This window comes from Cobetia sp. L2A1 (genome assembly GCF_009796845.1).
In the GTDB taxonomy this organism is placed as follows: Bacteria; Pseudomonadota; Gammaproteobacteria; order Pseudomonadales; family Halomonadaceae; genus Cobetia.
Window position 1 is genome coordinate 517778 of record NZ_CP047025.1, and the last position, 115343, is coordinate 633120.

Below are 115343 nucleotides of genomic sequence, written 5' to 3' on the forward strand. Positions count from 1 at the left end.
ACGGCGAAGGTATCACCGGCCTGAACGGTATAGGTCTGCCACTCAGGGACATAGACTTCCTTGACTGCCAGCTCGGTCTGCAGTGTTGGGCTCTCGCCCAGTTCGACCGGATCGACCGACAGGTCATCGTAGGAGGTGCCCCCCGGCTGCTCGTCAGTCGCGGTGGCGATGACTGCCTCGGCTGTTTTCACCGCAGCCGGCGCCAGCGCCACGACAGGGCCTGCTGCCTCAGCATCAGGATGATAGGTGTCATCCGTCAGCAGTGTGGGCATGTCGAAGTCGATATCGACGATTTCACTGGGCTTGAGCGCGGCCAGTGGGACATCACCGGTGGCGAGGATGGCCTGCTGTTCAGCATCCAGGCTTTCAGCTGACGGGGGGGCTGGAGCGGTATCCGTGACAGGCATCATCATTGAAATGGTAGCCGGCGTTGTATCCGCGCTGGCCAGATCGATGGCAATGCTTTTTGAAGAAGGAGAAACATCTTGAGCATCAAGAGTTTCGATAAGCTTATGAGCGCCCAGCACGGTGACCATCGTCGCAACAGGTAAAAGAAGATACTTGTGCACGCGTGGGAGCGAATGAAGGATTCGCAGCATATGTGACCAATAATGAATAAGTGAAGTAAATAGGTGACAACAAATTTGCCATTGAACCTTAACCAAGGATTTTCACGACCGATAGGGTGGATACATGTCCAGTATGAGTAATTCAACCCTATTTTGATCATGGCAACTGTGAATAGAGGTTCCCGCGACATGTTGTTGGGGGGTAATAGCGCCATTTTTGCTTACGAAACACTGTTCCTGCAGTAAATCCTGCTTGGTGTTAAATTTTGTAAATCTACGGTAAAAAGCCGAAATTCGCCGCTCACATTACGAGGATGGCGACCTGATGGAAGATGATTGCCCCCGTTTACCGTCAAATAGAGAATGCCTTATGTCCTGTCATTCACGTTTGTGTCCAGCCTACGGTCTCTGATTTTTGTCTTCGTCATGTCAGGATTGGCATGCGTGTATTTTTGCACGCGTTCTGGAGAGTTCCTTCGATGTCGTCACGCGTGACACTGGCTCAATGGCAAATGCTGGCCGCTGTGGTTGATCACGGAAGTTTTGCCCGTGCCGCAGAGGCCGTTCACAAGAGCCCCTCGACCCTCAATCACGCAGTGCATCGCCTTGAAGCCCTGCTGGGCGTGCAGGTGCTCGAACCGGTCGGGCGCAATGTCCGACTGACCCAGGCTGGCGAGCTGCTGCTGCGCAGAGCGCGGCAGTTGATCGCGAATGCCCGGGCATTGGAAGACGTTGCTGATGCGCTGTCGGCAGGTATGGAAAGCGAGATCGCCATTGCGGTGGATCAGCTGTTCCCTCCCGAGGTGCTGGCACGTGCGTTGGAAGCCTTCTCTAGCGCCTATCCCCAAGTGCGCGTCCAGCTGCACGAGACGACACTTGCCGGCGGTCGCGAGTTGTTCGACAACAAGCAGGCAGATCTGTTGATCAGCGGGCTGACATTGGATGGCTATCTCGGGGTTTCTTTGCTGCGCGAAACCTTCATGGCGGTGGCAGCGCCTGGACATCCATTGCATGCCCTGGGGCGACCGCTTGATCTACGCGATCTCGTTCAGCATCGTCAGCTGGTGGTTCGTGACAGCAGTCGTTCGACCGGCATGGATGCCGGGTGGTTGAAGGCCGAGGCACGTTGGACGGTCAGTCATCTGGCAACATCTGTGGATCTCGTCGAACGCGGGCTGGGCTTTGCCTGGCTTCCTCGCGCGCGCATGAGCGATGCCCTGGCTCAGGGGCGGTTGTTGCCGTTGCCGCTGGTCAATGGCAGCGAACGCGAAGTGCTGCTGATGCTTTATTTGCCGGACGATGATCGTGCCGGTCCCGCCGTCAGGGCGATGAAGGAGGAGCTACACGCTGCCGTCGGGCTGGAAACGATCGAAAATCACGCCTGAGTGGCATGGACGTTCGAGAAAGTCGATCGTTTGGCGGCAGCGAATTCGCTTGCGATGTGACGCTGGGCTCTTAATCTGGTGGGATTGCAACTATCGCCAAAGGAGCACTCGAGATGGGATTACTGGTCAATGGCAACTGGCAGGATCGCTGGTATGACACCGATAGCACCGGCGGTGAATTCAAACGCGAAAACTCTCACCTGCGTGATTGGGTCGTAGCGCCTGATTCCGCGCTCGAGGGGCCCCAGGGTCAATCAGCCGTGCCAGCCAGCGCAGATCGCTTTCATCTCTACGTATCACTGGCTTGTCCGTGGGCGCATCGCGTGCTGATCATGCGTTCCCTCAAGGGACTCGATTCGCTGGTCGGCATGTCCTATACCAGCCCGCTGATGCTTGAGCACGGCTGGAGCTATCTCCAGGAAGAGGGCTCCAGCGGTGACCTGATCAATGGCGTGCGCTATCACCACCAGCTCTACACCTTGACCGACCCTGACTACACCGGTCGGGTCACTGTGCCGGCGCTGTGGGACAAGCAGGCCGGACGAATCGTCAACAATGAGTCGGCGGAGCTGGTACGCATCTTCAATCGCGCCTTCGACTCCCTGAGCGGCAATGATCTGGACTTCTATCCCGAGGATTTGCGTGGCGAGATCGATGCCGTCAATGCCGAGGTCTACGACAAGGTCAACAATGGCGTTTACAAGACCGGCTTTGCCACACGTCAGGATGTCTATGAGCGTCACTACACAGCGCTCTTCGAGTGCCTCGATGCACTGGAAGAGCGCCTGGCCGATTCACGCTATCTGGTCGGTGAATGGCTGACCGAGGCCGATATTCGCCTATTCACCACACTGGTGCGCTTCGATGTCGTCTACTTCGGGCACTTCAAATGCAATCAGCGGCGCATTGCCGACTATTCCAATCTCTCCCACTATCTGCGCGAACTGTATCAGTGGCCGGGGATTGCCGAGACCTGTGATTTCGAGCACATCAAGACTCACTACTACGCCAGCCAGCAGACCATCAACCCGACGGGGATCGTACCGGTCGGGCCGAGTCTGGAGCTCGATACACCGCATGATCGCGAGCGTCTGCCGGGACAAGGCATTCGTCGCCATGCCTGATGGCAAGTGAGCAGCGCTGTGGTGATCAGGCGCGGGGCTTTGGGCGCCTGATTCTTGCCAGCCAGCGGTCCAGTGCATTGCCGAAGTCGCGCTGCTCACGCTGACCGTAAGCTGACGGCCCGCCGGTATGTTCGCCGCTGGAACGCATGCTCTCCATGAAATCGCGCATCTGTACCTTGGCGCGGATGTTGTTGGTATCCAGCGCCTCACCGCGAGTGGTCATCACCAGTGCGCCTTTCTCGATCGCCTCCAGTGCCAATGGCAGATCAGAGGTGATCACCATGTCGCCAGGGTGGGCGCGCTCGACGATCAACTGGTCGGCGGCATCTGCTCCGGCAGGCACCGAAATCGCCTTGACGTGCACGGAGCGCGGCAGGGGGACCTGATGATTGGCGACGAACCAGGTCGGGGTCGCGGTGCGTTCCGCGGCACGCACCAGGATATCGCGTGCGGCACGCGGGCAGGAATCAGCATCTACCCACAGTGTCGTCGCGTGGACACCGGTCGCCGACGGCACGTCAGAAGCTGATCTGTCAGGTGAGGGTGTTGCGTCGGAATGAGGTGTGTCTGTCATGCAGATGGCTCCCTGTAAGTCATGGTGGCCTGCGACCAAGGTCAAAAGAAAAGATGCAGAATGCGCGAGGGGCTGCTAGAATGCCAGTTCCTCGCATGTAGTGACCCACCATCCTGAGTAGCCGAACCCGATTCGATCGCCTTTCATCTATGGCCATCAGCCGGTGTTTCGTGCCTCCCGGACCGCGTGGCGTAGCTTGCCCGAGCCATCCGTGACCCCTCGATTGTTCGATGTCCGGCCGCCACGATGCAAGACCCGTCCCTGTCCACAGTGTGCATGATGGAGCGTCCCGAGACTCTGGATATAGAAGAGCCTCTGGTTGCTGTACGGTCGCCGCAGCGTTGTGCCTGAAAGCGGAATTGCGTCTGCCTTCAGTGCAACCCGGGCCCGTCCATGCCAAGACGTCCAAGTACGTATTCGTACGTTTTTTCTGATGATGCCAGTGCCTTGTGCCTGACGGCATCGCCAGACGGAGCCCTTACGCTTCGTGTCGGTTCAAGCCGACCCATTCTTCAGCCGCAAGCTTTACTTGTGGCCATTTAGGTGTGAGATATACATGACCACGACTCCCGTCGTCGATCGCTTCAGCGATCTTGCCCTGCTGCCTGCCGTCCTGACCTCCCTCGAGAAGCTGGGCTACGAAACTCCGTCCCCCATTCAGGCTCAGACCATCCCGAGTCTGCTGGAAGGGCGTGACATGATCGGCCAGGCGCAGACCGGTACCGGCAAGACCGCTGCCTTTGCTTTGCCACTGTTGACCCGTCTTGATCTTGACCGCCGTGAGCCGCAGGTTCTCGTGCTGGCTCCGACCCGCGAGTTGGCTCAGCAGGTCGCTGTCAACTTTACTCGTTACGGTCAGTTCATGCGTGGCCTGGAAGTGGCGACTCTTTGTGGCGGTCAGGATTACCGCGAACAGATGCGTAGCCTGAAGAGCGGCGCTCACGTCGTCGTCGGTACCCCGGGTCGTGTCATCGATCACCTGGATCGCAAGAGCCTCAACCTCAACGGCTTGAAAGCACTCGTGCTTGATGAAGCTGATGAGATGCTGCGCATGGGCTTCATCGATGACGTCAAGCGCGTCGTTGCTGATACCCCGAAGGAAGCGCAGCGCGTCTTCTTCTCTGCAACTCTGCCGACCGAAATCGAGCGTATCGTCAACCGTTACCTCGTTGACCCGATCAAGGTTGCCATCAAGTCTGAATCTGGCATGGCATCTACCATCGAACAGATGATGGTACGTGTTGAAGGCGGCGCGAAGCTGGAAGCCCTGTCTCGTCTGCTGGAAGTCGAAACTGTCGATGCCGCTATCGTCTTCGTGCGTACTCGTGCTGCCTGTACCACTGTCGTTGAACAGCTGATTGCACGCGGTATCTCCGCGGCTGCACTGTCTGGTGATCTGGATCAGTCTCTGCGTGAGCGTACCGTGACACGCCTCAAGCGTGGCAAGGTCGATGTATTGGTCGCTACCGATGTTGCGGCTCGTGGTCTGGATGTGGCGCGTATCACCCACGTCTTCAACTACGATCTGCCGGGTGACAGCGAATCCTTCGTACACCGTACTGGCCGTACCGGTCGTGCTGGTCGTGAAGGTCGCGCCATTACCTTCGTCAGCGGTCGTGAAATGCGCAAGGTTCGTTGGATCGAACAGGCCTTGGGCCAGCGCATCACCGAACGCCAGCTTCCGAGCGAAGAAGAAATCCGCGGTCATCGTGACGCTGCTTTCCGTTCACGCGTTGTCGAAGCACTGGGTAGCAGCTCCAACGGCCATCGCGCCTTGGTGCAGAGCCTGGTCGACGAAGGTCACGATCCGGTCGAACTGGCTGCTGTCTTCGTCAAGATGGCACGTGCCGAAGAAACGCCTATCCAGTCTCTGCCGAAGCCGGGCGCACGTCGTCCTGAGCAGCGCAATGAGCGTCCGGAACGTGGCGGTGAGCGTGCGGAACGTGGCGAGCGTCGTCCTTCTTCTGCTCCGGTCGCCCGTGAAGGCATGAAGCTCTATCGCGTGGCTGTTGGTCACCGTGATGGCGTCAAGCCGGGCCAGCTGGTTGGCGCACTTGCCAACGAAGGTGGCATCGAAGGTGCTCGCATCGGTCGTATCGATATTCGCAACACGCACAGTGTCGTGGAACTGCCGAGTGGCCTGCCGACTAGCGTTGTGTCCAAGATGGCGCGTGCTCGCGTCGCTGGCCGCCCGCTGGAACTGGCTGAAGATGGTGCTGCCGCCAGTGGCAGTGCACGTCCGCAGCGCCGTGAAGGTGGCGACGACCGTCGTCGTGCCTGATAAGGCATGAGCCTGTCGCTCACGGAGTGATAGTGCTGATAGAACCGGTACCTCGAAAAGAGGTGCCGGTTTTTTTGTGCCTGAACGACAGGGTAGGTCAGACTGGTATCCTGTCGTCATGGCGGGCTGGCCGCTTTGGTGATGCCACGTCTGAATCATGCCATTCCCCATCTTCACGAGGATTTTTACATGACGCTCGCACTTGACGGTCACTCACCCCGTTGGCAGGTATCGACTGCTGGTCGCCTATTACTGTGCGCGATGCTGGCAACTCCCCTGTTATTGATCGGGACACCGGTCAACGCGCAAGGAGTGGCAAGCAGCGCCACGCCAGAAATCACGATTTCGCTGATTTCACTGGAGTCATTGCGTCTGGCGCCGGTGGTGATGCCGGATGGTAGCCCGCTAGGTCAGGTCGAGGACGTATTGAGCGACACGCATGGCCAGATTCATCGTTTACTGGTACATCCTGAAGGCAAGGATATGGCTGCCAGCATCGATTTCTCGCGCTTTACGCGTGAGGCCGTCAGTGATCCGACTCAAGCACAGTCACCGGGTGACATCCGCTATCGTCTGGTGTTGGATATGACGCCTGAGCAGTTGGAAATGCGCGCTGATCAGCCACTCTCGAGTCGTCTGTCACGTCAGTTGGAGCGCAGCATGGGAGACGTCGAGAGCGGGCTGGATCGCTTCCGCAACCAGGCCGCCGGGGTGTTGCGCTCGCTTGGTAAACAGCTGGAAGGTGAGTCTGATGAACAGGGTGAATGATGACCGTACTGCATGACTGGAATATCACTTCTGAGGCTGCCGTAGCACTGCAGCGTAGACTGGCCACTCAGCTGAAGCTGGTGTCCCTCTGGACGTCGCCCTACCAGTGGCCCACCACCATTACGGGTGTTGATATCGGCTTTGAGGAAGGTGGCGAGATGACGCGTGCAGCGGTCGTGACACTGGATTTGGCGACGCTTGAACCACTCGAGCAGCGGGTCATACGCCAGCCGACACGCATGGCCTATATCCCCGGGTTGTTGTCCTTTCGGGAGCTGCCAGCAGCCATCGCAGCGCTGGAATTGCTGGAGCAGCCGCCCGAATGTCTGATGGTGGATGGTCATGGCATTGCTCACCCACGTCGTCTGGGGGTGGCCGCTCATCTCGGTCTGTGGTGTGACTTGCCTGCACTTGGCGTCGCCAAGAAGCGTCTGTGTGGCAAGCATGATGAGCCAGGAGAGGAGCGTGGTGACTGGGCGGTATTGAGGGATCGCGTGCGTGAGCCGGATGCTGAACTGGGTGTGATCGAAGACTCGAGTCTGCCCAGGCGCGATCAGCGCAGCCGGCTGGGTGCCGTGCTGCGCTCCCGCATCAGCGTCAAACCGATATTCGTCTCACCGGGCCATCACATGGATCTGACCACCGCGCTAGCACTCACCCGACATTGCCTGGGCAAGACCAAGCTGCCCGAGCCGACGCGATTGGCCGATCAGCTAGCGAGTCGACGTCTCAAGCAGCTGCGTGAGCCCTAGACGCTGTCAGCTCTCGATCTCCAGTCGACTCTGGCCATTGCCGGCCGGCTTGACGGCGATGCGCACGGGAATGCGTTCATGCATCTCGGCGACATGCGAGATGACACCAACACGGCGACCACTGGCCTGCAGGCCATCCAGTGCTTCCATCGCCAGCGCCAGCGAATCTGGGTCGAGGCTGCCGAAGCCCTCGTCGATGAACAGCGATTCGATCTTCAGCTCGCCAGATGCCATGCCTGCTAGCCCCAATGCCAAGGCCAGTGAGACGAGGAAGGTCTCGCCGCCGGACAGCGAGTGCACGCTGCGCAGCTCATCCCCCATCTCGGTATCTACCACTACCAGCCCGAGCGGACTGGCACCGCGTGCCAGACGATAGCGGCGTGCCAGATTGACCAGATGCAGGTTGGCGTGTTCGATCAGGCGCTCCAGATTGAAGGCTTGGGCGATACCACGGAATTTGGCGCCACTGGCACTGCCAATCAACTCTGACAGTGCACCCCAGCGTTCATGTTGCGCGCGGGCGGCCTCGAGAGAGTCACGTAATGCATCGCTTCCCGTGCGGCGCTGGTCGTCATTGAGTACCGCAGCCTGAGCCGCTTGATACATCTCGCGTATACGAGCAAGTGGTGTCTTCAGCGCGTCGCTCAGGCTGACCAGCATCGCAGCAAGCTCGCTCAGGCTGTCGTGATGATCGCTGCAGTGAGCATTCTGATGATCTACAAGCTCATGCGTGGAAGCTCCCTCCTTGTCGGATATCGCCGCTGACTGAGAGCCTGATGTCAGCGCCAGTCTCAGCGTCAATGTCAGTGCCTGCTCGGCCTGTGTGCGAATGGCAACATCGCTGCTGGCCACCTCTTCACCCACCACGATTTCAGTCTCTTCCTTCACCGGCATTGCCAGGCGCTCGAGTACTGCTTGCCATGCGGGTGTCTGTGCGGCTTGCCAGTGGTGCTGATGACGAGCGTGGCGCTCCTCGCACAAGGTGTCCGCACGAGCGACACGCTCATGGACACTTCGCAGCTGGTGTCGCAGTGCCTGCAGATCATGATCCTCGACGGCCAGCAGGGCATTGATGCGAACATCATCCAGTGTCGGATTCGCTGCCTGCCAGTGCGCACGCTCTGCCGTGAGAGCGGCTTGCTCCTCGCTCAACTCAGTCTGGCGTTGCGCCAGATGGGCCTGTTGCTGTGTCAGTTGCTGATGCTGGTCGTTGAGTTCCTGCAGTGTTTGGCGCGCCGTGTCCTGAGCATTGCGAGTATTGGCCGTATGTTGCTCGATCCATGCTGACCAGTCACTCACGCTTGCATGCTGTCGCCTGGAGTCTGCGTTCAGCTGCTGGGCCAGCGTGTTGCTCAGCTGGTCGATTTCCTTCGATAGCGCTGCGAGCTGCGTCTCATGCTGCTGAATCTGCGTTTCGCCATGCTGACACTGCGTCACCAGCGTCGCATGTTGCGTTGTCAATGCCTGCTGTTGCTCGTGCAATGGTGTCAGCTGGCGCAGAGTCGCGACTAGCTGGGTCTGGCGGGCTTCCAGGGCTTCAAGACGTTGCTCGACTACTGTCAGGGCATCAGCTGCTGGCAGCTGCGTCAGCGTCTCGGTCAACGCTTGCTGGGCCAACGCGGGGGCGCTGTTTGCCTGAGCGATATTCGCTTGGGTCTGCTGTGCCTGTTGCTGCAAGGCGCACAGCTCCGATTGCAGCTGTGTCTGTTCCTGGCCTTGATAGCCAAGCTGCTGTTCGAGACGAGTATGCTCATGATTGGCAGCATCCACGGCTTGCTGGGTGGAGGCTGTCGCCTGGCGGCGTAGCTCAAGACGCTCATCTGCCTGTTGCTCCAGCTGCGCGATCAACGCCTCAGCCGGTGCTGCCTTGCCAGCGGCGGGGTGATCATGACCACCACATACCGGGCATTCTTCTCCAGTTATCAGCCCACGGCGCAGTGCCATCACGTTGTCACTGCGTGCCAGTCGCTCACGTTCTTGCTGGCGACGCTCGGCCTCTTCTTCGTTCAGCGCCTGCTCGCGCGCCTGTTGTGCGCGCTGCTTCTGGCTTGTGACATCGTTCAGTGCTTGCTGCTGTCGTGGTAGCAGCTGTTCAAGCTCGACCAGACGCTTGTGGACCTCATCGTGACGCGCCAGATAGCTAATCTGCTCGCGTAACAAGGGGTTCAGCTGGAGGAGCGCATCGCGCTGACGTTGTAGATGATCGCGATAGCTTTCTGCATCCTCAAGCGGTTGACCTGACTCGTCGACCAGCGCCGCCTGCAGCTGCTGGAGTTGCTGATCGAGTTGCTGGCGCTGTCGATTCTGTGCCTCTAGGTCATGCTGATGTCGGTTCAGCATTTCACGGAATTGCCCAAGCTCGCTCAGCTTACTGGCATGTGCTTCGCGCTGCTGCTCCAGTCGTGAGGCTACGCGTTGCGCTTCGTCGCGTTGTGGCAATTGCTCGGTGCGCCAGCTCTCGCAGCGTGCCATCTGTTCATCGGCGGTCTTCTTGTCGGCATGGGCCTGCTCACGCTGTGGTGTCAGGAGACTGAGTTGCTGTTGAACCTGCGTCAGCTGCGTAGCCAGTTGTGTGCGCTGAGGTCCAATCGTCCTGAGGCGCAGGAGAGCAGGGCGAACCGGTGCGATGGCTTCCAGTGCACTGAGTTGCTCGCGCTCACTGGCCAGTGCATCACTGGCTGTGTGGGCATCGCGTTGTCCCTGCTGGGCTTGGCTCAATGACTGCTTGAGTGCCAGGGCCGTGGTAGTCCACTGATGGTATGCCGTCAGCGCATCGTGCTGCTCGCTGAGCCGTGACAGGGCAGACTGGCGCTGACTGACCTCATCCTCGAGGGCTGCGCGTGCTTCCGGGCTTGCCGGAAGCTGCCCCTCCAGCGTGCGCTCGATCTCGTTGACTGCCTCGCGCGCACGGCGTTCGCGCTCGTAGGCTGCCTTGGATATCTCGGAATAGTGCCCGGTATCGGTGAGCTTCTCGAGCAGCTCCGAGCGTTCGTTATCATTGGCGCGCAGAAAGGCGCTGAATTCGCTCTGGGCCAGCAATACTGCGCGCGTGAACTGATCGAAGTTGAGGCCGAGCTTGTCGATGATCAGCGCTTTCGCATCATTGCTGGTGGTATTGAGGGTCTGTGCTGACGACTCATCACCGGACGCAGGTAACAACTGCAGATGTTGCCTGGCCTGTTGTAAACGGCCACCGGGCTTGCCGCGCGCACGGCTTACGCTCCAGCCGGCGCGGTAACGCAGCCCATCACGACCAAGGAAGTCCACCTCGGCCATGCCTTCGCCACAACCACGACGCAACAGACTGCGTGGGTCCTTGAGGGTCAGGCTCTGGTCACTGACATCATCCAGCTGGCCGCCACTCGGCGATAGACGTAGACGTGGGGTGGTGCCGTAAAGCGCGAGGCATAGAGCGTCGAGCAATGTGCTCTTGCCGGCGCCCGTCGGGCCGGTGATGGCGAACAGGCCGGCATCTGCCAGCGGTGCTTGCTCGAAGTCGATCTCATGCCTACCGGCCAGTGAGGCCAGGTTTTCAAGACGCAATGCGAGAATCTTCATGCCTTGTCTCCTGACGGGCGAGGGCCATTGGCCAGCGATGTGCCTTTCATTGGCTCACCTTCGAGGCGTGCCTCACGCGCGGCCTCGACTTCCTCGAGCAGCTGGGCAAAGTCCTCGATCAGCGTCGCATCAGGTGGGCTGTCATAGGTCGCGCGGTAGTGGCGATCCAACAGTCCCAGCGGGCCAAGTTCATCGAGCTTCACGTTGTCTGGTTGGCGATTCTGCGCACTCGGTCGAGGATAGCGAGTGACCAGCTTGATCAACCGCAGGGGCGCTCCTTCGAGCAGTTCCTCGATGCGCGCGCGCAGGTCTATCACCGGAGCCTCAAGTTCCACGGTCACCTCAAGCCACGGCCAACGTGCCTGTTCGAGATGCTTGTCAGCGTTGGCTGCTGCCTGAGTGAGCTGCGCGGTGATCGCGGCGAGTGGTGCCGGCCCGAGACGTAAAAGCTCGACATGACAAGGCACGCGATGCTCGTACACCTCCTCGAGCTGCTCACCCTCGAGCATCACCTCCAGCACGCGATGCCCGTAATCGACCTCAGAGAAATCCATCGCCAGCGGCGTGCCGCAATAGCGGATGCGCTCCTCACCGCCAACCCGCTGCGGACGATGCAGATGACCGAGTGCCACATAAGCGATATCAGTGGGGAACAGGCTCGTCGGTAACGCCTCTTCGCCGCCCATCAGAATTGGACGCTCGCTGTTCTCTGACACTTCGCCATCGCGCATGTGTGCATGGCCCATGGCGATCAATGCCTCGCCAGGCTGTCGCTCTGATCGGGCGGCGCGTACCAGCGCTTCGTGCACGTGTGCCACGCCATCACGATAGGCTTCGCTACGTGTGCGCTCTGCCTTGTTTTCGTCTTCATCGTGACGCGCAGCGCTCAAGCCGGTGACTTCGGCAGGACGCAGGAAGGGCACCGCCAAACATAGGGCACGGCGGGTACCGTCACGATCGTGTAGCGGCACCAGCAGATGTTGGCTATCGAGAGAGTGAGCCTCTCCACCGTGTGCAGATTCATCTACCCAGCGTACGCGGCCCAGTGCATGGGTCTTGAGGCGTGCGAGCAGGGCAGCTGGCAGTTCGATGCGCGAGCCGGAGTCATGATTGCCGGCAATCATCACGATCTCGAGGGCGGCATCCTGCTCATGGGCCCGCACGATGAAGTCGTACAGCAGCTCCTGGGCGGCAAGGCTCGGATTGACCACATCGAAGAGATCACCCGCGATCAGCAATGCATCCGGCACGAGGCTTGCCAGCTGTCCGAGTAGCCAATCGAGAAAGGCGGCGTGTTCGCCATGACGGCTCTGGCCATGAAAGCTCTGACCGAGATGCCAGTCGGAGGTATGCAGAAAGCGGAATCTCACGACGCTGTCCTTATGTAGATAGCTTTGGAACAAGGCGAAATGTCATCAGTGTACGGATTGCATCGGTGAGGACGAAGCGCTGTCACGCTGAACGTGATTCATGCGGTGCGCATTTTCAGGTAGATGACACAGGACAATCTTTATCGACCTTGATCACGGGCAAAGTCGACAAAAGTCGCTACGCTGAAAGTCGAGGCCTGCGTAATTTGCCGCCAGTACTGATGTATTGGCATTACGTGTTGTCGTCATCACGGGTGCACAGGCAGGTGCATTGGCACGGGGCTTCAAGAGCAACACTCCATCGCGTTTCATCAACAATCAGGCTGGCAGCAGAGGATGCGCTGTTCACGGCCCAGAGATGACAGGAAGGATTCGCAATGCGCCAAGGTCTTTTTGCCTCACCCCGCCCCGACAATCTCGGTTTGCATGATGGTCTGCTGGCCCCCGCTCCCAGCACACCCAATGGCGTCAGCTCTCAAGCTACTGACAGCAAACACTTCATCGCTCCGCTTGCCATGCCGTCAGACTGCTGTGTCAGTGCCATAGAGAAGCTGCACGGCATCATCGAATCCATCGGAAATGTCGAGGTCATCAGTGTAGATGACGGCTATCTGCACGCCGAATTTCATACCCCATTGCTAGGCTTTGTCGATGATGTGGAAATTGTCTGTAACGAGCAGGAAGGTGTCTGCCACGTGCGCAGTGTCTCGCGCATGGGCCACTCTGACCTGGGCAAGAATCGTCAGCGCGTCGAAGACATTCGTCAGCGCCTTGAAGGGTGGGGTTACTGTTGCTGAGAGAAGCGCTGCGTAGCAGGTTTGGCCGAGCTTGAGTCGACTGAATGGATGTTGGATTCACACTGGCTTCCAAGCCCTGAAGACTTCACCGGTCTTCGGGGCTTTTCGTTTCTTGCGGGCCTCGTCCTATGTGATGCTGCGCAGAGAGCCTTGGGAAAAACCAGAAAATGGCCGTAAAAGAGCATGAAATTGCGTGTCGAGCGCTACCCAGCCCATACTGGCTTTGGTACTCTGTTCACGTTACATGAAACGCATGGTTTCACTGTTTATTATTGCGTAAAGCGCAATGCAGTGATGCGCCATGCGCAGGCAAGATTCCGCAACATCGTCGTCATACGGGGCAATCCCGACGTATCCAGCTGCCACTCTGCTTGAGATCCGCTTACAACAATCGCCACGACGCGTGAATCCCCTCAAATACCATCGCTGGACACCAGCCTCCGCCAAACAGAGATCCATGAACGATTCCGCATCTGCAGCGACCTCTGCGTCGGCTGCCACTGCTAACGCAGCCCCTGAAAACACGCTCAAGCGTGGCGATATCAAGGTACTCGGCCTGTCCGCCCTCGGCGGCGCGCTTGAGTTCTATGATTTCGTCATCTTCGTCTTCTTTGCCAGTGTCATCGGCCAGCTATTCTTCCCACCCGACATTCCTGAATGGCTACGTCAGGTGCAGACCTATGGCATCTTTGCTGCGGGTTATCTGGCGCGTCCGCTGGGCGGCATCATCATGGCGCACTTCGGCGACACCCTGGGTCGCAAAAAGATGTTCACTCTATCCATCTTCCTGATGTCCCTGCCGACACTGCTGATGGGGCTGCTGCCGACCTATGCCGTGATTGGCCTTTGGGCGCCGCTGCTGCTGGTTATCCTGCGTATCTTCCAGGGCGCTGCAGTGGGTGGTGAAGTGCCGGGTGCCTGGGTCTTCGTCAGCGAGCATGTCGCACCGCGTCACAACGGCTTGGCCTGTGGCACGCTATCGATGGGACTGGTGGGCGGCATATTGCTTGGCTCCTTGATGTCGAGCGCCATCAATCATGCCTACACCATTGAAGAAATCAGCGACTTTGGCTGGCGGATTCCGTTCATCGTCGGGGGTGTGCTTGGGTTGGTATCTGTCTATCTGCGTCGCTGGCTGCACGAGACTCCGGTCTTCGCCGAGATGCAGCAGAAGAAGACGCTGGCAGCGGAGTTGCCGCTGAAGATGGTGCTACGTGAGCAGCGTTCGGCGATCGCCGTCGCAATGGCGGCCACCTGGGTGCTGACCGCTGCCATTGTCGTGGTCATTTTGATGACGCCAAATCTGATCAGCGAGCTGGAGGGGCTGAGCCGTGCAGCAGTGGCCTCTGCCAATAGCCTGGCGATCGTGGCTGTCTGCATCGGCTGTATCGTCTCTGGCTATATGGTTGATCGCATCGGGGCCGGCGTGACAATGGCGCTGTGGAGTGGGCTGCTCGGCGTGACCTACTGGGTATTCCTGACCACCATGCACAGCGACCCGAGTCTGCTGATTCCGCTCTACTGCCTGACCGGCTTCAGCGTAGGTATCGTCGGTGCAGTGCCTAGCGTCGCGATTCGTGGTTTCCCGCCGGTGGTGCGCTTCACCGGCCTGTCGTTCTCCTACAATGTTGCCTACGCCATCTTCGGCGGCTTCACCCCTATCATGGTGGCGGCAATGATGAAGAGCTCACCGATGTCGCCAGTCTGGTATGTAGGGGCATTGTCGGTGATGGGTGTCATGCTGGGACTGTGGCTGGCGATCAGTCCGCGTGGACGTGAACTGATGAGCCTGTCTCGCTAAGCGGTTTGCTCGGATTGGCTGTTCATATCCAACGGCCATCTGCCTGAAAACGCGCATCACCTTCACGGGTGGTGCGCGTTTTCGTTTGGGGTGGTGGGCGGGCGACGCTAGGATAGGCATGGCTAGACTCGAAAGGTTTGCCCGCGGCCACGATGGCCCGATTGTCTCCGTCAGCAGGATGCCCGCATGTTTACCGTTCTCCACGCCAATCACCTTGAAGACCTGCGCGATCTGGCGCTCAAGGTCATCAAGGCCGCTCCTCAGCCACCGCTGGTGCCGGAAACCTTTCTGGTCCAGTCCAACGGCATGGCCCAGTGGCTCAGATTATCGCTGGCCGAGGCCGATGGCATCGCAGCCTCAGTGGATTTTCCACTGCCGTCGAGTTTTGTCTGGCGTGCCTACCGCGGCGTGCTCGGGGATGATATTCCGGAGCTATCGCCTTTCGATAAGGGGCCATTGGCCTGGCGGTTACTGAGGTTATTGCCCGGGTTGCTGGCGGATGAGGCGCAGGCGGAATGCTATGCACCGCTCAGAGACTATCTATGTCGTGATGAGCGCGGCCAGTTGATCATCGCGACAGGCGAGGACATGTTGCCGACCCTGCCGGAAGGTGCGGAGGCGGAACGCCAGCAATGGCAGCTGGCGTGTCAGCTTGCAGATCTCTTCGATCAATACCTCAACTATCGCCCTGAATGGGTGCGTAGTTGGGAGAGCGGGCTGGAAGACGACGGCTTCCGTGATGCCTTTGCTCGGCAGCAGATTGCCGGTGAGCTGCCCGCCAATCTGCTGCCAGATAATCTACCGGCGAGTCAGCACTGGCAGCCGGCACTGTGGCGAGCGGTACTTGCCGATGCGCCAGCCAGCAGTCGCCAGCATCACCGTGCCTCCTTGCATGGCCGCTTTGTCGAGGTCGCTCGGGCGTTGGAAACATTGCCTTCGACGCGTCGTCATCCACTACCGCCCCGGCTATTCGTGTTCGGTATCTCTGCACTGCCGGGCCAGACGCTGGATGCACTGCATTCCCTGTCCGGGGTGATGGACATCTACCTGATGATCACCAATCCCTGTCGGCATTATTGGGGCGATATCATCTCTGATCGTGAAGCCGTGCGGCGTAGTCTGCGGGCTGACGCCGAGCGAGTGGCTCAGCAGCGTGCGCGTCATTCCGAGGCACCGGCGCTGATAGGCCTGGCTGAAGAAGAGCTTCACCTAAAGGCCAATCCTTTATTGGCAGGGCTTGGCGCACAGGGCCGCGACTTCATCGTCAGCCTGTACGAATTCGAAAGTGCGTTGTCGGGACGCGATAGCGGCTTCGATCTCGAGCTGGATGTTTTCGTGCCGCGTATCAGCGAGGACATGCCGCCAGAGCAGGCGCCGTTGCTGCACCAGATTCAGGACGAGATTCTCGAGCTGGTGCATCCCGGTGAACGGGCGCTGGCGGAGGGCGGGTCGCGCCTGCTCGACAGTGATGATGACTCCATCAGTCTGGTCAGCGCTCACTCGGCGCTCCGCGAGGTCGAGATTCTGCATGACCGCCTGCTGGCGGCCTTTGAGCGAGCGCGTGAGGCACAGCAGCGTGGAGAGGGTGAGCTATTGCGCCCACGTGACATCCTGGTGATGGTGCCGGATATCGATAAGTACGCACCCTATATCGAGGCGGTATTCGGCCAGCTGGCACCGGGCAATCCGCGTCATATACCCTTCACGATTGCCGACCGCGTCGCCAGTCAGGCCAATCCGTTACTCGGTTTGGTATTGATGCTGTTGGAGCTACCCGAGCGCCGTCTTGGTGTCAGTGAGGTGTTGGATGCTCTCGATGTCGCTGCCTTCCGTCGCCGTTTTGACATCGAAGAAGGCGAGCTTGAGCGTCTGCGTCGTTGGCTGGCGGACAGTGGTGTGCGCTGGGGGCTTTCCGGTGAGCACCGTGAGCGTCTCGGCTTCATGCCTCTGGATGAGAATAGTTGGCGCTTCGGCTTGGAGCGCATGCTGCTGGGCTATGCCACCGGTAGCGTGGCAGGTGCGGGGCAGGAGGGTCGTTTCCTGCAGGACGAGCATCACGATGGCGCGCTGATGGATATGCAGGGATTGAGCTTCGATGGCGTGGTGCCTTTCGATGAAGTGGCGGGGCTTGAGGCCGAACTGGCCGGGAAACTGGCTGAACTGGTTGAGCGTCTGGACAGCTGGCGTCAGCTGCTTGATACCACGCGTACGCCGTCGGATTGGGCCACCACGCTTCAGCAGTTATGGGACGAGAGTCTGAGCGCTGACAGCGCCGAAGAGTTCGATATTCTTGCGCGCTTGCAGGCCGCGTTGTCTCGCCTCGACAAGGGATGGCAGCAAGCCGGATACGATGCACCGCTTTCGCTCAAGGTCGTGCGTGAGGCGCTGCGCGGTGAGTTGGATAACGGCGGTCTGGCGCAGCGATTCCTGGCGGGGCGCGTCAACTTTGCCACCTTGATGCCGATGCGCGCGATCCCCTTCCGCGAAGTACATCTGTTGGGCATGAACGATGGCGACTATCCGCGCGTGCGCATGCCGCAGGACTTCGACCTGATGGCCAGCCGCCCGCAGCCGGGTGATCGCTCGCGGCGTGATGATGACCGTTATCTGTTCCTCGAGGCACTGCTATCAGCGCGTGATCGGTTGTCGGTGTCGTGGGTCGGACGTGACCAGCGCGACAATGGCGAACGTCCACCTTCAGTGCTGGTCGGTGAACTGCTCGACTATATCGAGCTGGGCTGGACGCCGGAGAATGCCACTCAGGATATCTCGCGTGAAGAAGCGCTGCGTCTGCGCCTGATTACCGAGCACCCACTGCAGCCCTTCTCGCGACGCTATTTTTTCAACACCACTGACAGCGCAGCCAGCCAGAGTCACGGCGGTGCAGGCGCGGCTAGCTTATCTACCTATGAATCCAGCTGGGCGAGTCTGCATGCCGCGTCGACTCCAGCGTCGTCAGAGGCATCAGCTGCATCAGCGACAGGTACGCCATCCGAGGCGGTATCTGCAGTCCCATCGGCCTTGGCCCAGCTTGCTGAACAGGCGGCTGATCAACATGTGAAACTCGGCGCTGATGCACTGACGCGCTTTTTGCGTCGTCCCTGGCAGTTGGGGCTTGATCGTCTTGGTGTGCGCTTTCGCGATGCCGAAGTACCGGACGAAGATAACGAACCCTTCAGCCCTGATGGTCTGGAAAACTTCACTCTGACGCGTGAGCTACTTGACGCAGCGCTCGCCGGTCAATCATTGCCGCTGGCCGCTGAGCGGTTGCGTCGAGCGGGCCGCCTCCCGGCGCTGGGCTTTGCGGATGCACTGATCGAACCGCGCCTCAAGCGACTGGAGCAGCAACTGGCCAGCTGGCGGGATCAGCTTGGTGATGCCACCTCGCTGCCACCGCGTACGCTCGAGGTGCCGCTGGTGATTCACGATGCTGCCGGCGAGGGCCAGCGCGTGACACTGACGACTCGTCTCACGAGTCGCTATCAGATGGCAGACGATGGCGAGGGCGAAAGCCGCCTGCTGGCAACCTTGGAGGCCACGCACTTTGGCACGCTAAAAGAAGGCTCCAAGGGACGTTACAAGCGTCTGGGCAAGCCGCATCGTCTGCTCTCCGGCTATCTCGATTGGCTGATGGCCAATGCGCGTCCCGGTCTCGGTGATACGGTGGACAAGGGCACTGCGCCACGCAATGGCGGCTATCAATGGCTGGCGCTCTTCGAGGACCGCTGGCTGTTGTTCCCCACGTTACGTATCGAGCAGGCAGAAGACGCATTGCGCCATCTGGTTGGTGGCTATGCCCAGGGCTGGCAGGCCCCTCTGGCCGCTGCACTGGAACTGGCCGTGACCGCATGGCAGGTATTGGACGGCGATGATCGTAGCGCAATATTAGCCAGTCTTCAGGCGGGTACTGGCCTTGATGAAGCGGTAACGCGTCTCGAGAAGCCATGGCTCGACAACACGCTATGGCGTGCAATGGAGACACGTTTCATGGAAGACATCTTCAAAGGGCCGCCGGCGCTGCGCCGTCAGGAAGGTGCGCTGGGAGAACTCTGGCCAGTCTTCAGCGACTTCGCGACTGACGATGGGCTGGCCCGGAGCCTGCGCCTTTACCAGCCACTGATCGAGGCCATGCTCTCGGCACGTCAAGGTGTGCTCGGTGAACGCGCGGTGGAGCTGTCCGCAGCACAAGGAGAGCAGCCATGAGCGAGTCAAACGTCATGAATGAGTCCTTCGAACGTGATGCCAGTAACGTGGAAGGCATTCAATCCATGCAGGGTCAGTCCCTCGATATTCCCACCTTGCCGCTGGTCGGTCAGCACCTTATCGAGGCCAGTGCCGGCACTGGCAAGACGTTCACGCTTGCCGCGCTCTATGTGCGCTTGGTGCTCGGGCCGTTGCCCGGTCAGGCCGCGGGCATCAGTTATCCTCGTGCGCTGACGCCGCCTGACATCCTGGTGGTCACCTTCACTGAAGCCGCGACCGCTGAGCTACGCGACCGCATTCGTGCGCGGCTAAAGCAAGCCCGTGAAGTGCTGCTGGGCCGAGCGAGCGCTGATCCCATCCTTGCACAGCTACTGGCGCCGCTGACGGATCTTTCTCATGTCAGTGAAGAAGAGGTGCCTCGTCTGCAGGCGGGGGCCGCACGCCGACTCGATCAGGCGGCGCGCCTGATGGATGAGGCTGCCATCTTCACCATTCACGGTTTCTGCCAGCGCATGCTCAGCCGGCATGCCTTCGATGCGGGTGGGCGCTTCGGTGCTGAGCTCCTGCAGGATGGTCAGTCGCTGTTGGCGCGTTGTGTCGAGGACTATTGGCGCTGTGAGTTCTATCCGTTGGCACGTGAGTGGCAGGCATTGATTCGCGGTCGTTGGGCCGGGCCGGAAGCATTGGGCGAGGAAGTACGCGGACTGTTGCGTGATGGAAGTCCACGCCCACTCTATCGGGATGGTGAACGGCTGGAAGCCCCCGAGGCATTGACCGACTTGTTGGGCAGTGCTGAAGAGTGGCGCCAGCAGCAACAGGCGGCACGCCGCGGGGTCGAAGACAGCTTTGATGAGCAGAGTATTCGCGATGTGATGCAGGTGGCCTTTGCGAGCAAGGCGCTCAACGGCAATAGCTACAAGGCCGCAGAGCTTGAAGAGCGCATTGACGCGACCAGCAGCTGGCTGGCCAGTGGTGAGCAGGATTTTCACGCCGATATGCTCGACAGCAAGAAGCTCTGCTGGCTGAGCCAAGCCAAGCTCGAGAAGGCCACCAAGAAGAGCTGCCAGACACCGCGTCACGACTTCTTTGCCGCGCTGGATGTACTGACCGAAGTGCCGGAACCAGACGCCGTGCTGCTGGATCAGGTCGCCGTGCATGCACGTGATCGAGTGGCGGAATCACTGGTGCGCGAGAAACGACGGCTGGGGTTGTGGGAATTCTCGGACCTGCTCAATGATCTCGATCATGCGCTGGACCCCGTGCTCAATGGTGCTGCCAGTCAGCGACTGGCTAGCCAGATTCGCCATGAGCTGCCGGTCGCGCTGATCGACGAATTCCAGGACACCGATCCCGTGCAGTACCGCATTTTCCGGCGCATCTATCCGTTGGCAGGGCATGAGGCCTCTATGGCTGCTGATGATGATGAAGCCCCCAGCACGTTGATGATGATCGGTGATCCCAAACAGGCCATCTATGCCTTTCGTGGTGCCGACATTGATACCTACCTGGCCGCGCGCAGAGTCACGCCCTCGCGCTTCACGCTACCGCGCAACTTTCGTTCCAGTGCGGCAATGGTGGCGGCGGTCAATGGGTTGTTTGCACACCACGATGCCCCTTTCGGCAGCGAGAATATTCCCTTCCAACCGGTAGCGGCGCAAGGCACCAGCACGCGACTGGTGATGCGTCATCCCGATGGGCATGAAGCATCAGCCCGTGCGCTCACGCTATGGTGGGCGCAGGGGGAGCGGCTCAGCGCCGAGGACCACCGCCGCGAGATGAGTCGTGCCTGCCGCGCCCAGATTCAGGCCTTGCTGGAAGGTGCTTCATGTCTTGCACGCGGTGAGCCGGGGTTGGTGTTCATCGACAAGAAAAAGGCAGGCAGCGAAGGAGCGCTAGCGGATAGCGACCCCAGAACTGTCGCTGCCCGTGACATTGCAGTGCTGGTACGTAACGGCCGTGAAGCGACGGCGATTCGTGGCGCCTTGGCTGAAGGCGGTATCCGCAGCGTCTATCTGAGTGAGAAAAGCTCGGTGTTTGATACGCCGGAAGCCTTCGAGTTGCTGCAGTTGTTCGAGGCCGTGTCGCACCCGCGTGATGATCGTCGCCTACGTGCGGCATTGGCGACGCGCCTGCTGGCAGATGACCTGTCACTGGTTGAGCATCTTGCCGTCGATGAATTGGCCTGGGAACGCGAAGTCGAGCGTTTCGATGGCTATCATCGCGACTGGCAGCGGCGCGGGGTGCTGCCGATGTTGCGTGGCGTGATGCGTGATTTTCGAGTCGGCGAGCGACTTGCCGCACGAGCGGGCGGGGAGCGCGCACTGACCGATGTGCTGCATCTGGGCGAGCTGGCGCAGAATGCCGCCCAGCGTCTCGATGGTGAACAGGCGCTGCTGCGCTGGTGGCATCAGGCGCTGGAATCCGGTCACGAGGCGCTCGATAGCGATAGCCTCAGTCAGCGCCTGGAAAGTGACGAAGGACTGGTGCGTGTCGTCACCATCCACAAGTCGAAAGGACTTGAGTATCCGATCGTGATGTTGCCGTTCATGGCCAGTTTCCGTGCGGCCGAACCCGACAAGTCCTTCGGGCTGCTGGCGCTCAAGCAACGCTGGTTAGCGCCGCCTGAAACCCGGGAGGGCGCTGATGGTATCGCTGACGACGAGATGGGTGATGACGCCGCTGACGACAGCATCCTGGTCAAGAAACCATCAGCGGAGGCTGTCGCGGCTGCTGATCAGGCACGCTTGATGGAAGATGTGCGCTTGCTGTATGTCGCACTGACGCGACCCAAGTTTGCCTGCTGGCTGGGGCTGGCCCCTATCGGCAAGGGCGGCTTCAGCAAGCAACTCAGTCTGCCGTCAACGGCAGTGGGGTACCTGCTTGGCCTGAGTGAAACACCGGATGTCGATGCCGGTGGTGTTGAAGCTGCGCTGCGCCGCTGGTGCGATAAACAGCCGGGTGAAGGGCTTGCCCAGCTTGCACCATTACCGCAGCCGCCGGCGCATGTGTATGTGCCGCCCGCAGAGCGCGACCAGCACTTCAAGGGCGCGCGCCACTTCTCGGGCGGCATTGAAGATGACTGGTGGATTGCTTCCTACACTGCGCTGCTGACGGATGCACGTCTGGTGACAGCACCGGTGGCCAGTGACGGCAATACGGACAATACCGACAGTGAGCGAGTCCCCGAAGGGGCGACCGAGCTGGCGCTGGAGGAGGGCGAGCGCGGCCTGACACGGCCAGACCGTGAGGTGGTCGGTCAGTCTGGTCCGCTACTGGCGGGCGGCCTGCCGATGACGGTGGGTGACATCAATCTGCATGACTTTCCACGTGGTCCACGCCCCGGCACCTTCCTGCATGGCCTGTTGGAGGCCGTCGATCTCGATCGCCTCGGTGATGCTGATTACCATGCTGAGCTTGATCATCTCGTGGGATCACGACTGCACTTCGGCGGTTTTGATGCCAGCTGGCAGTCGCGTCTGACCGACTGGCTTGAGCAGGCGCTGACTCGACCGCTGAACGGCTTTGAGGGCGAGCCCATCCATCTCAACCGACTGGAGGCATGGTTACCGGAGCTGGAGTTCTGGCTGCCCGCCGTGCACGCGCGCAGCCTGCCGCTGGATGCGCTGGTCACCGCGATCGAGCCGTTGCCGCGCTCGCGGCCCAAGCTGGCGCCGCGTCGTATGCACGGCATGCTCAAGGGCTTCATCGACCTTACCTTCCAGTCCGGCGGTCGTTGGTATGTGCTGGATTGGAAGTCGAACTATCTGGGCGAGCGCCCGGAAGACTATCTCGGCGAATCGCTGGCACGGGCCATGGTCGAGCATCGCTACGACCTGCAATACGTGCTCTACACCCTGGCGCTGCATCGTCTGCTCAAGGCGCGTCTCGGAGAAGGCTACGACTATGAGCGAGACATGGGCGGCGTACTGTATGTCTTTCTGCGTGGGCTGGATGCCACGCAGGCTGATGACCCTGTGGATGACCCTGTGGATGACGCTGCCAAGGGAAAAGCGACGCCCGGTATCTTTCAGCGCAGGCCATCACAGGCCCTGATTCAAGCGCTGGATACCTGGTTGGCGGGTGATGACACGGCTCTCAATGCACTGCTGCAGGACGTGGCACGTGCGCCACTTTCTCCGCAAGATTCCGAGACTTTTCAGCAGGGAGCATTCGATGTCTGACGCCAATACACCGTTGAGTCCCGAGGGTATCGCGGAGGGCGAGCATGGGCTGCCAGCAGCATCTCGTGCGCCATCCTCTGCTGCTGACAAGCGCACGACCTTGCTCGCCACGCTTGGCTTCTGGGTCGAACTCGGCTGGCTCAGGCGTGTCGATGCTCACCTGGTGCGCTTCATGGCGCGTCATGCGGCCGATGCACCGACCAGCGTGTTACTGGCGGCAGCCATGGCCAGTCATCAGTTGGGTCGTGGGCATGTCTGCCTGTCTCTTTCGCGTGCGCTGGCGGACCCCCGCGCCACCCTGTCACTGCCACCGCTTGAGCAGACCCAGACCCAGATCAACGAGGCGCGCGTCGCACTGCCGGAAGCCTTCCTTGATGGGCTGACCGTCGAGGATTGGGCCTCTGAACTGGCGGTTTCGCCACTGGTGACGCTACTGGCGCAGGCGGATGCGCCGGCAGGTCATCTGCCGCTTCGTCCGCTGGTATTGGTCGGCGAGCGACTCTATCTGCGCCGCTACTGGCAGGCGGAACGTGAGGTGGCGGCAGGCCTGCGTGCGCGTATGGGGGCAGGCGATGAGGGTGAGTCGCGTGTCAGTGATGCACTGGGCGAGCGTCTGCGCGATCTGTTCGCCTCGAATCAGTCTGACCCTCACGGTGAACCTGACTGGCAAAAACTGGCCTGTGCGCTGGCACTTCGTCAGCGGCTGACAGTGATCTCTGGAGGTCCGGGCACTGGCAAGACCACCACCGTGACCCGTCTGCTGGCGTTGTTGCAGGCGCAGGCGCTGGAGGGGAGCGAACAAGGGGATGAGGGCACGTCAGCCGCTGATGACATCGACAGGCGCGCGCTGGATATCCGGCTGGTAGCCCCCACTGGCAAGGCGGCGGCACGGCTATCGGAATCCATTCGAGGCGCGGTCGCCAGGCTTGGGGTGTCGGAGGCAGTGCGCGCCGCCATTCCACGTGAGGCCAGTACTGTGCATCGCCTGTTGGGCGCGCGGCCCGACTCGCGTCACTTCCGCCATCATGCCGGTAATCCACTGGCGCTTGATCTGCTGGTGGTGGATGAGGCCTCGATGGTCGATCTCGACCTGATGGCGGCTCTGCTGGGCGCCTTGCCAGCCCACGCGCGCCTGATTCTGCTCGGGGACAAGGACCAGTTGGCCTCGGTGGAGGCGGGAGCGGTACTCGGGGATCTCTGTGAACACGCCTTGCCGCCGCGCTATTCCCCTGAGCTGTGCGCTGAGCTTTCTCGTCTGACCGGTGAGTCGTTGGAGGGCATGGTAGCGGGCCGGGATATACCGTCAGAGGCCGCGGGTGAGGTGACGTCTGCCCGTCATGGCCGGTTGGGGGATCACGTTGTCGTGTTGCAGAAGAGCTATCGCTTCGCTGCTGACAGTGGCATCGGCGCACTGGCGCGGGCCAGTAATGACGGTGACCGGCAGGCGCTGCGTGCCGCATGGAAAACGGGTTTCAGCGACATCGCCTGGCTGAGCCTCAACGGGCCTGAGGATCGTGCGCTAGAGCAATTGATCGTGAACGGCTATCGCCCTGCGCTGGAAGCGGTGCGCGACAAGCGTCCCGCGCGTGACGTGATCGATCTGCTGTTGGAATTCCAGTTGTTGTGCGCGCTGCGCAAGGGACCGTACGGCGTTGATGGCCTCAATCAGCGCGTAGCGCGTGTACTGATGCAGCGTGGCCTGATTGGCGATGAGCGCGGTTGGTATGCGGGCCGTCCAGTGATGGTGACGAGTAATGATCGTGCGCTGGGACTCTATAACGGCGATGTCGGTATCACGTTGCCCGACCCCGCAGCGGGTGGACGGTTGCGGGTGTTCTTCCCGATCGAGGAAGAGGCTGATGATCTGTTGCCGAGTGGCGCACAAGGCGAAATATCAGCGGTAGATCAGACGGCCTTCCATCGAGGTACGCGCGCCGTCTTGCCCTCGCGGCTTGAGTCAGTAGAGACGGTATTCGCGATGACGGTACACAAGTCGCAAGGTTCTGAGTTCCGGCATGTGCTATTTGTGCTACCGGAGGGTGCCAACCCGATTCTGACCCGCGAGCTGGTCTATACCGGTATCACGCGCGCCAAGTCGCGCGTCACGCTTGCAGGCACACGTCGCGAAACGCTGGAAGGTGCGATCGAGCGACGCGTGGTGCGGGCGAGTGGTTTGGTGTTGTAACGCATCGCTTGCAAGCCATGTGCTTCAGGGAGAGCGTCATATGTGTCCTATTCATTGTCGTGACGAGGTGGAACAGCGCTTTTCTGCATCGCAGACCACCGGTGTCAGCCACCTGACAGATCCCGTGGCGGCGGCGGCGGAGCTAGCCGAGCAGCTCGATAGCGGGCTAGGTGGGCGTATATACCTGGGGGGCGTGCTGTTCTTCTGCTCGGCGGATTATGCGCTGGACCTGCTAGGGCCGGCCCTGGCCGCCACCTTTGGCGAGGTATCGGTAAGCGGCTGTACCACGGCCGGCGAGATCACGCCGCAGGGCTATGCGCGCGGTTCCATCGTCGCCATCGGTTTTGCGCGCACTGACTTTGCGCTGGCTCAGGTGTTGATCGAAGACCTGTCGGGGTTCGATCTACCGCGTGCCCAGGCGCTGACCGATGATCTGCTGGCGCGTTGCCGTGCCCAGGCGGTTGCTCCCGTTACTGGCCACAGCTTTGCGCTTACACTGCTCGATGGGCTATCCAGCAGCGAAGAGCAGGTGTTGGCGACATTGGACGCCGCACTGGGGCGTATTCCCGGTTTTGGTGGCTCGGCCGGCGATGACAACCGTCTCGCACATACCTACGTCTACGCCGATGGCCGTTTTCATGATCAGGCGGCGGTGGTAGTGTTGATCAACACGCATCTGCCGTTCGAAGTCATCAGCACTCACCATCTGACCCCCTTGGCTGACAAGCTGGTGGTGACGGCGGTGGATCGCGATACCCGCCGCGTACTGGAGCTGAATGCCGAGCCCGCTGCCGAGGAATATGCGCGGCTGGCCGGTGTGACGCCTGATACGCTGGAGGAGGCGGTATTCGCGCGTTGTCCGCTGGCGGTGCGGATCGGTGAGGCGCATTACGTGCGTTCGATCCAACGGGTCAATGCAGATGCCAGCCTGACGTTCTATTGCGCGGTGGAGACTGGCATCGTGCTGACTGCCATGCAGGCCACGCCAATTCTCACTCAACTGGCTGCGTATTTCAGCGAGGTTGAGGTGCGACTGGGAGCGCCGCTGCTCACGATTGGGTGTGACTGCTTTCTCCGGCGCATGGAGATCGAGGCGCTAGGGTTGGAAGCTGACGCCTCGCGCCTGCTGCAGCGGCATCGGGTGATCGGCTTCAATACCTATGGCGAGCAGCATCACGGCATGCATATCAATCAGACCTTCACGGGCGTGGTGATCGGTCAGCCACCTGCTACCGATAGTGCGCGGGATGAATAGCCCAACGGAGGCGCTACGTGAAGCACTGGCTGCGCTGCAGGCACGCAATCAGCGCTTGGAGAAGATCAACGCCGCACTGATCGAGCGTGTCGAGTCGAGCAGCCTGTCACCGAGCGCTCCCTATGCTGCCTTTGAGCACGCGGTATTGCTGGCGGAGCAGGTGCGAGAACGCACTGACACCCTGCATCGCACGCTGGATGAGTTGGGGGCGCTCAACCGCCGCCTGACCGCTGCCAAGGCTGAGGCAGAGGCGGCCAATCATTCCAAGACGCGCTTTCTGGCCGCTATCAGCCATGACTTGTTGCAGCCGCTCAATGCAGCGCGCCTGTTTGCCAGTGCGCTCGAGGAGCGACTGTCGCTTTCTGTTACTGCAAGACGTTCCACGGACGCTGCTGAACCGCGTGAATTGGTCCAGCGCTTGAGTCGCTCATTGAATGACGTCGAAGGCCTGCTCGGTACGCTGGTGGACATCTCGCGATTGGATGCCGGAGTGCTCACGCCAGATATCACTACCTTTCATGCCCGTGAGCTGCTGGATGTACTGGCTGAGGAATATCGCCAGCTGGGTGCCGCGTATGGGCTGGAGCTTCACTATGTGGCAAGCAAGGTCATGGTGGCCTCTGACCTGCAGCTGTTGGCGCGCGTGGTGCGCAACTTCCTGAGCAATGCACTGCGCTATGTCCCTGAATCCCATGCTGGTAAACCGACCATGGGTGACAGCACCTCTGGTGGGCGGGTGCTGTTGGGGTGTCGGCGGCGTGGTGATTGGCTGGAAATCACGGTGGCAGATAACGGGCCGGGCGTAGAGGAGCATCAGCGCGAGGCGATCTTCCTCGAGTTTCGCCGTGCAGCCCAGGGCCATGACCCTGAACAACGCGGGCTGGGGCTGGGACTGGCGATCGTCAAACGCATCACGGGTCTGCTGGAGCATCCGCTGTCGCTCGACTCGATTGCTGGTCGCGGAGCTGCCTTTGCGGTACGCGTGCCGATCGTGGCATCACCACGTGCTGGCATCGTGGAACCCCCTGTTTTACTGGGAGGCCTGTCAGCTCCGCTCACGCGACCGCTTGAAAATACCGTTATCTGGGTGATCGACGATGACCGCGATGTACTCGCCGGCATGCAGTCATTGTTGGCGGGCTGGGGCGCAAGCGTTCACTGCGCGGTGACGCGCGAGGCATTGCTGGCGCAACAGGACGCGGTATCACCTGATCTACTGATCGTCGACTATCAGCTGGGTGACGATCAGCCGGATGGTCTTGTGCAGGCGCAGGCGTTGCGTGAGCGATGGCCCACGCTACCCGTGGTGGTGATCAGCGCTGATCATGCGGCAGCGCTGAAGGCGCAGGCCAGAGCACTCGGTTTTGGTTTTCTGCTCAAGCCAGTCAAGCCATTACGGCTACGCCAACTGTTGGTGAATCAGTTAGGCCATACGGAAAACGGAAAGGCGGGGCGACAAGATCAGGCATAGCAGATGACTATTGAGCAGCATGATTAATTATAATGAGAATTGATCGTATCTTGGGTGTATGCTCATGGCATATCCTTCCGCATATCGTAGTGAATCGTTTCTTGTATTGTCTTGCGGACCATTGATCTGACAGGTTTATCCCCCCATGTTTAATGTCATGTCTGATAGTACCGTACGTCGTGCCGCTAGCCTGTCACTTAGCAGTACAGGTGAGGCAACTTCTCCCTCATCTCGCCCCGGGGCCTCGGGTCCGAGATCGGGTCGCATTCGGCGCGCCTTGCCCTTCATGGGGCCGGCGATGATTGCCGCTGTGGCCTATATCGATCCTGGCAACTTCGCCACCAATATCGAAGCGGGTTCGCGCTATGGCTATACCCTGCTGTGGGTGGTGCTGTGGGCCAATCTGATGGCGATGCTGATCCAGACGCTGTCAGCACGGCTTGGGCTGGCCACGGGGCAGAATCTGGCTGAGGTGATTCGTGCACGCTTCCCGCGTCCGCTGGTGTGGGCCTTCTGGGTGCAAGCTGAAATTGTCGCCATCGCGACCGACCTTGCCGAGTTTCTCGGCGCGGCACTGGCCTTCAATCTATTGTTCGGCCTCAGCATGCTGGAAGGGGCGCTGCTGACCGGCGCCATCACCTATGGCGTGCTGGTGATGCAACGCTATGGCTTCCGCCTCATGGAGTTGATCATCGGTGCCATGATTCTGGCCGTCTCGGCGGGCTTCCTGCTTGAGATCATCCTCAGTCGTCCGCCGGTCGAGCCAATCATCTACGGCCTGCTGACCCCCGGCTTTCCGGACAGTCATGCCATCTTCCTGGCGGCCGGCATTCTCGGTGCGACCGTGATGCCCCACGTGATCTATCTGCACTCGGCACTGTCCCAGAATCGCATTCGTGTCCGTGGCAGCGGTGAGCGTCGGCGCGTGATGGGTTACTACCGTCTCGATGTCATCATCGGCATGGCACTGGCGGGGCTGATCAATCTGGCGATGCTGGTGCTGGCGGCCAAGGTCTTTCATGGCAACGGCGAAACGGGTGTGGCCTCCATCACCGAGAGTTACAAGCTGCTGTCACCCCTGATGGGACACGATGCTGCCAGCCTGATCTTCGGCATCACACTGCTGCTGGCGGGCCTGTCATCCTCCATCGTCGGTACCTTGTCCGGGCAGGTGGTGATGCAGGGCTTCGTCAATTTCCGTATCCCGCTGTGGCTACGCCGCGTGATCACCATGGCGCCCGCCATCGCCATCATTCTGATTGGCCTGCCGGAGCAGCAGGTACTGGTTGCCAGTCAGGTGGTGCTGAGCTTCGGGATTCCCTTCGCACTGGTACCGATGTTGATGTTCACCGCCAATCGCAAGTTGATGGGTGACCTGGTCAACAAGCACTGGGTGACAGGCTTGGGAATTCTGGTCGCCGCCATCATCATCATGCTCAACGGCTATGTGCTGGTGGGAGAGCTGCTGTAACCCGCGCCACTCTGCCATTCATTTGACATTTTCACCCGCGATGCCCCGGTCGGCCTCTCATTCGTGAGGGCTTGGCTGGGGCATCGTGCGTTGGGTCTCGGGCAATGCTGGCAGGGCACGGCTGGCGATCAGAATAGCTTGGACACGACTGGAAACGCCCAACTTGCGCAGGATGGCCGAGACATGGGTCTTGACGGTGGTTTCGGCCACGCCCAGCTGCCAGGCAATCATCTTGTTGGATTCACCCAGCACCATGCGCTGCAGTACGCCGCGTTGCTTGCCGGTCAGCGTCTGCCAGTGCTTCGCAAAGTCCGTATCGCTCATGGTGGGGGCGAGGGGAGAGGCATGATGGCGTCGTTCACTGGTGCCATCGTTGACGCCGGTGCCTGTATCGGCGCTGTTGGCGCAGAGCGGGTGCGATGGGAGGGATGCCAGACGTGGCGTAGTGCGTATCAGGCTCGCCGGCACATACACCTCGCCGGCAAGTAGGCGTCTGAGTGCTTCGCGCAGCGCCTCAGCCGAGGTGGATTTCGGTAGATAGCCGACTGCGCCGAGCGTCAGCGCTTCCAACACGGTAGTGCGCTCTTCATGGGCGGAGAGGATGGCGACGGGTAGCCAGTCTGCTTCGGCTCGCAGGCGTACCAATCCTTCCAGGCCATGACTGTCCGGCAGGTCGAGGTCCAGCAGTAACAGGTCAAGGGTATCGGCGTGAACCTCGATCAGCGCCAGCGCTTCACTGAGGCTGGCGGCCTCCAATAGTTCACACGCAGGCGCGGAAGTCCTCACCGCATCGTGCGATGACGTCTGCATGCTCAGCGTTCGGCTGATGGCATCACGAAACAGCGGATGATCATCCGCAATCAGCACACGGTACATGGTGGCTCCTTACCAGTGGAGAGGGGCACGATATCCAAACGAGCCTTGGCAGTATCGCTAGAGCTTAACGCCATATCATGGTGCTGTGCCTTGCGGCCTTCGCGGTATGCACCGCGTAACTTTTCTTCTCTTCATCCTTCCACCTCCTCCCAAGGGATGAGGTTTCCTCCCCCCATGGCAGCATGTCGTCTTCGTACTCCTTGAACAACACTGAATGTGCATGTTTGCAGGCACCAGCACAGATCAACATTTTCCACTTGGCTGTCACACCCCAAGGCTCGTGCCGAACACTTGCATCCAAGCATTCAGAGTCAGTCCCATAACAACAGGTCGCTGATCTCGCCGCTTGATCGCCTCACGCCAGAGTCGACAGCGTATCGCGAGCATCCGGCCAACAGGAGTTAGCCATGATATATGCCTCTCCGGGCAGCGCAGATGCGCTTGTCACCTTCAAGGATACCTACGGCAACTTTATCGGGGGTCGCTTCGTCGAACCGGTCAAGGGCCAGTACTTCGATAACATCAGCCCCGTGACGGGGGAGGTGTTCTGTCGTATCCCGCGTTCCAGTGCGGAAGACATCGATCTTGCTCTCGACGCGGCCCATGCTGTCGCCGCCGACTGGGGCAAGACCTCAGTACAGGAGCGCTCCAATATACTGCTCAAGATCGCAGATCGTATCGAGCAGAACCTCGAACTGCTGGCTGTTGCCGAGACGTGGGACAACGGCAAGGCCATCCGCGAGACAATCAATGCGGACATTCCGCTGGCGGTCGATCACTTCCGCTACTTCGCTGGCTGCCTGCGCTCCCAGGAAGGTACGGCAGCGGACATTGATGCCAATACCGTGTCCTATCACTTCCATGAGCCACTGGGTGTGGTCGGTCAGATCATCCCGTGGAACTTCCCGATTCTGATGGCGACCTGGAAGCTGGCACCTGCGCTGGCCGCCGGTAACTGCGTGGTGCTCAAGCCAGCCGAGCAGACGCCAGCCTCGATTCTGGTGCTCGCCGAACTGATCAATGACCTGCTGCCTGCCGGAGTGCTCAATATCGTCAACGGCTATGGTGCCGAGGCCGGCCAGGCACTGGCGACCAGCAAGCGCATTGCCAAGATCGCCTTTACCGGCTCCACGCCGGTCGGTTCGCATATTCTCAAGTGCGCAGCCGAGAACATCATTCCGTCCACTGTCGAGCTGGGTGGCAAGTCACCCAACATCTACTTCGCCGACATCATGAATGCCGAGCCCCAGTTCATCGACAAGGCCGCCGAAGGGCTGGTGCTGGCCTTCTTCAATCAGGGTGAGGTATGTACCTGCCCGTCGCGGGCGCTGATTCAGGAAAGTATCTATGACAGCTTCATGGCACACGTGATGGAGCGAGTAAAAACCATCAAGCGCGGCAATCCGTTGGATACCGATGTGCAGGTAGGCGCCCAGGCCTCTCGTGAGCAATATGACAAGATCATGGCGTACATGGATGTGGCTCGCGAAGAAGGCGCTGAATTCCTGACTGGGGGGAATAGTGAGCAGCTGGAAAATGAGCTGGCCAATGGCTATTACATCCAGCCGACGCTATTGAAGGGCAACAATTCGATGCGCGTCTTCCAGGAAGAAATCTTCGGGCCGGTCGTGGCCATCACCACCTTCCGCGATGAAGCCGAGGCGCTCGCCATTGCCAATGACACCGAGTTTGGCCTCGGTGCTGGCGTGTGGAGCCGCGATATCAATGTCGCCTTCCGCATGGGACGTGGCATTCAAGCTGGTCGCGTATGGACCAACTGTTATCACCAGTATCCCGCCCATGCCGCCTTTGGTGGCTACAAGAAATCCGGTGTCGGTCGCGAGACTCACAAGATGGCACTCGAGCACTACCAGCAGACCAAGAACCTGCTGATCAGTTACGACATCAATCCGCTGGGCTTCTTCTAGACGGCCAATGCCCTGTGTTGGATCGTTTTGATGATCTGGCGCAGGGCAGCCGTTCACCGATCGGAGCACGCTGGTCGGTGTTTCCGACATTCGATGCTCAAGGTTCCAGGCAAAGGGAGTGGCGGTGAGTGAATATGTCACCCCCTTCCTGTCGCTTATTGATTCGTATGTTTCTGAATTAGAAAGGAGTGCGATATGAACAGCAGCATGAAAGCCGCCGTAGTACGTGAGTTCGGAGCACCGCTGGTTATCGAGGAAGTCGCGGTGCCGCGCCCCGGACGAGGCGAGATTCTGGTCGAGGTCGCTGCGACAGGTGTCTGTCATACCGATCTACACGCGGCACATGGTGACTGGCCGGTGAAGCCAAATCCGCCGTTCATTCCCGGGCATGAGGGGGTCGGCATCATCGCCGCGGTGGGCGAGGGCGTGACCCATGTCAAGGAAGGCGATCGCGTTGGCGTGCCGTGGCTCTATTCGGCCTGCGGCCACTGTGAGCATTGCCTGGGTGGCTGGGAGACGCTGTGCGAAAGCCAGCAGAACACCGGCTACTCGGTGAATGGCGGCTTTGCTGAGTACACTCTCGCCGATGCCGGTTATGTCGGCCGACTTCCGGACAGCATTGGCTTCGTTGAGATCGCCCCGATTCTGTGTGCTGGGGTCACGGTCTACAAGGGCTTGAAGATGACCGATACCCGTCCCGGCCAGTGGGTTGTCATTTCCGGCATCGGCGGCCTTGGGCATATGGCGGTGCAGTATGCACGGGCGATGGGGCTGAATGTGGCGGCGGTGGATGTTGACGATGCCAAGCTGGCACTAGCACGTCGTCTGGGCGCGACCGTCACGGTCAATGCCATGAAGGAAGACCCGGCAACCGTCATCAAGCGCGAGATCGGCGGCGCACACGGTGCGCTGGTCACGGCAGTGTCGCCCAAGGCGTTCGATCAGGCGCAGAACATGCTACGGCGTGGTGGGACCTTGGTGCTCAATGGCCTGCCGCCGGGGGACTTCCCGCTGCCGATCTTCTCGACCGTGCTCAACGGCATCACGGTGCGCGGCTCCATCGTCGGCACACGACAAGACCTGCAAGAGGCGCTCGACTTCGCCGCCGAAGGCAAGGTGGCGGCGACAGTGCAGACCGGCAAGCTTGAAGATATCAACGAGATATTTGGTCGCATGATCGAGGGCAAGATTGAAGGGCGCATCGTGCTCGACATGAAGGCATAGCCTGCCACCAGACCTGAATAAGCCAGATACGACAACGCCAGCCCAAGGGCTGGCGTTGTCGTATGCGGTCTGGCACATAAACACTCAGTCAGTGAGCAGTGCTTAGTCGTTACCGAATTTCTCGTTTTCGCCCATGTCTGGCGTGTGGCCCTTGTCGAGATTGGCGCGTGCAATCTCATAGAGCTGGTACGCCTTGCTCTCCTTGGCCTTCCAGTGCTCACCGAACTGAACCTTGATCTCCAGCAGGGTGACATCCGCATCATCCTTGCCCTCGGGGAACCAGGCAGCCACGAACGGATTCCAGTACTTGTCGATCAGACCCTGATCACGGTGCAGGTTGGCGTGTCCTGATAGCGAGACGTAGGTGCCGTCATCCTGATTTGAGAAACTCAGGCAGACTTCGCTGTCCTGTTTGGTCTCAAGCACCTTCTCGGCACTGGCACGCGTAAAGAACCAGAGCGTGCCATCGTATTCGTCCTGCACCAGATGCATCGGGCGGGCACGTGGGACGTTACCATCCTGCGTCACCAGCATGCCGACCTTCACGTCCTTGATCAGCTTCCAGATCTTTTGCTTATGCTCAGGGCTCGACATCGCATGTCACTCCTTGTGCCGTTCGAAAGAGAATCCGGCGGGTGGCCGTTACCCATGACGTTGGCGCTGTGGGGAGTAACTTCAAGGCCTGGTGATCAAGCTTTATCTTGATAAGTAAATGACGACTTAGCGTGCGGCTGGCGCCTGCCAGGCATCGCTGCCCCACAGCGGTACGCTACTCAGAGCGTGCTTGAAGCTACCACTGGTTTCCTTGGTGCTATAGGCGATATAGAGCAGGCTCTGGGAATCACGATCGAGTATTCGGCGAATCCTGAGACTCTTGAGCAGCACGCTCTTGGATTTGCGATAGACCTCCTCGCCACTCTTGGAAGTGTCGATCTCGGCGATCATCTCGGCGGTGATCGGGCCGGTCTGACGACAGGTGATACTCATGTCGGAGGGGTCGGAGAAATCAAGGTTCGCCTCGATGTTGCTCAGGTGGCAGGTCACGCCCGGTACCTTGGGATCGATCAGACTCTCGATCTTGATATCCTTGGTGGTGAAGAGGCCCAGCGAGACATCACCGACCTCATTGTCGTCACAACCGCTGAGCAGCAATCCCGATGCGATCAAGCCGACCAATGCAGTGCGTGACGTTAAGCGGCGTAGTTGAGTCTTGCGGCGCGATTGGTTCATGAGAGACATCCTTGCGGGTACATGGAGAAATTCAGTATTCAGGCCATCATAGCGCGCGATGTGGGCCGTAGGCTTCAGACGGTGTTGAAGACGGCCAGATTCAGTGGGTGAGAGTTGCCCAGCCACATCACGCCTTGGGTGTGATCGAACAGGTCATCACCGGTACCGGCGTGCACGAAGATATCCAGCGCGCCTCAATTCAGTGCCAGCCATGGCACGATATCGGCGAAGTCATCAGCGGCAAACGACAACTGGCAACTCCACAGCGAGTGCGGGCCGACAGGTGTCTCATGGAAGCGCCCGACGCGTAGCGAGAAGTGTTGCTCAGCGTTGGCGACAAGCGCTTTGGCCGCGGCCAGCCCTTGTTCATCGTCATAGTAGAGGTGGGCGTGGTAGTCGCTGATACGGTGCGGCAAGGCAAGACTCCGAGATGTGCAGAAAGGTCATTACAAGTAGCCGGGTAGCTCGCTGGCGGGTTAGCCCCACGCCTTGTAGAGCAGCTGCACACCCACAATGGCCATGGCAATGATGATCAGGCGGAAGAACAGTGTCTCGTTGACGCGTGACTGCAACCACAGGCCGCTTTTCACGCCGGCCCAGGCGACAGGTACCAGCAATAGTGAGGCTGAGAAGCTGGTGAGGTTGATTTCGCCAAGGGCCAGGTACGGCCCTAGTTTCATCAAGTTGATGCCGCCGAAGGCGACCACGGTAGTGGCGATGAACGCTGCCTTGGGATGCTGGCGGGGAATCATGTACAGGTTGTAAGGCGGTGCGCCGGCATGGGCGAAGAAACTGGTGAAACCGGCAGCGGTGCCAGCCGGCAATGCCAGCCATTGCGGCAGTGGGCGTTGCGTGGTCGGCTTGAATAGCATGTAGGCGGCAAACAATAGCGAGATGATGCCCAACAGGCCGCGAATCATGTTCTCGTTCAGCTCACCGAACAGCAGGGTGCCGCAGGCGATACCTATCGCTGCGCCGGGCAGGATCAGGCGTAATTCCGACCACAGCTGCTTGCCCCACCACGCCTTGATGCTCAATGCATCCATCACCAGCAGCAGTGGCAGCAACAGGCCCGCTGCCTCTAGCGGGCCGATCGCCAATGCCATCAGCGGTACCGATAACGAGCCGAACCCACCGGCGAAACCGCCCTTGGAAATACCGGTCAGATAGGTGGCGGCAATGATAAGTACCCACGCCATCGCGGAGTAATCGGGCAGGTGCAGCAGAGAATCGAGAAGATCGGTCACAGGCGTCTCGTGTTGGAGAAGGCGGTTGAACGTCTAAAGGGCATGGCTGAATCAGGTGTCAGTGCATTGACCCTGTCAGGCATTGTTCAACAAAAACTGGCGCGCATCACCCCCGTTGTGCACAAAGATGTCTTTCCCTGACAGCATCAATGCGTTAAAAGGCGCATGCTGATATGGGCATTTCGCTAGGCCTGCCGTACAGGCATGATGGGTAGCGTCTGCTCTACGCGTGGGTGGAGGTTTTCGTCGCCGCGTTGGCAGTCTGCGGTTGGCGGTTATGATTTTTCTGTCGTTTGCTCTGCAAAGAGCCTGGTCATGAGGTGGCGATGTCACGCGCTCCGTTTGAAATCAGTGGTGCCCGGATCGCGCCGGGTACACGGGCACAGGTCGATGTGCCGGTAGCCAAGCTCTACACGCATGCACCGCTGCATATTCCGGTCGAGGTGGTGCATGGTCGCCAGCCCGGCCCGGTGTTGCTGGTGTGTGGCGCGATTCACGGTGATGAGATCAATGGTGTCGAGATCGTGCGCCGTCTGCTGAGAAGTACCAGCCTGTCTCGACTGCGCGGTACGCTGATTGCGGTACCCATCGTCAATATCTTCGGCTTCGTGCAGCACACCCGTTATCTGCCGGACCGCCGTGACCTCAATCGCTGCTTCCCCGGCAGCGAGAGCGGTTCACTGGGGTCGCGTGTGGCAGCGCTATTCCGCGAGCAGATCGCCGATCAGGCCACGCATATCATCGATCTGCATACGGGGGCGATTCACCGTACCAACCTGCCGCAGATTCGCGCCACCATGAAGGGCAATGACGCCACACGTGAAATGGCGGATGCCTTCGGGGCACCGGTACTGCTGAATGCCGAGCTGCGCGAGGGCAGTCTACGTGCTTACGCCAGCGAGCGCGGTGTGCCGGTCATCACCTATGAGGCTGGCGAAGCACTACGCTTCGATGAGTGGGCGATCCGCCCCGGTGTCAGTGGTGTGAAGCGCGTGATGCGCGCCATCGGCATGCTGGCCAAAGACCGTGATCGCAGCACCACCAAGCGTGCGGTGGAGATGTCCAACGGTTCCAGCTGGGCACGTGCCTCTACCGATGGCATCGTGCAGAGTCGTGTCGGACTGGGGGATCGGGTCGAGAAGGGGCAGGTGCTGGGCATGGTCGCTGACCCGTTCGGCAACAGCGAGAGTGAAGTGCTATCGCCTGCCGACGGTATCATCATCGGTATGGCCAATCTGCCGCTGGCCAATGAGGGTGAGGCGCTCTATCACGTGGCACGCTTCCATGCGATTGATGATGCTGAAAGCGCTGTGGATAATTTCCAGCAGTTATTTGTGCCTGATTCGATCTAACGGCCAGGTGGCAAATAGAAAGCCCCGCTCACTGAGCGGGGCTTTTGTCTTTCTGGCATGCCGTTCTGGTAGAGCAAGGATGTGCTCAGTCCTCGTTGAGCTGTGTATTGAGGGGCGCATGTCTCGATTCGGCACCGTGCATCCAGTCCACCAGCTTGCCTGCAAATACCAACAGTAGCAGGCCGCCCAGTACGCCAGTGATGGCGATGCCGCCGAAGACACTCATGGCACCGGCTTCGCCAACCAATGAGCCGATCATGCCCGCCAGATAATTGGCCAGTGCGATGAAGGCGAACCAGGCGCCCATCATCAACGCGCCCATGCGCACCGGTGACAGCTTGGTGACCATCGACAGGCCCACCGGCGACAGACACAGCTCACCCAGCGTATGGAAGAAGAAGGCTCCCACCAGCCACATCATCGAGGCACTGCCGGCGGTCTGCTGTTCCAGCACGGCACCGATCATGCAGACGAAGCCGACGCCCAGGAAGATGAGGCCGAAGGCGAACTTGACCGGCGAGCTGGGCTCGCGGTCTTTCATGCGTGACCAGAGCCCGGCAAGCAGTGGCGACAGGATGATGATGAACAGTGGATTGAGCGACTGGAACCAGGCCGCCGGGACTTCAAAGCCCATCAGCATGCGGTCGGTGTAATCCTGTGCGTAGAGTGCCATCAGGCCACCGCCCTGCTCGAAACCGGCCCAGAACAGGATGGTGAACAAGCCCAGCACCATGATGACCTTGATGCGGTCACGTTCTTCACGCGTCAGCGGTGTTTTGGATGTCGTGTTCTTGCTCAGGCGAGCTTCACGTCTGGCGATCGGCTCCACGCCAAGATCACCCAGATGCCGTGGTGCGAAGATAAGCTGAATCGCCACCGCCAGCAGCATGCCGATACCGGCGACCAGGAAACCCGCATTCCAGCCATAGCCCTCAGCCATCGACCCCGCGACGATGCCGGAGATCAGCGCCCCGATATTGATGCCCATGTAGAAGATGGTGAAGGCGCCGTCACGGCGATGATCGCCCTGTGCATAGAGTCCGCCGACCATCGTCGAGATATTGGGCTTGAACAGCCCATTGCCGATGACCAGCAGCCCCAGTCCGACGTAAAGCAACGTTTCGGCATCGAATCCGCTTGAGGCAGAAGGAATGGCCAGCACGAATTGACCTGCCGCCATGATCAGGCCACCGATCAGGATGGAACGGCGCGCCCCCAGCCAGTTGTCAGCCAGCGCGCCACCGAATATCGGCGTGACGAAGACCAGACCCGTGAAGATGCCATACAGCTGCAAGGCCTCGCCCTGGCTCCATCCGAGTCCGCCACTGGTGACGGTATCCGTGAGATAGAGCACCAGCAGGGCGCGCATGGCGTAATAGGAGAAGCGTTCCCACAATTCAGTGGAGAACAGCAGATAGAGACCAGCGGGGTGCCCGAACAGCTCGCGGCCGTCGGTACCGTGTGATGAGGAATGGGACATGAAACCTCAGGGAAGTGTCAGCAGGGATGGCAGATAGCGTTCGCTCGAGACAGACGAGCGCAGAACGTCAGCGGTATTTTTATAGGAAATTCTATTATCGGGAATTCCAGAGTCGGAATTTCACAGGTCAGACCGGCATGGCCGTGTGATCCTTGTGCGATATCACTCCATTCTGCCTGTGGATGTGTTTGTCAGACAATCACACCATAGTCATGCATGTCCTTGTTTTAACGAAGATTACGGTACATTTTTCAGGAAACATGGGTTGCGTGAATCCGATATCAATCATGAACAGGGCTGGAAGTGACGCGCGCGAGCAGGGCGGGCAGGGCCACTGAAAGTACAGAAACTGAACAGAGGGACGCTGGCAGGAGGCTGACCACGACATGACCCACAAGCGACGACACCCGGCACGAAGGCCGGGTGTCGGGGGAGCTAAGCATGGCAACAAGTGAAGTTTTATCGCGTTCAGGAGGCCTCACCGTGCTGAGTGAGGCTTCACCGCGTCAAGATATGACTCAAGCACTCTCGGACTGCGGTTGATGTGCCGGCACCCGTGCCATGGCGTCATCGATCACCTCGATGCCTGCACCCGGCTTGTGGGCATTCTCGGAGACATGACGACGGAACTGGCGTCCGCCCGGCTGCCCCAGGAAGAGTCCCAACAGGTGACGGCTGATGTGGTTGAGACGCACGCCCTCGGCGAGACGCTTCTCGATGTAAGGGCGGAAGGCGCGCAGCGCATCATGACGGCTGGTGTGCGGGTTCTCGGCCTCGCCGTACAGCTCACTGTCCACCGTCGCCAGCAACCAGGGGTTGTGATACGCCTCGCGGCCGACCATCACGCTATCAACGTGCTGCAGCTGCTCGTGCAGCTCGCCCATCAACTTCAGGCCACCATTGATGCCGATATGCAGCGACGGATGCGACTGCTTGAGACGATGCACGCGCCCGTAGTTCAGCGGCGGCACGTCACGATTCTCCTTCGGCGACAGCCCCTGCAGCCACGCCTTGCGGGCATGCACGCTGAAGGTATCGCAGCCGGCGTCAGCCACAGTGCTGATGAAACGTTCGAGATCAGCATCCTCATCCTGATCATCAATGCCGATGCGGCACTTCACCGTCACCGGTATCTTCACCTGTGCCTGCATTTCCTTCACGCACTTGGCGACCAGCTCTGGATGCTCCATCAGACAAGCACCGATCATGTTGTTCTGCACGCGATCACTCGGGCAGCCCACATTCAGGTTCACCTCGTCATAGCCCCAGCGCTCGGCCATTGCCGCACACTCGGCCAGCGCCTGCGGATCACTGCCGCCCAGCTGCAATGCCAACGGATGCTCCGTCTCATCGTGGCCGAGAAAGCGCTCGCTGTCTGGATTGAACAGCAATGCGCCCGTCGTCACCATCTCCGTGTACAGCAGCGTACGACGGCTCAATACGCGCGCGAAGGCGCGGTAGTCACGGGTCGTCCATTCCATCATCGGCGCAACGGAGAAGGTGCGGTCAATCGGTGTCATCGGCATGGCAGTCATATCGGCAAGAGAAAAGGGCAGGAACAAGAAGTGTGTTGGGTCTCACGTACCTGCCCAGATAGCTGGCAGAGGGCGGGGATTCTAGCAGCTTGATCGAGAGAGTGCAGAGGTCGAAGTGGCCAGAGTCAGCGTTAGGTCACTGCACTCTCAGCGCTTCAATATCCTGGGCGATGTCTTCGGCAAGTTGATGCACGATCTCACTGTCGCCTTCGCGTTGGGCGTAGGCGCGCAGGCCCATGACTTCGGCTTGCAGGCGGCGGCCGAGGCGTTCCGGCTGGTGAGCAGGGCGCTCAGGGTCGATGATCTGGCCCGCCACGTGAGCGTCTCTAAAGGCCTGACAGAAGCGGGCCTCCATGCCGGCGAGCAACATCTCGACCTTGTCGCGTGCGGCTTGTTCCCGCTCACCGAGTTCCAGCAGGCTCTTGGCCAGCATGCAGGCGCGCGAGGGCACTTCCTTGTCACGCAGACAGCCGAGCTGACGGATATAGGTCGCGAGGGCATCCAGTGGCGAGTCGTGGCTGGCCATGATGATTTCCATCTCACGCAGGCTACGGGTGGCGTAACAATCCAGCGCTTCCTGGAAGAGACCATCCTTGCTGCCAAACGCGGCGTAGATGCTACCGGGACGCATATCCAGCGTGCGCTCGATGTCTTTCAGCGAGGTGGCATGAAAGCCCTTTTGCCAGAAGAGATTCAGCGCTCGGTCGAGAGAGTCCTGACGATTGTGCAAGGTGGCGCGTGGCATGATGATCCTGACGATGAGGCACGGCGTGCAGTCTGTTCGTCATGTTGACGATGTAGTGTATGAGCCGTGCTGAATGAGATGCTGTTGAGCGAGTACTCAATTTTAACTTGAATGAACGCTCAAATCCAGTTAGTGTGTTCCTAGACCACACGGTGATGCAGCCATGTCAGTAGTAAAAATGAGTGAATGCTCAAATATATCGACGCTCATGTGGTTGCTACGTCGAAAGCGCGAATTCACATGACATTTCTGCTCACCGCAGACACTGAAACTTCAGCGCCTGAAGCTTGAACGCTGAAGAGTGACCTGATCACGACATCATTATTTCGTGGCGCATTTGCCAACTGCATCGCGCCGACTGTTTACACAAGAAGGAGTCACCATGACTGATTTCACACTGTATACCGCTGACAACGCCCCGCAGGACAGCAAGCCGCTGCTCGAAAAATCCGTCAAGGCCTTCGGCATGGTGCCGGGTCTGCACGCAGTGATGGCTGAAGCACCGGGTCTGCTGGAAGGCTATCAGGTACTGCATCAGCTATTCCTTGATAGCAGCTTCGACGATGAAGAAACCACCGTTGTGTGGCAGACCATCAACGTCGAGCACAGCTGCCATTATTGCGTACCGGCACATACCGGTATCGCCAAGGCCATGAAGGTTGATGACGCCATCACCGAAGCGCTGCGCAACGAGACTCCGCTGCCGACCGAGCGTCTGGAAGCCCTGCGCACGTTTACATTGGCAGTCGTGCGTGAACGTGGCTTCGTCGAAGACGCTACCGTACAAACCTTCCTCGATGCTGGTTACACCAAGCGCAATGTGCTGGAAGTGATTCTGGGTTTGTCCCAGAAGGTGATGAGCAACTACACCAATCACCTGGCCGAGACGCCGATCGACGAGCCCTTCAAGAAGTTTGAGTGGCACAAGAAGGGCTGAGGCAGAGGCGAAGATCGTGCAATTGATCTGTGTCATGGATCTTAATGAAAACATTTCTCATTACTATTGACGCATCATCTCCATCGCTCTACTCTTGAGACATCGCTTCCCCGCCATGGGTGGCGGTGTCTCGGACAGCGGAGTCAGGCCCCTTTCCGAGAGGCTTCTCATCAGATCATTTACGGTCCTTGCTAGCGGCTCCCACTGGGGGCCGTTTTTTTATGCGCCAAAAAAGACGCCCCCCTCGCGCAAGCGAAGGAGGCGTCTGGAAGTTCCTTTCGATCATCCCCCCCATGTAGCAGGAAGAGGAGAGGATCATGAAGGTACTTCGTGCCCACCAGAGTTGGATGTCAGGTCCGAGGTGGGCGTCTCATCAGGCCAGTCACGACCCTGATATTCTGTGGCGGCATGATACGTCAGCCTGCTGAGAGAGGCCAGCATTGGTGAACAGATAAACGCTGCGTCAATGCTAATGAAAATATTTCTCATTAGTATTGACGCTGTGGCCAAGAGGGCATATTCTCGATTCATCGCTTCCCGCCATGGAATGCGATGGCCAGAACAGCGGAGTCAGGCCCCTGTTCAGGTTTCTCCTCATCAAGCTAGTCACGGTCTTTGGGCGACTCTTTGAGTCGCCCTTTTTCGTGCGTGTGGTTCGTGCGCCACGTTCAATCATCCATCGCATCCGCAGTTGTACACTTCTCGTCTAGAATAGCCCCACCGTCATCGCGAGCTGATAATGACAGTCTGTCTCCCCGATTGTCTTTCAGCTCGGTGTTACCGTCGGCTTTCATACAGGATGCCATCATGATTACGCTTTATCGCCTTCACGACGATGGCCGCCTGCGGGGCGAGCACATCGTGCTGCCTGATTCTGAACCTGATCATGAATCTGAACCCGGGGCAGGCCAATCGAGCAATCACCCGCGCCTTGCCGATAGCCACGAAGAGGCCCATGAGCTGCATACGGCGCAGCTCGCCAGTGATGAGCTGGCACCCCCCATCCTGGTGCGTAGCGACGTGCTATGGATCGACCTCTGTCAGCCCGATGAGCAGGAACAGCGCTGGGTAAGTGAGCAGTTCACCGTGGTGCTGCCAGAGCTTGAAGAGATTGAAGAGATCGAGTCTTCATCGCGCTTTTATCTGGCCGGTGATGGCATTCATCTAGTGTCGTTATTTCCGCATCGCCGTGGGCGAGAGCCACAGACCGTCAACATTGCCTTCCATCTGCATGGCCGCCAGTTGATCAGCGTGCGTTATGAAGATATCGGCCTGCTGCGATTATTCCGCAACCATCTGCGTCGTCAGCGCTTGAGTCCTGAAGATGGTTGGGAAGTGCTATTGGCACTGCTGGCAATGAAGATAGACTACCTGGCGGATGAAGTGGAGGATGTCTATCGCGCGCTGGAAGTGTTGGGCCAGCAGGCAGTGCGCCCGCAGGCGCTGGAAGATACGCTGCACGGTATTCTGCTGCAGGAGCGCTATAACGATAAGGTGCGCCAGTCATTGCTCGACAGTCAGCGTCTGTTGCGTCAGCTGACGCGACATCTTCCGGTCTCACCACGCCACAAGAGCCGTCGGCAGGAGATTCGCGACATGCTGCGCGATATCGACTCGCTCAATCCGCACACCACCTTCATCTTCGAGAAGGTCAACTTCCTGTTGGATGCCTCGATCGGTTTCACCAATCTCGACCAGAGTCGCATCATCAAGATCTTCTCGGTCGCGGCCGTCGTTTTCATGCCGCCGACGCTGATCGCCAGCATTTACGGCATGAACTTCCAGTGGATGCCGGAGTTGGACAAGGACTGGGGCTATCCCTTTGCGCTGGTCTTGATGGCGGCGTCTGCACTCTCGACATACTTGTTCTTCAAGTGGAAGAAGTGGTTGTAGGCATGCGATGAAGCGCGACTGCCATCGTGCGCGCATAAAAAAGCGCCTGGCGTCAAAAGATCGCCAGGCGCGCAATAAACGTGCATTACAACACTGAAGATCGCCACCGAGACCCGGGATGGGCCGACAGCGAAACCGCGCGTGGGAGCGTCGCCATGCAGACCAGACACCGAGACCCGGTGGGATGAGCAGTGCAACTACCTGAGCGCGAACCTGAGCGACCTGACTGCGCCACGCAGGTCAGGCCATTCACGGTCTAGTCCGGAAGCAGGCAATCGATGCCGCGATGTATCTGCTCCCGCATGTTTGAGGGCCTAGTATAGGGGTCTTCGCTTTGGAGAATAAGCGCGTACAATCGAAAACTAGGGTTTCCAATATGGAAACTTGTGAAGTGGATGTCTTCAAGGTGCGCTTACACTTTAAAGGGCCAAGATGATTCCGAATTCGGTAGTGGAGATTGAATGGCAGCTCTTGACGCTCTACGTGTATTTGTTGAAGTAGTACGCGCGTCCAGCTTTACGGCAGCGGCCCGGCGTTTAGGTATTTCCAAGTCGCTGGCCTCCAAGCGAGTCGCGTCGCTGGAGGCGGAATTGAGCGTAAGTCTGATCAATCGCTCGACCCGCAAGCTGCATCTTACCGAGGCAGGGCGTATCTACTACGAGCACGGCCTACGCATTCTCGAGGAGCTGGAGTCGGCTGAAGCGCGGGTGCAGTCGGTGACTTCTCAGCCGATGGGACAGCTCAAGGTCTCGGCACAGGTGTCATTCGGCTTCATGTATCTGGCTGAGCCGACCACGGCCTTCATGCGGCGCTATCCCGATGTCAGTGTCGAGATCCTGCTGGAGGATCAGCGCTTCGAGCCGATCGATGAATCGGTGGATCTGGCGATTCGGATGGGGCCGCTAGCGGATTCCTCGATGGTCTCGCGGCCGTTGTGCAAGGTGGTCTATGGGTTATTTGCGGCACCGGACTATCTGGCACGCGTCAATGCACCACCGGTGCAGCCGCAGGATATCCGCGCCTTCGATACCATCTTTTACGGCAACTATGACCTGGGCGCCCATTGGCGCTTTACGCTCAATGGTCAGCCCTTTGACGTGGAGCCGGACTCTCGGTTGGTAATCAACAATCTGCTCGGTGTGGTGGAGGCGGCCAAGGCTGGTTTCGGGTTGGCCTATCTGCCGACCTTCGCTGCGCGCTCAGCCGTCGCGAGCGGCGAGCTGATACCGCTGTTGCAACCCTATTGGAACGAGCATGGCTCGATGGTGGTGCTGTTCCGATCACGCAAGTATCTACCCGACAAGACGCGCATCTATCTTGATTTCATTACTGACTGGTTCCGCGAGCATCTTCAGCTGTAGTACTTGATCTCAGTACTTGATCTCAGTACTTGATTTCAGTACTCACGCCCAGCGCTCAATTTCCATGCACAATTCCAGCGCTTTGCCCCAATACGCAAGAGGCATGTCGCATTTGTCATTGCGTCATCACCACTCGATCGACTTGCCCGCCCAGTCATAGAAGCCACCGCTGGATTCTGGTGAAAGCTCGCCGGCGACCGTCAGCAGGCGACGTGCGACAAAGCTCGTACTGAACAGCTTTCCTTCTGGTACTCGTGCCTGAAAGGGCCCGGAAAGCCCCGTGTCGGTGGTGCCCGGATGCAGCGCGACCAGCAGTGCTGCGGGGTTACGCCGTGCGATTTCGATGGCGGCAGTGTGCAGCAGCATGTTGTGGCTGGCTTTGCTGGCGCGATAGGCATACCAGCCGCCGCTGCGGTTATCAGAAATCGAGCCGACGCGTGCCGACAGAGAGGCAAATATCACGGGTGTGCGACGGCGAAGGCGTGGTGCCAGCAGGCTCAGCAGCAGCGCTGGGACGAAGGCATTGACCTGATGCACGCGTGTCAGTGCCGCCATATCGAGATCTTCCAGGCGCTTCTCTGGCCACAGTTCGGCGTCTTCATCGTGCAGCAGGCCCATCGCGTTGAGGGTCAGGGCCGGTGGCTGCCCCTGTTGCTGCTCATCATCCAGCATGGCGGCCAGCCACTTGCCAAGCGCTACCATGCCGTTATCTGTCGTCAGATCAGCGTCGAACGCCACCAGCATCGGGTGCGACGGCAGGCGTGAGGTATTGCGGCTCACCGCCAGTACGCGTCCGCAGCGTGGATGCGATAGTAGTGCTTCCACCAGGGCGTGCCCGATACCGCCACCTGCCCCAGTTATCAGTGCAGTAAACCCCTGCGGTAGACGTGCGAAGGTCTCGGCGCTCAATGGCCTGATATCGTTCAGTGGCTCACCATCGCCAGGTAAGTGATCAATCGTTGTTGGCATGGCTGATCCCTATTTCAACAGACGTTGCATCGACGGGTTCACGCGCGCGCCATCAGCCGCGCCAGTCGTGAGCCTGTGTTGAGTGTTGTCGGCGTCGCATCCTCTTTCAAGCATCCTGCCTCCAACAGTGCCAAGCGCGCAAAGCGCTCAAGCCCTAGCGGTTGATGAGTAATCATGATCAGGCTACGTCCTTGGCAGGCCGTGAGAATAGCCGTCATTACCTGTTCGGCGCTGGCGCGATCCAGTCCCTCGCAAGGTTCATCAAGCAACACGATGGGTGCGGGGCAGAGCAGGGCGCGCGCGACGCCAAAGCGCCTGAGCTGACCGCCGGACAGCGAGCGTCCACCTTCATCAGGGAAGCTGGCAAGACCTTCGGGCTGACGGGCCAACCATTCGCCAAGTCCGAGGCTTTCGAGCATCGCCATCAGCGTATCGTCGCTGGCCGTCGGGCTGGCCAGGCGCAGGTTGTCAGCAAAGCTGGCGCAGAACAGATGCGTGTCCTGCGGGCAGACGGCGAAGCTTGCACGCAGGGTGCTTTCCTCCAATGACTCCAACGGGACGCCCCCCAGCGTGACGGTGCCAGAGGCCGGGGCATGGAAGCGGCACAGCACATCCAGCAGGGTGCTCTTGCCGCTACCGGACGGGCCGAGCAGTGCGAGATGTTCGCCCGACTCTAGAGACAACGTGAAGTCGTCAAGCACCGTGGTGTCGCCGTGGCGAACGTTCAACTGCTGAATCTTGAGATCGTCACCTTCCGGGGGGGCGCTCTTCTGTTCGGCAGGGAACAACGGCGCCGGTGTGTTGGCCTGCACACGATTGAGGCGCGCCGCCGCTGACAGGCAGCGGCCCAACCCTTGCCAGGCGAGCGGCAGCGGTGCGAGTGCCTCGAAAGCCCCCAGCACCGCGAGCAGAAACAGGGCCAACAGACGTCCGTCGAGGGCTGATGCGCCCCCCACGGTGTTGCTGGCAGAGGGTGACATCTGCATCACGCCGAGGAGGGCAATTCCTGCCAGTGTCAGGCCCAGCAGGGTATGGCTCAACCAGTTGGCAAGCGCGTGACGACGCGCCTGAGCCAGCTCGATGTCGTCACGCGCTGCTTGCTGCTCGGAAAGCCCAGCCAGCTCGCTCGCCCAGCGACCATAGATGACCAATTCTCCCAATCCTTGGAGTCGCTCCAGCAAGCGGGCCCGTAGCTGGCTGGCTGAGGCCTGATGGCGCATGGCATCAGCACTGCCACGCCACCAGGCAAGCCAGGGGACCAGTCCGCCAGTGATGGTCAGGCCGAGAATGGCGACTGCTGCCAATACTGGTGCGAAGATACCAATCAGCGTACCCGCTGCCAGTACTGCACACAGCGCGACCAGTGAAGGGATCAGGACGCGCACATAGAGGCTATCGAGGGCATCGACATCAGCGCCAAGGCGCGTCATCAGCTCGCCTTGTCCAGCATGTTGCAGGGCCGCAGGTGACAGAGGCTCGATGGCCTCGAACAGACGTCGCCGCAGGCTGGCCAGCAGTCGCAGTGTGCCCTCATGGGTGGTGAGGCGTTCGCCGTAGCGTCCGGCAGTCCTTGCGAGTGCCAAGCCGCGCACGCCCGCGGCCGGCGTGAAGAAATTGAAGGCCTGTGTCGCCGCAACGCTGAGGCCTGCGACCGCAGTGGCTGACAGGAACCAGCCGGAGAGCGCGAGCAAGCCGGTGGCGGCCAGCAGGGTGATCAGCGCGAGTAGCGCGCCGACGCCTAGCCAGCCACGATGCTCGCGCATCAGTGCAAGGTAAGGGCGTAGCTCACGCAATGCGGGGCGAGCATCTGCGTGGGTCTCCGCTCCGCTATTGTCTGGTGATGGATTCATGACTCACCTCGTGTCGGGGCATCGCTCAGGGGACAGTCTTCGGCCAACCGCCCTTCCTCCAGTCGAATCCGGCGCTGACATAGCGAGAGTAGTTCCGGACGATGGGTCAGCAGTAACAGGGTACGGTGCTCGCCCAGTCGTTGGAGTGCTGCGATGACACGCGCTTCGCTCTCGGCATCGAGACTGGCGGTCGGCTCATCCAACAGAACCAACGGTGCATCGTGCAGGAAGGCGCGCGCCAGTGAGAGACGACGTGCCTGACCGCCTGATAGAGGCTGGCCGCCTTCGCCCAGACGCGTTGCCAGGCCGGCAGGCAGGCTGTGCAGCCAAGACAATAGATCGGCATTGTTGAGTGCCGCTTCCAGCGCGCTATCACTGGCGTGCGGATGTGCGATACGTAGGTTATCGGCCAGGGTGCCAGACAGAATCACCGTATCCTGTCCGACCCAAGTGATCATTCCGGCGGGTAGGCCGTTGCTGAGCGGGTGACCGTTGAGAGATAGCACGCCATCGCTGGCGCTGACGAAGCCCAGCAGTAGATTGAGCAAGGTGGACTTGCCGGAACCGGACGCACCGGTAATGGCAATTCTCTCGCCGGCTGAAACCTTGAATGACAACGGGCCGAGTGCAGGTGCGCTAGAGGGATGCTGGCCCGGATAGCGCACCGTCAGTGCTTCAAGGGAGATCTGTTGCAGGTCAACGTTGGCAGCGCGACTGTCTGTCTCCTGGCGTGCCGGTTCCGCATTGTGAGCCCCTGAGAGCATGTCTTGTGTCAGGAAGGGCGAGTTGCCCAGGATAGGCGCGAGGTCTGTCGCTGCCGCTTCTGCCTCGGCCTTGGCGTGATAGTGCACGCCAAGCTCACGTAGCGGCTGATAGAACTCGGGGGCCAGCACCAGAATGAATAGCGCAGTTTCCAACGTGAGCGGTGAATCGCCCCAGGTACCGAACTGCAGATGGCCCAGGAAGTGAAAGCCCAGGTAGACCGCCAGCAGTGCGATCGATATCGCGGTGAAAAACTCCAGTACCGTGGAGGACAGGAAGGCGAGGCGTAGCACTTTCATGGTGCGCTTGCGGAAGGCATGACTGACCGCCTCGACCTGCGCGCCGCGCCGCGCGGCACCGAACAGCTTCAAGGTCTTGAGACCAGTGAGCAGATCCATGAAGTGGCGTCCCATGCGGTCCATCTCCTGAAACTGTTCCTGGGAGCGTTTACGGGCCGCAATGCCGACCAGAATCATGAAGATTGGCACCAGCGGGGCAGTCACGGCCAGAATCAGGCCCGCCGCCCAGTTGAGCGGAAAGATTACCGCCAGCAAGAGTAGCGGTATCAGGCCAGCGAGGCGGGTCTGCGGCCGAAAGTCGGCGTAATAGCTGTGCAGGGATTCGACTTGATCCCAGACGCGATTGGCCAGGCTGGCGCGGTGCTGGCGGCGCACCCACAGCGGGCCAAGCTCGGCGAAGCGCTCCAGTAGACGCTCACGCAGGCGTCGGCGAATGCTCTGGCTGGCGCGCGTACCGGCGTAACCACGCAAGCCGCTCAGTGCGCCGCGCAGTGAAAGACTGACGACGAGTACGCCAATCGCGGGCCACAATGCTTCGAGTCCGGCCTTGTCGATAGCCACACCTTGCACCAGATGCGCGATAGCCCACGCCTGTGCCAGTAGCACGAGCGTCGAGAGTAGCGCACACAGAATGGCGAGCTGTGGCCAGCGACCACCGCCCTTGGCCAGCGTTTCTAGCCAGCGGCGCGCAACGAAGTCTGCTGGAGGCGTGGTGGCTTGATGGTGGACCTCAACCTGTGGACTTAGTGTCGAGGCTGATTGAGTCACGTCCGAGGTGGGCGTGACTGAAGGGTTCAAGGTGTTGTCAGGAGAAGCGGCGGATCGAGTCATTCTGGCTCCTGCCGAGGAAAGGGGCAGAGGGGAATCGGGAGAGCACGATACCAGGCTGTCACCGGCGTTGATGAGCCAGGTGTCAGCTGATGCACCCTCAGCTTACCGCCGTGAGAGTGGCGGTACACGGTGACGCACTGTCGCACATCTTCACCTTGCGTATAATATGGCCCCAGTGCGTACTGCCTACGGCAGTACCGTTGATCATCCCGGAACGCTTCCCGATACTCTTCTCGAATTACTGGACTCCACATGACTGTTCGTACGCGCATCGCGCCGTCTCCGACTGGCGATCCCCATGTCGGCACCGCCTACATCGCCCTGTTCAACCAGTGCTTCGCCCGTCAGCACGGCGGCGAGTTCATCCTGCGTATCGAAGATACCGATCAAACGCGCTCTACCGGCGAATCCGAGCAGATGATTCTCGACTCCTTGCGCTGGTTGGGCATTGAGTGGTCTGAAGGTCCCGATGTCGGCGGTCCGCATGGCCCGTACCGTCAAAGCGAGCGTGGCGATATCTATGCCAAGCATTGCCAGCAGCTACTGGATGCCGGCCACGCCTTCAAGTGTTACCGCACCAGTGAAGAGCTTGATGAGCTGCGCGATTCACGTAAGGCCGAAGGCCTGCACATGGCGCTCAAGCCGTCTGATCTCGCACTGCCGGCAGATGAAGTTGCCCGTCGTGAAGTGACCAATGCGCCTTACGTCATTCGCATGAATGTGCCGGAAACCGGTACCTGCGTGGTCAAGGACATGCTGCGCGGCGAGATTGAAGTGGAATGGGCGCAGGTGGATGCGCAGATTCTGCTCAAGTCCGATGGCATGCCGACCTATCACCTGGCCAACGTGGTGGATGATCACCTGATGGAGATCACCCACGTGATGCGCGGTGAGGAGTGGATCAACTCCGCCCCCAAGCATCAGCTGCTGTATGAGTACTTTGGTTGGCAGATGCCGGAGCTGTGCCACATGCCGCTGCTGCGCAATCCGGACAAGACCAAGCTGTCCAAGCGCAAGAACCCGACCTCCATTCTTTACTACCGTCGCATGGGGTACCTGCCGGCGGCAGTGATCAATTATCTCGGCCGTCTTGGCTGGTCCATGCCGGACGAGCGCGAGAAGTTCACGTTGAGCGAAATGCAGGAGCACTTTGATATCCAGCGTGTCTCGCTGGGCGGCCCGGTGTTCGATGTCGAGAAACTCAGCTGGCTCAACGGGCTGTACATTCGTGATCTCACCGAAGACGAGCTGCTGACCGAGCTGCGTCAGTGGGCCTTCAACGAGACCTACGTCAAGCAGATCCTGCCGGAAGTGAAGCCGCGCATCGAGACGCTGTCCGAGGCGATTCCACTGGCGGGTCATTTCTTCTCCGGTCTGCCGGCCATCACGCCGCAGGACTTCGCCAAGTCCAAGTTGGAAGGCGAAGACCTCGTGCGCCAGATGCAGTTCTTGACCTGGAAGCTCGAGAATCTGTCCACCTGGGACAAGGAGCATCTGTTGACGGAAGTGAAGCTGCTGTCGGCACACTTCGAACTCAAGATGAAGGACTTCCTCGCGCCGGTGTTTGTCGCCGTGACGGGTTCCGCGACCTCTACCTCGGTGATGGATGCGATGGTCATTCTGGGCTCCGACATGACGCGTGCACGTTTACGTCACGCTGTCGCGGTACTGGGCGGTGTCTCCAAGAAAGCGGCCAAGCGCTTTGAAAAGGAATATCGCGAGCTGTGAGGGGCTAGGGTGTGATCTGATCTCTTGTCATGTCATCGAGATAGGTCGCCATTGGCAGGCTGTCGGTAGTGCGATAAAAAGTATTGACGAGAACGGTTGACGAGAACGAGGTGGGTCAGTAAGATACGCCTCGTTCTTGAGAGACGGGGCCTTAGCTCAGCTGGGAGAGCGCAACACTGGCAGTGTTGAGGTCAGCGGTTCGATCCCGCTAGGCTCCACCAAGTTTTTCAAGCAACTGCGTCCCATTCGTCTAGTGGTCTAGGACACCGCCCTTTCACGGCGGTAACAGGGGTTCGAACCCCCTATGGGACGCCACTCTTCAGACATCGCGAGTCACCTTTCAGGTCTCGTGAAGTCAACAAAAAAGCACACCTTGCGGGGTGTGTTTTTTTTGTCCCTGATTTTCGCTTATGCACACCCGGTATATGGGCGAAAAAGTATGTTATCCCCAAGTCGCTCTTGACAGGCTTTGTGTCTTGTCCACTGTTCGGGCGTCACGCCAATATCTCTGTTATTGCTCTCCAAAGTGCAGCCATCATGGCTTGCGCTTACGTTGCGTTACCAAAAATTTCTTTTATATCAATAAGTTATGAGCTGGTTAAATTTTGTGCAATCTGTTGGTAAGCCTGCTGTCATGCAGGTTTAGCGAGCTTGTCTAAGGGTTATCAACGAGGTTATCCACAGATAGTGTGGAAAAGCATGACGAGTCCAGCTCTTGTCAGTGTTGTTGCAATGCCGCATGAAAAAACGCCCTGTCTGACCGTCAATTTGACGTTGGACAGGGCGTTTTTTGTGCCCGCGAATTCGTTCGCAGATCTGTCTGCTGTCAGCGGTCAGACGGACGCGTACTCAGCAGGCCAAAGCACAGGTAGGTGTCAGTAAAAAACTACGTGTCCAGGCGCTTGAGCAATGAAGAGGTGTCCCAGCGACCGCCGTCCATCTTCTGCACATCGGCATAGAACTGATCGACCAGTGCGGTGACGGGCAGGGTGGCGTCAATACGACGGGCTTCCGCCAGGCAGATACCCAGGTCCTTGCGCATCCAGTCGACGGCAAAGCCATGCTCGTACTCATTCTTGATCATGGTGGCGTGGCGATTGTCCATCTGCCAGGAGCCAGCGGCACCCTTGGAGATCACCTCGATCACGGCGTCGCGATCCAGTCCAGCCTGTTCGGCGAAGTGCAGACCTTCGGAGAGCGCCTGAACCAATCCAGCGATGCAGATCTGATTGACCATCTTGGTGGTCTGGCCGGCACCGGTTTCGCCGATACGCTTCACCATGCGGCCGTAATGCGTCAGTACCGGTGCAGCACGATCGTAATCCGCCTGATCACCGCCACACATGATGGTCAGCACGCCATTGATGGCGCCCTGCTGGCCGCCAGAGACTGGGGCGTCCACGAAGCCGACGGATTGCTCACGTGCCGCCACGGCCAGTTCACGGGCGAGATCAGCACTGGCGGTGGTGTGGTCTACCAGCAGGCTGCCGGCCGACATGCCTGCCAATACGCCATCAGTACCGAGAGTGACGCTACGTACGTCATCATCGTTGCCAACGCACATCAGCACGATATCAGCGCCTTGAGCGGCCTCGCTCGGGGTGGCGTGATGACTGCCGCCATACCTCTCGCACCACTGTTCGGCACGTGCGCGAGTGCGGTTATAGACACGAACATCGAGCCCCGCGGCGGCGAGATGCCCGGCCATGGGGCTGCCCATGACGCCGAGGCCAATGAAGGCGGCTGTGCGGAGTGTTCTTGTATCAGCTGACATGTCAAGGCTCCAGAGGTGAGCGGCAGAGGTGATACCGAGTAGCGTGAAAGCCGTTGATGCTGGAGGGCGTCAGCGGCGTGAATCTACGCTAGCACGTCCTGCCCCGTTCATGGAGCATCCATCAGTCTTGAGGTGAGCGTGGGCTGCGGATGATCCGGCACAAAAAAACCGCCTCGTGAGAGGCGGCTTCTGGTGATGCTGTCTCGGCTGCGTCTCGCAGCCGGACTCATACGCCGAGCTTACTTGGTCGGATAGTCGCGCTTCGGATGGCCAGTGTAGAGCTGGCGCGGACGACCGATGCGATAACCGCCGGCAATCATCTCGTTCCAATGGGAAATCCAGCCAATGGTACGGGACATCGCGAAGATGACCGTGAACATGTTGGTCGGGATGCCGATGGCCTTGAGGATGATGCCGGAGTAGAAGTCGACGTTCGGGTATAGCTTGCGCTCGATGAAGTACTCGTCTTCCAGTGCAATCTGCTCCAGGCGCTTGGCAATCTTGAGCTGCGGGTCGTTCGCCATGCCCAGTTGCTCGAGAACGCGGTCGCAGGACTCTTTCATGACCTTGGCGCGCGGATCGAAATTGCGATAGACGCGATGACCGAAGCCCATCAGCTTGAATGGGTCTTCCTTGTCCTTGGCTTTGTCGATGAAGCGCTGGATGTTCTCTTCAGAGTCGTCGCCGATCTCGTCAAGCATGGTCAGCACAGCTTCATTGGCGCCGCCGTGTGCCGGGCCCCAGAGTGCGGCGATGCCGGCGCTGATGCAGGCGAACGGATTGGCGCCGGTGGAGCCCGCCAAGCGCACGGTGGACGTGGAGGCGTTCTGCTCGTGGTCAGCGTGCAGCATGAAGATCGTGTCCATGGCATCCGCGAACACCGGATTGATCTTGTACTCTTCGCACGGGTTGCCGAACATCATGTACAGGAAGTTCTCGCCGTAGGAGAGATCATTGCGCGGGTACATGAACGGCTGACCGATGTTGTACTTGTGGCACATGGCTGCAAGCGTCGGCATCTTGGCGATCAGACGTACGGCACTGACGTAGCGTTCTTTCTCGTTACTGATGTTCAGGTTGTCGTGATAGAAGGCTGCCAGGCCGCCGACCACACCACACAGGATCGCCATCGGATGAGCATCACGACGGAAGCCCTTGAAGAAGTTGACGATCTGCTCGTGGACCATGGTGTGATTGCTGATCACCTGAGCAAACTTGTCATACTCCTGCGTATCCGGAAGCTCTCCGAACAACAGTAGATAGCACAGCTCTATGTAGTTGGAGCTGGCCGCCAGCTGGTCGATGGGGTAGCCGCGATGGAGCAGCACGCCATTCTGTCCATCAATGAACGTGATGGATGACTCGCAGGCGGCGGTAGAGACGAAGCCCGGGTCGTAGGTGAACATGCCTTCGGCGGTCAGACCACGGACATCAATGACGTCCTGTCCGAGCGTGCCGGAATAGACCGGAAGTTCGATGACCTTGTCTTTACCATCTACTGTTACTGTCAAATGTGCTTTCTTGTCAGTCATGCCGACCTCCTCATTTTTCGCGTAACTCTTTGACTTGCTTGCCATGCCGGGCTTGCATCAATCCCGCCCACTATAGAAGCCCGCGAAAGATTGTCAATTCACCACACGGAGTAGAGACGGGCAGTGCTACGCTGTGCGTCAGATTTCCGACGTTTACCGTCCGCATGGCGACAGGTCGCGTCCTGATCACTGCATTTTGCGCAATTCGTAGTTGCGGTGCTGCGACGCTGTGCCATTTGTCATGCCAATGGCCAACCCCTATAATCTACCGTCGCGCGACTGGCGGGATATTCGGCTCGGTACCGTGGATGGCCTGCGCCCGAGACCCTTCCTCAAACCACCGCCCCTACGGGCTTGCGTCCGTGTTGGGCCAAGAGAGTGTGTAAGAGCCGTGAATAGCAAACGACCCGTAAATCTCGATCTGACGACGATAAAGTTCCCTCTCCCTGCGCTTACCTCGATCGCTCACCGTATTACCGGTGTGATCCTGTTTGTCGGCCTGGTGTTCGCGCTGTGGGCACTTGATGCCTCGCTGTCCTCCCCGGAAGGGTTTGAGGCAGTGCGTGAGACCCTGGCAACCAATTTCCTGGCCAAGATTGTGGCCTGGGGCTTGCTGTCTGCCCTCGGTTTCCATTTCGTGGCAGGCATCAAGCACCTGCTGATGGACATGGACATTGGTGTCGAACTGGAAAGTGCTAATCGCAAAGCGCAGGTCACTGTCGTGATCAGTGCTGTTCTCGTGGTCCTGGCGGGAGTCTGGGTATGGTAAACAACATCACCAATTTTAGTCGCAGCGGCTTGTCTGACTGGGTGCTGCAGCGCGTCTCCGCCGTTATTCTGGCGGTCTATTCCGTGTTCATGGTCGGCTATCTGTTGCTGCACCCGAACCTCGACTACACCACCTGGAGTGGTCTGTTCGAGAACACGGCAATGCGCGTCTTCTCTCTGATGGCATTCATCGCGATTGCCGCACACGCCTGGATCGGTCTTTGGACCGTAGCGACGGATTACATGAAGCCGACCGCACTGCGTCTCGGTTTCCAGATCTTCGTCATCCTTGCGTTGTTTATCTTCTTGGTCTGGGGCGTTCAAGTCCTTTGGGGAGCCTGATACATGTCCACCATGCGTAGCCTGACATTCGACGCGATCATCATCGGCGGCGGCGGCGCTGGCCTGCGTGCCGGTCTCGAACTGTCCCAGTCCGGCAAGAAGACTGCCGTGCTGTCCAAGGTCTTCCCGACCCGCTCGCACACTGTCTCTGCTCAGGGCGGTATCACCTGTGCCATCGGCTCTGCTGATCCGGATGACGATTGGCGCTGGCACATGTATGACACCGTCAAGGGTGGCGATTATATCGCTGACCAGGATGCCGCTGAATACATGTGTACCGAAGGCCCGAAAGCGGTCTTCGAGCTTGAGCACATGGGTCTGCCGTTCTCCCGTTTCGACAACGGTCGCATCTACCAGCGCCCGTTCGGTGGCCAGTCCAAGGACTTCGGTAAAGGCGGCCAGGCAGCACGTACCTGCGCTGCAGCTGACCGTACCGGTCACGCACTGTTGCACACCCTGTATCAGGCCAACCTGAAAAACGGCACTGTCTTCCTCGACGAGTGGTACGCCATCGATCTGGTCAAGAATGCCAATGACGATGTCGTCGGCGTGATTGCCCTGTGTATCGAGACGGGCGAAACCGTCATCGTCAAGTCCAAGGCCACTGTGTTGGCCACCGGTGGCGCAGGTCGTATCTATGCCTCCACCACCAATGCCCTGATCAATACCGGTGACGGTATCGGCATGGCGCTGCGTGCTGGCTTGCCGGTTCAGGACATGGAAATGTGGCAGTTCCACCCGACCGGGATTCACGGTGCGGGCGTTCTGGTCACCGAAGGTTGCCGCGGTGAAGGTGGCTATCTGGTCAACAAGGACGGCGAGCGCTTCATGGAGCGTTACGCGCCGAACGCCAAGGACCTTGCGGGCCGCGATGTTGTCGCACGCTCGATGGTGCTTGAGATCCTTGAAGGCCGTGGTTGTGGCGAGAATGGCGATCACGTCTTCCTGAAGCTGGATCACCTGGGTGAGGAAGTGCTGAACAAGCGCCTGCCGGGTATCTCCGAGCTGTCCAAGACCTTCGCGCACGTCGATCCGACCAACGCGCCGATCCCTGTCGTACCGACCTGCCACTACATGATGGGTGGCATTGCCACCAACGTGCATGGTCAGGCTATCGCGCAGGACGACAGCGGCAACGACCATATCGTCAACGGCCTCTATGCCGTCGGTGAAGTGGCCTGTGTGTCCGTTCACGGTGCCAACCGTCTGGGTGGCAACTCGCTGCTGGATCTGGTGGTCTTCGGTCGTGCTGCGGGCAAATACATCGAAAGTGCACTGAATGAAGGTATCGAGTATCTCGAGCCGACTCAGAGCGACATCGATACGGCGCTGGTGCGTCTGAATCGCTGGAACGAATCCGATAGCGGCGAGTCCGTGCCGGAGCTCAAGCGTGAGCTGCAGCAGATCATGCAGAACTCCTTCGGTGTCTTCCGTCAGGAAGACAAGATGGAAGAAGGCGTCAAGCAGCTGTCCGATCTGCGTGAGCGTATCGCCAAGGCGGGTCTGTCCGACAAGTCTCAGGTCTTCAATACCGCGCGTATCGAAGCACTGGAACTGGATAATCTGATGGAAGTGGCTGAAGCCACTGCGATTGCGGCCCTGGCCCGCAAGGAAAGTCGTGGTGCTCACTCCCGTTACGACTTCCCGGATCGTGATGACGTGAACTGGCTGAAGCACTCCATGTTCTTCCCGCGCGACAAGCGCGTCGGCAAGCGTGACGTGAACTTCGCACCGAAGACCGTCGAGCGTTTCGAGCCGAAGATTCGTACCTACTGAGTTCAGTGCCTGCTGAGTTCGTGTTCATCAGGTACGTACCGGCTAATGCCCGTACCGATACAGTTTGCCCGGAGGGGAAACCATGCTTCAGGTATCCATATACCGCTACAACCCTGAAACCGATTCTGCGCCGTATATGCAGGAGTTTCAGGTAGACACCCAAGGTCGTGACCTGATGGTGTTGAACGTGATGGAAATGCTCAAGGAACAGGACAGCTCGCTGGCCTATCGTCGCAGCTGCCGTGAAGGCGTCTGCGGTTCCGACGGCATGAACATGAACGGCAAGAATGGTCTGACTTGCGTTACCGCATTGTCTGAAGTCGTCAAGGACAACAAGCTGGTGCTACGCCCGTTGCCGGGCCTGCCGGTGGTGCGTGATCTCGTCGTCGACATGAGCCTGTTCTACAAGCAGTACGAGCGTATTCAGCCGTACCTGCTCAATGACACGCCGGCACCAGCCATTGAACGCCTGCAGTCGCCAGAAGAGCGCGACAAACTGGATGGGCTCTACGAGTGCATCCTGTGTGCATGCTGTTCGACGGCTTGCCCGTCCTTCTGGTGGAATCCGGACAAGTTCGTCGGTCCGAGCGGTTTGCTGCAGGCATATCGCTTCCTGGCGGATTCACGTGACACGGCAACCGAAGAGCGTTTGTCTGACCTGGACGACCCGTTCTCCGTGTTCCGCTGTCGCGGAATCATGAATTGTGTCGCGGTTTGCCCCAAGGGACTGAACCCGACACGTGCCATTGGCAAGATTCGTGAGCTTTTGCTGGCAAACGCTACTTAAAAGCTGAGCGTTAGCTTGTTATGATTGCACGTCAGCTGCGGCAGGGTGTCACACCTTGTTGCGGCGCACAGCTTGCTGGAGCCGGTGCCTTGTGCACCGGCTTTTGACGATAAAAGAAGACTCAGATGGTGAAGGCCACGATGGCTTCGTCATACAGGGCATAATCGAGTGACGCCGACAGCGTATGTCAGGCGCCTACCCCACCCCATCAGTCAGGGTGACCGAGAGATGCAAGAAGGCACAATGGAGTTGATGTGGCGCACTTCCCATATGAGCGGGGGGAACGTCCACTACGTAGAAGATCTCTACGAGCGTTATCTTGTCGATCCCAATGCGGTGACCGACGAGTGGCGCAACTACTTTGACACTCTGCCGCGTCATGACGGCAGCCCCTCCCAGGATGTTCCGCTAGCGCCTATCCGTGAGCAATTTTACGAGATAGGTCGCACCAGTCGCCGCCCGGCGACTGTCTCGGCGGGCGAAAGCAATGAGAACAAGAAACAGGTTCGTGTTCTCCAGCTGATCAATGCCTATCGTTTCCGTGGCCATCAGAAGGCGGATATCGATCCCCTTGGTCTGCGCAAGCCGGCACCGATCCCCGATCTCGAGCTTTCCTTCCATCAGCTGTCCGCAGCTGACATGGATGTAGAGTTCCAGACCGGTTCGCTGTTCCTGGGCAAGGAAGTCGCACCGCTCAAGGAAATTCACGCCGCGCTGGAGCAGACATATTGCCGCAGCATCGGCGCCGAATTCATGCACATCGTCAACACGGAAGAGAAGCGCTGGCTGCAACAGCGTTTCGAATCCGTGCGCTCCAAGCCGAACTTCTCACGCGATGTCCGCCACCATGTCCTTGAGCGTCTGACAGCAGCTGAAGGCCTCGAGACCTATTTGGCGAGCAAGTATCCGGGTACCAAGCGCTTTGGTCTGGAAGGTGGTGAGTCCTTCATTCCGATGATGGATGAGCTGATCCAGCGCAGTGGCAAGTACGGTACCAAGGAAGTCGTGATTGGCATGGCCCACCGCGGTCGCCTCAATCTCTTGATCAACCTGCTGGGCAAGAGCCCGTCCGAGCTGATCGAGGAATTCGACGGCAAGAAGCAGATTGCCAAGGGCTCCGGCGACGTCAAGTATCACCAGGGCTTCAGCTCGAATGTCATGACACCGGGCGGCGAAGTCCACCTGGCGCTGGCATTCAACCCGTCTCACCTGGAGATCGTCTCTCCGGTGGTCGAAGGTTCCGTGCGGGCGCGTCAGGATCGTCGTGAAGACACCGAAGGCGATACCGTACTGCCAATCTCCATCCATGGTGACGCAGCGTTTGCGGGCCAGGGCGTGGTGATGGAAACCTTCCAGATGTCTCAGACACGCGCCTACAAGACAGGCGGAACGCTACATCTCGTCATCAACAACCAGGTGGGCTTCACCACCTCGCGTGAAGATGATGCGCGCTCCAGCGAATACTGCACTGACATCGCCAAGATGGTTCAAGCGCCGATCATTCACGTCAATGGTGATGATCCGGATGCGGTGCTGCATGCAGCCCAGGTTGCCATCGACTACCGTCAGCAGTTCAAGCGCGACGTGGTGCTCGATCTCGTGTGTTACCGCAAGCGTGGCCACAACGAAGCTGATGAACCGTCCGGTACGCAGCCGTTGATGTACGCCAAGATCAAGACCCAGAAGACTGCTCGCGAGCTGTATGCTGCACGGCTAGTAGAAGAAGGCGTGTTGACGGCGGAAGAGACTCAGCATCTGGTTGATCAGTATCGTGCTGATCTTGATGCAGGCAATCACGTTGCCAATGCGCTGGTGAAGCAGCCGAACACAGGGCTGTTTGTTGACTGGGCACCGTATCTTGGCCACGAATGGACCGGCGATGCTGATACCTCGATGGACATGAAGCACCTGCAGGCGCTTGCACAGAAGATGTGTGAAGTGCCAGATGGTATTTCGGTTCAGCGTCAGGTCAACAAGATCTACGAAGACCGCCGCAAGATGGCTGCCGGTGGAATGCCGATCAACTGGGGCTTTGCTGAAACACTGTCCTACGCGACGCTGGTCGATGGCGATAATCCGGTACGGATTACGGGTCAGGATGTGGGGCGCGGTACCTTCTCACACCGTCATGCCGTCATCCACAACCAGAAAGATGGCAACATCTGGGTTCCGCTGCAGCACATCAAGGATGGTCAGGCCACATTCACCATCCATGACTCCTACCTCTCCGAGGAAGCGGTGCTGGCCTTCGAATATGGCTACTCCACCACCATGCCGACGGCACTGGTGATCTGGGAAGCCCAGTTCGGTGACTTCGCCAACGGCGCACAGGTGGTGATGGACCAATTCATCTCCTCCGGTGAGAGCAAGTGGGGCCGTCTGTGCGGTCTGACGATGCTGCTGCCGCATGGATATGAAGGTCAGGGTCCGGAGCACAGCTCCGCACGTCTCGAGCGCTACCTCCAGTTGTGCGCTGAGCACAACATGCAGGTCTGCATGCCGACCACGCCGGCGCAGATCTATCATCTGCTACGTCGTCAGGTGATTCGCCCGCTGCGCAAGCCGCTGGTCGTGCTGACACCCAAGTCGCTACTGCGTCATAAAGAAGCGACCTCTACCCTTGACGAGCTGGCCGGTGGCCGCTTCGAAATGGTACTGGCCGACAAGGGCAATCTTGAAGCTTCCAAGGTCAAGCGCGTCGTACTGTGTGCAGGCAAGGTCTATTACGACCTGGCTGGCTACCGTGCAGAGCAGGGCCGTGAAGATGTCGCTGTCATCCGCGTTGAGCAGCTGTATCCCTTCCCGAAGGAAGAGCTACAGGCCGCCATCGCCGACTATGAAAATCTCGAGCAGGTGATGTGGTGTCAGGAAGAACCGCTTAACCAGGGTGCTTGGTATCAGAGTCAGCACCACATGCGTCAGGTCGCTGACCAGCATCGTCAGGGGCTCGGCATGAGCCTGGCCTTTGCCGGACGCCCGGCCTCTGCGGCACCTGCCGCGGGCTACATGTCCGTTCATAACGAGCAGCAGCGCCAGCTGGTCGACGACGCCTTTAACAAGTAAGGCATTCGACCCGCAAGGGCACCGAGAGAGAATTGAGTTAAGGAACTCCAATGGCTATCGATATCAAAGCGCCGTCTTTTCCGGAATCTGTCGCCGAAGGCACTGTGGCGACCTGGCACAAGCAGCCCGGCGACAGCGTCGAGCGTGACGAGCTGATCGTCGAGATCGAAACTGACAAGGTCGTGCTGGAAGTCGTGGCACCGCAGGCCGGTACCTTGGGCGAGATCAAGGTTCAGGAAGGCGATACCTGCGAATCTGAACAGGTGCTGGGCTCCATCGGTGATGCCGCTGCATCTTCCGAGAGCAAGAAAGACAGCAAGGAAGCGCCGGCCGCTGACAGCAAGTCCGAGAGCAAGCCTGCCGCTGACAGCAAGGCCGAAAGCAAGCCGGCCGCTGGTGGTAAAGGCGAGACGCTTGAAGTCAAAGCGCCGAGCTTCCCGGAATCTGTTGCTGAAGGCACCGTGGCGACCTGGCACAAGAAGGTCGGTGAAGCCTGTGAGCGCGACGAGCTGATCGTCGAGATCGAGACCGACAAGGTTGTGCTGGAAGTCGTGGCTCCGGCTGCTGGCTCCCTGAGCGAGATCAAGGTTCAGGAAGGCGATACCTGCGAGAGCGAGGCCGTGCTGGCACTGTTCAGCGCTGGTGCTTCCGGTGCGGCTGCTCCGCAAGCTGACAGCAGTGACAGTGAATCCGCGTCTGATGAAGGCAAGGACGAGAAGGTCGGAGACAAGATCCTCGCACCGGCCGCCCGCAAGATGGTCGCCGAGCACGATCTGGATGTCAGCAAGCTGATCGGGACAGGCAAGGGTGGTCGTGTCTCGAAAGAAGACGTGGCCAAGGCCGTCAAGGAAGGGACTGCCGCCAAGTCTGCCTCCAAGCCTGCCGCTGCCAAGCCGGCCGCCGCTCCGAAGGCCGCTCCGGCCTTCGAAGGCGAGCGTCCCGAGAAGCGCGTTCCGATGAGCCGTATGCGTCAGACCATCGCCAAGCGTCTGGTCACGGCTCAGCAGACTGCTGCCATGCTCACCACGTACAACGAAGTGGACATGACGGCTGTCATGGAGATGCGCAAGCAGTACAAGGACACCTTCCAGAAGGTGCACGATACCAAGCTCGGCTTCATGGGCTTCTTCGTCAAGGCCTGTACTGAAGCGCTCAAGCGCTTCCCGGATGTCAATGCGTCCATCGACGGTACCGATATCGTCTATCACGGTTACCAGGACATCGGCATCGCCGTCTCCTCTGACCGTGGTCTGGTCGTACCGGTGCTGCGTGATACCGACAGCATGAAGCTTGCCGATGTCGAAAAGACCATCGTCGGCTATGGTCAGCGTGCGCGTGCTGGCAAGCTGGGCATCGATGAGATGCAGGGTGGTACCTTCACCATCACGAATGGCGGTACCTTCGGCTCGCTGATGTCCACGCCGATCCTGAATCCGCCGCAGACCGCTATCCTGGGCATGCACAAGATCCAGGAGCGTCCGATGGCCGTGAACGGTCAGGTCGTCATCCGTCCGATGATGTATCTGGCGCTGTCCTACGACCACCGCATGATCGACGGCAAGGATGCAGTCCAGTTCCTCGTCGCCATCAAGGACCTGCTGGAAGACCCGGCACGTTTCCTGCTCGACGTCTGAGACTGCAACGCCTTGCGCCCTCGATGATCTCGAGGGTGTGAGCGGCCTCGGCGAGTGGCACTGACACTCGCCGGGTTGCCAACCCGAATCGAACTGCACCAACAGGAAGAGACATGGCCGATAAATTTGATGTAATCGTCATTGGCGCTGGCCCTGGTGGCTATGTTGCCGCTATCCGCGCTGCTCAGATGGGTCTGAAGACCGCCTGCGTCGAGAAGTGGGTGAACAAGGAAGGCAAGGTAGTTCACGGCGGCACCTGCCTGAACGTTGGCTGTATCCCGTCCAAGGCGCTACTGGAAACGTCGCACAAGTATGTTGAAGCGCGTGACCACTTCGCTGAGCTGGGTATCAAGGCCGACGGTGTCGAGATCGACGTGGCCAAGATGGTCGAGCGCAAGGCCGAGATCGTCAAGAACCTGACCGGCGGCATTTCTGGTCTGTTCAAGGCCAATGGCGTGACTGCCCTGGAAGGTACCGGCAAGGTACTGCCGGGCAAGCAGGTTGAAGTCACTGGCCATAATGGCGAGAAAGAGACTTACGCGGCTGACAACATCGTCATCGCGTCTGGCTCCGTGCCGGTCGAGATTCCGCCGACACCGCTGACCGAAGGTCTGATCGTCGATTCCACTGGCGCACTCGAGTTCAGCGAAGCGCCGAAGCGTCTGGGCGTGATCGGTGCCGGTGTCATCGGCCTGGAACTGGGTAGCGTATGGAGCCGTTGTGGCTCTGAAGTCACTGTGCTGGAAGCCGTTGATAGCTTCCTGCCGATGGTGGATGCTGCCGTCGCCAAAGAAGCGCAGAAGCTGCTCAAGAAGCAGGGTATGGACATCAAGCTCGGTGCACGCGTGACCGGTTCTGATATCAAGGATAACGAAGTTGTCGTCAGGTACACCGACGCCAATGGCGAGCAAGAGCAGACTTTCGACAAGATCATTGTCGCTGTCGGTCGTCGTCCGTACACCCAGAGCTTGCTCGACAGCGATGTCGGCATCAATCTGGACGAGCGTGGTTTCATCCACGTTGACGATCACTGCGCGACCAGCGTGCCGGGCATCTACGCCATCGGTGATGTGGTGCGCGGCCCGATGCTGGCTCACAAGGCCTCCGAAGAGGGCGTGATGGTTGCCGATATCATCGCTGGCCACAAGGCCGAGATGAACTACGACGCCATCCCGAGCATCATCTACACCTTCCCGGAAGTTGCTTGGGTCGGCAAGACCGAGCAGCAGGCCAAGGCCGAAGGCATTGAAGTCAAGACAGGCAGCTTCCCGTTCGCGGCAAGCGGTCGTGCCATGGCCAACAATGCGACTGAAGGCATGGCCAAGATCATTGCCGACGCTGAGACCGATCGCGTACTGGGTGTTCACATCATCGGCCAACACGCCGGTGAATTGATTGCCCAGGGCGTGACCGCCCTCGAATTCGGTGCAAGCGCCGAAGACCTCGCGCTCATCTGCACGGCTCACCCGACATTGTCGGAAGCTGTACACGAAGCCGCGCTGGCCGTTGACGGGCATGCGATTCATATCGCAAACCGCAAGAAGCGCAAGTAAGCGTCCTTCCGAACAAGAGGCGCCTCGCCCCGGCCAGGCCGGGGCGAACGGTGATAGCCACATCTGTGGCTGTCGTTCGAGTCTAATGCAACCAATGGCATGACACGATGAACCTTCATGAATATCAGGCAAAACAACTTTTTGCCGACTATGGCCTGCCGGTGTCCAAGGGCTTTGCCGTTGACACCCCGGAAGACGCTGCTGAAGCGTGCAAGAAGATTGGCGGCGACAAGTGGGTCGTCAAGGCACAGGTCCACGCGGGCGGCCGCGGCAAGGCTGGCGGCGTCAAGCTGATCGAAAGCCCTCAGGCTGCAGCTGACTTCGCTACCCAGTGGCTCGGCAAGAACCTGGTGACTTACCAGACTGATGCAAATGGTCAGCCGGTCACCAAGATTCTCGTCGAGAACTGCACCGATATCGCCGAAGAGCTGTATCTTGGCGCCGTCGTTGACCGTACCACTCGTCGCATCGTCTTCATGGCTTCCACCGAAGGCGGCGTGGAAATCGAGCAGGTTGCCGAAGAGACGCCGGAAAAGATCCTGAAAGCCGAGATCGATCCGCTGGTCGGCGCTCAGCCGTACCAGGCACGTGAACTGGCCTTTAAGCTGGGTCTGAACGCTGTTCAGATCAAGCAGTTCACCAAGATTTTCCTGGGTCTGGCGAAGATGTTCGCTGACAAGGATTTCGCGCTGTTGGAAATCAACCCGCTGGTCATCACCTCCGAAGGCAATCTCCACTGCCTCGACGGCAAGATCAACATTGATGCCAATGCTGTCTACCGTCACCCGGACCTGCAGGCGATGCACGATCCGTCTCAGGAAGACGAGCGTGAAGCCCATGCTGCCAAGTTCGAACTGAACTACGTTGCCCTCGACGGCAACATCGGCTGCATGGTCAACGGCGCAGGCCTGGCGATGGGCACCATGGACATCGTCAACCTGAACGGCGGCAAGCCGGCCAACTTCCTCGACGTGGGTGGCGGTGCTACCAAAGAACGCGTTGCTGAAGCATTCAAGATCATCCTCTCCGACCATAACGTCAAGGCTGTTCTCGTGAACATCTTCGGCGGTATCGTGCGTTGTGACATGATCGCCGAAGGCATCATCGGTGCCGTCGAGCAGGTCGGTGTCAACGTGCCGGTCGTGGTGCGTCTGGAAGGTAACAACGCTGAACTCGGCGCCAAGAAGCTGGCCGAAAGCGGTCTGAACATCATCGCTGCTACCAGCCTGACTGACGCGGCGCAGCAGGTTGTCAAAGCTGCGGAGGGCAAGTAATGAGCATTTTGATCGACAAGAACACCAAGGTGATCTGCCAGGGTTTCACTGGCGGCCAGGGGACTTTCCACTCTGAGCAAGCCATCGCCTATGGTACGAAGATGGTTGGCGGTGTGACGCCGGGCAAGGGTGGCCAGACTCACCTTGGTCTGCCGGTGTTCAATACTGTGGCAGAAGCCGTGGCCGAGACTGGCGCTGAAGCGTCTGTCATCTACGTCCCGGCAGCCTTCTGCAAGGACTCTGTCCTTGAAGCGGCCAATGCAGGTATCAAACTGATCGTCTGCATCACTGAAGGCGTGCCGACCCTCGACATGCTGGAAGTCAAGGTCAAGTGCGATGAGCTGGGCGTGCGTCTGATCGGTCCGAACTGCCCAGGTGTCATCACTCCGGGTGAGTGCAAGATCGGCATCATGCCGGGTCACATCCACCTGCCGGGCAAGGTCGGTATCGTGTCGCGTTCAGGCACCCTGACCTATGAAGCCGTCAAGCAGACAACTGATCATGGTTTCGGTCAGTCCAGCTGTGTCGGTATTGGTGGCGACCCGATCCCGGGTTCCAACTTCATCGACATCCTCGAGATGTTCGAGAAGGACCCGAAGACTGAAGCCATCGTCATGATCGGCGAGATCGGCGGTTCTGCTGAAGAAGAAGCAGCTGCCTACATCAAGGCGAATGTCACCAAGCCGGTCGTGTCCTACATCGCTGGTGTGACTGCGCCTCCGGGCAAGCGCATGGGCCATGCTGGCGCCATCATCTCTGGCGGCAAGGGTACTGCTGACGAGAAGTTCGCAGCCCTCGAAGCTGCTGGCGTCAAGACTGTGCGTTCACTCGCGCAGATCGGCGATGCCATCAAGGAAGTCACTGGCTGGTAAGCCGTGATTTCCTGACAGCCGTATGCCCCTGAGGTGTATGGCATGTCACCGAAAGGGCAGGCCCATTGGGTCTGCCCTTTTTTTGGCTCTGGATTCAGTTCTGGTGACGTGGCATGGAGATAGGTGCGCTTGGCTCAGGCACTTGCTAATCTGGTGACGTATTGGCACCTGAAGAAGCGATACGTCTCGTTCCACGAATCACTGAAAAGGATGTTCCATGCTCAAGACATTCACTGCAATATCACGTTCTGCTCGCCTGCTGGCGCTGATGTCACTGCCGCTGATGGCGGGTGCTGGCATGTCAGCCAATGCCGATTCAGGAGCTGCCGCAGCAACGGCTCCCGAAGTTACCGCCGGTGTTCAGGCCACAGCGCATGGTATTGAGTCGCTTACTAGTCGTGATGATGTCTCTACCGTGCAGGCGCGTTTGGAAAAAGCGCTGTCAGCCAAGGGTCTGACGCTATTCACTGTGATCGATCATGAAGCTGGGGCGAAGCAGGTAGGGCTCGAACTGCCCGCTACGCATACCGTCATCTTTGGTAACCCCAAGGTCGGTACGTTGCTGATGCAGTGTAACGGTAGTGCGGCGCTGGACCTGCCACAGAAGATGGTGATTCGTGCAGTGGAAGGTGGCAGCGTGATTGAGTGGAATGATCCGCAGTATCTGGCCAACCGCCATGATCTCGGTGATTGCACGCTACCGCTGGACAAGGTGGCGGGTCTTCTCAAGGGGCTGGCCGCCGAAGCAGCAGGGCAGTGACAATCGCGGTGCCCGAGGATACGTAAGGCACCTTAGTTGGTGACATCCTGGATAATAAAAAACCGGGTTCCCATTGAAGGGAGCCCGGTTTTTCGTGCCGTGACATTTCAAGACCATTCCGTATCTGACCTATCGCTCTGCGTTTGGCTTACAGCGTATCGCCATTCTGTTTTAGCCACTGTACGGCACGGTCCGGATAGTCGGTAAAGATGCCATCGACGCCAGCTTCCTCGAAGAATACGCGTAGCATGTCATCGTAGTCACTGGCCCAGGCAGGAATGCGGCCTTCATCGAGACGGAAGGTATACGGCATCACGATAAGCCCGGCATCGTGTGCGTTATCAACCAGTGTGGTGACCTTGATATCGCCCTTGGTAGAGCTATCTTCGATCACCATCGGCTTCCACGGGCCAATGCCGTCGGCATAGCCTGCAATACGCTCCATCGCGCCTTTCTGATACATCCAGTCGTAGCTGTAGGGCTCAAGTGTGCCATCAGTGCCCGGCTGGAAGGTCATGTCCCAGCTCGTCTCACCCATCAGCTGTACCAGACGCAGGTCCATGCCCAGTGCCGGCTGCAGCTCGTCATGAATGCGCTTGAGTCCACGCGGATCGAAGACCTGCACGATGGCGTTATCGTCATGGTTGACATAGCCGTACTGCTTGAGCGTCTCCAGTACCGTCTTGGAAATTTCCTTGCCTTCTGACTGGTGGAACCAGGGTGCCTTGACCTCGACATACAGGCCGACGTCACGACCTGTGGAGTGATTGAGGCCCTGAATCATCTCGATCTCTTCACTCAAGGTATGCAGGCCAAAGTGCGACTTGCCGAGCGGGAAGCGCTCCGGGTAGTCGGCAACTTTCTTGCCATCCTCGAGGGTGAAGCCTTCACTGAATGCCAACTGCCGTAGCTCTGCCAGCGTGAAATCGATGGCGTAATAGCGACCATCCTTGCGTGCGCGGTCCGGGAAGACATCGGCGACATTGGTGACGCGATCAAGGAAGCGATCGTGCAACACGACCAACTTATCGTCCTTGCTCATCACGATATCCTGCTCGAGGAAGTCAGCGCCCTGCGCATAGGCCATCGCCTTGCCGGCAAGGGTATGTTCCGGCAGGTAGCCTGAAGCCCCGCGGTGAGCGACCACGACCTTGTCGGTGTCATGGCTGGGATCAATGCTGCGCAAGGGTTTCTCGTCGGCCAGTGCCGGTACGGAAGTAACGGTAAGCAGTACGCTCATGACGCCCAATAGTGATAGCGGGCGGCGAGTGCGTGAAGAAGGGTTGCCATGCATGTGAGGTCACCTTGAGTTACCGGTTATTGTATGGTCGTTCAATATCGAATGAAGACCATAACAAACCCTTATCCAGATGGCGATGCTCAATAGTGTCAGGTGATTGTCGTAGCGGCTTACCGCAAGCCCCATGACGCCGTCATGTGCTCGAAGTACGGCGATTGAGCAGGCGACCCAGCATGCTACTGCCGGCCATCACGAAGAACACCGGCGCGCCGGCGATCAGATAGAAATAGAAGGTGACGGCGCGCCAGATGACGACGGCAGCCGCGGCACTGGAGGCGCCTATCACGGGTGTGAGCAGTGCAGTAGAGGAGAGTTCGGCTCCACCTGCGCCTCCCGGCAACAGTGTCAGTTGGCCAGCCGCCAGAGATAGCATCTGCACGATGAAGGTCCAGCTCCAGTCAATATCACGACCTAGCCCGGAAACTGCCAGATAGAGGATCGAGTAACGTAACAGCCAATGGGCACAGCAGAGCAGGAAGATCAGGCTCAGTGTCAGGCGTGGCAGAGCCAGTGTCTCGATCAGCGCATGACGGAAGTGGATGATGGCTCTTGCCAGTTTGATGCGCGAACGATGTCGGACTCTCAGCCAGTGCAGGAGCCGCCCACTCGACTTCAGCAGTTCACGATGATGACGACCCAGGGCGATCAGCAACCCAAACCCAATGATCAGTAATAGGGCCGGGATGGCAAGCATCCAGCCGAGACGCAGATCGATGGTGTGGGACAATGCATAAAGCCCGATGCTGGCCAGTGCAGAGAGAAAGAACAGCATGTCGGTGATCTGATCGACTGCGAATACCGCTGTCGCCTGCGCTGGACGTACCCCCTGGCGCGATAGCAACCCCATCAAGGTGAGTGGGCCGCCGCTGCCGCCGGGCGTTGCACTGATCGCGAATTCAGTTGCCATCACCATGCCCAAGGCTCGGCGCTGGCCAAGATGGCCACCACGCCCAGCCAACAACAGGCGCAGGCGCCCTGCATTCAGGTTCCAGCACACCAGAATCATGCCGAGCATCAATAGAAAGGTGTCGAGCGGAAACTGGCGTAGCTGTGCTCCCAGCCCGCTACCGCCCAGCGTCAGTGGCACCGCGATGACCAGTACCAGGCCAGCGCTCAACATCCATGCTGCACGGCTCATTCAAAGCTCCGCATGATAGTTACACGCTGACGAGATGGAGAGAAAATCGCCATGTCAGGCCGCGTCACTGGAAGACTGTTGATGGGAAGACTGTTGATGGGAGGACTGATGACTGTCAGGGGCTTCCAGCAGGCCATGTTGTGTCAGCCAGTCAATCTTGGTCATTGGCAGGCGACCGCTGTCGAGTAGCCGTGAGACCAGCTGGAGCCAATAGCGGCGCGAGCCATCGTGACGCATATCGACGGGATGCAAACCTAGTCGCAATACCGCAGCGTCTTGCGCGCGGGCCAACTTGCGTTCACTGACCCAGCGTGACATCAGACGACGTGGTGCTGAGCGCGAGCTCCACACCAGTCCCGGTGCATCGATGACGCTGAAGTCAGGTAACCGATAGAGATGCTGGGTGTCACTGGTGTAGCGAAAATCGAGGGATTTCAATGCACTGCGAGTACCCTCGCTCATCAACCAGGCGGGCGCGACGAAGCCATCAAGTGGCCAGCCGAGGCGTGTGAAAAGCTCGGCACCGGCAGTGAGGCGCCTTTTGGCTTCCCCCTCGTCGAGAGGATAGAACTCGCCCTCCCAGGTCAGCACGCGGCGCATCAGATAATCGCGCGGTGTCCGTGGCGGCGGTGCGTCATCGCAATGGTGGAAGCCATGTAGCGCCAATTCGTCGCCCTGTTGGCGACGTTTTTCCAATTGTTCAATGAACGCTGGAGAGTCTTCAAGCGCGCTGCGGTGATGGAAATCAGGGACGACTAGCCAGGTAATGGGGCAAGGATGATTCAGACGTGATTGGCAGAGCGCGTCCAGCTCGGCGACAAAGTCGCGATAATCCGGCCAGGTTTCAGGGGCTACATCGTGAAGCACCAGCAGAAAGTGACGCGAGGAGTCGGGCTGTTCAGCCATGCGTCACTTCCTCCAGCATGGGGTGAAAGCGGGTGCCGGTCACCGCGCGGTAATGGCCCAGTAGTCCATCGACGACGCGATCCCAATCATGATGCTTCTCGACATGGCGACGTGCCTGACGCCCTAGCGCAGCAGGATCATTGGCGAACACTTCCTGTACGGCGCGTGCCATATCGCGTGGTGAGTGCGGTTCGCATAGCTGTCCGCAGCCCAGAGGTACATTCTCGGCCAGAGCCCCGGCGCGTGCTGCTACCACGGGAGTCCCGCAGGCCATGGCTTCGAGCACGACCAATCCGAAGGTCTCTTGAGTGCCGGCATGCAGCAGTACATCAACGGAAGCCACCATGCGCGCTACCTCATCACAGCTACAGAAGTGGCCGGTCACACTGACGTTGTCCGGGAGGTGACGCGGCATGCCGGAGCCAATCAGTAGCAGGTGATAGTCGGGCCCTAGCAGGCGGGCAACATCGAGCAGTTCGTCGAGGTTTTTCTCGCGCGAGCCGCGGCCGGCGAAAGCGAGTAACCGCACATGATCTGATAACCCAAGCTCGCGCCGCAGTTGCGTATCGCAGCGATCTGGATGAAAGGTAGTGAGGTCCACGCCTAGCGGTTGGATATGCACATTGCCAATCCCCAGATGATCAAGGCGCTCAGCCATCACCTGACTCGGCGCAAGCACTCGATCGAAGTGACGATACAAACGCTGAACATAACGATCGACATTGCTACCCGACCACTCGCCGAGACGATTGGTGATCAGGCGCGGCAAATCAGAGTGATAAAACCCCAATACCGGTACGTCCAGCTTGCGACCGGCATCCAATGCGGCCCATGCCGTGACGTAAGGGTCGCCCGCTTCGATGACATCGGGCGATAACGCTAACAGGGTACTGACCCAACCACTGCGCCGCAGCGGAAAGCGATAGCCATTGCCGAACGGGATCGGTGGCGCCGGCACGTTATAGATATCATCACTGACGCTGGTGGCTTCGCCGGGTACCAGTAGGCTATGGCGAATATCAGGCCGTGTTCTCAGCCGTCGTCGCTTGGCTTCCAGATAGGTCCTCACACCACCACTGGACGGGGCATGAAACATCGTCATGTCAGCGATATGTAGCATCGTGTTGATTCCAAAGGTTTTTTTAAGCTTAGTCAGCCTTAAAATCTTAGACATGTACGCATCCGTGTACACACTGAGAATCTGTCTACTAACTGGCGAGGAATCACTGACAACCGTCGAGTGTCCTGCTCTAGTCATTGGGGGGAGGTAGGATGAAACCAAGGGGCCGTTACGTGACATACCGTGTCGCGGGTGACGGGACGCCTTGCAGTGCCGCACGTTGGGGCATGCTGATCAGTGTGACAGCGAGATGCGGCATTTGTGCGGTAGGCAGGTGCTGCCACGCAATATGCGCGAAGAGTGGATAGCGAGTGATGTCGGTAATGACGTATCAACGGCGATATTTTCGCTACCATTCCCGCGAGGGCAATGATGAATGACAGATAAAAAAAGGCCCCATCCAGGGTCACTGGACGGGGCAATGTGCGTGCACTACAGGAATTTGAAGGTGTATCGGGATACGCCAGTAGCGAGGCATGCTCAGATTGGTAAAGCTCAGGCTAGCAATGTCAATGCTAGCAATGCCTCGTCAGATATTTCTCATGATGTCAGGCAACGTGTTTACACGATACCTTGAAGCAGGTGTTGCATGGCTGGAGCGGACTGGCCAATGCCTTCCGGATAGCCTGCGTTGGGCTCGATAGGGCGTTGACTGGCGAGCAGGGCAAGGCTCATCAGCAGGCCAGCGGCCAGTAGTAAGCGATTACGGGTACGACGACGATCACGTTCAAGCAGCAGGGCGACATGCTCCATGGCCTCGCGTTGGATTTCACGCTGGCGCTCTGGATGTATGGCATCACCTGCAGACGCTGTACTTTCCAGTGCTGACTGACCATCGATACGGGCGTACGCCATGGCTGGCCGGCGTACGATGGCGGCATGTTCAGCCATGTGACGCAGTGAGGACGATGCGGGCAAGCGATACATTTTCATCCTGGAGTCCTCCCGAGGACCTGGGGACGCCATCAAGGCGTTCAGTGATTCTAGACTGGGCATCGTCTCTGACATGATGTGATCACAGCGTATGGTATGGCCTATCTCATGATCAAGAGAAAGTCGCTGTGGTTATTTTGACTGCCCCGTGTTTCTGTCTGGTAAGCATACCTCACTGCATTGTTTCACAAAATTACAATTTATCACGGTTGGTACACGATAAGGGGTTGGAACGTAAAACGCCCCGGGCGCAAGGCGCTCCGGGGCGTAGATGACCCGCCGTGTTTCTGGCGAGTGGAAGGTGCCGACTTATTCGGTCGGACGACCCACCAGCGAACGACGTTCTTCGCGGGCTTCTGTCAGAGAGACCTTGATGATGTCACCGAGGGAATAACGCAGTACATCCTCGATGTTCACACGGCCTTCCTTGTCATCGATCGCGACTTTCTTGCGATCGCTGTGGATCAGCGGTGCCGGAATGAAGACGCTGGCGCCATTCTCTTCCAGACGCACGCGCATCCCACCGCGGCGAATATCGATGATCTCACCGAGGAAGACTTGCTGTTCTTCAGCGGCCTTGGTCAGGTAACGCACGTAAAGCCAGTCTTTCACGTCACGCTCCGCCATGCGGTTGAGACGACGACGCTCGCTGAGGTGCTCTGTCAGCTGCTCGGTGGCTTCTGCCGGGACTTCCTGGCCAAGAATCACACGCTTGATCAAGCGGTGGTTGACCATATCGCCGTACTTGCGGATAGGCGAGGTCCAGGTGGCATAGGCTTCAAGGCCAAGGCCAAAGTGCGGGCCCGGTTGAGCGGACATCACGGTATAGCCCTGGAAACGACGCATGCGCACGTCAAGCCAGGTATCTTCGCGGCTGTCCAGTTCCTGACGAATCAGGCGGTAACCTTCCAGGCTACCAAGCTGTTCCGGCGTGGCAGTAATATCTTGACCCGCCAGGAACTCGATGGTGTCGTCGTATTTCTCCGGAGCAAAGCCCTGGTGAACATTGAAGATACCGTGACCGATATGCTTGGAGAGCAGACGTGCGCAGCTTAGATTCGCAGTGATCATGGATTCTTCGATCATGCGATTACTGATGCGGCGATGGTCGGCACGTACGTTGAGCACGTTACCTTCCTCGTCCAGCTCGAACTCGAAGTCCGGGCGCTCGCGGAAGATCTGGGAGTTGCGTGCACGCCAGGCGATACGTGCCTGAGTGAAGGCTTCCAGCTGGCGAAGACCTTCGGCCAGTTCGTCGTTGGCTGGCGTCCAGCTACCTTCCTTGCCCTCGATCCAGTCTGAGACGTTGTCGTAGGTCAGGCGGTAGTGGGAGCGCATGGTGGCTGCGAAGAACTTCGGCTCAGCGATGACACCATCGGTATCAATGTCGACGACGCACATCAGCGTGGGACGGTCTTCACCTTCCTTCAGCGAGCACAGATCATCGGACAGGATTTCCGGCAGCATCGTGACGTTCTGACTCGGCAGGTAGACCGTGAAGGAGCGCGTGCGCGCTTCTTCGTCTATCCGGCTGCCTTCCGGCACGTAGGCCGTTGGATCAGCAATGGCAATGCTCAGGGTCCAGCCGCCTTCAGGGCGCTCGACGATGTGCAGAGCATCATCCATATCGCGTGTCTTTTCACCATCGATGGTGAAGAAGGGCACGTGAGTCATGTCTTCGCGAGTCAAGCCTTCTTCCATCAACGGCCAGTCAGTGCCGCCTTCTGGAGAGGCCTGTTCCAGCGCATGACGCGCCAGAGTGACACGCCACGGCACACGCGGGTTGTCCGCGGTGGCGATGACTTCTTCGATTTGAGCGAAGAAGCTGCGGTCATCCTTGCGCATCGGGTGACGCAGCAGACGCGCCACGACCCAATCGCCATCATTGAGGGTTTCCTCATTGATGCCACGCTTCACGCGCGCTTTCATGCGCGTGTTGATGGAGGGATGGTCCGGCATCACGTTCAGGCGGCCATCACGCTTGCCGACACGAGCGACGAAGCGATCGACACCCGTCTCAATCAGCACTTCCGGCTGGACGGACTTCTTCTCGCCTTCCACCTTGACGGTCGCTTCCACGGTATCGCCGTGCAACACCTGCTTCATGGCGGGCGGCGGCACGAAATAGGATTCACCATCCTCGCATTCGAGAAAGCCGAAGCCCTTGTCGGTGCCTTTGATCACCCCCGTAACACGGGGAATTTCCTGGCGGATTTGATCTTTCAGCTGCGCCAGCAGCGAATTGTTCTGCAGCATTTCGGAAGTTCTGTTGGCGGGGTCAGTGGCTCACTATACGGACATGGGGCATGGGGGGAAAGCGGCCAGATGCGGCAACGCCCACACGGTGTACCTGTGGGCGTTGTCAATGGGGCCTTTCGTCATGAATGCTGCAGGTGAGGGGCTGCCTACGACATAGCGTTGTGATTGGCGAGTAGGTGCTCTACGTGTTGATCACCGTCGAACAGGGTGAATATTGGAGCCTTTCGGTAACGACCACCAATATCACGCGCCTGCATCAGGCCCAGCAGAAACTCGGCGACATTGGCGCGTGAGACCTGCATCTCGTCAGAGGCATCGGCGTTTTCGGTCAGCTTTCCGCTACCGCTGGCATCGGTCAGGCGGCCGGGCTTGACGATGACATGACGCAGGCCGCTCTCGGCGAGGCATAGATCAGCCGCTTTCTTGGCGGAAAAGTAGGGGCGCATGGCCACTGGTCCCGCCAATGGAGTTTCCGAGCGTATCGAGCTGACCTGGATCACGCGTGACAGGCCAAATTCGCTAGCCAGATCGGCCGTACGCATGGCGCCGTGCAGATCAATGGTCAGCGTCTTGTCTGGACTGGTATGCGGGCCGGAGCCCGCCACGAATACGGCTTGATCACAGCCGTAGAAGGCTTGGCGCATTTCGCCTTCGAGATCCCCGAGCACGGTCTCGATGCCACGCTCTCGGAACCAGCCTTGCTGATCACTCGATCGGATCATGGCGAGTACTGGCTCGGCCGCAGCCTTGGCTTTTTCACATAGCTGGCGACCGATCTGGCCATTGGCACCGATAATGAGCGTCTTGCGCATGCTGTCTGCTCCTGTTGCGTATTCAGTAAGCGCGAACATCCGACCTGAGATGAAAGGAAGTACTGTCCGTACCGATACTCATATTCCTGCGGCCATCACTGATGAACTTCAAGGGGGGGATACATGAGTGGGCAGAATGGATGTATTGGAACGTGATGGGTGAGGGAAGCTGGAGGGAGTGCTTGAAGGTGGGTGTTTAAGGTGAGCGGTGCTAGGAAGGGGATGGCCTGGCCCGGATCAAGCACTCAATAGTTAAGTATTAAAGGCAAGCCACAGGACTCACTCCTGTCGTACAGCCTGCTAGGATGGCGTTACAGCGTGCTGGGTCTGGTATGCCCACGCCCATAAGGGAAAATGACAGCACTAACGACAAGGATGTCTGATGAGCCCCACAAACCTCTCCGATGATGCGCAATCCCATGGTCCCATTCGTGTCGGTCTGGTCGGCTATGGCATGGCGGTGCGTACCTTTCACGCGCCGCTGATCGAAGCTACCGAGGGGCTTGAACTTGTTGCACTATCAACGTCACGCCCCGAGATCGTTGAGTCGGAGCGACCGCAGCTGGTCGCTGAGAGTACTGTCGAGGCGCTGCTGGCACGTGATGATATTGAGCTGATCATCATCGCCACGCCCAACGAGACACACTATTCGTTGGCGAGTGCTGCACTGGCAGCGGGTAAGCATGTGGTCGTCGACAAGCCTTTCACGGTGACTCTGGACGAGGGAGAAGCATTGGCGCGTGAGGCTGAGCAGGTAAATCGCGTATTGGCGGTCTTTCACAACCGTCGTTTCGATGCTGACTTCCTGACGCTGTCCGAGCTGATCGAGAACGACATGCTAGGGCGTATCACGCATCTGGAGTCACATTTCGATCGCTTCCGCCCGACAGTCCCGAATCGCTGGCGCGAGCAGGCGTTGCCGGGTAGTGGCTTATGGTACGACCTCGGCCCACATCTGCTGGATCAGGCACTGTGTCTGTTTGGCGAGCCAACGGGCATCCAGTTAACTCGCCGCATTCAGCGTGACGGCGCGGTGACCGATGACTTCTTCCACGCTGTACTGGATTACTCAACTCAAGGCCAACATCCCGGACTGGTGGTAGAGCTACACGCCAGCGCATTGACCGCTGCCCCGACAGCGCGCTTCGCCGCGCATGGTACTCGTGGTAGCTATGTGACGTTCGGGCTTGATCCGCAGGAAGAGTGTCTCAAGGCTGGCGATTATCCGGCACGTGACATGGCCGTGCGTACTGCACGCCAGTGGGGGCGTGACCCACATCCAGGCATGCTGACCTTACTGGAGCGTATCTCAACGATCGAGGGTGAGCGCCAAGGGCGTCGTAGTACAGACGGTGTGAAAGACAGTGAGGAAGAAGTGCTGGTGGGGCGCTCTTATCAAGGCTGTGATGGTGACTATCCAGCATGGTATGCGCAGCTGCGCGACTGTATCCGTGGCAACGGGGCGAATCCAACGCCGGCGCTTGAAGCACTGCGAGTGATGAAGTGGCTGGAAGCGGGCATCGCAAGCGAAATGTAGGCTCCTTGTCTGGCATCAAGAAAAGCGCGCCCCGTGATGACGAGGCGCGCTTTTTCCATGGCGAGTGACAGAGACGCTTCATCTCAAACTACGCCATCTTCCTCACCTTTATCAGCCTTGCGCAGGCGGGAGAACAGCTCGGAGCGCAGCTCACTGATTCTCGGCACCTCGTCGGCATGGAAGGGAATCGGGCGCAGCAGGCGCATGGTACGCAGGCCAAGGCGTGCGTTCATCAGGCCGCTACCCAGTCCCTGGCCCGCCTTGGTGGAGAGGCGCGCTGCCAGATTCATCGACAACAGGTCCATGCTGGCTTCGGCGGCCAGTTCACTGGCGCCGGCGAAGGCCATCGAGGCCAGCACTTCCTTGAACAGTCGCAGGCGACTGGCATAGCCGAGCTCCAGTCCGTAAAGCTGAGAAAGGCGCTCTATCATGCGCAGACCGCGCCACGCCACCAAACTCATGTCGACCCAGGTGAGCGGTGACACCGCGACCATGACCGCAGTCTCGCCACTCATGCGCGAGATCAGACGGCGCGCTTCGCGGTCGCGCGGCCCAAGGACGTGAAAGGCGAACAATTCCCGGCGCTCAGACTGGGAGTGATGTGCTTCACAGGCGGCGCTCCAGGCGCGCACGCCGGCGTCATCGTCACCAAGCTTCATCTGACGACGCAGTTGTTCAAGCAGATCATCCTGCTTGCCAGAGGACTTGCCGGTCGCCTTGTCCGTGTTGTCACTTTCCGTGAGCGACTCCCCACGCTGCCCGAAGTCATCTTCCTGATATTCCTCGAGCTGTCCGCGCAGGGCGGCATGCTTGCGCAGATGCCGCAGTTTGAACAGCTCCTTGCCCAGTGCACGCGCGCCCAGGCCGATGGCGCCCAGGCCCACCAGACCCCAGGCGCCGGCGATCAGATCACCGCCCATGGCCGCCTGATACAGGGAATGACCGGCTTCGACGCCTCCCAAGGTCAAGGTGCCCAGCAATAACCATTTGAGGCCACGATGGCGCGGTTTGGCGCTCAGCGTCGCATCAAGTCCCGGAGTGGCAGGTTCCGGCTCGGCGACGGCCAGTGGCTGGCTTTCCATCTCCGGTGAAAAGTGGCGCGCACCACGCAGGGCCTCTGCCGCGCTCTCGGTGGGGCGCTCGGCGTAAGTTGTCGAGGTGGCATCGGCCTGTGGCGAGTCGGCAGGCCCGGAAGTGGTGAAGCGTTTGCCCGGGCGCGGATGGCGGGATTCGGTGGTCATTTCAGGTGGTCTCCCAGCAGCCAGTCGAGCACGGCGTCCATGCGGATATGAGGGGGGGCGTTGCCTTCAATACGTGGCGGCGCGAAATTCGGAAACTGGAAGTTACCTTCGTTCCAGAAGGTAGCGTCTGGCAGACGTGATGGCACCTCACCCGGGAAGAGCAGGACTGACTCTCGGGAGTCGGCCGTCTGGTTCTGCTCACCCGTCCCCAGTAACTGACCGGACAGCGCAGGATGCCGCTGGCCATTCTCGACCACTTCACGCGCCTCGCTGGCACGAATGGCGGCGATGGTGAAGGCCTTGAGCGGCACATCACGGTAGCGCAGGCGCTTGATCGGGTCTGCGAGCAACTGCTCCAGCAAGTCACGCATTGCGCCATGCTGCTCCGGCGTGACGTGATCCGCCTTGGTGGCGGCAATGGCGAGCCGATCAATGCGACGATCCATCAGGCGCGCCAACAGGTGGCGACGGCCATAGGCGAAGCTATCGAACAGCTTGTCCAGCGCTCGGGTGAGGTCACGGAACGGCGCAGGGCCGGCATTCAGCGCACCGAGTACATCGATCAACACGATCTGGCGATCAAAGCGCCGGAAGTGATCATGATAGAAGGGCTGCACCACGTGGCGACGATAGTGATCGAAGCGGCGTGCGAGGGTGCGATACAAGCTGGAGTCCGGTAGCGCGGCCAGCGCCTCGGGCGTCCAGTCGGTGAGCCCCGTGAGTGGGAAGAATTGCAGGACTGGCGCTTCATCAAGCTCGCCAGGCAGCAAGAAGCGTCCGGGAGTGAGGTCGACAAAGCCACCGTTACGGCGCGCAGCATGCAGATACTCAGTGTAGTGAGTGGCGATCTCTGCCAGCCGGTCCTCGTCGACGTCACTGTCAGGTGTCAGATGCTCTACCGCCGCCAGCCAGTCACTGGCCCAATGCGCGCGGCCATCGTTCAGCTGCGTCTCGCACTCGCCACTCCAGGCAGTGAAATCCTGCTCCAGCATGGGCAGATCCAGCAGCCACTCGCCGGGATAGTCGATCAAATCCAGTGTCAGCGTGGCGCGCTTGCTGTCGAGCATGCGAGCGGCACGCGAGGTGGGGCGAAAGCCGATCTTCAGGCGCAGCTCGCTGATGCTGCGGGTCGGCGTCGGCCATTCGGGGCCATGCGGAGTGTGCTGGCCAGAGAGCGAGCGCAGGCCGGCGTCCAGCGGAAAGCGCGGGATCGAGAGGTCCGGCTGGCTGATACGCTGGGCGCCGAGCAGGCGGCCATCACGCGCGGCGGGCAGCAGCTCGAGGCGTGCGCCGAGCCCTGCGTGACGCAGTTGTTCTATCAGCGACACGAGAAAGGCGGTCTTGCCAGCACCGGACAGGCCAGTGACAGCCAAGCGGAGTTGGCGGTCAAGGCCGCGCTCCAGCAGGTCATGTGCTTCGCGGCCCACATCGCGCGCCAACTGGCGGGCGTTGCGGGTGATGGAGTTGAACATCAAGGGCTTCCCTATCGGTAAAGGCGTCGGCGCTCAAGATGATCATTGAGCCAAGAACAGTATCGACGGCCGTCATCTTTCTTCTATCGACGCTCTTCTATCTGCGGGCGACGAGTGCGCAAGGCAAGCTGACGCCATGCCAACAGGCCAATGGGCAGCAGGCAGAGTGGCATCAGCCACTGATTTAGCAGCACCCAACCGATACTGCTGACCAGTGGTCCCGCCAGCAGTGCGGTGATGGCGCCGGTAGTGAACACGAGAAATTCATTGGCGGCCTGAGTACGGGCTTTTTCGCTCGGCTGATAGCAGGTGGTGAGCAGGCTGGTGGCGGGCAGGAAGGTGAAATTCCACCCGATGCCGAGCAGGACAAGGCCTAGGAAGAAGCCGTTGGTACCGCTGAGGTATTGTGCCGTGATCAAGCTGGTCAGCAGGAAGGCACAACCACTGACGATCATTGCCCCTGCGCCGAAGCGCGCGGTCAGCCGTCCGGTAAAGAATGAAGGCAGGAACATGGCGACCACGTGCCATTGAATGGTGGTCGCGACATGATCGAAGTCATGTCCGACGGAGGCCATCGCCAGTGGCGTTGCCGTCATCGCCAGATTCATCACCCCATAACCGACCATGGCGCTGAGCACGGCCAGCAGGAAGGTCGGCTGACGCAGGATCACGCCCAGCGGGCGTGCAGGTACTTCGTTATTCTTGTTACTCGCTTCAGCTTCGCGGGGCAGGCGAATGAAGGCCAGTAGTATCAGTGCCAGTAAATAGAGTGCAGCCAAACCAATGAAGCTACCGAGGAAGGGCGTATCGGCCAATGCATGGCTGGTGCGCGCAAGCCAAGGGCCGAAGAAGGCAGCTAGCACGCCGCCGCCCATGACGAGCCCGATGGCGCGTTCACGCTGCTCGGGCGGCGCAGCTTCCATCGCGGCGAAGCGATAAAGCTGACCGAAGCCAATCCCGATGCCCACTAGCCAGGTCGAGAATAGAAAGAGCCCAAAGTGCTGAAGTGATAACGCCAATACTGCGAGTCCCGCGCCCACCAGGCCGCATAGATTGCCGAGCACAAAGCCGCGTCGACGTCCCAGGCGTGCAGTGATCAACGAGGCGGGGATGGTGGCGCACATCAGGCCCAGCCACTGAGTGGCGACAGGCGCGGTTGACCAGGTACTGGAGGCAAGCTGTACCCCTATCAGCGGAGATACCGCGATCAGCAGGATATTGCCGCTGACCAGCAAAGCCTGACATAGCGATAACAGAGTGACCGCTAGCGGCATTCTGGTCTGAGTCGATGAGGGCATGAGAAGAGGCTCCGGCTCCGTGAGGCACCCGATGCGCCCCCATTGATTATGCCTCTGCCCATGGCGGGCAATGCAACCATTCGCCAGAGATCACCCGTGTGATGGCGTGATCATTCTCCTGCCCATTCGCGCAGGCTGCCCTTGCGCACTCGTCGAATGGCGTGGGTCAGGTCACCCTGGGCTGCCAGCGATTGAATGACGCCCGGAAGTGCAGCACGAACTTGAGCTGAACTCATGCCTGCCGAGAGTGCCGGGGAGTACAGCATCTTGAGCAGCACGTAATCCAGCGGACTCAGCCAGGTATCGACACTGACGTCACTGAAGACGGAAGGATAGACATCGTCTGAGTCATTGGGCAGACCCATTATCTGGGCGGTTTCCTCGACGACGCAGTCCACCAGGCGTGCCTTCTGGCGGGCAAAATCTGCAGGTATCAGGATAAGGCCGCTATTGATGCTGTGGTCCTCGGCTGTCTTGAACAGTGTCAGGCATACCCCTTCACGCAATGCCTTGCGCATGCCCGGAGTGCTGGCCTGCTGCTTCCCGACATAGGCGGCGGCTTCTCGAGTCATGTGATGGTAGGAAATGAAGGCAATGCGCAGATTGGCCTCCTTGGCTGAGGAGACAAAGCTGAGCGGTTGGCCGGTGATGACGGACAGATGTCGGAATTGCACCTTGCTGAGCGTATCCTGCAGGCGTGTATTGCCCAGCTGGGAGTCGATGTTCACCTTGATGGGTACCTGCCAGCGCACCAGTGGGGCACTGACCCCGGGGCGATATTCGCGCTTGAGTGCCACCTTCATGAAGCTTGAGATCAGCACATCGGTACGCTGCCAGCGCTCGGCGGCTTGACTGGTGGTCGTTGCCGGCAAGGTGACCAATAGCACGAGCCATAGTTGCCAGCGTATGCAGAGCGGAAAGATGGCGAGGCGTGACAGAAAGGGCATGAACAGACTCTTTGCTGTTTAGGGAAGCTTTCAGCATGCCTCAAACAGACTCCTGAAACACGACGCCCCGCATGTCTGAAGAGACAATGCGGGGCGTTTACGCATTTGCTGACGATTTCGTGAGAATCGCCAGTGTGTGAAGCAGGTCTCAGCGTTAGATAAAGGCCAGATAGATGGCGATGACCAACACGACGAGAACCAGCGCGCAGACTTTGGCGCCTTTCCACGGCGTCATGTCGATGGCACCGACATCCTTCTGAATCCACGGCTCTTCACGTGGTGCCAGCTTGCCGATGATCAGCATCATTGCAATCAGCAGCACGAACACCAGACCGACGAAGTGGAACTCATGAATGCTATCCAGCACGCCAGAGAAGGCCGGCACGAAGTAGACCCCTCCAATCACGGTGCAGCCGATGAAGAGGGCGAGGTTGGCAGCAATCGTCGGCACGCGGCGGGTCAGCAGGCCCATCAGCACGACGGCGAAGATCGGGATGAAGTAGATGGCATTCATCTTCTGCAAATAGCCGAACAGACTCTCCTGACCGGCCAATAGCGGCGCCAGCGTCATGGAAGCAATCGCCAGTACCCAGCCAAAGCTCTTGGAGACCTTGACCACTTCTTCGTCGCTTGCATCGCGACGAAGATGCGCCTTGTAGATGCCGGTGGAGAACAGCGTGGTGGTGGCGTTCAGCGCTGAGTTGAAGGACGACAGGATCGCCCCGACCATCGCGGCAGCAAAGAAACCGGTCAGCGGTGCAGGCAGCACATCGAACACCAGCTGTCCGTAAGCGCTGTCCGCCTTGACGCCGGAAGAGGCATACAGGTGATAGGCGATAATGCCTGGAATCACCAGATATAGCGGGCCGAGCAGCTTGAGGGCGCCGGTCAGCAGCACGCCTTTCTGGCCCTCTGCCAGGGTCTTGGCGGCAAAGGTGCGCTGGATGATCTGCTGGTTGGTACACCAGTAGAAGAAGTTGATGATCATCACACCGGTGAACAGGGTCGAGAAGGGCACCGACTGATCTTCACTGCCCATGGAATTGAATTTTTCCGGATTGGCAGCAACCAGCGTATCCCAGCCAGCCATCACGCCCTGGCCGTCACTGACAGCATCAAGGCCGAAATAGACGATCAGCATGCCGCCGATCAACAGTCCCACGCCATTCAGCGTATCGGAGATGGCGATTGAGCGCATGCCACCGAACAGGGCATAGATGGAGCCGATGATGCCCACGATCCAGATGGTGATCCACAGCAGTGCGTTGGGTGAGCTGATGCCTGTCAGGGTGGGGAGGTCGAGCATGCCTTTCAGGCCGATGGCGCCCGAATAGAGAATGATCGGTAGCAGGATGACGGCGTAGGCAAACAGGAATATCAGGTTGGTGATCAGCTCGGTACTGCGGCCATAACGCAAGGCGAGCAGTTCAGGAAGCGTGGTGATACCACTTTTCAAAAACCGTGGCAGGAAGAACAGCGCCATCACGACCATCGCGATAACGGCCATGACTTCCCATGCCATCACCGATAGACCATCGGTAAAGGCAGCGCCGTTGAGGCCGACCATCTGCTCGGTGGAAAGATTGGTCATCAGCAAGGAACCCGCAATCAGCGGGAAGGTCAGGCTACGCCCGGCCAGAAAGTAGCCGGTGGAATGCGAGGTATCATCGCGGTGCGTCCACCACCAGGTCAGCAGTGCGACCAGGCCAGTGAAGAACACGAATGATATGAGTGTCAGGGCATGCATGAGAGAGGGTTCCTTGATGCCAGACTGCTACAACGCAATGCGCTGCAATATCGTCAGTCAGGCAGTGTCTATACAATGCACACAGCAGGCTGTGCCATCGTCCTTGAAGAGACTCACCGGTAACATTTACGGTAAGTCTGGCGATAGTGTAGGTATCTGCTGCGATCTTGCTATCCGCCATTTGTAGATAATACGTTGGTTTTATACTGACATTTCCCGCGTAATCAGCCTTTGAAACGTTCCCATGATGTATCCCGTCAGATTTTGGGGGTGAAGTGGGTAGCGAAGTTGCGGATGTTTACGGAAACGTGCCGGCGTCGCGTATTCAATGATGGATAACCGTCACCTGACTAACGCCAGCGCCCCGCCATCGGTAAAGATGACAGGGCGCTGAAGATGGAGAGCATGTTGATGGAGTGACGGTACTCGTTAGCCAGCGAAGGCCAGATAGATGGTCATGACCAGTATCAGCAGAATGACACTGGCAACACGGGTGCCTGCCCAAGGTGTCATGTCGATGGCGCCGACATCTTTCTGAATCCACGGTTCGGTACGTGGTGCCAGCTTGCCGATCACCATCATCATTGCGATGAGTACGATGAGTACGATGGCGATAAAGTGGAAGTTATTGATGTTCTCGACCAAGGCGGCCAGAGCCGGCACGAAGTAGAACATGCCGATGATCACACAGCCCAATACTAGTGCCAGGTTGGCTGCGATAGCAGGTACGCGCTTGGAAATCAGGCCGACCACGATCACGGATAGCAGCGGAATGTAATAGATGGAGTTCACTTTCTGTACATAGACGAACAGGCTTTCCTGATTGGCCAGCAGCGGCGCGATAACCATCGCGGCGGCCGCCATGATCCAACCGGCCCACTTGGAGATCTTCACGACCTGCTCGTCGCTGGCATCACGATTGATGCGTGCCTTGTAGACATCGAGACTGAACAGCGTCGCTGTGGAGTTGAGCGCTGAGTTGAAGGACGACAGAATTGCGCCGACCATCGCGGCGGCAAAGAAGCCGGTCAGCGGTGCGGGGAGTACATCGAAGACCAGGCGACCATAGGCAGCGTCAGCCTTGATGCCGTCACCTGAATAGAGCTGGAAGGCGATGATGCCTGGCAGCACCAGATACAGCGGGCCGAGTAGCTTGAGTGCACCGGTCAGCAGCACGCCTTTCTGACCTTCGGCCAGTGTCTTGGCGGCAAACGTGCGTTGAATGATCTGCTGGTTGGTACACCAGTAGAACATGTTGAGCAGCAGCACCCCGGTGAACAGCGTCGAGACCGGCACTGACTGATCAGCGCTACCAAGCGAGTTGAGCTTCTCGGGATGGCTTTGCTTGAGAATCTCCCAGCCAGCGGCGATACCGTTGCCGTCACTGACGCGATCCAGCCCGAAGTAGACGATGATCATGCCGCCGATCAGCAATCCGATACCGTTGAGGGTGTCAGAGATGGCGATCGATCGCAGGCCGCCGAACAGGGCATAGATAGCGCCGGCGATGCCGACGGCAATCACGGTGCCGGTCAGCAGCACCATCTGGGAGTCGATGCCGGTCAGAGCATGCAGATCCAGCACGCCCATCAGCCCCAGCGCGCCGGAGTAGAGAATGCTCGGCAACAGGATAATGGCGTAGGCCAGCATGAAGATCAGGTTGGCGAGCAACTGGGTAGTGCGATCAAAGCGCAGGGCCAATAATTCCGGCAGGGTGGTGATGCCGCTTTTCAGGAAGCGTGGCAGGAAAAACATCGCCATCGCCACCAGTGACACGACTGCCACCACTTCCCAGGCCATCACGGAGAGGCCGTCGGTGAAGGCGGCTCCGTTGAGGCCGACCATCTGCTCGGTGGACAGATTGGTCATCAGCAGCGAGCCTGCGATGATCGGGAAGGTCAGACTGCGTCCAGCGAGAAAGTAGTCGGTGGAATGGCGGGTATCATCACGTCGAGTCAGCCACCAGGTAATGACGGCGACCAGCCCCGTGAAGAACACGAAGGAGCTCAGGGTGAGGGCGTTCATGGCATTTTATCCTTATGGAACAGGGCTCGGAGGCCTGTTTTCGCTTCACACCCTTCCGCGTTGTCTTCATCTCACCGTTGGCGCGGCGTATCGAGATGAGATTTCAGAGAAATGGGAGAGCAAGGCGTACCGGTCAGTGTCGGGGATACCTTGCACGCTCACCATTAGTAATTTGTCGGACATTTTTCGGCAATTGTCTGATTTGTGCAGACATAGCCAGACGGCGCTTATGGGGGCGATGTCACCATGAAAACGCCCCGCCTCCATCACGTCGAAGGGACATGATGGAGGCGGGGCGCCAAGGGAGTGCCGTACGATATCGCGCTTCAGCGGCAAGGCTGCCGGCGTGTCATCAGGCCATCGCGCCTGCCGGTGTCAGCACCTGCTGATAGAGCGAGGCACCGTGAATGTCCTTGAGCGTGACGGTCAGTGCTTCACTCTCCGGATCAAGATCCACCTGGCCGAAGAACTGGAAGCCTTCACTAGGTGACATGTTGGAGCGACCTTCCGGTGGCGCCTTCACGAATTCAAGTGACGGGCCGAAGGTATTGTCCAGCTCACCGGGGCCATAGGTGCCGGCGTGTATCGGACCACTGACGAATTCCCAGAACGGATTGAAGTCCTTGAACACGGCGCGATCGGGGGAGTAGTGATGCGCAGCGGTGTAGTGAACATCCGCCGTCAACCACACCAGGTTCTGGATGTCGTGATCACGCACGAATTTCAGCAGTTCCGCGACTTCCTGCTCGCGTCCCAACACCTCACCATCGCCGTTGGCACCGTTCTCGAAGTTGTCGCCATCACGTACCAGCAGCCCGATCGGCATGTCAGAGGCAATGATCTTCCAGGTGGCGGTGCTGGCCTTGAGAGATTGTTTGAGCCATGCGAGCTGATCACGGCCCAGGTAATCGGTTTCCGGCCCACGGCCTGACTGGCGGTTGGCGGAGTTGGGCCCGCGGAAGGTGCGCATGTCGAGCATGAACATCTCAAGACCCGGCCCGAAGCTGAAGTTGCGGTGGATGCGCTCTGGCGCATCAGGGTGGGTACGCAGCGGCATGTTCTCGAGGAAGGCGCGCTTGGCATTGGCGGACAGCACATCGAGATTCTTCTCGGTGTAGCGGTCATCCTCGAGAATTTCCCCCGGGTACCAGTTGTTGGTGGTCTCGTGATCATCCCACTGCGCAAACATCGGCACGTCGGCATTGAAGCGGCGCAGGTTTTCATCCATCAGGTTGTAGGCGTACTGGCCACGGTACTCATCCAGTGTCTCGGCGACCTTGGACTTGGCCGGCGTGACGATGTTGCGCCAGAGGCTACCATCATGCTGAGTGACGCTTTCCTCGACAGGGCCATCGGCATAGATGGTGTCACCGGAATGCAGAAAGAAGTCCGGCTTGACCTGACGCATGGTCTCATAGAGACGCAGGCCACCGAAGTCCGGATTGATGCCCCAGCCCTGGCCGACCGTATCGCCAGACCACACGAAGCGCAGCGCACGCGGCTTCTGGGCACTCGGCGGCAGGATCAGGCGGCCAGAGGTCGCCTCGCTGATGGCCTTGTGATCGTCCAGTGCGGCATAGCGCACGCGATAGAACACCTCACCCTGTGCATTGGCACGCGTCCCGATGCGCGTCAGGTCCAGCTTGCTGGTCAGGCCATCCGTCGGCAGTGCTACCGGGCCGCGTACCTGGAAGGCACCGCGCATCTCGGCATTGTCGGCCAGCTCGATCAACATGCGTGACGGCTTGTCAGTCTGGCTCCAGAGCATGGCGCGGCTGGCGGTGATATCACCACTCATCACGCCGGACGGCATGCGCGGGCGGCGTCCTTCCGCCATCACGATGGAAGGTGCGCCCAGCAGGCCACTGGTCGCCAGCAGGCCGAATCCTGCCCCTTGCAGACCACGGGCCAACAGCTTGCGGCGATCCATGCGCGAGAGTTCGCCCGTCGTCGTGGCCGGAGTGGTGAGCGTCTCGGGCGGGCGCGTAGCATTTCGGTTGCGCGGCAGGAGTAAGTCAGACAGGCGGCGGGACATGTAAGCTTCCTTGTGTTCAACCAGATGTCAGGAGAGCAGCGGACGGCGCTCTTGAGAGCCGCTACTGTCGCCGCTCAAGATGACGAAAAGGTGTCAGCGCCATGATGATGCGCATTTAACGAAGGCTGAGCGACACCATGATGTCGCCTGTCATTGCAGATGGCCCTGTGGGCTATCTCCTGTTCCGCGGTATCGATGCTTCTGCTGGAGGTTGCATGTCGAATTCCCGAGTCAGTCCCTCAACCGTCTCTACTGTTGATTGCGAAGCCCCTGCACAGTACGCGCAGTTGATGGCGGAGTGTCACGAAGAGGCGCGCGGCATATTGAAGTTCTGGTTCGTCGAACTGACGACCAAGGATTGGTTTCGCAAGAGTGAGGCGTTGGATACCACCATTCGTCAGCGCTTTGACGAGTGTCTGCAGCGTGCACTGGCGTGTGAGCTATGGGAGTGGCGCACGTCGTCTGGTGGACGGTTGGCGGAGATCCTCGTGCTGGATCAGTTTTCCCGCAATATCCATCGTGATACGCCCCAGGCCTTTCAGGGCGATGCTCTGGCATTGGCACTCTCTCAGCAGGCGGTCGCCTCGGGGGATCTCGAGCAGCTCCCAGTGGCCTGGCAGCCCTTCGTGATCATGCCGTGGATGCATAGCGAGTCGGTGCGTATCCACGATGCGGCCGAACGACTCTTCGAGCGTGCAGGTCTTGAGGAAAATCTGCGCTACGAGCGACGTCATGCGGACATCGTGCGTAGATTCGGCCGCTATCCGCACCGCAACGGTATTTTGGGTCGTACCTCCACGCCGGAAGAGGTCGCTTTCTTGCGTCAACCCGGGTCCTCGTTTTGAAGAGTTGAGGTTTCACCCCTTTTAATTCAGGGGCACCGTCTCCAATGAAGTGGTAAATAGGTACTTAGAGCCCTTTCATCAGCAAGAAGGAGACAGTAGATGGGTATTATTCTTGGATTAATCATCGGTGGTCTGGCCGGCTGGATTGCAGGCAACATCATGCGTGGTGGCAGCTTCGGCATCCTTGGCAATATCGTCGTCGGTGTAGTCGGCGGTTTGCTCGGTAGCGTGATCTTCAAGCTATTGGGGCTGGCCTCCACTGGCATCATCGGCTCATTGGTTGTCTCGGTCGTCGGGGCAGTGGTGTTGCTGTGGATCGTCTCTAAGGTCAAGTCCAAGGCATGAGGACACGTTCGGGGCCATCCTCCGAGCCAGAGGTCTGAAGCGATGTAACATCCGGTGTCTGGATAGGTACCGGTAAAATGGCAGGGCTTCGTTTGCGTCACTGCGCCTGACTCTCTGTCATTGCTACGACAGGGGAAAGCCGTCACGGAAATGAGGCACATGAAGGCCGAGTCATCCTTCCTCCGTCATGTGGCATGGCGGATTGCGGATCTAGCGAAAACAGGAGTGTTTGAGCATGGCGAGCAATCAGAACGATTCTTCCTCACATTCAGCGAAAGATCCCAAGTCCTCGTCTGATGCCGACAGCAACCAGTGCCCGTATCATGATGGGCAGAACCGGTCTGCTGACGGTGAAAACCCGTATACCTATTCCAACCGCAATGGGCCGCATGACACGCACCCCAATGCAGGTGATGGTCAGGCAAAGGATGAGGGGTTGGACAAGTATCGCTCCAATGCCGAAGGGCATGACCTGCGGACCAATCAAGGGTTGAGAATCGCGGATAACCACAATTCGCTGAAAGCGGGTGAGCGTGGCCCGACCCTGATGGAGGACTTCATCTTCCGCGAGAAGATGAATCACTTCGACAACGAGCGCATCCCTGAGCGTATCGTGCATGCGCGAGGTTCTGCGGCGCACGGCTACTTCCAGGCCTATGACAACGCTGCCAAGTACTCCAAGGCAGGCGTGTTCCGTGACCCGTCGAAGAAGACGCCAGTCTTCGTGCGCTTTTCCACCGTGCAGGGTGCGCGTGGTTCCAACGACACCGTGCGCGATGTCCGTGGCTTCGCGACCAAGTTCTATACCGACGACGGTAACTGGGATCTGGTCGGCAACGACATCCCGGTGTTCTTCATCCAGGACGCCATGAAGTTTCCGGACTTCGTGCACGCGGTGAAGCCGGAGCCTCACAATGAGATACCTCAGGGGCAATCAGCCCACGACACCTTCTGGGACTTTGTCTCGCTGGTGCCGGAAACGACACACACCGTGCTGTGGACCATGTCGGATCGCGCCTTCCCGCGCCATTTCCGCAACATGGAAGGCTTTGGCGTGCATACCTTCCGCATGATAGACCGCGAGGGTGTCTCGCGTTTCGTCAAGTTTCACTGGAAGCCGGTGGCCGGTACCTGCTCACTCATCTGGGATGAAGCTCAGAAATTGTGGGGCCGCGACCCGGACTTCAATCGCCGCATGATGTGGGACGACATCAAGAAAGGCGCGCCGCTGGAATGGGAACTTGGCATCCAGGTCGTCGAGGAAAAGGACGAGCACAGTTTCGACTTCGATATCCTGGATCCGACCAAGTTGATCCCGGAATCGCTGGTGCCTGTCGTGCCGATCGGCAAGATGGTGCTGGACCGCAACCCGGACAATTTCTTCGCGGAGACCGAGCAGGTGGCATTCAATCCGGCCAACATTGTGCCGGGTATCGACTTCTCCAATGACCCGCTGCTGCAGGGGCGGCTGTTCTCCTATCTCGATACCCAGATGCTGCGTCTTGGGGGGCCGAACTTCCACGAGATCCCCATCAATCAGCCGGTCTGCCCGTTCCACAACAACCAGCGTGATGCTCAGCATCGCCAGACCATCAATACGGGTCAGGCATCCTACGAGCCCAACTCCATCGATGGTGGCTGGCCGTCCGAGACACCGCCGTCTGAAGATGCCCACGGTGGCTTCGAACCTCACCATGAGCGCATTGAAGCGCACAAGGTACGTGCGCGCAGTGAGTCCTTCGGCGATCACTATTCCCAGGCCACGCTGTTCTGGAATAGCCAGACTGACGTGGAGAAGGAACACATCATTGCCGCCTATACCTTCGAGCTTTCCAAGGTCGAGCGTCCGTGGATTCGTGAGCGAGTGATCACCGAGATCCTGCCCAATATCGATCTGGAACTGGCGCGTCGCGTAGGAGAAAACCACGGGGTAGCCACCCCGACAGCCAAGCCAGCACCCGCGGGTGAGCTGGGCAGCAGTCAGGTGGAAAGCGATTCAGCCCTCAGCCTGATGGCTCGCCTGCCGGACTCCATCGCCACGCGCAAGGTTGCCATCCTCGCGGCGAATGGTGTCGCGGTCGAGGACGTCAATGGCATCAAGAAGCAGTTGGCCGATGAAGGGGCCGAGGGGCTGTTGATCGCGCCCAGCATGGCGCCGATCAAGGCTCTGGACGGCAGCATGCTGTCGCCGGATGCGATGCTCAATGGCATGCCGTCGGTCACAGTGGACGCCGTGGTCGTCGCTGGTGGTGAAGACAGTGTCAAGGCGCTGAGCGCTTCAGGGCTCGGGCTCTACTATGTTCAGGAAGCCTACAAGCATCTCAAGCCGATTCTGGCCATTTCAGAAGGCCGTGAACTGCTGGCCAAGGCCGGTATCCCGGAAGAAGAGGGTGTCATTCTGGTCGGTGACGTCCTGGCTGCCAGCCTGCCGCTTCGCGATGCCATGATGTCGCACCGCATATGGTCACGTGATTCACGCGCCAATCAGATGCCAGCATGAGGCGCTAGCGCCCCACGAGGTATGATGTGACCCACCAAGCCCCCTGACCTTTGAAGGTCAGGGGGCTTTTTCATGGTCATGATGCGGTCATTTCCGCACGTGAAGATGGGGTGGCGGAGAAAGGTGAAAATAGGGTTGGCGATACCAGGGTCGTGTTCCTCTCGACGGGGTATAGTGCTGGCTGCCCCGCAAGCGGCGGTGATAGGTCACGGTTATCAACAGCATGCTGGTAATTGATTATCGCTAGAAGCATCAGATGCGTAAGGTAAGAAGGCATCAAGGGGCCATAAGCCAGCACATGCCGGGCAGGCATCGGCCCCGATCCGATTCGACAATGGGCTGCAGGCTTTCACATCAAGCAGCGCATGAAAATGTGACATCAGCAGTATCTGGCCTTGCCAGTCGAGTTTGATAGCGCTTTTTTCTACCTGACAGGAGAACGTCTACATGTCCCAGACCCCACGCTATACCACTGGTAACGGCGCCCCGGTGCCTCACGATGACATCAGTCAGACAGCCGGCCCGAATGGCTCCTTGACCTTCGACAACTGGCGCCTGTTCGAGAAGCTGGCGCATTTCAACCGCGAGCGCATTCCGGAGCGTGTCGTTCATGCTCGTGGTATAGCGGCTTACGGTACCTTTACCCTGACCCGTGACCTGTCAGATCTGACCATCGCACGCTTCCTGCAGAGCGTTGGCAAGCAGACGCCGATGCTGGCGCGTTTCTCCACCGTGGCCGGTGGCCAGGACAGCGGTGACAACACCCGCGATGTACGTGGCTTCTCTCTCAAGTTCTACACCGAGGAAGGCAACTGGGACATGGTCGGCAACAATACGCCGGTGTTCTTCATCCGCGAGCCGTCCAAGTTCCCTGACTTCATCCATACCCAGAAGAAAGACCCGCGTACCAACATGGTCAACTGGCAGAATCGCTGGGAATTCTGGGCCAACCATCCGCAGGCGCTGCACCAGGTCACCATCCTGATGTCCGATCGCGGTATTCCGAAGTCATTGACCACCATGGACGGCTTTAGCTCGCATACGCTGAGCCTGTGGAATGACAACGGTGAGCGTGTCTGGGTCAAGTGGCACTTCAAGACCGATCAGGGCCACGAGACACTGACCGATGACGAAGCGGCACAGGTTGCGCCAGACTTTCACCAGAATGATATGTTCACACGTCTTGAGCGTGGCGAGCGTCCGAGCTGGACCGTCAACATCCAGGTGATGACCGAAGAGCAGGCACGCAACTATCACATCAACCCGTTCGACCTGACCAAGGTCTGGCCACATGCTGACTTCCCGCTGATGGAAATCGGCAAGATGGAGCTGAACCGCAACCCGGAGAACTACTTCGCGGAAATCGAGCAGGCCATCTTCTCGCCGTCCAACTTCGTACCGGGTATCGGTGCCTCACCGGACCGTGTGTTGCAGGCGCGTCTATGGGCCTACGCCGATGCACATCGTTATCGCGTCGGTGCCAATGCCGAGCAGCTGCCGGTCAACCGTCCAGTCTGCCCGGTCAATCACTACCAGCGTGATGGCGTCATGGCTGGCATGTGCCCAGTGACAGGTCACGGTGGTGGCCCGTTGGGTGGCCAGGCGGGTCAAGGCACACCGGGAGAAACGAAGGAAGGCGGGCAGTATTCCCGCACCAACTTCTATCCGAACGAGCGTGCTGAGCAGGGTGCGCCGGTGCCTGATGCCAGCGTTGCTGAGCCAGCAATGCCGCTTGAACAGGATGCTTGGGTCGGCTATCACGACAACAGTGATGAAGATAACTACAGCCAGGCCGGTAATCTGTACCGTATCTTCGATGAAGGCCAGAAGACGCGTATCACCGACGTCATCTCCGGCACCATGGTGGGTGTCAGCCACGTCGTGCAGGACAAGATGATCGCTCACTTGCGTCAGGCAGATGCCGACTACGGTGATCGGGTCGCGACCAAGCTTGCCAAGCTCGATCCGCGCTAAGCATTCTGTACAGGTCGCTGCGCAGGCTCAGACAATGGTAGCCATTTATTGGCAAAGATGATCATTGACTGAAACATCAATGCCCCCGTCGGGACACCGACGGGGGCATTGTCATATTACGTGGCTACTTGTCTTGCGTGACTTTCATGACAACGGCGTCAGCTGACGTCACTTGCACCGAGCGCCCATAGCAGGAAAGCATCCTGGCGGGCATTGTCGCGCCACGCTTTGAAGCGGCCGGAGGCGCCACCGTGGCCAGAGCTCATGTCGGTGCGCAGCAGCACCGGATGCGGCGTGCAGTCCATCTGACGCAGGCGCGCATACAGCTTGGCCGGCTCCCAGTAGGGCACTCGCGTATCATGCCAACTGCCCTGCAGGAACAGCGGCGGATAAGGGGCTGCCGTCAGGTTGTCCAGCGGCGAGTAGGCGCGAATACGGCGACGTGCCTCGCTCTCGTGCGGGTTGCCCCACTCGGTGTACTCGGCGGTCGTCAGCGGTAGCTCGGGATTCTCCATGGTGCGCAGCACATCGACGAACGGTACGTCGAGCACGGCGGCACAGAAGGCCTCCGGGCGCTTGTTGAGGCTGGCACCCACCAGCAGTCCCCCCGCGCTGGCACCATAGGCGGCAATGCGTTCTGCCGCGCCGACGCCTTGCTCGACCAGCGCATCACGGGCGGCGAGGAAGTCGTGAAAGCTGTTTTCCTTGTGCTCAAGCTTGCCGGCCAGATACCAGGGCTCACCGCGATCACCGCCACCGCGCACGTGCGCGACTGCGAAGGCCACACCCCGCGTCAGCAACTCAAGGCGTCCAATCGAGAACCACGGGTCCAGCGTTTCGCCATAGGCGCCGTAGCCATACAGCAGCACCGGCAGTGGAGAGAACGGCCGACCTTCTGCATCACACAGATCACGGCGCATCACCACCGAGACAGGTACCTGTTCGCCATCAGCAGAGGTGGCCCAAAGGCGGCGACTGATCAGCGCATCGGGTGCGAGATCACCATGCACCGTCTGACGCTTGAGTAGATGACGTATGCCGGTATCAAGGTCGAGCTCTATCCAGCTGGGTGGCGTGGTAAAGCTCTCTTCGCGAATGCGTAGACGGCGTGAGTCGAAGTGAGGGCAGTCACCCAGCCCCTGACTCAACGGCTGTTCGGGCAATGACAGGCGCTCATCACGCGTGATGGTATCCGGGCCTGATGCTGCATCCTCGAATTCCATGACACGTAACCAGGCTTGCGCCTGACGGTGATCTCGTTCGTCGACCATCACGCCCCAGCTGAAGGCCTCAACGCCTTCCAATGTCACTTCATCGCGCGTCGGAATCAACGGCAGCCAGTCGCCGGGAGCGCTTTCTGGCGCGACATCGAGCTGGAAGTGCGGAGCATTGTGGTTGTGCAATACATAGAAGTGGCCTGGACGGTGATCGATACCGTACTCGACACCCGTCTCACGGCCGCGCACCAGTATCATCTCGGCCAGAGGCGTCATCGCGGGCAATAACCAGGATTCGCTGGTGTCCTTGGAGGCCGTTTCCAGTACCAGATACTCGCGTGAGCGGGTCTTGCCCATGCCGACCCAGAATTCGCTGTCTTCTTCGCGATACAGCAGGGTCTCGTGGCGACTTTCAATGTTGAGACACCAGATCTCGAAGGGACGCTGAGTACTGTCGTAACGCGTGAATAGCAGATGCTGGCCATCTTCTGCCCAGGAAAGATCCGGGCCGATATCCTCCAGCAGGCACTCGTCTTGTTGCCCTTGCTGGCGGACGTTGCTATCGCTCGCATCCAGAATTCCGAGCCTGAGGCTAAACACCTCGTCGCCGCTGGTGTCCAGAGTCCACGCCAGTCGTTGTTCGTCTGGCGAGATAGACATGTCGCCCAGCTCCACGAAATCGTGGTGGCGTGACAGGGTTTGCAGGTCGAGCAGGCATTCATGACGCGTGGTATCTGCCGGATCGGCGTCGAGAGGGTAGCGCCACCACACCGGATAATCGGCATCGGCGGCGGTCTCGCTCCAGTAGACGTAATGATCCAGGGCTTCCGGCAGGCTGGAGACGGCCAGTTCACGGCGTGCCAGGTGGCCGGTATACAGTGCATCGGCAAGTGGCATCAGCGGCGTGAACCACTTGTCGCTCTCGGCATTGGCTGCGGTGAGGAATGTCTCTACCTCAGGCGTGTCTCGCGCCTCAAGCCAGTGCCATTCTGGGTCATCGGCACGATAATGACGCTGGACAGGACTGTCGGACATGGCTACCTCGTGAAAGTCGGGTGCTCGAGTGTGTCGGGCGGGCTTGGAGTGTAACATTGAGCGTGTCCCGTAGCGTTCGCAAGCCCTTGCCTCGTGGTAGATGAACGCTTGAGTCACGGGTCACGAAGGCGTCGCGGCAGGGCGTCATGAACGGGATGTGTTCGTAGGGAATGAAGTCTCGACTTGGAAGCACCATCTGAAAGCGCTGATCGCCAGTTTGACCAGGCGGTTCTTTATGGAACGTGTTGATAGAACGTGTTGTTAGGTAGTTCTGACAGGAGTGAAGGGCATGATGATTTCTGATTCCCTGCCGCAGATGTGGCTGATCTATTTCGGTCTGGCAGTGGTAGTGGTGTTTTCCGGCTATATGGCGGTGCGGATATTGCCGCGCTTCATGCGCTGGCTGGTCGTCGGTGGCGTCACCGGCATGATCGCGGTCCCCGCGGGCTTTCATGTAACGGCAACCGTTCCTGCGGATAGCTATTCCGGCATGGCGCCGGCGATTGTGGCCTTTGCCGTCAGCCTGATACAGAAAGATGGCAGCGGGGCGGCATCATCTTTTGCCATGCTGGTACTCGGCACTGGAGTGGGCGTGGCGGCAGGTTTGGGTATCTGGTGGCTGGGACGTGGTCGTGAACAGCGCCGTCGTGCGGCGCAGCATCCGTCACGTCGTGCAGCTCACGATGATAAGGAAGACCAGGAAGAGGCTGTCGATAGCGGCCTGCGTGCCGAAAGCCGCGATGCGCCTGCGCGCAGTGCTGCAGCACGTCGTGCGGCGCGCGATCGTCAGGAACCTTCCCTCTGATCAGCGCTATCTGTGCACTGTCCGTGCGTGGACTAAGGATCTGTGATGCCTCGTGATGTGAATGTTTCGCCGTCTTTCCCGCGCCGCAAGTCAGAGCGCCTGAGCATGACTCTGCTCGCGTCGTTGCTGGCGAGCCTGCTGTTGAGTCCACTGGTGCAGGCGGAAGAGGCACAAGCGACGGCAGCTGCTCCTCAGCAGCAGGAAGCTGCCCCTGATCTGCGCATGGCGATTGATGTATCGGGCAGCATGAAGCACAACGACCCTGGCAACCTGCGTGCCAGTGCGTTGGACCTTCTCGTCACGCTGCTACCTGAGCGTTCACGCGCCGGGCTGTGGAGCTTCGGCGAGCAAGTACAGCCACTGCTGGCACTGGGGCCGGTCGATGGCAACTGGAAGCAGTCGGCGCGTGGCCTTGAAGGGCGTCTCGATGATTACGAGCAGTACACCGACCTGGAATCAGGGCTGCGTGCGGCTGCCGAAGGCGCTCAGGCACAGGTCAGTGGCGATGCTCCGCGGCAGATCATTCTGCTCTCCGATGGCATGGTGGATCTGCGTGAGCCTGCCGGTCAGAAGACGGCGCGCGATACTGCATCACGTCAGCGCATCATTGATGAATTGGCGCCTGCGCTTGCCCGCCACAACATCACGGTGCACACCGTGGCGCTGTCGCGTAACGCGGATATTGATCTGCTCCAGCGGATTGCGGATGCCACGGGTGGCCTGGCGAGTGTTGCCGAAACGCCGGAAGACCTGCTGCGAACCTTCCTCGCCGCGCTGGATCGCATCGTGCCCGGTGAGCAGGTGCCGCTGGAAGACAAGCGCTTCGTCATTGATGGCAGCGTGGAAGAGTTCACCGCGCTGGTCTTCCATGGCCCGAATGCCAGTGCCCCGGTGCTGATCGCCCCTGATGGTCAGCGCTATCAGTTACCCTCATTGGCCGGCGCCGGTGACCTTCCTGATGGTGTGCGCTGGGTGCACCAGCCTCGCTACGACTTGATTACCGTTGATGCCCCACAGGCTGGCGAGTGGCGTATCGACGGCCAGGTGGATGCCGATAGCCGGATTACGGTGGTCTCGGATCTGGCGCTGGTATCGCGCCCGTTGCCTGCCACGCTATACCGTGGCTTCGGCTATTCGCTGCAAGCATCGCTGGCCGATGGTGCGCGAGATATCGAGGACGAGGCTTTCCTGGCCACGCTGGACGGCAACGCACGACTGGTGCCGGAAGAGGATAGCGATGCGTTAGCGGCCGCCAACACGGCCGATGACACCCTGGGTGCGTCCATGGCTGGGGTGACCACGGCACAGCAGCGAGGACTGGAACGTGACGGTGCCGTCTTCAACGTCGATATGCCTGCTCCTCAGCAGCTGGGGGGCGCCCGCCTGACAATGACCGTGGCCGGGTATCGTGACAATGCGTCCTTTGCACGTCAGCTCAGTCAGCGCACCAGCGTGGTTGATCCGCTGCTGGTCGAGCCTGTTCCGGGGGCTGCCAACGCATCGGGCACGCCGCCGAAGGCCTTGAAGGTCATTGCGCGTCATCCACTGCTCAATACTGCCAACACCCGGTTGGTGGCCACGCTGCGAGGAGAGACGCTTTCGGTGAGTGAACAGGGCGAGCGTGAGTGGCGCATTGACCTGCCGCTTCTTGAGCGTGATGTCAGCGCTGACGTGCAGATCAGCGCCCGCGTCGAAATGGACGGTGAAGCCCGCTTCATTGATCTCGCCCCCTTCACGCTCAATGAGCGTGCGGCACGTCGCGCTGCGAATCTGGATCGCACGCCGATTGAGGGCGAAGCGTTCGGAGACGTCCAGGGTCTGGATCAGGCGGGTGAGGAGAAGGAAGACCTCAATGCACTGTTGATGAAAGGTCGCCTGCCGATTGACAAGGTACCGGCGTTGATCAATCAATGGTTTGAAGGCGCTTCACGCTTTGCCAGACATGAGGCGGAATCACCGCAAAGTCGTATGATTGCCTATGCAGTGGCCGGTGTGATTGGCCTGCTCGTGCTCATCATGCTGGTGCGTCGCCTGAAGCGTAAACCGCATTCCCGGGAGGAACCCCATGTGTGAACTGCTCGGCATGAGTGCCAATGTGCCGACCGATATCTGCTTCAGTTTCGCTGGTTTTCTACAGCGTGGCGGTGGCACGGGGCCGCATCGTGACGGCTGGGGTATCGCCTTCTATGAAGAGGGTGGTTATCGCGAATTTCGTGACCCGCACCCTTCGGTCGATTCGCCTATCGCGCGGATGATTCTGGAGTATCCGATCAAGTCGCAGATGGTGATCAGCCATATCCGGCAAGCGAACGTAGGGCAGATCACCCTGGCCAACACTCACCCGTTCACGCGTGAGTTATGGGGGCGCCAGTGGTGCTATGCCCACAATGGACAGCTGGCGGAGTGGCAGGCGCTGCCGCTGCCGTACTACCGTCCAGTAGGCAGCACTGATAGTGAACATGCCGCGTGCTTTCTGCTGGGTGAGATTCGGCGTGCCTTTCCTGAACCGCCGCAACAGTGCGTTGATCTATGGCGCCACCTACATGCGCAGTGCGAGAAACTGCGCGGAATGGGTGTCTTCAATCTACTGCTGTCAGATGGCGTACATCTGTATGCCTATTGCACGACGAAGCTTGCTCACATTACTCGTCGCGCTCCCTTCGGCAAGGCGAGTCTTACTGACTTCGAGATGAGCGTCGACTTCCAGCAGCACACCACCTGCAACGACGTGGTGTCGGTGATTGCAACAGACCCGCTGACCGATAACGAGCAGTGGGTACGCCTGTTGCCGGGGCAGCTGGTGGTCTTCCGCGAAGGCGAGTTGGTGGCGAGTCTTGGCGGTGAACTGCCGATTGAAGAAGGCGAGGGGGCGGATAGGCAGGCGACGGCGCGCCTCAAGCCAGATTGGCTGGCTACCGATGTGAGTTGCTGAGTACGCTTCAGTGAGAAGACATTCATTGATGTCTACAAATCAGAAAGGGCCGCGAATGCGGCCCTTTCCATGTCTGACAACCGTGTCTGACAACTACGCCTAACAACTACGCCTAACAACGGTGTCTAACGACTGTTCGACTAAGTGCTGGAATGCGGCATATCAGTCTTCAACTTCATCGAACATGCCAGCAAACATCGGTGAGGACAGGTAGCGCTCGCCGCTGTCCGGCAGGATGACGATGATGGATTTGTCAGCGTACGCCGGATCATCGGCCAGTCGCAGTGCCGCGATCATTGCCGCGCCACAAGAGATACCGCACATGATGCCTTCCTCTTTCATGATGCGGCGTGCCATGGCCATCGCCTCATCGCTGGCGACCGGCTCAACGCGATCGATCAGCGTCAGGTCCAGGTTGTCAGGGATGAAGTTGGCGCCAATGCCTTGAATCTTGTGCGGCGCGGGCGTGATGGACTCGCCCTTGAGGCGCTGAGTGATGATGGCGGATTCTGCCGGTTCCACTGCTACCGCTTCAAGCGTCTGGCCGCGAATCGTCTTGAAATAACGCGCGATGCCGCTGATGGTGCCGCCGGTGCCGACACCGGCCACCAGCACATCCATATCCCCATCCAGCGCGTCCCAGATCTCCGGGCCAGTGGTTTCTTCGTGGATGCGCGGATTGGCAGGATTCGAGAACTGTTGCGGAAGGAAGTAACGCTCCGGTTCTGCTTTCTGCAGTTCGCAGGCCTTGTCGATGGCGCCCTGCATCCCGAGGGCCGGATCCGTCAGTACCAGATTGGCACCCAGTGCCTTGAGTACCTTGCGGCGCTCCATGCTCATCGAGGACGGCATCGTCAGTGTCACCGGATAACCACGTGCAGCGCCGACAAAGGCCAGTGCAATGCCGGTGTTACCGGAGGTTGGCTCGACGATTTCCATACCCGGTTTGAGCGCGCCACGCTCTTCGGCATCCCACACCATGCTGGAACCGATACGGCATTTGACGGAAAACGCTGGATTACGTGCTTCCACCTTGGCGTAAAGGCGCGGGTGACTACTCAGGCGGTTGATCTTGACCAGCGGCGTGTTGCCGATGGCTAGCGAGTTATCCTGATAGATCTGTGCCATGCGAGACTCCTCTACAGATGAGCGATAAACGAAGGTGTTGCCAGATGAATAGACGCAAGGTGGAGTGCACCTTCTTCACTGGCGTTATCGCCGGATGCGCTTCAGAGTAAGGGCAAGCAAGCTACGACTCAAAGATCTGAAACGCATGACGACATGCTAGAGACCTAAAAGACCTAAATGTTGATGCGAGAGTCGTGTGTCTTTCACACCGTTGCATGCTGCGTCGCTTGAACTGTTCCCCAAGATGGCGTCGAACCAAGGTCGAATGCCTGCAATATGGTGACCTTACAAAACATCCATAAATACGAACGATGGTTTCAATCGACCGTTTTACAATGCTGAGCGTGCTGGTTAAGGTAGCGTATAACAGCGATGATGCGTCTATCATTCGTGCCACCCATTCACATGCGGGCGTGACGGCCCGATAACAACAAACGGTGCAATTCTTCGAGAGGCTGTCGATACACACAGCCGGTGTTGGTGATCGAGTCGCGTGGTGAGAAAGTTCTGCGGTGATCGATCCCATCGACTCGAGCAGGCCTGTATCCGACGAACGCAGTCATGGAGCCCATAGCCATGCGTGATGCCAATCCTGCCGCTTCTGCGGCGGCTGATAGTGCTGACAATACGAGCCCGACAGGCAGTGACGAGCTGATTCTGTGCGGCGAACCGCTTTGCGGGCTTGAGGACTACCCCTCTATTCTCGAGGTCTTTGAGGCCAGCTGTGCCAACTATGCCGACCGTCCGGCGTTCAGCTGCATGGGCAAGACGCTGAGTTATGCTGATGTGGATCGTCTGTCGCGCAACTTTGCGGCCTGGCTCGAGCATGATGCCGGGCTTGAGCCCGGCGACAGAATCGCCATCCAACTGCCAAATCTGCTGCAGTTTCCGGTGGCTGTCTTTGGTGCGCTGCGTGCGGGACTGGTCGTGGTCAATACCAATCCACTCTATACCGAGCGTGAAATGCAGCACCAGTTCCATGATTCCGGTGCCCGTGCGATCGTGATTCTGGCCAATATGGCCGACAAGCTTGAGAAGGTACTTGAGCGCACCTCGATTGAGGAGGTCATCATCACCGAGATCGGGGATCTCCATGATTTCCCCAAGCGTCCGCTGATCAATCTAGCGGTGCGTTATGTCAAGAAGATGGTGCCGGCCTATTCACTCCCTGAGGCACACGGTCTGCGCGATGTGCTCAAGCGTGGTGCGGGTCTGTCGCATGCCCGTGTCAGTCGTCAGCCGGATGATGTTGCTGCCTTGCAGTACACCGGTGGTACCACTGGCGTGGCCAAGGGCACCATGCTGACACACCGAAATCTTGTCGCGAATATGCTTCAGGCACGCGGTGTGATCAGTGATGTGCTCAAGGAGGGGCAGGAAGTGCTTATTGCGCCGTTGCCGGTCTACCATATCTACACTTTCACGGTGAATTGCCTCTACAGCATGGAAAGCGGCAACCACAGCGTGCTGATCACCAATCCTCGCGATATCGATGGCTTCATCAAGACACTGCGCGATACGCCGTTTACCGCTTTTGTCGGCCTTAACACGCTGTTCTCGGCGCTATGCCAGCGTGATGATTTCAAGGCCCTGGATTTCTCGAAGCTCAAGCTCACCATCTCCGGTGGCATGGCATTGACGCGTACCGCGGCTGAACGTTGGGAGGCCATTACCGGCTGCCCCATCGCTGAGGGTTACGGTATGACCGAGACTTCGCCCATCGTCAGCTTCAATCCCCCGCGGGAGCTGCAGCTCGGCACGATTGGTCGTCCTGTGCCGGGTACCGAGCTCAAGGTAGTTGACGCTGAAGGCGTGACGTTGGGGCGTGATCAGCCCGGTGAGCTGTGCGTGCGCGGCCCGCAGGTGATGAAGGGTTACTGGCAGCGTGAGGATGCCACCCGGGAGGCAATGGATGACGAAGGGTTCATCCGCACCGGTGATATCGCCGTTATTCAGCCGGATGGCTTCGTGCGCATTGTCGATCGCAAGAAGGACATGATCATCGTCTCCGGCTTCAATGTGTATCCGAACGAGGTTGAGGATGTCGTCTGCGGTCATCCTGATGTCGAGGAGGCGGCGGTGGTCGGCATCTCTGATGAGCAGAGCGGTGAGGCAATCAAGCTATTTGTCGTCTCACGCAACCCAGACCTTGATCGCGATACCCTGCGTACCTGGTGCAAGGAGCAGCTGGCTGGTTACAAGGTGCCGCGTTTCGTCGAATTCCGCGACGAGCTTCCCAAGAGCAATGTCGGCAAGGTACTACGCCGCGAACTGCGTGATAGTGGGAACGAGCCCACGCGCGAAGTCTGAGATGGGTGTATTGGAGAAGGGGTGTGTGTCGTGTCTGAGCCGTCCAAGGTTGGGCACGGCTGCTGGCAAGGCTACAATGAACGGCCCGTCACTTGTTGATGGGCCGTTTTGTCATTCAGGTTGCCGCGCGAGGTTATGCGTCGGTGGCCGAATTCCGAGAGTTTCCGGCCATGCACTCAGGTGCATGGCCTCTGGTTGAGAAGAGGCAGTCATTGAGCGACACCGCTACCGCACCGTCCGAACATACGCGTCTTGAGGCCCTTGCGGCTCGACTCGAACGTGCCCTGATCCGCGACCAGCGTGAACTGGGCAAGCGTCTGGCGGGGCTGCGTCGGCGCCTCAAAGAGGGCAAGCCTGTTGATCGCGCCATCAATGACATCGAGACACGGCTGGACGCCAGCATCGCTCAGCGTGCGGCTCGCGAGACGGCGTTGGCGCGCTGGCAGACACCTGCTGCGCTCAACTATCCGCCGACACTGCCGGTGGTGGAGCGCCGCGAGGATATTCTTGCCGCGCTGAGAGAGCATCAGATCGTCGTGGTGGCGGGTGAGACTGGCTCGGGCAAGACCACCCAGCTCCCCAAGCTATGTCTGGAAATGGGGCTAGGTCGCAATGGTCTGATCGGCCATACCCAGCCACGACGTCTGGCAGCGCGTTCAGTCGCTGCGCGTCTGGCGGAAGAGCTCGAGACGACGCTCGGTGAGACGATCGGTTATCAGGTGCGCTTCAACGACACCACGGGGCCGGAGACACTGGTCAAACTGATGACCGACGGCATTCTGCTGGCGGAAACCCAGCATGACCCGGATCTTAGCCGTTATGAGGCCATCATCATTGATGAGGCCCACGAGCGCAGTTTGAACATCGACTTCCTGCTCGGCTACCTCAAGCGTCTCACCGCGCGCCGGCCGGACCTCAAGGTCATCATTACCTCGGCCACCATCGATGTGGAGCGCTTCAGCCAGCATTTCGCCGCGCCTGATGGCACGCCTGCGCCGATCGTCTCGGTGACCGGACGCAATTATGCAGTGGATACCTATTATCTGCCGCTGGTACGCGATGCTGAGGACGAGGAAGACTTGAGTCTGCAGGAAGGCATTCTGCGTGCGGTGGAAGAGCTGTCGGTGATCGAGCGTGAGAAGGGCTGGCTGCAAGGTCCGCGCGATGTGCTTATCTTCTTGCCGGGCGAGCGCGAGATTCGCGCCACTGCCGATACGCTGCGCCGTGCCCAGCTACGTGATACCGAGGTACTGCCGCTGTACGCGCGCCTCTCGAATGAAGAGCAGAACCGTGTCTTCCAGCCACATCGCGGACGCCGCGTCGTGCTGGCCACCAATGTCGCCGAGACCTCGCTGACCGTGCCGGGTATTCGCTATGTCATCGACCCCGGTCTGGTACGCATCAGCCGCTATAGCTACCGCTCCAAGATTCAGCGTCTGCCGGTAGAGCCTATCAGTCAGGCCAGCGCCAACCAGCGCAAGGGGCGTTGCGGTCGTATCGCCGAGGGGCTGTGTATCCGCCTCTACAGCGAAGAAGACTTCCTCGCGCGATCGGAGTACACCGAGCCCGAGATTCAGCGCACCAATCTGGCGGCAGTCATCCTGTCGATGCTGTCGCTAAAGCTTGGCGATATCGAGAAATTCCCGTTCGTCGATGCCCCGGATTCGCGCTTTGTCAGTGATGGCTTCCGGCTATTGCGTGAGCTGGGCGCTGTCGATGAGCAAAACCGCCTGACGCGAGACGGCCGTACCCTGGCGCGGCTGCCGATTGATCCGCGCTTGTCGCGCATGGTGCTGGAAGGCGCAAGCCGCGGCTGCTTGCGCGAGGTGCTTATCATCGTCAGTGCATTGTCGATTCAAGACCCGCGTGAGCGTCCTGCCGAGAAGCGTCAGGCGGCGGATCAGGCGCATCACGAGTGGGATGACGATAGCTCTGACTTCATCAGCTGGCTCAATTTATGGGACGGTTTCGAGATTGCGCGCGATGCCCTCGGGGCCAATCCGCTGCGTCGCTGGTGCAAGGCACGCTTCCTCAACTATCTGCGGCTGCGCGAATGGCATGATACCTATCGTCAGCTCAAGCAGGTCACGCGTGATCTGGGGCTCGAGCTCACCAGTAGCCAGCATCCGCGTGAGGAAGAGGTTCAGGCCGACGTCGTCTCCAGGATACTGGCCGGACATGGTCAGGGACGGCGGCCTTCAGTCGCAATCGATGGTGAATCACTGCATCGCGCATTGCTGACGGGGCTGCTCTCCAATCTTGGCCTCAAGCAGGAGAATCGTGAGTATCTGGGCGCGCGTAATCGACGCTTCTTCGTGCACCCCGGCTCTGGCGTGGCCAAGAAGTCTCCCAAGTGGTTGATGGCGGCCGAGATGGTCGAGACGACCAAGCTTTATGCGCGTCAGGCGGCAGCGATCAAGCCTGAGTGGGTGGAGCCGCTGGCCGAGCATCTGGTCAAGCGCAGCTACAGCGAACCGCACTGGGAGATGAAGCGCGCCCAGGTCGTCGCCAGCGAGCAGGTCACGTTGTTTGGCCTGCCGATCGTGACGGCGCGCAAGGTGCACTATGGGCCGTTGGCACCGGAAGAATCGCGCGAGCTGTTCATCCGCCGTGCATTGGTCGAGGGTGAATTTCAGACGCGTGCGCCTTTCTTCGCCCACAATCGTGCCCTGATGGAAGAAGTGGGCGAGTTGGAGGCGCGTGCGCGCAAGCGTGACATCCTCGTCGATGAAGAAACGCTCTTCAGCTTCTATGCCGAGCGCATTCCTGCCGGTATCTACAACGGCCGTAGTTTCGATACCTGGCGCAAGGATGCCGAGCAGGATAATCCCGACGTCCTGCATCTGAATCTCGATGACTTGATGGCACGCGATGCCGGTGAGGTGACGGCGGCGCGTTATCCGGAGCAGCTAAATCACAACAGCGTGGCTTATCCGCTCAGTTACCACTTCTCGCCGGGTGCTATCGATGATGGCGTGACCATGATAGTGCCGGCGGCGATGCTGTCTCAGCTGCCGCGCTACCGCATCGAATGGCTGGTGCCGGGCTTGTTGAGGGACAAGGCGATCGCGCTGATGAAGTCACTGCCCAAGCAGTATCGCAAGCAGGTGGTGCCTATCCCCAACTGGGTCGATGCCGCGCTTGAGGCACTCACGCCGGACGATGTGCCATTGACCAGCGCGCTGGGCGAGTTCATGCGCATGAAGACAGGCCTGCGCCTACCAGAAGATGCCTGGCAGCCCGCGGCGTTGGAGCCGCACCTGTTCATGAATCTGCGTATCGTCGATCAGGATGGCAAGGTGCTGGGGGAAGGACGGGATCTGGAAGCCCTGGAAGCACGCTTCAAGGATTCTGCCGCCGCCGCGGCGCGTGCCATGGCCAATCGTAGCCGCGACACCACCAGTGAGGTGCTGGAGGACTTGCCAGACACACCGATGGCTACCTCGCACAGCACCACGCAAGCCGGTATCCGTGTCGAAGCCTATCCTGCGTTGGTAGTCCGCGCGATGCAGGAAGAGGGTGCCGACCCTGGTGCCGGCATGAGTGCCAAGCAGCGCAAGCTGGCACGCAAGACTGGCAAGAACAGTGCGCCTTCCAGCCACTCTCCAACCGCATCTTCCACTCAACAGCAGGGCGAGCCAAGGCTGGCGGTCGAGCTGTTTGATCATCCAGCCAAGGCGGCTGCCGCGCATCGCGACGGTATTACGCGTCTGGCAATGGCGCGCCTGCCGGAGCAGGTTCGCTATCTTGACAAGGATATGAAGGCGCTTGAGCGCTGCGCGCTGCTGTTTGCCAAGGTCGGCACGCGCCGTCAGCTGGCAGATGACTTCATCTACAGCGTATTCGAGCAGGTGATGGCGGTTGAGCCGCTGCCGCGCTCACGCGGTGAGTTGCAGGCGCGCCTGGATGATCGGCGTGCCGAACTGGTACCGCATGCTGAAGCCTTGATCAAGCCGCTTGAGGCGGCATTGAAGCAGCATCTGGAACTCTCCAAGCGCCTCAAGGGCAAGATCGATTTCTCGATGGCGCTGGTGGTGGCAGATCTCAAGGTCCAGCAAGAGCGGCTGATACACCCCGGTTTCATCCGTGAAGCGGGCGAATGGCTGCATCAGCTGCCGCGCTATGTGGAAGCGATGTTGATCCGCCTCGACAAGGCGCCGCGAGAGCGAATGCGGGATCAGCGTGACATGGAAGAGGTCAAGGGCTTCGAGTCGCGCTTTGATACGCGATTGAACAAAGTCCGCGATCAAGGTCTGCCTGATCCAGAGTTGGATGATTTTGGCTGGTGGCTGCAGGAGCTACGCGTGTCGCTGTTTGCCCAGCAACTCGGCACGCTGGATACGGTCTCGGCCAAACGTCTCGAGAAGCGCTGGCAGGAACTGATGGCACGACGCTGAGCCACCGTCTGTCAACTCGGTGGAGGCAGTGCGTGGCATGACAGGCTTGCGTGACCCGTGCGTGGAGGCAGAATGGGCCGGGATGGCCCATTCTGATGACAGGAGCTGCTGTTCAAGCTCCAGCTTATCTAGTGATGGATGTGTCGCTCAGGCGTCTGTCGGTGACGATACGGCGTACACTGAAGACACGATAGAGAGAATGGCAATGCCGGTGCCGTCGGCAGGCCGCGACAGGCGATTGCCCTCACCATCACTCACACAATGGGCGGTCTTCGATGAAGTACCGCTGTCAGGAGTGAATGCATGCCCAGCAATGACAATACCTGCCATACCACAAGCGATGACCGTCAGGGCTCTGCAGGTGGCAATCATCGAGTGCTGATCACCGGTACTGGGCTATATACCCCGCAAAATGCCATCAGTAATGAGGCGCTGGTCGCCTCTTTCAATGCCTGGGTCGCGGCGGACAATGCCGCCAACAGTGATGCCATCGCACGTGGTGAGCTTACGGCGCGTACTGAATCAAGTGCCGAGTTCATCGTCAAGGCATCAGGTATTCATAGTCGCTACGTACTGGATGCCGAGGGTATTCTTGACCCTGAGCGGATGCGGCCGTGTTTGCCCGCCCGCGCTAATGACCAGCCCTCCATCCAATGTGAGATGGGCGTGTCTGCCGCGCGTGAGGCGCTGGAGACTGCTGGCGTGAAGGCTGAGGATCTTGATCTGGTGATCGTGGCTTGCTCGAATCTTGAGCGCCCATATCCTGCCGTAGCAGTGGAGTTGCAGGCCGCGCTGGCGGCGGGTGGTTATGCCTTCGATATGAACGTGGCGTGTAGCTCCGCCACGTTCGGTATCGAGATGGCAGCCAACGCGATCCGCAGTGGTAGCGCCAAGCGTGTGCTGATGGTCAATCCTGAAATCTGCAGTGCACATCTCAACTTTCGTGATCGTGATAGTCACTTCATCTTCGGCGATGCCTGCACTGCTGTCGTGTTGGAGGCCGCCGATGTCGCCACGCGCACTGATGGTTTCGAAGTGCTGGGGTCGCGGCTGGTTACTCGTTTTTCCAATGCCATTCGTAATAATTTTGGTTTCCTCAACCGCGCCGCCGCTCTTGATGATGGTATCGCTGAAGCCGCAGCGATCGGTGACTCTGAGGTCACAGCCGAGCAATCGAACGACAAGCTGTTCATCCAGGAAGGACGTCGTGTGTTTCGCGAGGTCTGCCCGCTAGTCGCCGAACTGATTACCACGCACCTGGGCGATATTGACGCCGTGGGTAGTGATCTGGATCGAATGTGGCTGCATCAGGCTAACCGCCATATGAATGACATGATTGCGCGGCGTGTGCTGGGTCGTGACCCTTCTGAACTGGAAGCGCCGATCATCCTTGATCGCTATGCCAATACCAGCTCAGCGGGCTCCGTGATCGCCTTCCACTTGCACCATGATGACTTGGCTGCGGGAAGCCTGGGTGTGCTGTGTTCATTCGGCGCAGGTTATAGTGCTGGCAGCGTGCTGTTGAAGCGCTGCGGCTGAAGTAGATCATTGTGTGGGGCGGACGCCCTACGCTGGCTCTTGGTCGGCGCGAAACGTATAAAGAAGACCGAAGATGAGTGCCGAGGCAGCCAGGGGGTGGTCTCGGCATGCTCTGAACGGGCGGGGTAGTTGGCTTGCAGGTATGTGCTGGTGCTCGCTCGCAAGCTGGCTCGTGAATGCAAGGGTGCTGATGATACGGCCGGTTTCAAACAGACTTACAGGTGACACGATGAGTACGATCAAGACTTCCCTGCCGGCACTGCTGGCCATGTCTCTGCTGGCTGGTTGTGCCAGTACAGGAGATAGTGAGCCGAATCCCCAGGATCCGTGGGAGGGCTTCAACCGTAATGTCTATACCTTCAATGACACGCTGGATCGTTATGCGCTCAAGCCGGTCGCCCAGGGATATGATTATGTGACACCGGTGCTGGTACAGGATGGCGTCGGTAATTTCTTCTCCAATCTTGGCGAAATCAGCACCATGTTCAACTCGGTGCTGCAGTGGAAATGGGCCAATGCGGGTATCTCCACCGGGCGCCTGTTGCTCAACTCCACTGTGGGTATCGCTGGATTGTTCGACCCGGCTACCGAGCTTGGCTGGACGGTAGACGACGAGGATTTTGGACAGACGCTGGCTGTCTGGGGCACTGGGCAGGGACCGTACCTGATGCTGCCGTTGTTGGGCCCGAGTACTCTGCGTGATACAGCGGGTCTGCCGGTGGATTACTTCGCTGATCCCGTCAATTACATCGAAGAAGACAAGGTTCGCTATGGTCTGGACGTCTTGAACCTGGTGGATACCCGTGCCGGATTGCTGGAACAGGAAAAGCTGATCCAGGGAGACCGCTACAGCTTTATTCGTGACGCCTATCTGCAGCGTCGTAACTTCGACATTCTCGATGGCAAGCTGGGCGATGATCCCTTTGCCAGCGATAGCTTCGATGACGCAGATCTCGACGGCGCCTTTGCACCGGAAGATGACAGCCAGTAGGCGGTTTCTGTCTCGATATGGCTATCTGACAGCGCTGTCATGAGGTCCTGCCTTCGGGCTTCAAGACTATCCCGAAGGCAAGGCTCAAGATTGTTTCGACTGACTGGCACGAGAGGCTGGCATGACGGATGAGCAAGGCAAGCGTCTGTTGATCGGTCTGATTGACCTACCCGGCGCGCGACGCGATTCATTGGCGACAGTATTGACGGATGACCGCTGTGCAGTCGCCGCCTGCGATAGCATTGCGTCGCTACCCAGCGGTGTTGCGGTGGTGGTGGCACATGTCGAGGCGGTCGTGAGCCACGACTGGGCTCGGCTTGCCGAGCGGCTGCCGACCGTAGTGGTGGCTGAGACCCGCGGCGATGAATGTCTGCTGCCGGCGGTGGAGGCGGGGCTGGTGGACTACCTGATTTCGCCACGTGAGCACGGCTCGGTACTCCGCACTCTGCTTAAACGGGCGGCGGAGCATCACCAGTTGGCGCATGAGCATGCCAAGGCACGTGCGCGTCTTGAGGAGCTCAATGAGCATCTTGAGACGCACCTGGCACTATTGCGTCAGGACCAACAGGCCGGTGGGCAGATTCAGCAGCGGCTATTGCCCGAGAGTGGTCAGCACGTCAATGGCGTGTGCTATGAGTATTGTCTCTCTCCGTCGCTATACCTTTCGGGTGACTTTCTCGAGTATCAGGCGGTCGACGCGCGTTTCAGCCTGTTCTATTTCGCTGATGTCTCTGGGCATGGTGCATCGTCAGCGTTCGTGACGGTGTTGCTCAAGCTGTTGTTCGCGCGTGCGATACGCCACTGGGATGAGCATACGCCGGAGACTTTTGGCCCCGAGTGGCTGGCACTGCTCAACCGTGAGCTGCTCGACAGTGGTATCGGTAAGCATGCCACCGTACTGTGTGGCGTGATTGATCGCGAGACACGTACGTTGCACTACACGCTGGGGGCACAGCTACCGATGCCAGTACTAGTGACACCGGATGGCGCTCTGCACGTGCTGGAAGGGGGAGGGCGGCCGGTCGGCCTCTTCCCAGGGACCCACTATCCGGCGTATCGTGTGGCGCTTCCTGCGCGCTTTCGCCTGTGGCTGGCCAGTGATGGAGTACTGGAATGCCTGCCCGGGGAGGCGCTGGAAGATAGAACACGAGCACTGCATCAACGGATACTGAGCAGTGATGATGTGCAGGGATTGCGCCGCGGACTGGCGCTGGATGGTGAGTTGCCGGATGACCTTACCCTGATGACGCTGACAGGATTCCATGATGGATGAAGGACGTATCCAGGCCGTGTTTGACGATGGCCTGTTCGTGCTCAAGCTGTCCGGTGATGTGCGCCTGACACTGTGCGCCACGCTGGACCAGCAGGTGCAGCGCGTGGCTGCGGTCGATGGGCTGGAAAGTGTGATCATCGATCTGCGTGAAGCGACGAATGTCGATTCCACTGCGCTGGGCTTTCTCGCCAAGCTGGCACTGGCGGTGCGCGATCGCCTGGTACTGCCGGCGCAGGTCGTCGCCACTCATCCTGACGTCTTGACCATGCTCAAGGTGATGGGATTCGACGAGGTAGCCAGTGTCGTGGACGCCAATGAATTGCCCGCGGCAGAGCAGGCGGGGCTTGACTCTACCAGCTGCTGTGATGATATGCCGTTGGCCGAGCCATCCTCCGAAATGCAGGAGGAAGGTGAGCTGCGTGGACGTATCCTCGAAGCGCATCGCCTACTGATGTGTCTGAATGGACACAATCGCCTTCAGTTCCAGCCGCTGATCGAGTTGTTGGAGAGCGAAGAGCAGCGTCAGCCGCACTGAGTCTGCCAGCATGGCGACCTTGCGCAGGAGGAGTCACTCCAACGGAAAACGCCTGCCGTGACTCACGGCAGGCGTTTTTGGTCTTGGTACCTTTATCTCGGTGCATTCGTTCCTATGCTGCTCATTTCAGTGCAGCGGGGCTCGATGTGCTCAGTGCTGACGCAGCTCAGCCAGTAGCGTCTCAAGCTTGCGCTGGTCGGCCATGAACTTGCGGATACCTTCGCCCAGCTTCTCGGTCGCCATGGCATCTTCATTCATGGCCCAGCGGAAGTCAGATTCGCTAAGCGCTTCCTGTACGTTGCTCTCGGCATCTACCGGGATCAGGCGACGCGTCAGCGGCCCGCTAGTCTCGGCCAGTTCACCCAACAGTGCCGGAGAGATGGTCAGGCGATCACAACCGGCCAGTGCTTCGATCTCGCCAGTATTACGGAAGCTTGCGCCCATCACGATGGTCTTGTAGCCATGACCCTTGTAGTAGTCGTAGATCGACTTGACTGATTGCACGCCCGGATCATTGTCGCCGCTGAAATCGGCGCTTGGCTGCTGAGCCTTGTGCCAGTCGAGGATACGGCCAACGAAGGGCGAAATCAGGGTCACGCCGGCATCAGCACACGCCTGGGCCTGCGCAAAATTGAACAGTAAGGTCAGGTTAGTACGGATGCCTTCGCGTTCGAGTTTCTCGGCAGCGCGAATACCTTCCCAGGTAGAGGCAGTCTTGATCAGGATACGTTCCTGGCCGACACCATTTGCAGCGTAACGCTCAATGATGCGATGGGCGCGACGAATGGTTTCGTCGGTATCAAAGGACAGGCGAGCACTGACTTCGGTAGAGACGTAACCCGGTACCAGACCCGCGATTTCGGTACCGATATCCACGGCCACGGCGTCGACAGCGTCATCGATATCAGTCGCTTTGCGAGCCACTTCAGTGAGGCGCTCACGGCGTGATGGATCCTGTGCCGCCTGCAGGATCAGTGACGGGTTAGTGGTAGCATCGGTAGGGGAGAAACGGCGGATAGCATCGAGATCACCGGTGTCAGCGACCACGGTCGTCATTTCCTTGAGCTGGGAGAGCTTGTCCTGGGCCATGCAAGATTTTCCTGTGCTGAGCGCGAGCCGCCTGATGGCGACAAGCATGAAGAGGTAAGGCGTGACGGGCAGGGCAATCGTGTCGCCTTCTACCAGTGAATCTCGAAAAGTGTGCAATGAGATAGTTGATGTAAAAGTTATCACACTCATGTGACATTCATCACGTGGATACTCTCACTGTACCAATTGTGTGGCGGCTCGCCCACTGTCGTTATCTGACGGCAGGGGCGTCTACCTTCAGGTAGAGCTTGCTTGTGAAACTACTGCTTTTATTGTCGCCATGAATATTCCGGGAGGGAATGTGGATAAGCGTCAAACCCGACAGCTGGCCTTGTTGGTTGCTGCCAATACCGCACTGGCTCCATTGGCCATTGATGCCTACCTGCCAGCATTGCCAGCGATGGCGGACGATCTCGGCACCACGGTGCACTATACCGAATTGTCGCTTTCGATCTTCTTGCTCGGGTTTTCGCTGGGCCAGCTGATCTTCGGGCCTCTGTCGGATCGCATCGGGCGCAAGCCGGTATTGCTGTCGGGAATTGCGGTATTCCTGTTGGCGAGCCTCGCCATCACCCAGGTCGATAGCCTTGAAGGCCTGTGGGCCTTGCGCTTCGTGCAGGCACTTGGCGGTGGTGCATCGGTGGTCAACTCCTCGGCGATCGTGCGCGACTGCTTCAGAGGTCGCGAGGCCGCCAAGGTGCTCTCGACCGTGGCAGTGATCATGATGCTGGCACCACTGATTGCTCCCGCGATCGGCAGTCTGCTGTTGGGGCTGGCAGGATGGTGGTTGATCTTTGCCTTCCTGGCAGCCTACGCCGCCTTTCTGCTGGTGGTGCTGCCATTGCGCTTACCGGAAACCCGCCGCACGCCTGAGGAGAATGAACTGCCTGCCAGTCTTGCTCAGGTCGCTCGCGATTACGCCAGCGTGTTACGGCATGGGCCGGCGATGGGATATGCCGTGACGCAGGCGATGGGCTTTGGCGGCATGTTCGCCTTCATCACGGCCTCGCCTTACGTGTATATGGAACACTTCGGTGTGACGGCGGCGTGGTATCCGGCACTGTTTGGCGCCAATATCCTGTTCATGTTCACCGCCAATCGAGTCAATGTACGCTTGTTGTCACACTATTCTTCCCCTCGGTTGTTGCGTATCGGTATCGGTATTCAACTGATGGCGGCAGTTCTGTTGGTCACGATGCTGGCACTGGGGCTGGATCGCCTGGCGATCATCGCGCCCTTGCTGATGGTCTTCGTAGGGGCCAATGGCATGGTGGCTCCCAATGCGATCTCCTCCGCGCTGGAATATTTCCCGCGCATCAGTGCCACGGCCAATGCACTGATCGGGAGCCTGCAGTTTGCCAGTGGTGCCTTGATCGGGATGCTGATTGCAGGCCTGGCCTTGAACAGTCTTTGGCCGATGGTCCTTGGCATGCTGGCAACGGCACTGGTCAGCAATATCCTGCTGCGAGTGCTGGCAGGGCGGCGCGCTCTGGCACGACATGAGCCGATAGAAGCATAAGCGTTCTTGCAT

Annotated in this window: 78 protein-coding genes, 2 tRNA genes and 1 pseudogene (1 of these 81 cut by a window edge); 47 read left to right on the top strand and 34 right to left on the bottom strand. The window is 59.2% G+C overall.

Translation table 11 applies throughout. From position 1 onward, the window contains the following. A protein-coding gene (locus GQR90_RS02330) for a peptidoglycan DD-metalloendopeptidase family protein (RefSeq protein WP_233266398.1) crosses the window boundary here: on the bottom strand, positions 1–536 show its 5' portion. Its footprint begins 1075 nt before the window's first position; only the first 536 of its 1611 coding nucleotides appear in the window; it begins with the start codon at positions 534–536; the stop codon falls past the left edge of the window. Positions 537–1048: 512 nt separating this feature from the next. On the opposite strand from GQR90_RS02330, the gene GQR90_RS02335 reads away from it, so the two are divergent. Continuing rightward, the gene (locus GQR90_RS02335) at positions 1049–1954 is read left to right on the top strand and encodes a LysR family transcriptional regulator (protein ID WP_158772721.1); all 906 of its coding nucleotides are present in this window, start codon (positions 1049–1051) and stop codon (positions 1952–1954) included. A gap of 113 nt (positions 1955–2067) precedes the next feature. After that, positions 2068–3078, top strand: coding sequence for a glutathione S-transferase family protein (locus GQR90_RS02340; protein ID WP_158772722.1), 1011 nt, complete (start codon positions 2068–2070; stop codon positions 3076–3078). Positions 3079–3103: 25 nt separating this feature from the next. Here GQR90_RS02340 and GQR90_RS02345 read toward each other — a convergent pair whose 3' ends face one another. Further along, the gene (locus GQR90_RS02345) at positions 3104–3652 is read right to left on the bottom strand and encodes a YaiI/YqxD family protein (RefSeq protein WP_158772723.1); all 549 of its coding nucleotides are present in this window, start codon (positions 3650–3652) and stop codon (positions 3104–3106) included. A 556-nt stretch (positions 3653–4208) separates the two neighbouring features. On the opposite strand from GQR90_RS02345, the gene GQR90_RS02350 reads away from it, so the two are divergent. The 3 genes from GQR90_RS02350 (at position 4209) to GQR90_RS02360 (ending at position 7453) form a co-directional block, all read left to right on the top strand. After that, positions 4209–5933 carry a DEAD/DEAH box helicase gene (locus GQR90_RS02350; protein ID WP_158772724.1) on the top strand — a complete coding sequence of 575 codons (1725 nt, stop codon included), beginning with the start codon at positions 4209–4211 and terminating at the stop codon, positions 5931–5933. Between the two features lie 189 nt (positions 5934–6122). Continuing rightward, complete coding sequence (locus GQR90_RS02355) at positions 6123–6701, top strand: hypothetical protein (protein WP_158772725.1); 579 nt, start codon at positions 6123–6125, stop codon at positions 6699–6701. Further along, positions 6698–7453: an endonuclease V gene (locus GQR90_RS02360; protein WP_158772726.1), complete on the top strand. Its 756-nt coding sequence runs from the start codon at positions 6698–6700 to the stop codon at positions 7451–7453. The genes GQR90_RS02355 and GQR90_RS02360 overlap by 4 nt, the downstream gene beginning before the upstream one ends. 6 nt (positions 7454–7459) lie before the next feature. Here the strand turns inward: GQR90_RS02360 and GQR90_RS02365 are convergent, their stop codons facing one another. Together GQR90_RS02365 and GQR90_RS02370 are read right to left on the bottom strand one after the other, a co-directional pair. Further along, positions 7460–11011 (bottom strand): AAA family ATPase, encoded by a 3552-nt coding sequence (locus GQR90_RS02365; protein ID WP_158772727.1) that lies wholly within the window; start codon positions 11009–11011, stop codon positions 7460–7462. Next, positions 11008–12381 carry an exonuclease SbcCD subunit D C-terminal domain-containing protein gene (locus GQR90_RS02370; protein ID WP_158772728.1) on the bottom strand — a complete coding sequence of 458 codons (1374 nt, stop codon included), beginning with the start codon at positions 12379–12381 and terminating at the stop codon, positions 11008–11010. Before GQR90_RS02370 ends, GQR90_RS02365 begins: the two co-directional genes overlap by 4 nt. Positions 12382–12758: 377 nt before the next feature. On the opposite strand from GQR90_RS02370, the gene GQR90_RS02375 reads away from it, so the two are divergent. From GQR90_RS02375 to GQR90_RS02410, 8 genes are all read left to right on the top strand, one after another. Next, positions 12759–13178 carry a DUF1499 domain-containing protein gene (locus tag GQR90_RS02375; protein ID WP_158772729.1) on the top strand — a complete coding sequence of 140 codons (420 nt, stop codon included), beginning with the start codon at positions 12759–12761 and terminating at the stop codon, positions 13176–13178. A 457-nt stretch (positions 13179–13635) separates the two neighbouring features. After that, positions 13636–14979, top strand: coding sequence for an MFS transporter (locus tag GQR90_RS02380; protein ID WP_158772730.1), 1344 nt, complete (start codon positions 13636–13638; stop codon positions 14977–14979). A gap of 186 nt (positions 14980–15165) precedes the next feature. Further along, the gene (gene recC / locus GQR90_RS02385) at positions 15166–19182 is read left to right on the top strand and encodes an exodeoxyribonuclease V subunit gamma (RefSeq protein ID WP_158772731.1); all 4017 of its coding nucleotides are present in this window, start codon (positions 15166–15168) and stop codon (positions 19180–19182) included. Continuing rightward, positions 19179–23363, top strand: coding sequence for an exodeoxyribonuclease V subunit beta (gene recB / locus GQR90_RS02390; RefSeq protein ID WP_158772732.1), 4185 nt, complete (start codon positions 19179–19181; stop codon positions 23361–23363). The genes recC and recB overlap by 4 nt, the downstream gene beginning before the upstream one ends. Next, complete coding sequence (recD, locus tag GQR90_RS02395) at positions 23356–25548, top strand: exodeoxyribonuclease V subunit alpha (protein WP_158772733.1); 2193 nt, start codon at positions 23356–23358, stop codon at positions 25546–25548. Before recB ends, recD begins: the two co-directional genes overlap by 8 nt. Before the next feature lie 40 nt (positions 25549–25588). After that, a complete protein-coding gene (gene nosP / locus GQR90_RS02400; protein ID WP_158772734.1) occupies positions 25589–26803 on the top strand; it encodes a nitric oxide-sensing protein NosP in 1215 nt (404 codons plus the stop codon). Further along, a complete protein-coding gene (locus GQR90_RS02405) occupies positions 26796–28274 on the top strand; it encodes an ATP-binding response regulator (RefSeq protein ID WP_158772735.1) in 1479 nt (492 codons plus the stop codon). Before nosP ends, GQR90_RS02405 begins: the two co-directional genes overlap by 8 nt. Before the next feature lie 157 nt (positions 28275–28431). Beyond that, complete coding sequence (locus GQR90_RS02410; protein WP_233266399.1) at positions 28432–29745, top strand: Nramp family divalent metal transporter; 1314 nt, start codon at positions 28432–28434, stop codon at positions 29743–29745. Between the two features lie 57 nt (positions 29746–29802). Here GQR90_RS02410 and GQR90_RS02415 read toward each other — a convergent pair whose 3' ends face one another. Continuing rightward, positions 29803–30621 carry a response regulator gene (locus GQR90_RS02415; protein ID WP_158772737.1) on the bottom strand — a complete coding sequence of 273 codons (819 nt, stop codon included), beginning with the start codon at positions 30619–30621 and terminating at the stop codon, positions 29803–29805. A 407-nt stretch (positions 30622–31028) separates the two neighbouring features. Between GQR90_RS02415 and exaC the strand changes: the two genes are divergently transcribed. Then, positions 31029–32549 (top strand): acetaldehyde dehydrogenase ExaC, encoded by a 1521-nt coding sequence (gene exaC, locus GQR90_RS02420; RefSeq protein ID WP_158772738.1) that lies wholly within the window; start codon positions 31029–31031, stop codon positions 32547–32549. A 195-nt stretch (positions 32550–32744) separates the two neighbouring features. Continuing rightward, entirely contained in the window at positions 32745–33773 is a 1029-nt protein-coding gene (adhP, locus tag GQR90_RS02425; protein ID WP_199269461.1) for an alcohol dehydrogenase AdhP, read from the top strand. A 102-nt stretch (positions 33774–33875) separates the two neighbouring features. Here the strand turns inward: adhP and GQR90_RS02430 are convergent, their stop codons facing one another. From GQR90_RS02430 to GQR90_RS02445, 4 genes and pseudogenes are all read right to left on the bottom strand, one after another. Continuing rightward, positions 33876–34367 carry a pyridoxamine 5'-phosphate oxidase family protein gene (locus tag GQR90_RS02430; RefSeq protein ID WP_158772739.1) on the bottom strand — a complete coding sequence of 164 codons (492 nt, stop codon included), beginning with the start codon at positions 34365–34367 and terminating at the stop codon, positions 33876–33878. A gap of 126 nt (positions 34368–34493) precedes the next feature. Beyond that, positions 34494–35003 (bottom strand): CreA family protein, encoded by a 510-nt coding sequence (locus GQR90_RS02435; protein ID WP_158772740.1) that lies wholly within the window; start codon positions 35001–35003, stop codon positions 34494–34496. Positions 35004–35077: 74 nt separating this feature from the next. Then, a pseudogene (locus GQR90_RS02440) lies at positions 35078–35419 on the bottom strand (DOPA 4,5-dioxygenase family protein). Between the two features lie 60 nt (positions 35420–35479). After that, positions 35480–36250, bottom strand: a complete 771-nt coding sequence (locus GQR90_RS02445) for a sulfite exporter TauE/SafE family protein (RefSeq protein ID WP_325064283.1) — start codon at positions 36248–36250, stop codon at positions 35480–35482. Between the two features lie 326 nt (positions 36251–36576). On the opposite strand from GQR90_RS02445, the gene GQR90_RS02450 reads away from it, so the two are divergent. Beyond that, positions 36577–37602 carry a succinylglutamate desuccinylase/aspartoacylase family protein gene (locus GQR90_RS02450; protein WP_158772741.1) on the top strand — a complete coding sequence of 342 codons (1026 nt, stop codon included), beginning with the start codon at positions 36577–36579 and terminating at the stop codon, positions 37600–37602. A gap of 85 nt (positions 37603–37687) precedes the next feature. On the opposite strand, the gene GQR90_RS02455 is transcribed toward GQR90_RS02450, so the two are convergent. The 3 genes from GQR90_RS02455 to GQR90_RS02465 form a co-directional block, all read right to left on the bottom strand. Then, entirely contained in the window at positions 37688–39082 is a 1395-nt protein-coding gene (locus GQR90_RS02455; protein ID WP_158772742.1) for a peptide MFS transporter, read from the bottom strand. 518 nt (positions 39083–39600) lie between these two features. Further along, positions 39601–40602, bottom strand: a complete 1002-nt coding sequence (gene dusA, locus GQR90_RS02460) for a tRNA dihydrouridine(20/20a) synthase DusA (RefSeq protein ID WP_158775254.1) — start codon at positions 40600–40602, stop codon at positions 39601–39603. A 151-nt stretch (positions 40603–40753) separates the two neighbouring features. Then, the gene (locus GQR90_RS02465) at positions 40754–41362 is read right to left on the bottom strand and encodes a TetR/AcrR family transcriptional regulator (protein WP_158772743.1); all 609 of its coding nucleotides are present in this window, start codon (positions 41360–41362) and stop codon (positions 40754–40756) included. Positions 41363–41744: 382 nt separating this feature from the next. Here GQR90_RS02465 and GQR90_RS02470 point away from each other — a divergent pair, with 382 nt between their 5' ends. From GQR90_RS02470 to GQR90_RS02480, 3 genes are all read left to right on the top strand, one after another. Continuing rightward, positions 41745–42299, top strand: coding sequence for a carboxymuconolactone decarboxylase family protein (locus GQR90_RS02470; RefSeq protein WP_158772744.1), 555 nt, complete (start codon positions 41745–41747; stop codon positions 42297–42299). An 807-nt stretch (positions 42300–43106) separates the two neighbouring features. Next, positions 43107–44192, top strand: coding sequence for a magnesium/cobalt transporter CorA (corA, locus tag GQR90_RS02475; RefSeq protein ID WP_158772745.1), 1086 nt, complete (start codon positions 43107–43109; stop codon positions 44190–44192). 461 nt (positions 44193–44653) lie between these two features. Next, a complete protein-coding gene (locus GQR90_RS02480; RefSeq protein ID WP_158772746.1) occupies positions 44654–45553 on the top strand; it encodes a LysR family transcriptional regulator in 900 nt (299 codons plus the stop codon). A 126-nt stretch (positions 45554–45679) separates the two neighbouring features. On the opposite strand, the gene GQR90_RS02485 is transcribed toward GQR90_RS02480, so the two are convergent. From GQR90_RS02485 to cydD, 3 genes are read right to left on the bottom strand one after another with little or no spacing between them, the layout of a single operon-like run. Next, entirely contained in the window at positions 45680–46522 is an 843-nt protein-coding gene (locus GQR90_RS02485; protein WP_158772747.1) for an SDR family NAD(P)-dependent oxidoreductase, read from the bottom strand. A gap of 38 nt (positions 46523–46560) precedes the next feature. Further along, positions 46561–48372, bottom strand: coding sequence for a thiol reductant ABC exporter subunit CydC (gene cydC, locus GQR90_RS02490; protein WP_158772748.1), 1812 nt, complete (start codon positions 48370–48372; stop codon positions 46561–46563). Then, positions 48369–50264, bottom strand: a complete 1896-nt coding sequence (gene cydD, locus GQR90_RS02495; protein ID WP_158772749.1) for a thiol reductant ABC exporter subunit CydD — start codon at positions 50262–50264, stop codon at positions 48369–48371. Before cydD ends, cydC begins: the two co-directional genes overlap by 4 nt. Positions 50265–50516: 252 nt before the next feature. On the opposite strand from cydD, the gene gltX reads away from it, so the two are divergent. The 3 genes from gltX to GQR90_RS02510 all read left to right on the top strand — a co-directional run bounded on the left by gltX (position 50517) and on the right by GQR90_RS02510 (position 52307). Then, positions 50517–51992, top strand: a complete 1476-nt coding sequence (gltX, locus tag GQR90_RS02500; RefSeq protein WP_158772750.1) for a glutamate--tRNA ligase — start codon at positions 50517–50519, stop codon at positions 51990–51992. Positions 51993–52137: 145 nt separating this feature from the next. Continuing rightward, a tRNA-Ala gene (locus GQR90_RS02505) sits at positions 52138–52213 on the top strand. Positions 52214–52231: 18 nt separating this feature from the next. After that, positions 52232–52307 (top strand) — tRNA-Glu (locus tag GQR90_RS02510). A gap of 571 nt (positions 52308–52878) precedes the next feature. Here the strand turns inward: GQR90_RS02510 and GQR90_RS02515 are convergent. Continuing rightward, on the bottom strand, positions 52879–53766 hold the full coding sequence (locus tag GQR90_RS02515) for an NAD(P)-dependent oxidoreductase (protein ID WP_158772751.1): 888 nt from the start codon (positions 53764–53766) through the stop codon (positions 52879–52881). A 239-nt stretch (positions 53767–54005) separates the two neighbouring features. Continuing rightward, complete coding sequence (gltA, locus tag GQR90_RS02520; RefSeq protein WP_158772752.1) at positions 54006–55298, bottom strand: citrate synthase; 1293 nt, start codon at positions 55296–55298, stop codon at positions 54006–54008. A 391-nt stretch (positions 55299–55689) separates the two neighbouring features. On the opposite strand from gltA, the gene sdhC reads away from it, so the two are divergent. The 10 genes from sdhC (at position 55690) to GQR90_RS02570 (ending at position 68127) form a co-directional block, all read left to right on the top strand. Further along, positions 55690–56067: a succinate dehydrogenase, cytochrome b556 subunit gene (gene sdhC, locus GQR90_RS02525; protein ID WP_199269462.1), complete on the top strand. Its 378-nt coding sequence runs from the start codon at positions 55690–55692 to the stop codon at positions 56065–56067. Beyond that, complete coding sequence (sdhD, locus tag GQR90_RS02530) at positions 56061–56408, top strand: succinate dehydrogenase, hydrophobic membrane anchor protein (protein WP_024952445.1); 348 nt, start codon at positions 56061–56063, stop codon at positions 56406–56408. The genes sdhC and sdhD overlap by 7 nt, the downstream gene beginning before the upstream one ends. Positions 56409–56411: 3 nt before the next feature. Then, a complete protein-coding gene (gene sdhA / locus GQR90_RS02535; RefSeq protein ID WP_158772754.1) occupies positions 56412–58184 on the top strand; it encodes a succinate dehydrogenase flavoprotein subunit in 1773 nt (590 codons plus the stop codon). A gap of 82 nt (positions 58185–58266) precedes the next feature. Further along, on the top strand, positions 58267–58971 hold the full coding sequence (locus tag GQR90_RS02540; RefSeq protein WP_158772755.1) for a succinate dehydrogenase iron-sulfur subunit: 705 nt from the start codon (positions 58267–58269) through the stop codon (positions 58969–58971). A 228-nt stretch (positions 58972–59199) separates the two neighbouring features. Beyond that, the gene (locus GQR90_RS02545; RefSeq protein ID WP_158772756.1) at positions 59200–62034 is read left to right on the top strand and encodes a 2-oxoglutarate dehydrogenase E1 component; all 2835 of its coding nucleotides are present in this window, start codon (positions 59200–59202) and stop codon (positions 62032–62034) included. Between the two features lie 50 nt (positions 62035–62084). Then, entirely contained in the window at positions 62085–63668 is a 1584-nt protein-coding gene (odhB, locus tag GQR90_RS02550) for a 2-oxoglutarate dehydrogenase complex dihydrolipoyllysine-residue succinyltransferase (protein WP_158772757.1), read from the top strand. 113 nt (positions 63669–63781) lie between these two features. Then, complete coding sequence (gene lpdA, locus GQR90_RS02555; protein ID WP_158772758.1) at positions 63782–65221, top strand: dihydrolipoyl dehydrogenase; 1440 nt, start codon at positions 63782–63784, stop codon at positions 65219–65221. Positions 65222–65328: 107 nt separating this feature from the next. Then, the gene (sucC, locus tag GQR90_RS02560; RefSeq protein WP_158772759.1) at positions 65329–66495 is read left to right on the top strand and encodes an ADP-forming succinate--CoA ligase subunit beta; all 1167 of its coding nucleotides are present in this window, start codon (positions 65329–65331) and stop codon (positions 66493–66495) included. Then, entirely contained in the window at positions 66495–67367 is an 873-nt protein-coding gene (sucD, locus tag GQR90_RS02565; protein WP_158772760.1) for a succinate--CoA ligase subunit alpha, read from the top strand. The genes sucC and sucD overlap by 1 nt, the downstream gene beginning before the upstream one ends. 217 nt (positions 67368–67584) lie before the next feature. Then, complete coding sequence (locus tag GQR90_RS02570) at positions 67585–68127, top strand: DUF302 domain-containing protein (RefSeq protein WP_233266400.1); 543 nt, start codon at positions 67585–67587, stop codon at positions 68125–68127. A gap of 148 nt (positions 68128–68275) precedes the next feature. Here GQR90_RS02570 and glpQ read toward each other — a convergent pair whose 3' ends face one another. The 7 genes from glpQ to GQR90_RS02605 all read right to left on the bottom strand — a co-directional run bounded on the left by glpQ (position 68276) and on the right by GQR90_RS02605 (position 76595). After that, entirely contained in the window at positions 68276–69421 is a 1146-nt protein-coding gene (glpQ, locus tag GQR90_RS02575) for a glycerophosphodiester phosphodiesterase (RefSeq protein WP_199269463.1), read from the bottom strand. A gap of 139 nt (positions 69422–69560) precedes the next feature. After that, positions 69561–70565 (bottom strand): lysylphosphatidylglycerol synthase transmembrane domain-containing protein, encoded by a 1005-nt coding sequence (locus GQR90_RS02580; RefSeq protein ID WP_158772761.1) that lies wholly within the window; start codon positions 70563–70565, stop codon positions 69561–69563. Between the two features lie 54 nt (positions 70566–70619). Further along, complete coding sequence (locus GQR90_RS02585) at positions 70620–71471, bottom strand: DUF2334 domain-containing protein (RefSeq protein WP_158772762.1); 852 nt, start codon at positions 71469–71471, stop codon at positions 70620–70622. Further along, on the bottom strand, positions 71464–72591 hold the full coding sequence (locus GQR90_RS02590; RefSeq protein WP_199269464.1) for a glycosyltransferase family 4 protein: 1128 nt from the start codon (positions 72589–72591) through the stop codon (positions 71464–71466). The genes GQR90_RS02585 and GQR90_RS02590 overlap by 8 nt, the downstream gene beginning before the upstream one ends. A 561-nt stretch (positions 72592–73152) precedes the next feature. Beyond that, positions 73153–73524 carry a hypothetical protein gene (locus GQR90_RS02595; protein WP_158772763.1) on the bottom strand — a complete coding sequence of 124 codons (372 nt, stop codon included), beginning with the start codon at positions 73522–73524 and terminating at the stop codon, positions 73153–73155. Between the two features lie 309 nt (positions 73525–73833). Beyond that, positions 73834–75780 carry an exoribonuclease II gene (locus GQR90_RS02600; RefSeq protein ID WP_158772764.1) on the bottom strand — a complete coding sequence of 649 codons (1947 nt, stop codon included), beginning with the start codon at positions 75778–75780 and terminating at the stop codon, positions 73834–73836. 149 nt (positions 75781–75929) lie between these two features. Next, positions 75930–76595 carry an NAD(P)H-binding protein gene (locus GQR90_RS02605; protein WP_158772765.1) on the bottom strand — a complete coding sequence of 222 codons (666 nt, stop codon included), beginning with the start codon at positions 76593–76595 and terminating at the stop codon, positions 75930–75932. Positions 76596–76977: 382 nt separating this feature from the next. On the opposite strand from GQR90_RS02605, the gene GQR90_RS02610 reads away from it, so the two are divergent. Beyond that, on the top strand, positions 76978–78132 hold the full coding sequence (locus tag GQR90_RS02610) for an oxidoreductase (RefSeq protein WP_158772766.1): 1155 nt from the start codon (positions 76978–76980) through the stop codon (positions 78130–78132). A gap of 83 nt (positions 78133–78215) precedes the next feature. Here the strand turns inward: GQR90_RS02610 and GQR90_RS02615 are convergent, their stop codons facing one another. The 7 genes from GQR90_RS02615 to GQR90_RS02645 form a co-directional block, all read right to left on the bottom strand. Beyond that, positions 78216–79373, bottom strand: coding sequence for a TIGR01620 family protein (locus GQR90_RS02615; RefSeq protein ID WP_158772767.1), 1158 nt, complete (start codon positions 79371–79373; stop codon positions 78216–78218). Continuing rightward, positions 79370–80812: a YcjX family protein gene (locus GQR90_RS02620; protein ID WP_158775258.1), complete on the bottom strand. Its 1443-nt coding sequence runs from the start codon at positions 80810–80812 to the stop codon at positions 79370–79372. The genes GQR90_RS02615 and GQR90_RS02620 overlap by 4 nt, the downstream gene beginning before the upstream one ends. 116 nt (positions 80813–80928) lie before the next feature. Continuing rightward, positions 80929–82119: an MFS transporter gene (locus GQR90_RS02625; RefSeq protein WP_158775259.1), complete on the bottom strand. Its 1191-nt coding sequence runs from the start codon at positions 82117–82119 to the stop codon at positions 80929–80931. 134 nt (positions 82120–82253) lie between these two features. Then, entirely contained in the window at positions 82254–83090 is an 837-nt protein-coding gene (locus tag GQR90_RS02630; RefSeq protein ID WP_158772768.1) for a DUF2927 domain-containing protein, read from the bottom strand. 154 nt (positions 83091–83244) lie between these two features. Beyond that, positions 83245–84837 carry a solute:sodium symporter family transporter gene (locus GQR90_RS02635; protein WP_158772769.1) on the bottom strand — a complete coding sequence of 531 codons (1593 nt, stop codon included), beginning with the start codon at positions 84835–84837 and terminating at the stop codon, positions 83245–83247. A 429-nt stretch (positions 84838–85266) separates the two neighbouring features. Continuing rightward, positions 85267–86862 carry a solute:sodium symporter family transporter gene (locus GQR90_RS02640; RefSeq protein WP_158772770.1) on the bottom strand — a complete coding sequence of 532 codons (1596 nt, stop codon included), beginning with the start codon at positions 86860–86862 and terminating at the stop codon, positions 85267–85269. Positions 86863–87214: 352 nt separating this feature from the next. Continuing rightward, positions 87215–88897 carry an alkaline phosphatase D family protein gene (locus GQR90_RS02645; protein ID WP_233266401.1) on the bottom strand — a complete coding sequence of 561 codons (1683 nt, stop codon included), beginning with the start codon at positions 88895–88897 and terminating at the stop codon, positions 87215–87217. Positions 88898–89112: 215 nt separating this feature from the next. Here GQR90_RS02645 and GQR90_RS02650 point away from each other — a divergent pair, with 215 nt between their 5' ends. From GQR90_RS02650 to GQR90_RS02665, 4 genes are all read left to right on the top strand, one after another. Continuing rightward, complete coding sequence (locus GQR90_RS02650; protein ID WP_325064284.1) at positions 89113–89742, top strand: DUF924 family protein; 630 nt, start codon at positions 89113–89115, stop codon at positions 89740–89742. A 99-nt stretch (positions 89743–89841) separates the two neighbouring features. Continuing rightward, positions 89842–90087 (top strand): GlsB/YeaQ/YmgE family stress response membrane protein, encoded by a 246-nt coding sequence (locus tag GQR90_RS02655; protein ID WP_043333988.1) that lies wholly within the window; start codon positions 89842–89844, stop codon positions 90085–90087. 235 nt (positions 90088–90322) lie between these two features. Beyond that, positions 90323–92587 (top strand): catalase HPII, encoded by a 2265-nt coding sequence (gene katE / locus GQR90_RS02660; protein WP_158772771.1) that lies wholly within the window; start codon positions 90323–90325, stop codon positions 92585–92587. Positions 92588–93034: 447 nt separating this feature from the next. Continuing rightward, a complete protein-coding gene (locus GQR90_RS02665; protein ID WP_158772772.1) occupies positions 93035–94561 on the top strand; it encodes a catalase in 1527 nt (508 codons plus the stop codon). Positions 94562–94719: 158 nt separating this feature from the next. Here GQR90_RS02665 and GQR90_RS02670 read toward each other — a convergent pair whose 3' ends face one another. Next, positions 94720–96813 carry a S9 family peptidase gene (locus GQR90_RS02670; protein WP_158772773.1) on the bottom strand — a complete coding sequence of 698 codons (2094 nt, stop codon included), beginning with the start codon at positions 96811–96813 and terminating at the stop codon, positions 94720–94722. Positions 96814–97102: 289 nt separating this feature from the next. Here GQR90_RS02670 and GQR90_RS02675 point away from each other — a divergent pair, with 289 nt between their 5' ends. The 3 genes from GQR90_RS02675 to GQR90_RS02685 are packed head-to-tail and all read left to right on the top strand — an operon-like array spanning position 97103 to position 100550. After that, positions 97103–97618, top strand: a complete 516-nt coding sequence (locus tag GQR90_RS02675; RefSeq protein WP_158772774.1) for a hypothetical protein — start codon at positions 97103–97105, stop codon at positions 97616–97618. A 45-nt stretch (positions 97619–97663) separates the two neighbouring features. Then, entirely contained in the window at positions 97664–99691 is a 2028-nt protein-coding gene (locus tag GQR90_RS02680; protein WP_158772775.1) for a VWA domain-containing protein, read from the top strand. Beyond that, positions 99684–100550: a class II glutamine amidotransferase gene (locus GQR90_RS02685; RefSeq protein WP_158772776.1), complete on the top strand. Its 867-nt coding sequence runs from the start codon at positions 99684–99686 to the stop codon at positions 100548–100550. The genes GQR90_RS02680 and GQR90_RS02685 overlap by 8 nt, the downstream gene beginning before the upstream one ends. Positions 100551–100712: 162 nt before the next feature. Here GQR90_RS02685 and cysK read toward each other — a convergent pair whose 3' ends face one another. Next, positions 100713–101678, bottom strand: coding sequence for a cysteine synthase A (cysK, locus tag GQR90_RS02690; protein WP_158772777.1), 966 nt, complete (start codon positions 101676–101678; stop codon positions 100713–100715). Between the two features lie 576 nt (positions 101679–102254). Here cysK and GQR90_RS02695 point away from each other — a divergent pair. The 6 genes from GQR90_RS02695 (at position 102255) to GQR90_RS02720 (ending at position 112723) form a co-directional block, all read left to right on the top strand. Beyond that, positions 102255–103988 (top strand): AMP-binding protein, encoded by a 1734-nt coding sequence (locus tag GQR90_RS02695; RefSeq protein WP_158772778.1) that lies wholly within the window; start codon positions 102255–102257, stop codon positions 103986–103988. Positions 103989–104200: 212 nt separating this feature from the next. Next, positions 104201–108385: an ATP-dependent RNA helicase HrpA gene (gene hrpA / locus GQR90_RS02700; protein WP_233266402.1), complete on the top strand. Its 4185-nt coding sequence runs from the start codon at positions 104201–104203 to the stop codon at positions 108383–108385. Positions 108386–108688: 303 nt separating this feature from the next. After that, entirely contained in the window at positions 108689–109924 is a 1236-nt protein-coding gene (locus GQR90_RS02705) for a beta-ketoacyl-ACP synthase III (RefSeq protein ID WP_158772780.1), read from the top strand. 229 nt (positions 109925–110153) lie between these two features. Beyond that, positions 110154–110915, top strand: coding sequence for an MlaA family lipoprotein (locus tag GQR90_RS02710; protein ID WP_233266403.1), 762 nt, complete (start codon positions 110154–110156; stop codon positions 110913–110915). A 121-nt stretch (positions 110916–111036) separates the two neighbouring features. Next, the gene (locus GQR90_RS02715) at positions 111037–112188 is read left to right on the top strand and encodes a PP2C family protein-serine/threonine phosphatase (RefSeq protein ID WP_158772782.1); all 1152 of its coding nucleotides are present in this window, start codon (positions 111037–111039) and stop codon (positions 112186–112188) included. Further along, the gene (locus GQR90_RS02720) at positions 112181–112723 is read left to right on the top strand and encodes an STAS domain-containing protein (protein ID WP_158772783.1); all 543 of its coding nucleotides are present in this window, start codon (positions 112181–112183) and stop codon (positions 112721–112723) included. Before GQR90_RS02715 ends, GQR90_RS02720 begins: the two co-directional genes overlap by 8 nt. Positions 112724–112873: 150 nt before the next feature. Here GQR90_RS02720 and tal read toward each other — a convergent pair whose 3' ends face one another. Further along, positions 112874–113812 (bottom strand): transaldolase, encoded by a 939-nt coding sequence (gene tal / locus GQR90_RS02725; RefSeq protein WP_158772784.1) that lies wholly within the window; start codon positions 113810–113812, stop codon positions 112874–112876. A 301-nt stretch (positions 113813–114113) separates the two neighbouring features. Between tal and GQR90_RS02730 the strand changes: the two genes are divergently transcribed. Further along, a complete protein-coding gene (locus GQR90_RS02730) occupies positions 114114–115331 on the top strand; it encodes a Bcr/CflA family multidrug efflux MFS transporter (RefSeq protein ID WP_233266404.1) in 1218 nt (405 codons plus the stop codon). Positions 115332–115343 lie beyond the last annotated feature (12 nt).

Bases quoted from the DNA above. Each gene is read 5' to 3' on its own strand.
- GQR90_RS02335 (WP_158772721.1), top strand. From the start codon at position 1,049: ATGTCGTCACGCGTGACACTGGCTCAATGGCAAATGCTGGCCGCTGTG.
- GQR90_RS02340 (WP_158772722.1), top strand. From the start codon at position 2,068: ATGGGATTACTGGTCAATGGCAACTGGCAGGATCGCTGGTATGACACC.
- GQR90_RS02345 (WP_158772723.1), bottom strand. From the start codon at position 3,652: ATGACAGACACACCTCATTCCGACGCAACACCCTCACCTGACAGATCA.
- GQR90_RS02350 (WP_158772724.1), top strand. From the start codon at position 4,209: ATGACCACGACTCCCGTCGTCGATCGCTTCAGCGATCTTGCCCTGCTG.
- GQR90_RS02355 (WP_158772725.1), top strand. From the start codon at position 6,123: ATGACGCTCGCACTTGACGGTCACTCACCCCGTTGGCAGGTATCGACT.
- GQR90_RS02360 (WP_158772726.1), top strand. From the start codon at position 6,698: ATGATGACCGTACTGCATGACTGGAATATCACTTCTGAGGCTGCCGTA.
- GQR90_RS02365 (WP_158772727.1), bottom strand. From the start codon at position 11,011: ATGAAGATTCTCGCATTGCGTCTTGAAAACCTGGCCTCACTGGCCGGT.
- GQR90_RS02375 (WP_158772729.1), top strand. From the start codon at position 12,759: ATGCGCCAAGGTCTTTTTGCCTCACCCCGCCCCGACAATCTCGGTTTG.
- GQR90_RS02380 (WP_158772730.1), top strand. From the start codon at position 13,636: ATGAACGATTCCGCATCTGCAGCGACCTCTGCGTCGGCTGCCACTGCT.
- recC (WP_158772731.1), top strand. From the start codon at position 15,166: ATGTTTACCGTTCTCCACGCCAATCACCTTGAAGACCTGCGCGATCTG.
- recB (WP_158772732.1), top strand. From the start codon at position 19,179: ATGAGCGAGTCAAACGTCATGAATGAGTCCTTCGAACGTGATGCCAGT.
- recD (WP_158772733.1), top strand. From the start codon at position 23,356: ATGTCTGACGCCAATACACCGTTGAGTCCCGAGGGTATCGCGGAGGGC.
- nosP (WP_158772734.1), top strand. From the start codon at position 25,589: ATGTGTCCTATTCATTGTCGTGACGAGGTGGAACAGCGCTTTTCTGCA.
- GQR90_RS02405 (WP_158772735.1), top strand. From the start codon at position 26,796: ATGAATAGCCCAACGGAGGCGCTACGTGAAGCACTGGCTGCGCTGCAG.
- GQR90_RS02410 (WP_233266399.1), top strand. From the start codon at position 28,432: ATGTCTGATAGTACCGTACGTCGTGCCGCTAGCCTGTCACTTAGCAGT.
- GQR90_RS02415 (WP_158772737.1), bottom strand. From the start codon at position 30,621: ATGTACCGTGTGCTGATTGCGGATGATCATCCGCTGTTTCGTGATGCC.
- exaC (WP_158772738.1), top strand. From the start codon at position 31,029: ATGATATATGCCTCTCCGGGCAGCGCAGATGCGCTTGTCACCTTCAAG.
- adhP (WP_199269461.1), top strand. From the start codon at position 32,745: ATGAACAGCAGCATGAAAGCCGCCGTAGTACGTGAGTTCGGAGCACCG.
- GQR90_RS02430 (WP_158772739.1), bottom strand. From the start codon at position 34,367: ATGTCGAGCCCTGAGCATAAGCAAAAGATCTGGAAGCTGATCAAGGAC.
- GQR90_RS02435 (WP_158772740.1), bottom strand. From the start codon at position 35,003: ATGAACCAATCGCGCCGCAAGACTCAACTACGCCGCTTAACGTCACGC.
- GQR90_RS02450 (WP_158772741.1), top strand. From the start codon at position 36,577: ATGTCACGCGCTCCGTTTGAAATCAGTGGTGCCCGGATCGCGCCGGGT.
- GQR90_RS02455 (WP_158772742.1), bottom strand. From the start codon at position 39,082: ATGTCCCATTCCTCATCACACGGTACCGACGGCCGCGAGCTGTTCGGG.
- dusA (WP_158775254.1), bottom strand. From the start codon at position 40,602: ATGACACCGATTGACCGCACCTTCTCCGTTGCGCCGATGATGGAATGG.
- GQR90_RS02465 (WP_158772743.1), bottom strand. From the start codon at position 41,362: ATGCCACGCGCCACCTTGCACAATCGTCAGGACTCTCTCGACCGAGCG.
- GQR90_RS02470 (WP_158772744.1), top strand. From the start codon at position 41,745: ATGACTGATTTCACACTGTATACCGCTGACAACGCCCCGCAGGACAGC.
- corA (WP_158772745.1), top strand. From the start codon at position 43,107: ATGATTACGCTTTATCGCCTTCACGACGATGGCCGCCTGCGGGGCGAG.
- GQR90_RS02480 (WP_158772746.1), top strand. From the start codon at position 44,654: ATGGCAGCTCTTGACGCTCTACGTGTATTTGTTGAAGTAGTACGCGCG.
- GQR90_RS02485 (WP_158772747.1), bottom strand. From the start codon at position 46,522: ATGCCAACAACGATTGATCACTTACCTGGCGATGGTGAGCCACTGAAC.
- cydC (WP_158772748.1), bottom strand. From the start codon at position 48,372: ATGAATCCATCACCAGACAATAGCGGAGCGGAGACCCACGCAGATGCT.
- cydD (WP_158772749.1), bottom strand. From the start codon at position 50,264: ATGACTCGATCCGCCGCTTCTCCTGACAACACCTTGAACCCTTCAGTC.
- gltX (WP_158772750.1), top strand. From the start codon at position 50,517: ATGACTGTTCGTACGCGCATCGCGCCGTCTCCGACTGGCGATCCCCAT.
- GQR90_RS02515 (WP_158772751.1), bottom strand. From the start codon at position 53,766: ATGTCAGCTGATACAAGAACACTCCGCACAGCCGCCTTCATTGGCCTC.
- gltA (WP_158772752.1), bottom strand. From the start codon at position 55,298: ATGACTGACAAGAAAGCACATTTGACAGTAACAGTAGATGGTAAAGAC.
- sdhD (WP_024952445.1), top strand. From the start codon at position 56,061: ATGGTAAACAACATCACCAATTTTAGTCGCAGCGGCTTGTCTGACTGG.
- sdhA (WP_158772754.1), top strand. From the start codon at position 56,412: ATGTCCACCATGCGTAGCCTGACATTCGACGCGATCATCATCGGCGGC.
- GQR90_RS02540 (WP_158772755.1), top strand. From the start codon at position 58,267: ATGCTTCAGGTATCCATATACCGCTACAACCCTGAAACCGATTCTGCG.
- GQR90_RS02545 (WP_158772756.1), top strand. From the start codon at position 59,200: ATGCAAGAAGGCACAATGGAGTTGATGTGGCGCACTTCCCATATGAGC.
- odhB (WP_158772757.1), top strand. From the start codon at position 62,085: ATGGCTATCGATATCAAAGCGCCGTCTTTTCCGGAATCTGTCGCCGAA.
- lpdA (WP_158772758.1), top strand. From the start codon at position 63,782: ATGGCCGATAAATTTGATGTAATCGTCATTGGCGCTGGCCCTGGTGGC.
- sucC (WP_158772759.1), top strand. From the start codon at position 65,329: ATGAACCTTCATGAATATCAGGCAAAACAACTTTTTGCCGACTATGGC.
- sucD (WP_158772760.1), top strand. From the start codon at position 66,495: ATGAGCATTTTGATCGACAAGAACACCAAGGTGATCTGCCAGGGTTTC.
- GQR90_RS02570 (WP_233266400.1), top strand. From the start codon at position 67,585: ATGCTCAAGACATTCACTGCAATATCACGTTCTGCTCGCCTGCTGGCG.
- glpQ (WP_199269463.1), bottom strand. From the start codon at position 69,421: ATGCATGGCAACCCTTCTTCACGCACTCGCCGCCCGCTATCACTATTG.
- GQR90_RS02580 (WP_158772761.1), bottom strand. From the start codon at position 70,565: ATGAGCCGTGCAGCATGGATGTTGAGCGCTGGCCTGGTACTGGTCATC.
- GQR90_RS02585 (WP_158772762.1), bottom strand. From the start codon at position 71,471: ATGGCTGAACAGCCCGACTCCTCGCGTCACTTTCTGCTGGTGCTTCAC.
- GQR90_RS02590 (WP_199269464.1), bottom strand. From the start codon at position 72,591: ATGCTACATATCGCTGACATGACGATGTTTCATGCCCCGTCCAGTGGT.
- GQR90_RS02595 (WP_158772763.1), bottom strand. From the start codon at position 73,524: ATGAAAATGTATCGCTTGCCCGCATCGTCCTCACTGCGTCACATGGCT.
- GQR90_RS02600 (WP_158772764.1), bottom strand. From the start codon at position 75,780: ATGCTGCAGAACAATTCGCTGCTGGCGCAGCTGAAAGATCAAATCCGC.
- GQR90_RS02605 (WP_158772765.1), bottom strand. From the start codon at position 76,595: ATGCGCAAGACGCTCATTATCGGTGCCAATGGCCAGATCGGTCGCCAG.
- GQR90_RS02610 (WP_158772766.1), top strand. From the start codon at position 76,978: ATGAGCCCCACAAACCTCTCCGATGATGCGCAATCCCATGGTCCCATT.
- GQR90_RS02615 (WP_158772767.1), bottom strand. From the start codon at position 79,373: ATGACCACCGAATCCCGCCATCCGCGCCCGGGCAAACGCTTCACCACT.
- GQR90_RS02625 (WP_158775259.1), bottom strand. From the start codon at position 82,119: ATGCCGCTAGCGGTCACTCTGTTATCGCTATGTCAGGCTTTGCTGGTC.
- GQR90_RS02630 (WP_158772768.1), bottom strand. From the start codon at position 83,090: ATGCCCTTTCTGTCACGCCTCGCCATCTTTCCGCTCTGCATACGCTGG.
- GQR90_RS02635 (WP_158772769.1), bottom strand. From the start codon at position 84,837: ATGCATGCCCTGACACTCATATCATTCGTGTTCTTCACTGGCCTGGTC.
- GQR90_RS02640 (WP_158772770.1), bottom strand. From the start codon at position 86,862: ATGAACGCCCTCACCCTGAGCTCCTTCGTGTTCTTCACGGGGCTGGTC.
- GQR90_RS02645 (WP_233266401.1), bottom strand. From the start codon at position 88,897: ATGTCCCGCCGCCTGTCTGACTTACTCCTGCCGCGCAACCGAAATGCT.
- GQR90_RS02650 (WP_325064284.1), top strand. From the start codon at position 89,113: ATGTCGAATTCCCGAGTCAGTCCCTCAACCGTCTCTACTGTTGATTGC.
- GQR90_RS02655 (WP_043333988.1), top strand. From the start codon at position 89,842: ATGGGTATTATTCTTGGATTAATCATCGGTGGTCTGGCCGGCTGGATT.
- katE (WP_158772771.1), top strand. From the start codon at position 90,323: ATGGCGAGCAATCAGAACGATTCTTCCTCACATTCAGCGAAAGATCCC.
- GQR90_RS02665 (WP_158772772.1), top strand. From the start codon at position 93,035: ATGTCCCAGACCCCACGCTATACCACTGGTAACGGCGCCCCGGTGCCT.
- GQR90_RS02670 (WP_158772773.1), bottom strand. From the start codon at position 96,813: ATGTCCGACAGTCCTGTCCAGCGTCATTATCGTGCCGATGACCCAGAA.
- GQR90_RS02675 (WP_158772774.1), top strand. From the start codon at position 97,103: ATGATGATTTCTGATTCCCTGCCGCAGATGTGGCTGATCTATTTCGGT.
- GQR90_RS02680 (WP_158772775.1), top strand. From the start codon at position 97,664: ATGCCTCGTGATGTGAATGTTTCGCCGTCTTTCCCGCGCCGCAAGTCA.
- GQR90_RS02685 (WP_158772776.1), top strand. From the start codon at position 99,684: ATGTGTGAACTGCTCGGCATGAGTGCCAATGTGCCGACCGATATCTGC.
- cysK (WP_158772777.1), bottom strand. From the start codon at position 101,678: ATGGCACAGATCTATCAGGATAACTCGCTAGCCATCGGCAACACGCCG.
- GQR90_RS02695 (WP_158772778.1), top strand. From the start codon at position 102,255: ATGCGTGATGCCAATCCTGCCGCTTCTGCGGCGGCTGATAGTGCTGAC.
- GQR90_RS02705 (WP_158772780.1), top strand. From the start codon at position 108,689: ATGCCCAGCAATGACAATACCTGCCATACCACAAGCGATGACCGTCAG.
- GQR90_RS02710 (WP_233266403.1), top strand. From the start codon at position 110,154: ATGAGTACGATCAAGACTTCCCTGCCGGCACTGCTGGCCATGTCTCTG.
- GQR90_RS02715 (WP_158772782.1), top strand. From the start codon at position 111,037: ATGACGGATGAGCAAGGCAAGCGTCTGTTGATCGGTCTGATTGACCTA.
- GQR90_RS02720 (WP_158772783.1), top strand. From the start codon at position 112,181: ATGGATGAAGGACGTATCCAGGCCGTGTTTGACGATGGCCTGTTCGTG.
- tal (WP_158772784.1), bottom strand. From the start codon at position 113,812: ATGGCCCAGGACAAGCTCTCCCAGCTCAAGGAAATGACGACCGTGGTC.